Source organism: Luteimonas flava (assembly GCF_036584485.1).
Lineage (GTDB): Bacteria > Pseudomonadota > Gammaproteobacteria > Xanthomonadales > Xanthomonadaceae > Luteimonas > Luteimonas flava.
In genome coordinates, this window is sequence record NZ_JAZHBM010000002.1 from 454,357 (window position 1) to 568,123 (window position 113,767).

101 protein-coding genes, 6 tRNA genes and 3 rRNA genes (1 of these 110 cut by a window edge) are annotated in these 113,767 nt (G+C 67.8%); 66 read left to right on the plus strand and 44 right to left on the minus strand.

The window, feature by feature from the left end; translation table 11 throughout:
- From V3391_RS09090 to V3391_RS09100, 3 genes are all read right to left on the minus strand, one after another.
- A protein-coding gene (locus tag V3391_RS09090; RefSeq protein WP_332078113.1) for an RtcB family protein crosses the window boundary here: on the minus strand, positions 1–1,078 show its 5' portion. The gene continues 137 nt to the left of window position 1, outside the view; 1,078 of the gene's 1,215 nt are visible here — the first part of the coding sequence; its start codon is at positions 1,076–1,078; its stop codon lies off the left edge, out of view.
- Between the two features lie 62 nt (positions 1,079–1,140).
- Positions 1,141–2,262 (minus strand): slipin family protein, encoded by a 1,122-nt coding sequence (locus tag V3391_RS09095; protein ID WP_332078718.1) that lies wholly within the window; start codon positions 2,260–2,262, stop codon positions 1,141–1,143.
- Between the two features lie 487 nt (positions 2,263–2,749).
- Positions 2,750–2,819 (minus strand) — tRNA-OTHER (locus V3391_RS09100).
- Positions 2,820–3,503: 684 nt separating this feature from the next.
- Here V3391_RS09100 and V3391_RS09105 point away from each other — a divergent pair.
- The 3 genes from V3391_RS09105 to V3391_RS09115 all read left to right on the plus strand — a co-directional run bounded on the left by V3391_RS09105 (position 3,504) and on the right by V3391_RS09115 (position 5,993).
- A complete protein-coding gene (locus V3391_RS09105) occupies positions 3,504–4,163 on the plus strand; it encodes a murein L,D-transpeptidase catalytic domain family protein (RefSeq protein ID WP_332078114.1) in 660 nt (219 codons plus the stop codon).
- Between the two features lie 78 nt (positions 4,164–4,241).
- The gene (locus V3391_RS09110; protein ID WP_425497230.1) at positions 4,242–5,255 is read left to right on the plus strand and encodes a L,D-transpeptidase family protein; all 1,014 of its coding nucleotides are present in this window, start codon (positions 4,242–4,244) and stop codon (positions 5,253–5,255) included.
- Between the two features lie 3 nt (positions 5,256–5,258).
- Positions 5,259–5,993: a M23 family metallopeptidase gene (locus V3391_RS09115; RefSeq protein ID WP_332078115.1), complete on the plus strand. Its 735-nt coding sequence runs from the start codon at positions 5,259–5,261 to the stop codon at positions 5,991–5,993.
- Positions 5,994–6,089: 96 nt separating this feature from the next.
- On the opposite strand, the gene V3391_RS09120 is transcribed toward V3391_RS09115, so the two are convergent.
- Together V3391_RS09120 and V3391_RS09125 are read right to left on the minus strand one after the other, a co-directional pair.
- Positions 6,090–6,602: a fasciclin domain-containing protein gene (locus V3391_RS09120; RefSeq protein WP_332078720.1), complete on the minus strand. Its 513-nt coding sequence runs from the start codon at positions 6,600–6,602 to the stop codon at positions 6,090–6,092.
- A 312-nt stretch (positions 6,603–6,914) separates the two neighbouring features.
- Positions 6,915–7,598: an arylesterase gene (locus tag V3391_RS09125; RefSeq protein ID WP_332078116.1), complete on the minus strand. Its 684-nt coding sequence runs from the start codon at positions 7,596–7,598 to the stop codon at positions 6,915–6,917.
- Positions 7,599–7,677: 79 nt separating this feature from the next.
- Here V3391_RS09125 and V3391_RS09130 point away from each other — a divergent pair, with 79 nt between their 5' ends.
- Both V3391_RS09130 and V3391_RS09135 read left to right on the plus strand, forming a co-directional pair.
- Positions 7,678–8,403, plus strand: a complete 726-nt coding sequence (locus V3391_RS09130) for an ABC transporter ATP-binding protein (RefSeq protein WP_332078117.1) — start codon at positions 7,678–7,680, stop codon at positions 8,401–8,403.
- Positions 8,400–10,928, plus strand: coding sequence for an ABC transporter permease (locus V3391_RS09135; RefSeq protein ID WP_332078118.1), 2,529 nt, complete (start codon positions 8,400–8,402; stop codon positions 10,926–10,928). The genes V3391_RS09130 and V3391_RS09135 overlap by 4 nt, the downstream gene beginning before the upstream one ends.
- Positions 10,929–10,970: 42 nt before the next feature.
- Here the strand turns inward: V3391_RS09135 and V3391_RS09140 are convergent, their stop codons facing one another.
- Positions 10,971–11,228, minus strand: a complete 258-nt coding sequence (locus V3391_RS09140; RefSeq protein WP_332078721.1) for a hypothetical protein — start codon at positions 11,226–11,228, stop codon at positions 10,971–10,973.
- A gap of 172 nt (positions 11,229–11,400) precedes the next feature.
- Between V3391_RS09140 and V3391_RS09145 the strand changes: the two genes are divergently transcribed.
- Genes V3391_RS09145 through V3391_RS09155 form a run of 3 tightly spaced genes read left to right on the plus strand, consistent with a single transcriptional unit; the run spans position 11,401 to position 13,857 of the window.
- Complete coding sequence (locus tag V3391_RS09145) at positions 11,401–12,465, plus strand: class I SAM-dependent methyltransferase (RefSeq protein WP_332078119.1); 1,065 nt, start codon at positions 11,401–11,403, stop codon at positions 12,463–12,465.
- The gene (locus V3391_RS09150; protein WP_332078120.1) at positions 12,462–13,169 is read left to right on the plus strand and encodes a pseudouridine synthase; all 708 of its coding nucleotides are present in this window, start codon (positions 12,462–12,464) and stop codon (positions 13,167–13,169) included. The genes V3391_RS09145 and V3391_RS09150 overlap by 4 nt, the downstream gene beginning before the upstream one ends.
- Entirely contained in the window at positions 13,162–13,857 is a 696-nt protein-coding gene (locus V3391_RS09155; RefSeq protein WP_332078121.1) for an HAD family hydrolase, read from the plus strand. The genes V3391_RS09150 and V3391_RS09155 overlap by 8 nt, the downstream gene beginning before the upstream one ends.
- A gap of 102 nt (positions 13,858–13,959) precedes the next feature.
- Here V3391_RS09155 and V3391_RS09160 read toward each other — a convergent pair whose 3' ends face one another.
- The 3 genes from V3391_RS09160 to V3391_RS09170 form a co-directional block, all read right to left on the minus strand.
- Entirely contained in the window at positions 13,960–14,364 is a 405-nt protein-coding gene (locus V3391_RS09160; protein ID WP_332078122.1) for a lysozyme inhibitor LprI family protein, read from the minus strand.
- Positions 14,365–14,444: 80 nt separating this feature from the next.
- Positions 14,445–14,741: an ArsR/SmtB family transcription factor gene (locus V3391_RS09165; protein ID WP_332078123.1), complete on the minus strand. Its 297-nt coding sequence runs from the start codon at positions 14,739–14,741 to the stop codon at positions 14,445–14,447.
- A complete protein-coding gene (locus V3391_RS09170; RefSeq protein WP_332078124.1) occupies positions 14,738–15,787 on the minus strand; it encodes a cation diffusion facilitator family transporter in 1,050 nt (349 codons plus the stop codon). Before V3391_RS09170 ends, V3391_RS09165 begins: the two co-directional genes overlap by 4 nt.
- Positions 15,788–15,971: 184 nt before the next feature.
- Between V3391_RS09170 and V3391_RS09175 the strand changes: the two genes are divergently transcribed.
- Together V3391_RS09175 and V3391_RS09180 are read left to right on the plus strand one after the other, a co-directional pair.
- Positions 15,972–16,928 carry an ankyrin repeat domain-containing protein gene (locus V3391_RS09175; RefSeq protein WP_332078125.1) on the plus strand — a complete coding sequence of 319 codons (957 nt, stop codon included), beginning with the start codon at positions 15,972–15,974 and terminating at the stop codon, positions 16,926–16,928.
- A complete protein-coding gene (locus V3391_RS09180) occupies positions 16,925–19,147 on the plus strand; it encodes a Tle-like phospholipase domain-containing protein (protein WP_332078126.1) in 2,223 nt (740 codons plus the stop codon). The genes V3391_RS09175 and V3391_RS09180 overlap by 4 nt, the downstream gene beginning before the upstream one ends.
- Before the next feature lie 54 nt (positions 19,148–19,201).
- Here V3391_RS09180 and V3391_RS09185 read toward each other — a convergent pair whose 3' ends face one another.
- Together V3391_RS09185 and V3391_RS09190 are read right to left on the minus strand one after the other, a co-directional pair.
- On the minus strand, positions 19,202–19,750 hold the full coding sequence (locus V3391_RS09185; RefSeq protein ID WP_425497231.1) for a DUF1415 domain-containing protein: 549 nt from the start codon (positions 19,748–19,750) through the stop codon (positions 19,202–19,204).
- 5 nt (positions 19,751–19,755) lie between these two features.
- Positions 19,756–20,238, minus strand: coding sequence for a YajQ family cyclic di-GMP-binding protein (locus tag V3391_RS09190; protein ID WP_332078127.1), 483 nt, complete (start codon positions 20,236–20,238; stop codon positions 19,756–19,758).
- Positions 20,239–20,375: 137 nt separating this feature from the next.
- Between V3391_RS09190 and V3391_RS09195 the strand changes: the two genes are divergently transcribed.
- Positions 20,376–21,425, plus strand: a complete 1,050-nt coding sequence (locus V3391_RS09195; RefSeq protein WP_332078128.1) for an NAD(P)-dependent alcohol dehydrogenase — start codon at positions 20,376–20,378, stop codon at positions 21,423–21,425.
- Between the two features lie 49 nt (positions 21,426–21,474).
- On the opposite strand, the gene V3391_RS09200 is transcribed toward V3391_RS09195, so the two are convergent.
- Complete coding sequence (locus V3391_RS09200) at positions 21,475–23,610, minus strand: M48 family metallopeptidase (RefSeq protein WP_332078129.1); 2,136 nt, start codon at positions 23,608–23,610, stop codon at positions 21,475–21,477.
- Positions 23,611–23,730: 120 nt separating this feature from the next.
- Here V3391_RS09200 and V3391_RS09205 point away from each other — a divergent pair, with 120 nt between their 5' ends.
- Both V3391_RS09205 and V3391_RS09210 read left to right on the plus strand, forming a co-directional pair.
- A complete protein-coding gene (locus V3391_RS09205; RefSeq protein WP_332078130.1) occupies positions 23,731–24,660 on the plus strand; it encodes a DMT family transporter in 930 nt (309 codons plus the stop codon).
- Positions 24,661–24,737: 77 nt separating this feature from the next.
- The gene (locus V3391_RS09210; protein WP_332078131.1) at positions 24,738–25,274 is read left to right on the plus strand and encodes a DUF1453 domain-containing protein; all 537 of its coding nucleotides are present in this window, start codon (positions 24,738–24,740) and stop codon (positions 25,272–25,274) included.
- A 93-nt stretch (positions 25,275–25,367) separates the two neighbouring features.
- Here the strand turns inward: V3391_RS09210 and V3391_RS09215 are convergent, their stop codons facing one another.
- Positions 25,368–26,000 (minus strand): OmpW/AlkL family protein, encoded by a 633-nt coding sequence (locus tag V3391_RS09215; protein WP_232137421.1) that lies wholly within the window; start codon positions 25,998–26,000, stop codon positions 25,368–25,370.
- A 412-nt stretch (positions 26,001–26,412) separates the two neighbouring features.
- Here V3391_RS09215 and aceF point away from each other — a divergent pair, with 412 nt between their 5' ends.
- The 3 genes from aceF to lpdA are packed head-to-tail and all read left to right on the plus strand — an operon-like array spanning position 26,413 to position 31,597.
- The gene (aceF, locus tag V3391_RS09220; RefSeq protein WP_332078132.1) at positions 26,413–28,143 is read left to right on the plus strand and encodes a dihydrolipoyllysine-residue acetyltransferase; all 1,731 of its coding nucleotides are present in this window, start codon (positions 26,413–26,415) and stop codon (positions 28,141–28,143) included.
- An 8-nt stretch (positions 28,144–28,151) separates the two neighbouring features.
- Entirely contained in the window at positions 28,152–29,771 is a 1,620-nt protein-coding gene (locus tag V3391_RS09225) for a GNAT family N-acetyltransferase (protein ID WP_332078133.1), read from the plus strand.
- A complete protein-coding gene (lpdA, locus tag V3391_RS09230; protein ID WP_332078134.1) occupies positions 29,771–31,597 on the plus strand; it encodes a dihydrolipoyl dehydrogenase in 1,827 nt (608 codons plus the stop codon). The genes V3391_RS09225 and lpdA overlap by 1 nt, the downstream gene beginning before the upstream one ends.
- A gap of 103 nt (positions 31,598–31,700) precedes the next feature.
- Here lpdA and V3391_RS09235 read toward each other — a convergent pair whose 3' ends face one another.
- Entirely contained in the window at positions 31,701–32,615 is a 915-nt protein-coding gene (locus V3391_RS09235; RefSeq protein WP_332078135.1) for a TonB-dependent receptor, read from the minus strand.
- 430 nt (positions 32,616–33,045) lie between these two features.
- Here V3391_RS09235 and V3391_RS09240 point away from each other — a divergent pair, with 430 nt between their 5' ends.
- From V3391_RS09240 to V3391_RS09285, 10 genes are all read left to right on the plus strand, one after another.
- The gene (locus V3391_RS09240) at positions 33,046–33,423 is read left to right on the plus strand and encodes an ATP synthase subunit I (RefSeq protein ID WP_332078136.1); all 378 of its coding nucleotides are present in this window, start codon (positions 33,046–33,048) and stop codon (positions 33,421–33,423) included.
- Between the two features lie 28 nt (positions 33,424–33,451).
- Positions 33,452–34,249, plus strand: coding sequence for a F0F1 ATP synthase subunit A (gene atpB / locus V3391_RS09245; RefSeq protein ID WP_332078137.1), 798 nt, complete (start codon positions 33,452–33,454; stop codon positions 34,247–34,249).
- 83 nt (positions 34,250–34,332) lie between these two features.
- On the plus strand, positions 34,333–34,623 hold the full coding sequence (gene atpE / locus V3391_RS09250) for a F0F1 ATP synthase subunit C (RefSeq protein WP_159681455.1): 291 nt from the start codon (positions 34,333–34,335) through the stop codon (positions 34,621–34,623).
- Positions 34,624–34,735: 112 nt separating this feature from the next.
- Positions 34,736–35,206, plus strand: coding sequence for a F0F1 ATP synthase subunit B (locus tag V3391_RS09255; RefSeq protein WP_232137414.1), 471 nt, complete (start codon positions 34,736–34,738; stop codon positions 35,204–35,206).
- 5 nt (positions 35,207–35,211) lie between these two features.
- Positions 35,212–35,739: a F0F1 ATP synthase subunit delta gene (locus V3391_RS09260; RefSeq protein WP_232116622.1), complete on the plus strand. Its 528-nt coding sequence runs from the start codon at positions 35,212–35,214 to the stop codon at positions 35,737–35,739.
- A 52-nt stretch (positions 35,740–35,791) separates the two neighbouring features.
- The gene (gene atpA, locus V3391_RS09265; protein WP_332078138.1) at positions 35,792–37,342 is read left to right on the plus strand and encodes a F0F1 ATP synthase subunit alpha; all 1,551 of its coding nucleotides are present in this window, start codon (positions 35,792–35,794) and stop codon (positions 37,340–37,342) included.
- A gap of 120 nt (positions 37,343–37,462) precedes the next feature.
- Positions 37,463–38,323 carry a F0F1 ATP synthase subunit gamma gene (gene atpG / locus V3391_RS09270; protein ID WP_332078139.1) on the plus strand — a complete coding sequence of 287 codons (861 nt, stop codon included), beginning with the start codon at positions 37,463–37,465 and terminating at the stop codon, positions 38,321–38,323.
- Between the two features lie 39 nt (positions 38,324–38,362).
- Positions 38,363–39,763: a F0F1 ATP synthase subunit beta gene (gene atpD, locus V3391_RS09275; protein WP_332078140.1), complete on the plus strand. Its 1,401-nt coding sequence runs from the start codon at positions 38,363–38,365 to the stop codon at positions 39,761–39,763.
- A 119-nt stretch (positions 39,764–39,882) separates the two neighbouring features.
- Complete coding sequence (locus V3391_RS09280) at positions 39,883–40,308, plus strand: F0F1 ATP synthase subunit epsilon (protein WP_332078141.1); 426 nt, start codon at positions 39,883–39,885, stop codon at positions 40,306–40,308.
- A gap of 127 nt (positions 40,309–40,435) precedes the next feature.
- Positions 40,436–41,608: a DmpA family aminopeptidase gene (locus V3391_RS09285; protein WP_332078142.1), complete on the plus strand. Its 1,173-nt coding sequence runs from the start codon at positions 40,436–40,438 to the stop codon at positions 41,606–41,608.
- Between the two features lie 27 nt (positions 41,609–41,635).
- On the opposite strand, the gene V3391_RS09290 is transcribed toward V3391_RS09285, so the two are convergent.
- Entirely contained in the window at positions 41,636–42,019 is a 384-nt protein-coding gene (locus tag V3391_RS09290) for a GtrA family protein (RefSeq protein ID WP_232137405.1), read from the minus strand.
- 102 nt (positions 42,020–42,121) lie between these two features.
- Between V3391_RS09290 and glmU the strand changes: the two genes are divergently transcribed.
- On the plus strand, positions 42,122–43,489 hold the full coding sequence (glmU, locus tag V3391_RS09295; protein ID WP_332078143.1) for a bifunctional UDP-N-acetylglucosamine diphosphorylase/glucosamine-1-phosphate N-acetyltransferase GlmU: 1,368 nt from the start codon (positions 42,122–42,124) through the stop codon (positions 43,487–43,489).
- 3 nt (positions 43,490–43,492) lie between these two features.
- Here glmU and V3391_RS09300 read toward each other — a convergent pair whose 3' ends face one another.
- The 8 genes from V3391_RS09300 to V3391_RS09335 form a co-directional block, all read right to left on the minus strand.
- Positions 43,493–44,389 carry a hypothetical protein gene (locus V3391_RS09300; RefSeq protein ID WP_332078144.1) on the minus strand — a complete coding sequence of 299 codons (897 nt, stop codon included), beginning with the start codon at positions 44,387–44,389 and terminating at the stop codon, positions 43,493–43,495.
- 65 nt (positions 44,390–44,454) lie between these two features.
- Complete coding sequence (locus V3391_RS09305; protein WP_425497232.1) at positions 44,455–45,768, minus strand: sensor histidine kinase; 1,314 nt, start codon at positions 45,766–45,768, stop codon at positions 44,455–44,457.
- A gap of 1 nt (position 45,769) precedes the next feature.
- Positions 45,770–47,110: a sigma-54-dependent transcriptional regulator gene (locus V3391_RS09310; RefSeq protein WP_332078145.1), complete on the minus strand. Its 1,341-nt coding sequence runs from the start codon at positions 47,108–47,110 to the stop codon at positions 45,770–45,772.
- Positions 47,111–47,203: 93 nt separating this feature from the next.
- Positions 47,204–48,427: an ABC transporter permease gene (locus V3391_RS09315; protein WP_332078146.1), complete on the minus strand. Its 1,224-nt coding sequence runs from the start codon at positions 48,425–48,427 to the stop codon at positions 47,204–47,206.
- A 23-nt stretch (positions 48,428–48,450) separates the two neighbouring features.
- Positions 48,451–49,749, minus strand: coding sequence for an ABC transporter permease (locus V3391_RS09320; protein ID WP_332078147.1), 1,299 nt, complete (start codon positions 49,747–49,749; stop codon positions 48,451–48,453).
- A gap of 11 nt (positions 49,750–49,760) precedes the next feature.
- Positions 49,761–50,483: an ABC transporter ATP-binding protein gene (locus V3391_RS09325; RefSeq protein ID WP_332078148.1), complete on the minus strand. Its 723-nt coding sequence runs from the start codon at positions 50,481–50,483 to the stop codon at positions 49,761–49,763.
- Positions 50,484–50,531: 48 nt separating this feature from the next.
- Positions 50,532–50,732, minus strand: coding sequence for a hypothetical protein (locus V3391_RS09330; RefSeq protein WP_332078149.1), 201 nt, complete (start codon positions 50,730–50,732; stop codon positions 50,532–50,534).
- 2 nt (positions 50,733–50,734) lie between these two features.
- Complete coding sequence (locus tag V3391_RS09335) at positions 50,735–52,048, minus strand: efflux RND transporter periplasmic adaptor subunit (protein WP_332078150.1); 1,314 nt, start codon at positions 52,046–52,048, stop codon at positions 50,735–50,737.
- A gap of 457 nt (positions 52,049–52,505) precedes the next feature.
- On the opposite strand from V3391_RS09335, the gene glmS reads away from it, so the two are divergent.
- The 13 genes from glmS to hemC all read left to right on the plus strand — a co-directional run bounded on the left by glmS (position 52,506) and on the right by hemC (position 67,646).
- On the plus strand, positions 52,506–54,338 hold the full coding sequence (gene glmS, locus V3391_RS09340) for a glutamine--fructose-6-phosphate transaminase (isomerizing) (RefSeq protein WP_332078151.1): 1,833 nt from the start codon (positions 52,506–52,508) through the stop codon (positions 54,336–54,338).
- A gap of 553 nt (positions 54,339–54,891) precedes the next feature.
- Positions 54,892–56,436 (plus strand): 16S ribosomal RNA (locus tag V3391_RS09345).
- A 73-nt stretch (positions 56,437–56,509) separates the two neighbouring features.
- Positions 56,510–56,586 (plus strand) — tRNA-Ile (locus V3391_RS09350).
- Between the two features lie 3 nt (positions 56,587–56,589).
- Positions 56,590–56,665, plus strand: a tRNA-Ala gene (locus V3391_RS09355).
- Between the two features lie 240 nt (positions 56,666–56,905).
- Positions 56,906–59,788 (plus strand): 23S ribosomal RNA (locus tag V3391_RS09360).
- Between the two features lie 167 nt (positions 59,789–59,955).
- Positions 59,956–60,069: ribosomal RNA gene (gene rrf, locus V3391_RS09365) — 5S ribosomal RNA — on the plus strand.
- Together the 16S, 23S and 5S rRNA genes with 3 tRNA genes alongside form the textbook arrangement of a ribosomal RNA operon.
- Before the next feature lie 355 nt (positions 60,070–60,424).
- Positions 60,425–60,500: transfer RNA gene (locus V3391_RS09370), tRNA-Ile, on the plus strand.
- Between the two features lie 272 nt (positions 60,501–60,772).
- On the plus strand, positions 60,773–62,260 hold the full coding sequence (locus tag V3391_RS09375; RefSeq protein WP_332078152.1) for an OpgD/OpgG family glucan biosynthesis protein: 1,488 nt from the start codon (positions 60,773–60,775) through the stop codon (positions 62,258–62,260).
- A 20-nt stretch (positions 62,261–62,280) separates the two neighbouring features.
- Positions 62,281–64,143, plus strand: a complete 1,863-nt coding sequence (gene mdoH / locus V3391_RS09380; RefSeq protein WP_332078725.1) for a glucans biosynthesis glucosyltransferase MdoH — start codon at positions 62,281–62,283, stop codon at positions 64,141–64,143.
- Positions 64,144–64,196: 53 nt separating this feature from the next.
- On the plus strand, positions 64,197–64,883 hold the full coding sequence (locus tag V3391_RS09385; protein WP_332078153.1) for an alpha/beta hydrolase: 687 nt from the start codon (positions 64,197–64,199) through the stop codon (positions 64,881–64,883).
- Between the two features lie 2 nt (positions 64,884–64,885).
- The gene (locus tag V3391_RS09390) at positions 64,886–65,959 is read left to right on the plus strand and encodes a sensor histidine kinase (protein WP_332078154.1); all 1,074 of its coding nucleotides are present in this window, start codon (positions 64,886–64,888) and stop codon (positions 65,957–65,959) included.
- Entirely contained in the window at positions 65,956–66,690 is a 735-nt protein-coding gene (locus V3391_RS09395) for a LytR/AlgR family response regulator transcription factor (protein WP_332078155.1), read from the plus strand. Before V3391_RS09390 ends, V3391_RS09395 begins: the two co-directional genes overlap by 4 nt.
- 44 nt (positions 66,691–66,734) lie before the next feature.
- Positions 66,735–67,646: a hydroxymethylbilane synthase gene (gene hemC / locus V3391_RS09400; protein ID WP_332078156.1), complete on the plus strand. Its 912-nt coding sequence runs from the start codon at positions 66,735–66,737 to the stop codon at positions 67,644–67,646.
- 84 nt (positions 67,647–67,730) lie between these two features.
- Here hemC and V3391_RS09405 read toward each other — a convergent pair whose 3' ends face one another.
- The 3 genes from V3391_RS09405 to V3391_RS09415 form a co-directional block, all read right to left on the minus strand.
- The gene (locus V3391_RS09405; RefSeq protein ID WP_332078157.1) at positions 67,731–68,423 is read right to left on the minus strand and encodes a DUF481 domain-containing protein; all 693 of its coding nucleotides are present in this window, start codon (positions 68,421–68,423) and stop codon (positions 67,731–67,733) included.
- Positions 68,424–68,504: 81 nt separating this feature from the next.
- The gene (locus V3391_RS09410; protein WP_332078158.1) at positions 68,505–69,323 is read right to left on the minus strand and encodes a hypothetical protein; all 819 of its coding nucleotides are present in this window, start codon (positions 69,321–69,323) and stop codon (positions 68,505–68,507) included.
- 67 nt (positions 69,324–69,390) lie between these two features.
- Entirely contained in the window at positions 69,391–71,145 is a 1,755-nt protein-coding gene (locus V3391_RS09415; protein ID WP_332078160.1) for an SLC13 family permease, read from the minus strand.
- Positions 71,146–71,313: 168 nt separating this feature from the next.
- On the opposite strand from V3391_RS09415, the gene V3391_RS09420 reads away from it, so the two are divergent.
- Positions 71,314–72,699 (plus strand): FAD/NAD(P)-binding protein, encoded by a 1,386-nt coding sequence (locus V3391_RS09420; RefSeq protein WP_332078161.1) that lies wholly within the window; start codon positions 71,314–71,316, stop codon positions 72,697–72,699.
- A gap of 3 nt (positions 72,700–72,702) precedes the next feature.
- On the opposite strand, the gene V3391_RS09425 is transcribed toward V3391_RS09420, so the two are convergent.
- On the minus strand, positions 72,703–73,290 hold the full coding sequence (locus tag V3391_RS09425; protein WP_332078162.1) for a hypothetical protein: 588 nt from the start codon (positions 73,288–73,290) through the stop codon (positions 72,703–72,705).
- 131 nt (positions 73,291–73,421) lie between these two features.
- On the opposite strand from V3391_RS09425, the gene V3391_RS09430 reads away from it, so the two are divergent.
- The 5 genes from V3391_RS09430 to V3391_RS09450 all read left to right on the plus strand — a co-directional run bounded on the left by V3391_RS09430 (position 73,422) and on the right by V3391_RS09450 (position 80,267).
- The gene (locus V3391_RS09430; RefSeq protein WP_332078163.1) at positions 73,422–74,390 is read left to right on the plus strand and encodes a helix-turn-helix transcriptional regulator; all 969 of its coding nucleotides are present in this window, start codon (positions 73,422–73,424) and stop codon (positions 74,388–74,390) included.
- A gap of 10 nt (positions 74,391–74,400) precedes the next feature.
- Complete coding sequence (locus V3391_RS09435; protein WP_332078164.1) at positions 74,401–75,222, plus strand: patatin-like phospholipase family protein; 822 nt, start codon at positions 74,401–74,403, stop codon at positions 75,220–75,222.
- 190 nt (positions 75,223–75,412) lie between these two features.
- Positions 75,413–75,775 (plus strand): hypothetical protein, encoded by a 363-nt coding sequence (locus tag V3391_RS09440; protein ID WP_332078165.1) that lies wholly within the window; start codon positions 75,413–75,415, stop codon positions 75,773–75,775.
- A 111-nt stretch (positions 75,776–75,886) separates the two neighbouring features.
- Positions 75,887–77,995 carry a prolyl oligopeptidase family serine peptidase gene (locus V3391_RS09445; RefSeq protein WP_332078166.1) on the plus strand — a complete coding sequence of 703 codons (2,109 nt, stop codon included), beginning with the start codon at positions 75,887–75,889 and terminating at the stop codon, positions 77,993–77,995.
- Positions 77,996–78,068: 73 nt separating this feature from the next.
- A complete protein-coding gene (locus V3391_RS09450) occupies positions 78,069–80,267 on the plus strand; it encodes a S9 family peptidase (protein WP_332078167.1) in 2,199 nt (732 codons plus the stop codon).
- Positions 80,268–80,366: 99 nt separating this feature from the next.
- On the opposite strand, the gene V3391_RS09455 is transcribed toward V3391_RS09450, so the two are convergent.
- Positions 80,367–81,623 carry a serine hydrolase domain-containing protein gene (locus V3391_RS09455; RefSeq protein WP_332078168.1) on the minus strand — a complete coding sequence of 419 codons (1,257 nt, stop codon included), beginning with the start codon at positions 81,621–81,623 and terminating at the stop codon, positions 80,367–80,369.
- 136 nt (positions 81,624–81,759) lie between these two features.
- On the opposite strand from V3391_RS09455, the gene V3391_RS09460 reads away from it, so the two are divergent.
- The 4 genes from V3391_RS09460 (at position 81,760) to bfr (ending at position 83,454) form a co-directional block, all read left to right on the plus strand.
- Positions 81,760–81,836: transfer RNA gene (locus V3391_RS09460), tRNA-Met, on the plus strand.
- A gap of 143 nt (positions 81,837–81,979) precedes the next feature.
- Positions 81,980–82,579, plus strand: a complete 600-nt coding sequence (locus tag V3391_RS09465; RefSeq protein ID WP_425497233.1) for an RNA pyrophosphohydrolase — start codon at positions 81,980–81,982, stop codon at positions 82,577–82,579.
- 72 nt (positions 82,580–82,651) lie between these two features.
- Positions 82,652–82,864 (plus strand): (2Fe-2S)-binding protein, encoded by a 213-nt coding sequence (locus tag V3391_RS09470; protein WP_232138046.1) that lies wholly within the window; start codon positions 82,652–82,654, stop codon positions 82,862–82,864.
- 116 nt (positions 82,865–82,980) lie between these two features.
- Entirely contained in the window at positions 82,981–83,454 is a 474-nt protein-coding gene (gene bfr / locus V3391_RS09475; RefSeq protein WP_332078169.1) for a bacterioferritin, read from the plus strand.
- 42 nt (positions 83,455–83,496) lie between these two features.
- On the opposite strand, the gene V3391_RS09480 is transcribed toward bfr, so the two are convergent.
- From V3391_RS09480 to V3391_RS09490, 3 genes are all read right to left on the minus strand, one after another.
- Complete coding sequence (locus V3391_RS09480; protein ID WP_332078170.1) at positions 83,497–86,028, minus strand: ATP-binding protein; 2,532 nt, start codon at positions 86,026–86,028, stop codon at positions 83,497–83,499.
- A gap of 12 nt (positions 86,029–86,040) precedes the next feature.
- Complete coding sequence (locus V3391_RS09485; protein WP_332078171.1) at positions 86,041–87,855, minus strand: EAL domain-containing protein; 1,815 nt, start codon at positions 87,853–87,855, stop codon at positions 86,041–86,043.
- A gap of 106 nt (positions 87,856–87,961) precedes the next feature.
- Positions 87,962–88,543: a DUF4126 domain-containing protein gene (locus V3391_RS09490; protein ID WP_332078172.1), complete on the minus strand. Its 582-nt coding sequence runs from the start codon at positions 88,541–88,543 to the stop codon at positions 87,962–87,964.
- Between the two features lie 121 nt (positions 88,544–88,664).
- On the opposite strand from V3391_RS09490, the gene V3391_RS09495 reads away from it, so the two are divergent.
- From V3391_RS09495 to nudC, 3 genes are read left to right on the plus strand one after another with little or no spacing between them, the layout of a single operon-like run.
- A complete protein-coding gene (locus tag V3391_RS09495; protein WP_332078173.1) occupies positions 88,665–89,366 on the plus strand; it encodes a DUF6776 family protein in 702 nt (233 codons plus the stop codon).
- A 32-nt stretch (positions 89,367–89,398) separates the two neighbouring features.
- A complete protein-coding gene (erpA, locus tag V3391_RS09500) occupies positions 89,399–89,773 on the plus strand; it encodes an iron-sulfur cluster insertion protein ErpA (protein WP_332078174.1) in 375 nt (124 codons plus the stop codon).
- A gap of 54 nt (positions 89,774–89,827) precedes the next feature.
- Positions 89,828–90,715 (plus strand): NAD(+) diphosphatase, encoded by an 888-nt coding sequence (gene nudC, locus V3391_RS09505; RefSeq protein ID WP_332078175.1) that lies wholly within the window; start codon positions 89,828–89,830, stop codon positions 90,713–90,715.
- 9 nt (positions 90,716–90,724) lie between these two features.
- Here the strand turns inward: nudC and V3391_RS09510 are convergent, their stop codons facing one another.
- The 5 genes from V3391_RS09510 to purD all read right to left on the minus strand — a co-directional run bounded on the left by V3391_RS09510 (position 90,725) and on the right by purD (position 95,503).
- Positions 90,725–91,162 carry a DUF2752 domain-containing protein gene (locus tag V3391_RS09510; protein WP_332078176.1) on the minus strand — a complete coding sequence of 146 codons (438 nt, stop codon included), beginning with the start codon at positions 91,160–91,162 and terminating at the stop codon, positions 90,725–90,727.
- Positions 91,162–91,557: a CD225/dispanin family protein gene (locus tag V3391_RS09515; protein WP_332078177.1), complete on the minus strand. Its 396-nt coding sequence runs from the start codon at positions 91,555–91,557 to the stop codon at positions 91,162–91,164. The genes V3391_RS09510 and V3391_RS09515 overlap by 1 nt, the downstream gene beginning before the upstream one ends.
- A 112-nt stretch (positions 91,558–91,669) precedes the next feature.
- Entirely contained in the window at positions 91,670–93,619 is a 1,950-nt protein-coding gene (locus V3391_RS09520; protein ID WP_332078178.1) for an MFS transporter, read from the minus strand.
- A gap of 59 nt (positions 93,620–93,678) precedes the next feature.
- Positions 93,679–94,149 (minus strand): acyl-CoA thioesterase, encoded by a 471-nt coding sequence (locus V3391_RS09525; protein WP_425491236.1) that lies wholly within the window; start codon positions 94,147–94,149, stop codon positions 93,679–93,681.
- Between the two features lie 55 nt (positions 94,150–94,204).
- Entirely contained in the window at positions 94,205–95,503 is a 1,299-nt protein-coding gene (purD, locus tag V3391_RS09530; protein WP_332078179.1) for a phosphoribosylamine--glycine ligase, read from the minus strand.
- 154 nt (positions 95,504–95,657) lie between these two features.
- On the opposite strand from purD, the gene V3391_RS09535 reads away from it, so the two are divergent.
- On the plus strand, positions 95,658–97,133 hold the full coding sequence (locus V3391_RS09535) for an alanine/glycine:cation symporter family protein (RefSeq protein ID WP_332078180.1): 1,476 nt from the start codon (positions 95,658–95,660) through the stop codon (positions 97,131–97,133).
- Between the two features lie 86 nt (positions 97,134–97,219).
- Here V3391_RS09535 and V3391_RS09540 read toward each other — a convergent pair whose 3' ends face one another.
- The 5 genes from V3391_RS09540 to prmA form a co-directional block, all read right to left on the minus strand.
- A complete protein-coding gene (locus tag V3391_RS09540; protein WP_332078181.1) occupies positions 97,220–98,113 on the minus strand; it encodes a hypothetical protein in 894 nt (297 codons plus the stop codon).
- A gap of 90 nt (positions 98,114–98,203) precedes the next feature.
- On the minus strand, positions 98,204–99,805 hold the full coding sequence (gene purH, locus V3391_RS09545) for a bifunctional phosphoribosylaminoimidazolecarboxamide formyltransferase/IMP cyclohydrolase (RefSeq protein WP_332078182.1): 1,602 nt from the start codon (positions 99,803–99,805) through the stop codon (positions 98,204–98,206).
- Positions 99,806–100,015: 210 nt separating this feature from the next.
- A complete protein-coding gene (gene fis / locus V3391_RS09550; RefSeq protein WP_232150486.1) occupies positions 100,016–100,285 on the minus strand; it encodes a DNA-binding transcriptional regulator Fis in 270 nt (89 codons plus the stop codon).
- A 116-nt stretch (positions 100,286–100,401) separates the two neighbouring features.
- Positions 100,402–101,349, minus strand: a complete 948-nt coding sequence (locus tag V3391_RS09555; RefSeq protein WP_332078183.1) for a DUF3426 domain-containing protein — start codon at positions 101,347–101,349, stop codon at positions 100,402–100,404.
- A gap of 42 nt (positions 101,350–101,391) precedes the next feature.
- Entirely contained in the window at positions 101,392–102,312 is a 921-nt protein-coding gene (gene prmA, locus V3391_RS09560; RefSeq protein ID WP_332078184.1) for a 50S ribosomal protein L11 methyltransferase, read from the minus strand.
- Between the two features lie 286 nt (positions 102,313–102,598).
- Here prmA and V3391_RS09565 point away from each other — a divergent pair, with 286 nt between their 5' ends.
- Positions 102,599–103,570, plus strand: a complete 972-nt coding sequence (locus V3391_RS09565; protein WP_332078185.1) for a hypothetical protein — start codon at positions 102,599–102,601, stop codon at positions 103,568–103,570.
- Positions 103,567–104,001 carry a hypothetical protein gene (locus tag V3391_RS09570; RefSeq protein ID WP_425497234.1) on the plus strand — a complete coding sequence of 145 codons (435 nt, stop codon included), beginning with the start codon at positions 103,567–103,569 and terminating at the stop codon, positions 103,999–104,001. Before V3391_RS09565 ends, V3391_RS09570 begins: the two co-directional genes overlap by 4 nt.
- 6 nt (positions 104,002–104,007) lie before the next feature.
- On the opposite strand, the gene V3391_RS09575 is transcribed toward V3391_RS09570, so the two are convergent.
- On the minus strand, positions 104,008–104,418 hold the full coding sequence (locus tag V3391_RS09575) for a hypothetical protein (protein ID WP_332078186.1): 411 nt from the start codon (positions 104,416–104,418) through the stop codon (positions 104,008–104,010).
- Positions 104,419–104,591: 173 nt separating this feature from the next.
- Here V3391_RS09575 and dusA point away from each other — a divergent pair, with 173 nt between their 5' ends.
- The 4 genes from dusA (at position 104,592) to V3391_RS09595 (ending at position 108,390) form a co-directional block, all read left to right on the plus strand.
- A complete protein-coding gene (gene dusA / locus V3391_RS09580; RefSeq protein WP_332078187.1) occupies positions 104,592–105,620 on the plus strand; it encodes a tRNA dihydrouridine(20/20a) synthase DusA in 1,029 nt (342 codons plus the stop codon).
- A gap of 153 nt (positions 105,621–105,773) precedes the next feature.
- A complete protein-coding gene (locus tag V3391_RS09585) occupies positions 105,774–106,139 on the plus strand; it encodes a hypothetical protein (protein WP_332078188.1) in 366 nt (121 codons plus the stop codon).
- Positions 106,140–106,195: 56 nt separating this feature from the next.
- The gene (locus tag V3391_RS09590) at positions 106,196–106,882 is read left to right on the plus strand and encodes a response regulator transcription factor (protein ID WP_232138017.1); all 687 of its coding nucleotides are present in this window, start codon (positions 106,196–106,198) and stop codon (positions 106,880–106,882) included.
- 89 nt (positions 106,883–106,971) lie between these two features.
- Positions 106,972–108,390 (plus strand): ATP-binding protein, encoded by a 1,419-nt coding sequence (locus tag V3391_RS09595; RefSeq protein WP_332078189.1) that lies wholly within the window; start codon positions 106,972–106,974, stop codon positions 108,388–108,390.
- A 74-nt stretch (positions 108,391–108,464) separates the two neighbouring features.
- Here V3391_RS09595 and V3391_RS09600 read toward each other — a convergent pair whose 3' ends face one another.
- Positions 108,465–109,217, minus strand: coding sequence for a M90 family metallopeptidase (locus V3391_RS09600; RefSeq protein ID WP_425497247.1), 753 nt, complete (start codon positions 109,215–109,217; stop codon positions 108,465–108,467).
- Between the two features lie 25 nt (positions 109,218–109,242).
- Positions 109,243–109,518, minus strand: a complete 276-nt coding sequence (locus V3391_RS09605) for a hypothetical protein (RefSeq protein ID WP_332078190.1) — start codon at positions 109,516–109,518, stop codon at positions 109,243–109,245.
- 121 nt (positions 109,519–109,639) lie between these two features.
- On the opposite strand from V3391_RS09605, the gene birA reads away from it, so the two are divergent.
- From birA to V3391_RS09635, 6 genes are all read left to right on the plus strand, one after another.
- Complete coding sequence (gene birA / locus V3391_RS09610; protein WP_332078191.1) at positions 109,640–110,668, plus strand: bifunctional biotin--[acetyl-CoA-carboxylase] ligase/biotin operon repressor BirA; 1,029 nt, start codon at positions 109,640–109,642, stop codon at positions 110,666–110,668.
- Positions 110,665–111,417 (plus strand): type III pantothenate kinase, encoded by a 753-nt coding sequence (locus V3391_RS09615; RefSeq protein ID WP_332078192.1) that lies wholly within the window; start codon positions 110,665–110,667, stop codon positions 111,415–111,417. Before birA ends, V3391_RS09615 begins: the two co-directional genes overlap by 4 nt.
- Positions 111,418–111,426: 9 nt before the next feature.
- Positions 111,427–112,158 carry an SPOR domain-containing protein gene (locus tag V3391_RS09620; RefSeq protein ID WP_332078193.1) on the plus strand — a complete coding sequence of 244 codons (732 nt, stop codon included), beginning with the start codon at positions 111,427–111,429 and terminating at the stop codon, positions 112,156–112,158.
- A gap of 29 nt (positions 112,159–112,187) precedes the next feature.
- Positions 112,188–112,263, plus strand: a tRNA-Thr gene (locus tag V3391_RS09625).
- Between the two features lie 120 nt (positions 112,264–112,383).
- Entirely contained in the window at positions 112,384–113,307 is a 924-nt protein-coding gene (rocF, locus tag V3391_RS09630; RefSeq protein WP_332078194.1) for an arginase, read from the plus strand.
- Positions 113,308–113,463: 156 nt separating this feature from the next.
- Positions 113,464–113,622 carry an entericidin A/B family lipoprotein gene (locus V3391_RS09635; RefSeq protein ID WP_232115549.1) on the plus strand — a complete coding sequence of 53 codons (159 nt, stop codon included), beginning with the start codon at positions 113,464–113,466 and terminating at the stop codon, positions 113,620–113,622.
- The last annotated feature ends 145 nt before the right edge of the window (positions 113,623–113,767 follow it).

Here is a 113,767-nt window from a genome sequence, read left to right on the forward strand (position 1 = left end):
CGTGCGCGGTCGCCTCCCGGTGCTGCGCCAGCGTGATCTGCTGGCGCGCCGCGGTGCGACTCATGGCACGGCCGGCCCCGTGGCTGCAGCTGTGGAAGCTGTCCGCGTTGCCGAGCCCGCGCACGATGAAGCTCTTCGCGCCCATGCTGCCGGGAATGATGCCGAGCTCGCCGGCCTTCGCGCTCACCGCGCCCTTGCGGGTCACGTACAGATCCTGGCCCGCGTGGGTCTCTTTCTCGACGTAGTTGTGGTGGCAGTTCACCGCCATCTTCTCGAGCTGGAACTTCGGCAGACGGTGGCGCAGTTCGGCGAGCACCCGCGCCATCATGACCTCGCGGTTCTCGCGGGCGTAGTCCTGCGCCCAGGAAACGGCTTCCACGTAGTCGTCGAACAGCGGCTCGCCTTCCATGAAGAACGCGAGGTCCCTGTCGGGCAGATGGAAACCCAGGACGCGATGCGCCAACTGCTGGCGCGCCTGCTCGATGAAGTAGGTGCCGATCAGATTGCCGGTGCCGCGCGATCCCGAGTGCAGCATCACCCAGACGGCGTCCGTTTCGTCGAGGCACAGCTCGATGAAATGGTTGCCGCCGCCGAGCGTGCCGGTCTGGCAGCCCAGCTTGTCGGTGCGCACCTTGCGGTGCTTCTGCTTGATCACGTCGAGCCGCTCCACCAGCCCCGACTGCGCGATGCGCGTGGCGATGCCGTCGGGCAGTTTCCAGTGCTCGCCACCACGGCCGTTGCCGACCGGCACCGAACGCTCGATGCCCGCGCGGATCTGCGCGAGGCTGTCGGGCAGGTCGTTCGCGCGCAGCGTGGTCCGCACCGCGGCCATGCCGCAGCCGATGTCGACCCCTACCGCGGCCGGAATGATCGCGCCGCGGGTCGGTATCACCGAACCCACGGTCGCGCCCTTGCCGAGATGCACGTCCGGCATCACCGCGACCCAAGGCCCCACGAACGGGATCGATGCGATGTTGCGCAGCTGGTCGTGCGCCCGGTCTTCCAGCGGCACGCCGCGCACCCAGCCCTTGATCGGCGTAGCACCCTCGGCATGCAGAAACTCGTATCGCGTGTTCATGCTTCTTTCCTTCTCGTTCCATCGAAATCCGCGCGACGCGTCCGTGCGCCGCGCGGGGTGAACTACTTCATCGTCACCAGTTGCTTCAGCACGCCGTCCAGGCCGCCGAACACGGTGAGCTTGTCGATCTTCTCGGTGACCTTCTCCAGCGCCTCGAGCTCCTTGAGTCGCATGAGCGTCGGGCTCTCCTCCACGAGCTTCGCGGTGTTGAGCAGGGAACGCGTGGCGTTCGCCTCCTCGCGACGGCGGATCACGTTGGCCTGGGCCGCCTTCTCCGCCTGCACGACGCCGTTGAGGATCTCCTTCATCTCACCCGGCAGGATCACGTCCTTGACGCCTACGCCGAGCACTTCGACGCCGAGTCCGCCGACCTGGCCGCGCACGTACGCGAAGATGTCGGCATCGAGCGAGGCCTTGTCGCCGAGCAGTTCGTCGAGCGTCCTCGACGCGACCACCTTGCGCAGGCCGTACTGCAGCTCGCGATACAGGTGCTCGCCGAACTTCGCCACCTTCGTGCGCGCGGCGACCGGGTCGGTCACGCGCATGCTGGCGGCGAGGTTCACGCGCAACGACACCCTGTCGCGCGTGAGAAGTTCCTGGCCCGACACTTCCACCGACTGCACGCGCAGCTCGATCACCTCGGCGGTCACGTTCTTCTGGAAGTTCCAGAAGGCGTAGGCGCCCGGGCCCAGCGTGTCGAGCAGTTGGCCGTCCACGAACACCAGGCCGGCCGATTCCGCCGGCACGTCCAGCACGACCGCGACCTTCGACAGTGAGCCGAGCTGGCGCAGGCGGCGCATGACGTCCGCGCGCACGGCGAGGCCGTCGGCGAGCGACACGCGCTCGACGGCGATCTCGACCAGACCGCGCCAGTACAGGCGGCGCGAACCGGGCGGCAGCACGTCTTCCAGTTTTCCGCGCTTGGACACCAGACCGACTTCGTCGGCACCGATGTCGGCCTGCACGAAGTCCGCGTGCAGCGCCGGCCCCAATCGGGCGATCAACGCGTCGACGTCGTGACCGGCATACTCCGGCGCTGCAATGTCGAACGTGCGCACTTCGATCCGCTTGAGGGGATCGAACATGCGATGTATGCCGGGTCCGAGCACACGCTCGAACTGACGGTTGCGATACACCAGGCCGCGCTCGCCGTCACCGATTACGACCCGCCTGGTCCAGAACATGCTGTGTATGGTCACGGCACTCTCTCCTTGTTTTCTTGGCGCTGGTGGTCCGATCCGTCGAGTGGTGCCGCCGCGGTGGATCGGATCCCGCGACGGCCATTCGTGCACATCGCACCGGATGCGCGCGATGGAGCGGAGCGAACTCCGCGAAGAAGGTGGACACGGCCCTGGCAGCGCCGTCGCGGAGCGTGCGTGCTCCCGGCGCGGAGACACGGTCCGGACGCCTGCGCCGCGACGGAGTGCGGTTGCGTGCGTTGCGAACCGGTCCGCGCGCCTCGAGGACGCGGGCCCGGCGACGGGTCTGCTGCGGTGGTCCCGGCATGGCGACACGCCGAAGCGTGTCGAGGACCGCACGCCGCGCAGACCGTGTCCTGGTGTGGAACTCGCGTTCCGATGTCATGACGTGACAGGTCATGGTGCTTGGAGCGGGAGTCGAACCCGCGACACCCGGTTGACTAGACCGATGCTCTCCCTCTGAGCTATCCAGTGGTGGACGAACCGGATTCGAACCGGTGACCTTCGGCTTGCGCCGCTGCTCTCCCTCTGAGCTATCGCCCGCTTCCGGTCCATCGCCTCGCACGCGCCGGCATACGCCGCGGCAGAGCCGTGCGCACCGGATGGACTGCAATCCATACCGCTGGCCCGTGGTCGTCGATGTGCCGATCGATGCCATACGACATCGATTCCTGACGCAGGACCGAACTTGTCCGCCGCCCGTGCCCGGCATCGGGGCACAGCGTTCCACGCCATTTACTGGCGAACGCCTCGCAGCTGGATTCCCATAATCGGAACCTGGATTCCGGATGCCTCGGGAAGATAATGTCGGTCCTGCGGATTCATTGAGCTCGCTTTTGCGAACGCGCAAACGAAAAACGCCCCCGGCTGTGTGTCCGAGGGCGTTCGCGTGCCTCGGAGATCGGGGTGGCCGATCTCCATGGACGTGGAGATCAGTCGGGAATACGGTCCAGTCCGGCCTGCAGTGCAGGCTTCGCGCACGCTTCCGCTGCGCGCTGGAAGCGCGGGTGGCGAAGCATGAGGGTGTGTGCGCGTGCGGTTTTCATGGGAGGTCCGTTGGAGAACGTTCCGGTTTGAAGGATCGGCGCGCACGATACATCGACTTTATCGGCCGTGCAAGGTTAATCGGAAAATAATCCCGCGAGCCGATGAGCGGTCGAATATCGGGAAGCAGCGGAAGGCGCGTGTTGACGCACCGCGCGGGGTCGGCGCGTTAGGCTCCGACCATGTACGCACGTCGTCTCACTCCAATCTGGTTGGTCGGCCTGCTGGCTTGCTCCGCCGTGCAGGCTGCCGACGCCACGCTCGAAACCCTGTCCGCCGCCGCGCCTGCGCTCGATCGCAACGTGCTGTCGCTCGCGCTCGATGCGCGCGCGTGTGCGGCGCGCGATCACGAGGTCGGACGCCGGCTGGCGGTGATCGACTACTCGCGTCCGTCGACCGACGTGCGCATGTGGATCTTCGACGTGCAGACCGGGCGCCTGTTGCATGCCGAGCATGTCGCGCATGGACGCGGCAGCGGCGACAACGTACCGACCGAGTTCTCCGACGTCGAGGGCAGTTACCAGTCGAGCCTGGGCCTGTTCGCGACGGCCGAGACCTACACCGGACAGAACGGCTATTCGCTGCGCATGGACGGACTCGAACCCGGCATCAACGGGCGTGCGCGCGAGCGGCTGATCGTCATGCACGGCGCCGATTACGTGGATCCCGTGCAAGCGCGTCGGCAGGGCCGGCTCGGCCGCAGCTGGGGGTGTCCTGCGGTGCGCGACGAAGTGGCGCAGGCGGTGATCGACGATCTCAAGGGCGGCCAGCTGCTGTTCGCCTACGCCAACGATCCGACGTGGCGGCGCGACTCGAAGCTGCTGCGCTGCCCGGCGCGCTGAACGCTTTGGGTGGGGCTTCACGCGGCTGGCGCGCGCGCGCCGTGAGGATGCGGCGTCTCGAGCCCAAGGAACGACGCCATGCCCGCCCACTGGATCCGCACTGCCCGCGCACCTGTCTGCGCATTCGCCATGCTGCTGGTCGCCGCGCCCGCATTCGCGCGGGACGCGCCCGCACGCGATGACACGGCGCAGAGCGCCGAAGCGTCCTCGGCGCTGACCGCCGAGTCGGTCAACGCAGCGGACATGGACGCCGGCGATGCGGCGATGCTGCGCACCCAGGTGCTGCTCGATCGTGTGCATTTCTCGCCGGGCGAGATCGACGCACGCGGCGGTACCAACACCACACGTGCGATTGCCGCGTTCCAGCGCTTTCGCGGCATCGAGGCGACCGGCGAACTCGATGCGCGCACCTGGGATGCATTGACCGGCGACGCTGCGCCCGCGCTGCTCGCGCATACGCTGACGGCCGAAGATGTCGCCGGCCCGTTCGTCGCGGTGCCCGACGACATGATGGCGCAGTCGAAGCAGGACGCCCTGGGGTTCGAGAACGTCGTCGAAGCACTCGGCGAACGCTTCCATGCGTCGCCCGCGCTGCTGCGCCGGCTCAATCCCGGCAGCGACTTCAAGGCCGGCACGCGCATCGTCGTGCCGAACGTCGCCGAGGCCGCGCCGCTGGCCGAGCCTGCGCGCGTGGTCGTGAGCAAGTCGGATTCCGTCGTGCGTCTGGTCGATGCCGGCGGCAAGGTCTACGCGCAGTTCCCCGCGTCCACCGGCACCGAGCGCGATCCACTGCCGATCGGCGAGTGGAAGATCGAAGGCGTCGCGATGGATCCGACCTTCCACTACAACCCGGACCTGTTCTGGGATGCCGATCCTTCGCACGCGAAGGCCGCGTTGCCGGCCGGTCCGAACAATCCGGTCGGGACGGTGTGGATCGACCTGTCGAAGCCGCATTACGGCATCCACGGCACGCCCGAGCCGCAGAACATCGGCAAGACCCAGTCGCACGGCTGCATCCGCATGACCAACTGGAGCGCGCGTCGCGTCGCCGAGGTGGTCAAGCCGGGCACGGTTGCGCTGCTCGAGGAGTAAGCCATGAAACGGCCGGGAACCTGGATCGCGTTGATTGCGGTGCTGCTGCTGGCCAATGTCGCGTGGTTCTTCTGGCAGGGCGGACCGCTGTTCGAGCGGGGCGTGAGCCGGGTGGATGACGCGGTGGAAGCGCCGCCTGCGCAGACGGGTCAGAGCGATGTGGCGGACCGGGTTGCGTCTCCACCGGCGACTGCGGCGGTGATCGACGCGCCGGCCGCGACGCCGCCGCCAAGTCAGCCGAAAACGCATCTCACCGTTGCACCCGTCGTCGATGCAGAGACGCCCGAAGGTCTCTTGCTGCCGGTACAGGGCATCGCGATCACCGACATCCACGACACGTTCGGCGATGCGCGTGGCAGCGAGCGCCAGCACGAAGCGCTCGACATCATGGCGCCGGCCGGTATGCCGGTGCTCGCGGTCGCCGACGGTACGATCGAGAAACTCTTCACCAGCGATCGCGGTGGATTGACGATCTACCAGTTCGAGCCCAGCGGACAGTTTTCGTACTACTACGCGCATCTGCAGGCCTACGCGCCGGGCCTCGCGGAAGGTGCGACGGTGAAGCGCGGCGATGTGCTGGGCACGGTCGGCAGCACCGGCAATGCCGATCCTGCCGCGCCGCATCTGCATTTCGCGATCTTCCGGCTGACGCCTGAAAAACAGTGGTGGACCGGGACGCCCGTCAATCCGTATCCACTGCTGCGTGCGGCGGACGGGACGGCCGCACCCTCCCGATAAGCCACACCGATCGCGCAGAAAAAAAAGGCGGCCCGAAGGCCGCCTTTTCCATGGCTGCGAAACGGAACGCCCGTTTCGCACTCCGTGCGTCCGCCGTTACGGCATCAGCACCGTGTCGATCACGTGGATCACGCCATTGCTCTGACGCACGTCGGCCGTGGTCACGCGGGCCACGTCGCCCTTGGCATCGGTCAGCGTGACGGTGTCGCCGTCGAGTTTCGCAGTCAGCTCGGCGCCTTCCACGGTCTTGAGCTTGGCGCTGCCGCCACCGGCCTGGATCTGCTGGACCAGCGCCGCCGCATCGACGTTGCCGGGTACCACGTGGTAGGTCAGCACCTTGGTCAGGTCGGACTTCATCTCCGGCTTCAGCAGGCCGTCGACGGCGCCGGCCGGCAGCTTTTCGAACGCGGCGTTGGTCGGCGCGAACACGGTGAACGGACCCGGGCCCTTCAGCGTGTCGGCGAGACCGGCGGCCTGCACCGCGGCGACCAGCGTCGTGTGGTCCTTGGACGTCGCGGCATTGGTGACGATGTCGCGGTCGGCGAACATCGGCGCGCCGCCGACCATCGGGTTGTCGGTCTGCGCGGTGGCATCGGCTTCGGCAGACATCGCCGGATCCGTGGCGGTGGCGACCGGCGGTGCGGTGACCGGCGCTTCGGCAGGCGGCGGCGTCGTGGCGGCGGTGGAATCGGTGGCGGCGTCCTTCTGGCATGCAGTGAGGGCAGCGATCGAGGCGAGCAGCATCGTGGCGAGCAGGGTGCGCTTCATGGTGGTTTCTCTCAAAGTCGTCCGGAGACGGTGAGGTGACCCGCCGCACGATGCGACGGATTCACCTCTCTCTACGCGCACCGGAGGCCCACTGGATGCATCACGCGATCCTTACATTTGCGGCGTCGCGAGCCGCCTGCGGCACCTGCCCGTTCAGTCCAGCAGCGGCTGCAGCGCGGGCCACACGTGGTCGAGCAGTTGCCCCTGCACCGCCGCGGTCGGGTGCAGGTTGTCGTCCTGGAAATTCGCGCGATCGCTGGCGATCGGCTCGAGCAGGAACGGCAGCAGGGCGGTGTCGAAGGTCTTCGCCAGCAGACGGTAGTTGGCCTCGAAGCCGCGGGTGTAGTCGGCGCCCAGATTCGGCGGCATGCGCATGCCGACCAGCAGGACCTTGGCGCCCACGTGCTGGGATGCCCCGATCATCCGCGCGAGATTGCGCCGCGCATCGGCCAGCGGCAGGCCGCGCAGGCCGTCGTTGGCGCCGAGCGCGATGATCACGATGTCGGGCTGCTCGCGGACCACCGTCGCCGCGATCCGCGACGCGCCACCCGCACTGGTCTCGCCGGAGATGCTCGCGTTGACCACGCGCCAGCCAGGCGCCTCGCGCTGCAGGCGCTGCTGCAGCAGCGACACCCAGCCTTCGCCAGCGGACATGCCGTAGCCCGCGGAGAGTGAATCACCCATGACCAGAAGGGTCTTCGCGTCGCCGGCGGGCGGCGCTGCAGGCGACGCCGACTGCGCCTGTGCTAGAACGGGCAGGGCCAGCAGGCACGCCATCATCCAGCGCATCCACCGCGCTTGCATCGGGCGGCGCGCGGCCGCAGGTCCCTCAGTCATTCCCACATCTCCGGTCGGTCCGGCGACGCCGCTGCTTGGCGACGCGCGCGGCGCTGGTTCGAAACATCGAAGGATATCTATGCACGACGGCACCCCCACGCAAGATGAAACCGCACGCGCCGGTCATGCACTCGACGTGACGGCGCTGGGCAAGCGGGTCGAGCTGCCGTCGGGCGAGCTGACCATCCTGCAGGACGTCGCGTTCCGCATCGGCCACGGCGACACCGTGGCGATCGTCGGCGCCTCGGGTTCGGGCAAGAGCACGCTGCTGTCGCTGCTCGCCGGTCTGGATACGCCGAGCACCGGTGCCGTGGTGCTCGACGGCGCGCCGATCTCGACGCTCGACGAGGACGGCCGCGCGAGGGTGCGCGGCGAGAAGGTCGGCTTCGTGTTCCAGAGCTTCCAGCTGCTGCCGTCGCTGACCGCGCTGGAGAACGTGATGCTGCCGCTGGAGCTGCGCGGCGATCGCGAGGTCGAAGCGCCGGCGCGTGACGTGCTCGCGCGCGTGGGCCTCGCCGAGCGCCTCGGCCATTACCCGCGCCAGCTTTCCGGCGGCGAGCAGCAGCGCGTGGCACTGGCGCGCGCATTCGTGACCCGGCCGTCGCTGCTGTTCGCCGACGAACCCACCGGCAACCTCGACACCGCGACCGGGCAGTCGATCATCGAACTGCTGTTCGCGCTCAATGCCGACGCCGGCACCACCCTGGTGCTGGTCACCCATGACGATCACCTGGCGCAGCGCTGCAAGCGCCGCCTGCGCATCGACAGTGGCCGTCTCGTCGCCGACGAGGCGATGACCGCATGAGGACCGCCGCGCTCGCGTGGCGCCAGCTGCGCCGCGATTTCAAGGCCGGCGACATCCGCATCCTGTTCGCCGCGCTGGTGCTCGCCGTCGTCGCGGTGACCGCGGTCGGCTTCGTCACTGATCGCGCCGAACGCGCGCTGGCGATCGAAGCCAACCGTCTGCTTGGCGGCGATGCGGTGGTGCGCGGCGACGCGCCGATCGACGGTGCGATCCGTGAGGCGTCCACCGCCGGGGGACTCGAGGCCGTCGACACGATCGAACTCGACAGCATGATCCGCGTCGGCGCGGGCGACACCGCAACCCTGCAATTGGGCGACGTGCGCGCGCTCGGTGACGGCTTTCCGTTGCGCGGCAGTTTCCGCATCGCCGGCGGCGATGGCGTCGAACGCGATGCCGAGGCCGTGCCCGAGCCCGGCACCGCATGGATGAGCCGCGCAGGCGCCGACACGCTGGGCGCGTCGGTCGGCGACACGGTGTTTCTCGGCGACCGCAGCTTCCGCCTGACCGCGCTGGTGCTGCAGGAACCGGATGCGTCGATCGACTACTTCAACGTCGCGCCGAAGGTCTTCCTGCACCTGTCCGACCTCGAAGCGACGGGGCTGATCCAGCCCGGCAGCCGCATCCGCTATCGCCTGGTGATCGCCGGTGATGCGAACGCGGTCGACGGCTTCGCCACCGCCGCGCGCGCGAATCTCGGCCGCGGCCAGCGCGTGGAAACCATCGGCGATGCGCGTCCGGAAGTGCGCTCCTCGCTTGATCGCGCCGGTCGCTTCCTCGGTCTCGCCGCGCTGGTGTCGGTGATCCTCGCCGCGGTCGCCGTGGCGATGGCCGCACGCCAGCATTCGGCGCGGCATCTGACCTCCGTCGCGGTGATGCGCTGCATGGGCGCGCAGCAGCGCACGCTGGTCGGCATCCACGTCGGCGAACTGTTGCTGCTCGGCGTGATCGCCTGCACGCTGGGCGTCGTCATCGCCTTCGGTCTGCAGTGGGGCATCGGGCGCTGGCTGGAATCGCTGCTGGGCCTGTCGATTCCGTCGGCCGGGCTGATGCCGGCGCTGCAGGGCTACGGCGTCGGCCTCGTCGTGCTGATGGCGTTCGGCGCGCCACCGGTGCTCGCACTGCGCCGCGTGCCGGCGCTGCGCGTGCTGCGGCGTGATCTCGGTGGGTTCGAGCCGAGCGCCTGGCTGGTTGGCGGTGCCGGCTTCGTCGGCCTCGCCGCGCTGCTGTGGTGGAAGGCCGGTTCTGCAACGCTCGGTGGCGCGATGCTCGCGGGCATCGCGGCGACGTTCGCCGTACTGGCGCTGTTGGCCTGGGGTCTGATCCTGCTGGTGCGTGCGTTGCGCACGCGGCTGCGCGGCAGCTTGCGCTACGGCCTCGCCAATGTGAGCCGGCGCGCGGGCACCAGCGTCGCCCAGGTCACCGCGCTCGGCCTCGGCCTGATGGCGCTGCTGCTGCTGACCTTCGTGCGCACCGATCTGCTCGACCGCTGGCAGCTCGCGATCGGCCAGGACGCGCCGAACCGCTTCATCATCAACGTGCAGCCTGACCAGCTCGATCCCGTGCGCGCCTTCATCGCCGATCAGGGCGTCGATGCGCCGGTGCTGTTCCCGATGATCCGCGCGCGTCTGGTCGAGCGGAACGGTGAGCCGGTGCGCGGCGAAGACTATGCCGGGCGCAGCGGCGACGAGGCGCAGGACCGTCAGGCGCAACGTCGCGCCGAGCGCGAGTTCAACCTGTCGATGCAGAGCGATCTGCGCGACGACAATCGGGTCACCGCCGGCACATTCTGGGGCGAGACCGCGCCGGCGACACCGGAGATCTCGGTCGAGGAAGGCTTCGCGAAGGATCTGGGCTGGCAGCTCGGTGACCGCATCGTTTTCGACATCGCCGGCCAGCGGTTCGAAGCGCCGATCACCAGCTTCCGCAGCATCGAATGGGAAAGCTTCCGGCCAAACTTCTTCGTCGTCGCCTCACCCGGGGCGCTGGACGCGTATCCGGCGAGCCACATCACCGCGGTCCGGGTGCCGAGCGACAAGCCGCGCTTCACCGCCGATCTGGTGCAGCGGTTCCCGAACCTGTCGGTGGTCGACATCGACGCGGTGCTGACCCAGGTGCGCAGCACTGCCGACCAGGTGTCGACGGTGGTGCAGGTGGTGTTCTGGTTCTCGCTCGCCGCCGGCGTGCTGGTGCTGCTGGCGGCGGTCAGTGCCAGCCAGGACGAGCGCCTGCTCGAAGGCGGCGTGATGCGCGTGCTCGGTGGCAAGCGGGCGCAGCTGCGTCTGGCGCAGGCCTCGGAATTCGCGGCGATCGGTCTGCTGGCCGGCCTCGTCGCGTCGATCGCGGCCTCGGTACTGGCCGGCGTGATCGCGGTGCGGGTGTTCGATCTGCCATGGACACCGAACTGGGCGCTGGCCGCGGCCGGCGGCGGTATCGGCGTGCTGATGACGCTACTCGCCGGCTTGTGGGCGACGCGCAGGGTGCTGGATGCGCCGCCGTCGGTGACGCTGCGCGCGTTGCAGGAGTGACGGTCACGCGCGCCCAGCAATGACGCGGGACGCGCTTCGAACTCAGCCCACGATCGTCTCGTGGGCCTCGAACCGCCGTGCGTACTCGCGCTCCTCGCTGACGCGCTGCACGTCGTCATGCGCGATGTCCGGCCCGCCATAGACCGCGTAGACGATCTCGTCATCGCGGCGTCCCACCGCGTGCAGGTGGTAGCGCGACTGCCCGCTGCCGGAATCGGGCGGGTAGCGGGCCGGCGGCTCGGCGCCGTCGAGGTCGAGTTCGCTGTTGTCGATGGTGCCGCCGACGAACAGGGCGTGGATGGGCATCGTGGTCTCCTCGGGAGAATGCGGTCAGGTCATCGTGCGGGCGCGCATGTTCGCGGCGGATCAACCTCGCGTTCGGATGGCGTGGCGCGGGCGATTGCGGTCGACTGTTCCGCGGGCGCGGTGGCGCGACCGGTAGAATCGACGGCCGTCCCGTCTCCGCCTCTTCATGTCCGATCCCGCCCTCGACGCCCTGTTCCTGCCGCTCGAACAGCGTCAGCTCGCCTGGCCCGACGCGGGTGCGCTGTTCCTGCGCGCGCGTCCGGGCGTGCCGACGACCGGTGGCCGCTGGCCGGGTCTGGTCTGCGAACAGAGCCTCAAGCCGCTGCATGTGGCCCTGCAGCGCGCCGGCCTCGAGGTGTTGCCCGGTGACGACGGGGATGTCGCATTGCCGCGCAGACCGCTGGTGCTGGTGCTGCCACCGCGTCAGCGTGACGAATCGCGCGCGGTGCTGGCGCGCGCGCTGCAGGCCGTGACGCCGGGCGGCTGGGTGCTGGCCAGCGTGTCCAACGACGAGGGCGCGAAGTCCGCGCAGGACGATCTCGCCCGTCTCGCCGGCAACATCGGCGCGCTGTCGAAGCACAAATGCCGCGTGTTCTGGGCACAGGCTGGCGACACCGTCGACACCGCACTGGTCGAGACCTGGGCCACGCTGGACCGTCCACGCGCCGTGCTCGGCGGCCGTTTCCAGAGCCGCCCGGGCGTGTTCGCCTGGGACCGCATCGATCCCGCATCCGCGCTGCTGGCCTCGCACCTGCCGACCACGCTGGCCGGGCGCGGCGCCGATCTGGGCGCCGGCTACGGGTACCTGTCGGCCGAACTGCTGCAGCGTTGCAAGGGCATTACCGCGCTGGACGTCTTCGAAGCCGAAGGCCGCGCGCTGACGCTGGCGCGCCGGAATCTGGATGCACTCGGCGCGGGCGCAACGCTGGCCTATCACTGGCACGACGTCACCACCGGTGTGCCGACGGGCTACGACTTCATCGTCAGCAATCCGCCATTCCATGCGCACGGCCGCGAAGGCCGCCCCGACATCGGTCGCACGTTCATCGGCGCCGCCGCGGACGCATTGAAGCCGGGCGGCGCGTTGTGGCTGGTCGCCAACCGGCATCTGCCGTACGAGGAGGTACTCGATGCGCGTTTCAGTGAGGTCAACGAGGTCGCGTCCAGCGGCGCATTCAAGGTGATCCACGCGGTGCGCGCACGCGCGACTGCGGCGAGGCACCGCGCATGAAGCTGGTCAAACTGCTCGCCAACCTGGGCTACGGCAGCCGCAAGCAGGTTGCGTGGATGTTCCGCGAAGGCCGGGTCACCGATGCGGCAGGCGATGTGCTGTATGCCGACGACCAGGTCGGCCACGCCGACGTGCGCGTCGACGGCGAAGCGCTGGATCCGCCGCTGGGCCTGACCCTGCTGCTGCACAAGCCGCCCGGCTATACCTGTTCGACCAAGGACACCGGGCGTCTGGTCTACGACCTGTTGCCGCCGCGTTTCCGGCTGCGATCGCCGGTGCTGTCGACGGTCGGTCGCCTCGATCGCGAGACCGGCGGCCTGCTGCTGTTCACTGACGATGGCCAGTTGCTGCACCGGATCATCTCGCCGAAGGCCGCGTTGCCGAAAGTGTACGAGGCGACGCTCGCCGAGCCCCTGCGCGGCAACGAAGGCGTGCTGTTTGCCAGCGGCGCGATGCTGCTGGAAGCGGACAACACCCCACTCAAACCCGCGGTGCTCGACGTGCTGTCGCCGACGCAGGCACGACTGACGATCACCGAGGGCCGGTACCACCAGGTGCGGCGCATGTTCGCCGCGGTCGGCAACCACGTCGTCGCGCTGCATCGCAGCCGCGTCGGCGGTCTGGCGCTCGATGACCTGCCGGAAGGCGCATGGCGTGCGCTCGATGCCGCCGACATCGCACGGCTGATGACCGCCGATGGCTGAGGAAGCGCCGCTGCCGTTCCGGCCCGCGGCGGTGATCTTCGACATGGACGGGCTGATGCTCGACAGCGAGCGCGCGATCCTCGAATCGCTGCGCGCCGCTGCACTGGACCAGCGTGCGGACATCGATCCGGACTGGTGGCTGTGCCTGATCGGCCACACCGAAGCCGTGTGCCGTGCGCGCCTCGGCGCGGAGATCGGCGACGTGGCGGCCGATGCGTTGCTCGCCGATGGACATGCGCGTTATGTCGCGGTTGCCGAGCGCGGCGTGCCGCACCGGCCGGGCATCGTGGCGTTGCTGGATCTGCTCGTCGCGCACGACATGCCGCGCGCGGTCGCGACCTCGACCCGGTCGCCGCTGGCGCAGCGCAAACTCGAAGCGGCAGGTCTGCTGGGCTACTTCGACGTGGTCTGCACCAGCAGCGACGTCGCGCAGCCCAAGCCGGCGCCAGATGTCTATCTGCTCGCCGCCGAACGCCTCGGTGTGGCGCCGGCGCAGTGTCTGGTGCTGGAGGATTCGCCGACCGGCGTGCGCGCCGCGCTCGCCGCGGGCATGACCGCGGTGCAGGTGCCGGACCTGCTGGCGCCGGACGATGCCGTGCGTGCGCTCGGGCATCGCATCGTGGAATCGCTCGACGACGCGCGGGAATTGCTGGCGCCGTGGCTGTTGGCGGCGGAACTAACAGACTGATCGATGCGATGGGTTTCGCTGTCGCTTGCCCCATCCTGCGGTCAGGTCATGTGCGCTTCGCAGGATGGGCGGAGCGACAGCGACACCCATCGGCCCCAACACTCAGGTCTGCGGCCGCAACTGCGCCAGTTCGCTCGCGCGCTCGGTGGTCATCGTGCGCACGCACTCCGCCGCGGCGACGGACGCGAGCGTGCCGCCGTCGGGATCGGCGCGGAACCGGCAATTGGCATCGCGATACTGGATCCACACGCGTTGCGCCGCGCGCAGGCGCGTCTGCTGGCCAGGCGACACCGCGGCCAGCGTGCGCCGGTATTCGGCATTGAGGCGCGCGTCCTGCAGTCTGGTTTCGGTGCCGATGCAGTCGAGCATGCGCGCGGTCACGCCGCCGCCCGCGTCCATGCAACGGCTGAAGCCTGCGGAGGCGTCATCGGCTGCACTGGCCGACCACGCGTAACTGCCGCCCGCGACCAGCAGCAGGGCGACGGCGATTCGGGACGGGATCGACATGGGCGGTGCTCGGCAGGAGGTGATGCGGGCCAGTGTCGACGGCGCGGCTTGCGTCAGCGTGAACGCGCCCGTGCATCCGGTCAGGCGTGCTCGCCGGTGTGGTCGAGCATGTCGAGCAGCATGTCCCGCACGTGTGCGTCGTCGGCCTCGTACAGCACCTGGCGCGCCTGACGTTCGCCCCGCACCAGCCGCGCGCCGCGCAGCAGTCGCAGGTGATGGCTGACCAGCGGCTGTGAGGCCCCGATGCGGCGTGCGATGTCGCCGACGGCAACCGGGCCGTCGAGGCAGGTCAGCAACACGCGCAGCCGTGTGGGATCACCGAGCAGCTTGAACGTCTCGGCCAGGAGTGCCAGCCGCGCATCTTCGACGCCGCTCATCGCGCGGGCCCGGATGCGTCCGGCGCGTGGGGGTGGGCGTGCGTATCGTCGCGATCATGGTCGTGATCGTGATCGTGGTGATGTGCGTGCTCGTGCGCATGCGCATCGCGCTTCCGGCGCTGCTCCAGCGCGCAGTGCGCCTGCGGCACGTGCACGACCTCGACGGTGGCGTGGCCGATCGCGAACCGCTCGGCGAGCGCGCGTTTGACCGCCGGCACCACCTGCGCCGGCTGCGCGTCGTCAGCCAGCGTGAGTTCCAGCGTCGCCAGCACCTTGCCCGAGGTGATCGACCACACGTGCACGTGATCGATGTCGGCAACGCCCGGCACGGTCTCGCGCACGTGGTCCTGCAGCACGGCGATGTCGATGTCCGGCGGCACGGCTTCCATCAGGATGTCGAATGCGCTGCGCAGCAGCGCCCAGGCGCTGCGCAGGATCAGCAGGCACACCAGCACCGACAGGATCGGATCGATCGGCATCCAGCCGGTGAAGTGGATCACCAGCGCCGCGATGATCGCCGCGACCGAGCCGAGCAGATCGCCGAGCACGTGCACCGTCGCGCCCTTGATATTGACGTGCGACTGGTCGCCGCGATGCAGGATCCAGAACACCAGGCAGTTGACCAGCAGGCCGACCACCGCGACCGCGAGCATCGGCCCGGCCAGCACCTCGCCCGGACTGCGCAGCCGCTGGATCGCCTCCCACACGATCCAGATCACCAACGCGAACAGCGTGACCGCATTGACCAGGCCGGCCAATACTTCGAAGCGCATGTAACCGAAGGTGCGCCGCGCATCGGACGCGCGACGCCCGATGCGGAACCCCACCCAGGCCAGCAGCAGCGCGGCGGCGTCGGTCAGCATGTGACCGGCATCGGCGATCAGCGCCAGCGAACCCGACAGCACGCCTCCGACGACCTCGACCAGCATGAAGCCCGCGGTCAGCGCGAAGCCGGTCAGCACCACGCGTTCGTTGGCGGCGGAGACCGAAGGCGCGTGGCTGTGGCCGTGTGCGTGGGTGTGATCGTGGTCGTGGTCGTGCGGCATGGGGCGTGTCGCGGGCAGGGCGGATCGCCATTATATAAACATATTTTTATGTGTTGATCGCGACGCTGTTCGAGTCCGTCAGCCGGCGCATCGCGCGGGTCAGGAATTTCCTGCATCGGTGCGGGCAGCGCCGCTTCCGGCGACTGCGTTACCCTCGATCGCGTATGGAAGCGCCGAGGTCGGAATGGACACGATGGGTCCGTCAGGTCGCCACGCCCGCAGATCGCCGTGGCGCAGCCTGTGCACGCAATGGTGGTGGGCCTTGAGCCTGGTGGCGTCGATCGTCGCCTTGTCCGGCTGTGTGCTGGCCTTGCCGCCGGCCGACCCCACGGGCGAACGCACCGCAGCCGCGCGTGTATTCGAAGATCCGAAACTGCAGGCGCTGGCAGTCGCGGCCGGCAGCGGCGACGCGGCTGCGGTCCGTCGCCTGATGCGCGATGAAGGCGTTGATCCCGACGGCGTGTTCTGGGGTCGCGACGGCGGGATTCCGATGCTCGCGTGGCCGATCTATCGCGGCAATCCCGACGGGCTGCGCGCGATGCTGGAGAGCGGTGCGGATCCGAACGTCTTCAAGACCTACGAGACGAAGGATCGCGGCACCCGCCGCCACAACAATGCGATGGTCTGGGCGGTCCGGCAGAACGACCCGATTTATCTGCAGATTCTGCTGGAACACGGCGGAGATCCGGACACACGCAATTCGAACCGCGAGGCGCTGCTGTTCCAGGCTTTCGTACAGGGCAACCAATGGCAGAACGTGCAACTGCTTGTGGAGCGAGGTGCGGACGTCAATGTGCAGGCGTCGCCTGGCAGCACGATCCTCACAACCTATACCGGTCTCGGCGGGTTTCGAATGGCGCATTGGTTGCTGGAGCGCGGCGCTGACCCTTCATTGCAGTTTTCCTTCAGCGAGCCGGTGCAGCGTGCCGACTCGCACGCCATCGAAGCAATCTTCTGGCACCCGGGAAATCCGACTGACCCGGAATGGCAGCGCAAATGCCAGCGCTGGTTGCTGGCGAATGGCTTCGAGCGTCCGCCGATGCCGGAGCACTTCCGGAAGATGCGGGCGACGTTCGGATTTCCAGACAGCGAAGATCAGATTCCGCTTCCCGACAGGGACGACGACGGAGGTGAAACATGACGACGCAGCATGCGGAACGCCAGCGTCTGCTGGATGCGTTGCGCTCCAGCGAATCGAGTGGCGCAGCAAACCATGTGGATCGCCTCATGGCGACCTACCGCGCGCAGGAAATGGCTGGGCTGTCTCACGACAGCTACGACGCGGCCCAGAGTGCGGGCGATCCACCGCCGGGCTGGTTGCGCGTCAGCGCAACGCCTCGCCTGCTGCGCGAGGTGCTTCCCGGGCTTCCACTGGACGATGGACGAATCCTGGATTTGCTGCATCCCGAAGAATCCGGGTTCCGGGCGGAGATCTACGTTCCGGACCCCGCTGTATTGGGACCCGATTTCAGACCGACGCTCGCCTTCAAAGGGTCGAGAGGCCATGTCGTCGAGAATGGCGAACTGCGGGATACATCTCTCGAGGATTTCGTCGGCAACAATCTGCCGCAGTCGATCGGATTAGAAACCGACTACTACACCCGCGCCATGGCGTTGGCAGAAATGCTCAAGCGCGCAGGACTCGATTTCGAGATCACCGGTCACAGCCTGGGCGGTGGGATGGCCTCGGCAGCATCGGCGGTAACAGGCATGCGCGCGGTCACCTTCAACGCAGCAGGGCTGCATCCGGACACCGCGCCCAACTTCCTGAAAGACAAGCCGGGAGCGCAGCTCTTCGACACCAGCGAAACCGTCACCGCCTGGCAGGTGAATGGCGAAATCCTCAACGACGGCGTGCAGCAGGACGTGCGTGGCATGAGCGATCTGCAGCGCGAGCGGATGGCGATGCTGATCACCAATAGTGCAGCCGCTGTGCAAAGCACGCCGGCGGGCCGTGACTATCTCGAGCACAGGCTGCTCCCGGGCATCCCCGAATCGTCGCATCCCGCCGTGCGCGCACTGCTCGAAGCGCTCGAGCGCGGCGAAGCCGCGTCCATGATCCGGGACATGCCCGAGGCCGCAGGCAAACGCATGCCACCGCTGGTGGCGATGACGCATCACGAGCAGACGCTCGTCGCGCGCGAAGACCGTGCCTCGGTGGCCGAGCTGCACCAGCTGGGCGGACCACTTCTGACCGTGCTGGCGATGGGCGCGCGCGGTGCAAACGCGGGTGCGCAGGCAGGCCAGATCGTTGCCGACAGCGGGCGCGTCATCGGCGACGAACTCGTCGGCGCCGGCGAGGCCGCGCGTACCGGAACGGCGCTCGCCGGTCTGCATATCGACAGAACATGGCAAGGCGCCGGCGTGGTGGTGTCGCAGGGCACACGGGCGATGGGGGAATTCACCGCACACGCGCGGATGGTGGGCGCGCAGGGCGCGGCGGCCATCGACCACGCGCAGGGCTGGGCACAGGCCACTGCTGCGAACGGCCGCGGCGCGCTCCTGCGCACCATGGGTGATGCCGCGGGCATGGTCTCCGACACGTGGCGCGAAGGTCTGCACGCGCGCGCGGAAGGCATCGAGACGGGCGGCGATGCCGCGCTGGACCGCAACCGACGCGAAGCCGCTGCCGCGATCGAACAGGGGCGGGCCGCGGCGCAGGGCCGGCGCGAGATGGCCGGCACCATCGCCGACGGCGTCCAGACGGGGACGGGCGTGGTCGGGACCCAGGCGCGCGATCGGCTGGTGTACGTCGGCGAGCGGCTCGCTGCGGGTTTCGAGGTCGCAGGCGCGAAACTCACGCAGGTGACGGCGCAGGCACCGACTGCCGGTGCAGGCCTCGGCGGCCTGAGCGGCGTGATCGTCGGCGGTGCACTCAGCTTAGACCCGCGCACATCGCGGGGCATCCAGAGCTGGTCCGGTGCGATCGAGCTGGTAGGCGAGGCGAGACCGGCGCTGTCGGAAGCGGTCGCTCGCCACGGCATGGCGTCGGCCGTGCTGCCGAGTCTGGAGCGCCACGTCGCCGAACAGGAAGCGGCCGCACGGGACATGCTGCGCGCGCATGAGCGCAAGGCCGAAGCGCCGACATTGCAGACGCAGTCCGCGCTGCTGTCAGGGGGTGCAGGCGCCGCACTGGAGCGCCTGCTCTCGGCGGTCAGACAGGGCGATACGGAGGCCGCACACCAGGCGTCGTCCGCACTGATGGAAACGCCGGGCGCGCAGGCATGGCTGGCTGAAGGTCAGGCGCAACTTTTTGCGCGCGATCAGGCCGCGGCGCAGGCATCCGAAGCGGACCGACAGCAGGCGCCACAACCGCGGGCACTGCAGAACCCCGCCGAGCAGACCGCGCCGGCGCATTGATCCGCCATCGCGCCGGCAACCGGGGACGCAACGCAGTCGCGCGCCCTGCCGCCCTCAGTTCGCTTCGGTGAACAATCGCGCCCAGCCGGCGTGCCCCAGCGTTTCGAGCGTGGCGAGATTGCGGTCGATGATGCTGTCCGGTTCGGGATACGCCGCCACCGCGCGCGCCACGCTGTCTTCGCGCAGCAGGTGCAGTGTCGGATACGGCGCGCGGTTGGTGAAGTTGCCGATCTCGTCGGATGCGGTGCCGGCGAACTGGTAATCGGGATGGAAGCTCGCGACCTGCAGCACGCCATCGAGCTCCAGCGCCTCGACCAGGCCGTCGGCCTCGTCGAGGAAGTCGTTGTACTCGAGGAAATCGCCCAGCACCTGCGGATGCACGATCAGCGTCGTGTCGATCTCGCTGGCCGGCGTATCGCGCAGGCGCAGCAGTTCCTCGCCGAGTGCTTCGAGCAAGGCCTCGGGCGTCGTCGCGTCGCTGAGCACGAACCGCACCTGGTCCTTGACCACGACGGCCTTCGCGAACGGACACAGGTTCAGTCCGATCACCGCGCGGTCCAGCCACAGGCGGGTGTCGGCGATCGGATCGGCGCTCGGGAACATGCGGATCAGTCGCGGAAGTTGTCGAACTGCAGCGGCAGTTCGAAATCCGCGCCACGCAACAGGGCCATCGCCGCCTGCAGATCGTCGCGCTTCTTGCCGTTCACGCGCAGCTTGTCGCCGTTGATCTGGCTGTCGACCTTGAGCTTGGCCTCTTTCAGCGTGTTCTGGATCTTCTTCGCCAGATCGCGCTCGATGCCCTGCTTGACGGTGACCGTCTGCCGTGCGCCGGCGAGGTTGGTCTCGATGTCGCCGAACTCCAGGCACTTCACGTCGATCTTCCGCGCGGCCAGGCGCTGGCGCAGGATCTCGGTCATCTGCTGCACCTGGAAGTCGCTCGGCGCCGACTGCTTGATGGTCGATCCGTCGAGTTCATAGGAGGCCTCGACGCCCTTGAAGTCGAAGCGCGTGGTCAGTTCGCGGTTGGCCTGGTCGACGGCATTGGTCAGCTCGTGGGTGTCGACTTCGGACACGATATCGAAGGACGGCATGGGGCACCTGCAGGTGGGACGAAGGCGCGCAGATTACCGCACGGGCGGTATGGGCTGTTCCGCCGGCGCCATCCCGACGGCGCGGAGCGGGGCGCAAAATGGACGCCCCCCCGACTGCCCATGACGAGGCATCCGCCATGTTCGAGACCCCCGCCTACGCTGCCGCCGACGCCACCACGCCGCTGGCGCCGACCACGATCCAGCGCCGCGCCCCGCGCGCCAACGAAGTTCTGATCGACATCGCCTTCTGCGGCGTCTGCCATTCCGATCTGCACCAGGTCCGCGACGAATGGGGCGGCTCGATCTTCCCGATGGTCCCCGGCCACGAGATCGTCGGCCATGTCGCCGAAGTCGGCACCGGCGTCACGAAGTTCAAGGTCGGCGACGCGGTTGGTGTCGGCTGTTTCGTCGACTCCTGCCGGTCCTGCGCGCAGTGTCAGGCGGGCGAGGAGCAGTTCTGCGAGCAGGGCATGACCGGCACCTACAACGCGATGGAACGCGACGGCAGCGCCCCGACCTACGGCGGCTACTCGACCCGCATCACCGTCGACCAGGACTACGTGCTGCGCGTGCCCGAGTCGCTGCCGCTCGACGCCGCCGCGCCGCTGCTGTGCGCCGGCATCACCACGTATTCGCCGCTGCGCCACTTCGGCGTCAAGGCCGGCGATGCAGTCGCGGTGGTCGGCCTCGGCGGCCTCGGTCATATGGCGGTGAAGTTCGCCGTGGCGATGGGCGCGCGCGTGACCGTGCTCAGCACGTCCGAATCCAAGCGCGACGACGCGCTGAAACTCGGCGCGCACGATTTCGCTGCGACGCGTGACGCGGACACCTTCAAGACGCTGGCCAAGACCTTCGACTTCATCGTCGACAGCGTGTCCGCGCCGCATGACTACAACGCCTATCTGTCGCTGCTGAAGGTCGACGGCACGATGATCCTGCTCGGCGTGCCCGACCAGCCGGCCCCGGTCGCCGCTGGCGCACTGATCATGCAGCGCCGTCGCCTGACCGGTTCGCTGATCGGCGGCATCCGTGAGACCCAGGAAATGCTCGACTTCTGCGCCGAGCACGGCATCGTGTCCGACATCGAGCGCATCGGCATCGCCGACATCAACACCGCCTACGAGCGCATGCTCAAGGGCGACGTGCGCTACCGCTTCGTCATCGACACGGCGACGCTGGCGGACTGAGGACGGTCGCCCCCGCCTGCGCAGACGCAGGCGGGGGCGGGGGCGATGTTCAGGCCGGTGCTGCGGCCGGCGGCGTCTTCGCGAAATTCACCAGCCGGATCGGCTGGATGCCGTGCAGTTGCTCCTGCAGATCGGCCTGCGTGACCAGCTGCGCCAGCTGCTGCCGGTACAGGCGGTCGAGCAGTTCCGGTAGCGGCATCGTCGCGCGCATGTAGGACAGCGGGCCGTCGTCGACGTCCGCGAGATGACCGCAGCCCGCGCGCAGGTGTCGTCCCATCGACTGCGAGTCGTCGAGCGGCAGCGCATCGAGCGCCACCATCAGCGCATCGACGGCCGTGCGATAGCGCGCGGCGGTGCGCAGCAGCCATTCGCGCAGCGCCGGCTCGTCGCCGTGCAGGCCGCGCGACAGCGGCAGGCAGGCCATCGCATCGAGATGCAGGCTGCGCAGACGGCGTGCGTGCACGTGCAGAACCTGCAGCGCGGCCAGTCGTGACGTGGCCTCGGCGCGCTCGACGTCCGGCATCACCGCGATCGCGTGCGCAAGCCGTTTCGCGAACAGGCCCGACAGACGTTCGAGCAGGCGGGCGTCGGGGGTGTTGTCGGCCTCGCCGCCGGCGAAATCGGTGCGCAGCGCGACCGCGTCCGCCGCGGACCCGTCGGGCATGGGGACGTCGAAGCCGAGATCGATCAACGCGACACGCGGCGCGGCCTCGATCTGGCGCTGGCGCGCGCGCTGTCTGCGTGACCACAGCGGCGCGACATCGGGCAGCATCCGACGCAGTTCGTCGACGCACTGCTGCCAGGCCATCGCGGCATAGGGCGCCCGCGTCGCATCGTCCGGCTCCAGGCGCGCAGGCTCGACGAGCATGCCGGCGGTGTAGCGCGTCCAGGCCAGCGCATCGGCCTCGGGCAAGGCATCGATGTCGACGACGGCCGCGGTGTCGACGAGGTTGCGCGCGCCGAACGTCAGACCCATGCCGCGGTAGTAATGCGCGGTCACGCGTCGCGACAGCGCGGGGAAGTCGGCGAACAGGTCGCGGGCCGGACGCGCCTCCAGGAACAGGCCGGTGGCGCCGAACGCTTCGGCATTGGCCACGCGCGCAGCATCGGCCGGATGGGTGGCCCAGTAGTGCGTGGTGTCGTCCGAGTCCAGCGCGCGCCGCAGATCGTCCCAGTCCTGCGCGCTGAATTTCTGCAGAAATGCCATCACCGCATCGGACAGGTCGGCCGCCAGGCGGCCCTGCTGCCACACATGCGCCCCCTGCGCGTCGGCGCGGTGGAAGGCCAGCATCAGGGCGCGCATGCGCAGCGCGGTGGTGGCGAAGCAGTCGCTGCCCGAAACGATGGCCTCGTAGCGGTCGGCGTCGAATTCCATCTCCTGCGACAGTCGACGGCTCATGCGGAAGCTGACCGCGAACAGGCCGCGCATCAGCATCCGGGTCAGCCACAGGCACCCGCTGGCGAGCCATGCGGCGACTGCGAAGGCGCCGTTGTCCGCGTCGCTGCGCCAGTCGTGCAGGCGGTCATCCCACGCATCCCATTCGTAGCCGCGCGACCACAGCCAGCCGTTGACGCGGTTGATGACGTGCGAGCTGCGCATGCCGCCGCCCTGGGCGAAATGGCCGAACTCGTGGGCGAGCACGCCGACGAACTGCCGGGCTTCCAGGCCCGCGACCAGCGGCATGCCGATCGTCAGCCGCCGATGGCCCCGCAGGAAGCCCCACAGGCCGGGTTCGAACTGCACCCAGGCGTTGACCGCATGGGTGAGCCGGATCGAGGACGGCGGGCGCGTGCCGATCGCCCGGCACAGCGCGTGGACGCCCTCGACGAAGGCGGGATCCTCAGCCGGCGACAGTTCGATCTCCTCGCGCGCGCGCGGACGCGGCGCCACGAAGGGCTTGAGCAGGAACAGCAGCAGGATGCCGCCGACGAAACCGGGCAAGGTCCAGGCGACGACGCGGCCCCAGAGGAAGCCCGGCTGCAGGGCGTGCACCCAGTCGCTGTACCAGCGGTACTCCAGCCAAGCGACGCCGGCGATCGTGCCCAGATACACCAGCGGCATCGCCAGGCACAGACCGGTGACCAGCCACAGGCTCAGCAGATAAAGCGGTTTGACCGGCGGGCGGGGGATCGAGCCGGCGGGCAGCGCCCGCAGCAGGTCGGCGGGACGGGTGTCGACGGTCATGAGCCTCTCCTTGGCGATGTCCGCGCATCAAAGCAGGCCGGCCGCACCGTCGCAATCCCCCGACACGCCGGGGCGGCCATGCGAGGATGCGCGTCCCGATTCGCCGCATCGCTTGCCGTCATGTCCGCTTCCGCCGCTCCCACCCACGCCCGCGCCGCCGCACTGTGGATGCTGTTCGCCGTGCTCGCGTTCGCCGGCATGGACGCGGGCATGAAGTGGATCGCCAACGACTATTCCGCGTTCCAGGTCGCGACCTTCCGCAGCCTGGCGACGCTGCCGCTGATCATCGGCTGGCTGCTGCTGCGCGGACGCGCGGGCACGCTGCTGCGCATCCACTGGCCGCTGCATCTGCTCCGCGGAATTCTGGGCGTCGGCATGATCGCCGGCTTCGTCTACGGCCTGGCGCGGATGCCGCTGTCGACGGCCTACGCGATCGTCTTCGTGTCGCCGCTGATGGTCACCGCGCTGGCGGTGCCACTGCTGGGCGAGAAGGTCGGGCCGCGACGCTGGACGGCGATCGCGCTCGGCGTGGTCGGCGTGCTGGTCGTGCTGCGGCCCACGGGCGAGGGCATGGCGACGCTGGCCGGGCTGTCGGTCGTCGGCGGCGCGCTGTGTTACGCCATCGCATCGATCACCGTACGCAAGCTCGCGCAGCGCGACAGTCCCGAGGCGCTGGTGTTCTGGTTCCTGGTGCTGATGGCGGTGTTCGCCGGTGCGCTGGCGTGGCCGGACTGGCAACCGCTGCAGCGCGAACACGGGTGGGTGCTCGCGCTGATCGGCGTGACCGGTGCGCTGGGGCAGGTCGGGCTGACGCACGCGTTCCGGCTGGGCGAAGCGAGCCAGGTCGCGCCGCTGGAGTACACCGCGCTGCTGTGGGTGGTGCTGCTGGATCTGTTCGTCTGGCAGGTGCTGCCCGACGGCATGACGTGGTTGGGCGCCGGCATCATCGTCGCCAGCGGGCTGTACATGTTCCGCCGCGAGAAAGTGCTGTCCGATGCCGGGACGGTGGACGCCGAGATCAAGCGCCTCGACGGCACGCCGCGGCCCTAGGCGCCCCTTTTCATCGTGGTCGCGCGCTGGATCGCCGATCATGACGCCTTCGACACGCCGGAATCCGCGACACCGCCATGCCTCTTCTGTTGCTCGCCGTGGTCCTGCTCGTCATCTTCGCGCTGCTGCTTCTGCTGTGGCCGCTGGCGCTGTGGAACCGCTATCGCATCGGCACCTCGCGCCGGCGTCCGCCGCGCTGGCTGACCCGGCTCAATGCCTGGCTGATTCCGGCATCCGCGCTGGTGTTCCTCGGCGGCATGGGCATCGCCCAGCTGTTCGTCGATCACGCGTTTCCGTACGCCGCGCTCGGCGTGTTCGCCGGACTGGCGCTCGGGGGTCTGGGCTGGGCGCTGACGCGCGTCGAGCATCGTCCCGGCCAGGTCTGGTACACGCCGAACCGCTGGCTGGTGCTGGCGCTGACGCTGGTCGTCGTCGCGCGCGTGTTCGCCGGTATCTGGCAGGCCTGGGAGCGCATGCGCGGCGACTACGCGGCGCTCGCCGCGTGGGGGCCGCTCGGCGAGCCGGCCGGCCTGTTCGCGGTCGCCGGGCTCGTGGTCGGCTATCACGCGATGTACGCGGTGCTGCTGCAGTGGCGGCTGGGGCGCTGGCTGTAACCGCCAGGCGTGCGCATCGTACGCATCGAAATGCCGCATAAAAAAAGACCCGCCGAAGCGGGTCTTCCGTGACACACGACTCTGGGAGAGAGATCAGAAACGTGCGCCGATACCGACACCCACGGTCCACGGGTCGAGCTTGAGCTCCTGACCGGTGGACACGCCGGCCTGGTTCACGTCCGCGCGGCTGCGCAGATAACGCGCATCGGCACGGGCGAACCAGGTGGGGGTGATGTTCATGTCGACGCCGACCGTGCCGATCGCGCCCTTCGGCGTGGACAGGCTGACGTGCTCGCCACCGGGGTTGAGGTCTTCACCGCTGATGTTGGAGTGGTGATAGCCCAGACCCACAAACGGGCGGAAGGTGTTGTCGGCCTGGCCGAAATGGTACTGGCCGCTCAGCGCGATCGGCTGCTGCTCGACGGTGCCGACCTTGCCGGCGTCGTTGCGGACGCGGTGATCGAACTTGTCGAGCGCGCCCCACAGTTCGGCGCTGATGTTGTCGGTGAAGTTGTACGACACCGATGCGGTCGGCGCCGGGCCGCCGTCGACTTCGACGCCGTCGTTGGCACTGCGGTTGGTCGGCTCGAGCAGGGTGGCGCCGCCGACGACCGAGAAGCGCTTGCCGGACGCGGTGTCACCGGCGTCCTGGGCGAACGCGACCGACGAGACGGCAAAGCTGGCCAGGGTGGCAAGGGCAAGAACGCGCTTGTTGGACTTCAGCATGGGGTGTGCTCCTTCTTGAAGGCCGGACCGTGTGGCGGGTCCAGCGTTGCGGCATGTCGCGGCGTGGGGGGCAGCGCTGCGACCTTCCTCTGCGGGAAGGCGGCGCCATGCTCGCAATCGAAAGCTGAATCCGCGATTTGCGATTTCTGAAGCGTTCGCAACGCTTCACGAGGTCTTCGGGAACCCGATTGCGTGGTTCATCCGCGAGTGCCTGTCGATGCGACTTCCGCGCGATGCAAGCGCCGGAAACTGCATGTACGCACGTCGAACGCCATGATCGCGACGCAGCGTTCCGTCATCGACGGCGGGCGCGCGCGAACGCGCTGCCATGCGCGTCCGTACGCGATGCAACAGTTGGCGCAAACCCGGCTGGGCCGCACAATAGCGGGTCACGAGATGCCCGGAGGGCCGCATGGCCGACCTGAAAGAAGCACGCGTTCCCGACATTGGCGGGTTTGACGATGTCCCGGTGATCGAGGTGCTGGTCGCCGTCGGCGATACGGTGTCGGTCGACCAGGGGCTGGTCACGCTCGAATCGGACAAGGCCACGATGGAAGTGCCGGCGCCGTTCGCGGGCGTGATCAAGGAACTGAAGGTCAAGGTCGGCGACACGCTGTCGGAAGGCGGCGTGGTCGCGATCATCGAGGCCGAGGGCGGCGGTGCCCAGGCGGAGACGCCGGCGAAGGCCGAAGCGCCCGCGAAGAGCGAAGCCCCGAAGGCTGCCAACACGCCGGCTGCCGGGAAAGCCGCACCGGCCGCGAAGACCGAGGCGCCCAAGGCGCAGTCCGGTGGTGGCGGCGCGCAGGAGTCGAAGGTCCCGGACATCGGCGGCTACGACGACGTGCCGGTGATCGAAGTGCTGGTCGCGGTCGGCGACACGGTCGAGAAGGACCAGGGCCTGATCACGCTGGAATCGGACAAGGCCACGATGGAAGTCCCGGCCGCGGTCGCCGGCGTCATCAAGGAACTGAAGGTCAAGGTCGGCGATACGCTGTCGGAAGGCGCCGTGGTCGCGATCATCGAAGCCGCAGGCGATGCGCCTGCCGAGGCGTCCGCACCGGCCGCCGCGCCGGCCAAGGGCACCGATGACAATAAGATCGAGCCGGTGGCGGCACAGGCCAAGCCCGACAAGATCGCCGAAGCCTCGATCGCGCATCGCGCGCCGGGCGGTGGCAATCCGCCGGTGCGGTTCGACGCCGATGCGATCTTCCCCGACAAGGTGCCGTACGCCAGCCCGGCGGTGCGCCTGTTCGCACGCGAGCTCGGCGTCGATCTGACCCAGCTCAAGGGCAGCGCCAAGGGCGGCCGCATCCTCCGCGAGGACGTGCAGTCCTTCGTCAAGAGTGCCCTGCAGAGCGGCGGCGCGAAGGCCGCTTCCGGTGCGCCGGCAGCGGCGGGTGGCGGTCTCAACCTGCTGCCGTGGCCGAAGGTCGATTTCGCGAAGTTCGGCGAGATCGAGGTCCAGGAACTGGGCCGCATCCAGAAGATCTCGGCGACCAACCTCGCGCGCAACTGGGCGATGATCCCGCACGTCACGCAGCACGACGATGCCGACATCACCGACCTCGAAGCGCTGCGTGTGCAGCTCAACAAGGAAAACGAGAAGGCCGGCGTCAAGCTGACCATGCTCGCGTTCCTGATAAAGGCCTCGGTGGCGGTGCTCAAGCAGTACCCGCGCTTCAACAGCTCGCTCGACGCGACCGGCGAGAACCTGACGCTCAAGAAGTACTTCCACATCGGCTTCGCCGCCGACACGCCCAACGGCCTCGTCGTTCCGGTGATCCGCGATGCCGACAAGAAGGGCGTCATGGAGATCTCGCAGGAGATGTCCGCGCTGGCGAAGAAGGCGCGCGACGGCAAGCTCGGCCCGGCCGACATGCAGGGTGGCTGCTTCTCGATCAGCTCGCTCGGCGGCATCGGCGGTACCAGCTTCACGCCGATCGTCAACGCACCGGAAGTCGCGATCCTCGGCGTGTCGAAGTCGGCGATGAAGCCGGTCTGGGACGGCAAGGCCTTCCAGCCGCGCCTGACCCTGCCGCTGTCGCTGTCCTACGACCACCGCGTGATCGATGGCGCCGCCGCGGCGCGCTTCACCGCGACGCTGGCGCAGCTGCTCGGCGACATGCGTCGCGTGCTGCTGTAAGCGTGCCGGTGACCAGCGACACCACGCGAGAGAAAGCGCGGCTGACCGTCCGCCATGCGACGGTCGCCGACATTCCGGCGATCGTCGCGCTGTCGGATACGGTCTACGGCGAGGAAGGCGGTTACACCGCCGAGATGCTCACCGGCCAGATCGCGCAGTTCCCGCAGGGCGTGTTCGTCGCGTGCTACGAGGACGTCGCGGTCGGCTACTGCGCGACGTTCCGCATCGATGAAGCGAGCGCCATGGCGCCGCATCGCTGGACCGAGATTTCGGGCGGCGGGTATGGCGCGCGCCATCTGACCACCGGCGACTGGCTCTACGGCATGGAAGTCTGCGTGGATCCCGCGTACCGCGGTCTGCGCATCGGCCGCCGGCTGTACGAGCTGCGCAAGCGGCTGTGCCAGGAGCTCGGTCTCAAGGGCATCGTGTTCGGCGGCCGCCTGCCGGGCTTCTCGCGCCGCGCCAAGGCGTACGGCAACGATGCGCACGCCTATGTCGCCGACGTGCGCGCAGGCCGCATCCGCGATCGCGCGCTGAGCTTCCAGCTCAGCAACGGGTTCGAGTTCATCGGCCTGCTGCGCAACTACCAGCCGGCCGACCGCGAATCGCGCGGCTACGCCGCGCATCTGGTGTGGCGCAATCCCAAGATCGATCCGAACGTGCGTACCACCGGCACCGCGCGCCAGCTGCCCGATTCGGTGCGCGTGGCGACCGTGCAGTACCAGCAGCGCCGCGTGGGCTCGTTCGAGGAATTCGCCACCCAGGTCGAGTACTTCGTCGACATCGCCGCCGATTACCGCGCCGATTTCGTCGTGTTCCCGGAGCTCTTCACGCTGCAGTTGCTGTCGGTGGAGAACAAGCCGCTGTCGCCGCAGGATTCGCTGCTCGCGCTGACGGGGTACACCGAGCGTTTCGCGACGCTGCTCAGCGAACTGGCGGTGCGCCACAACATCAACATCATCGGCGGCTCGCATCCCACGCGGACCAGTGACGGCCCTGACGCGAAGGTGCGCAACATCTGCTACGTCGCCCTGCGCGACGGCTCGCTGCACACGCGCGACAAGCTGCATCCCACGCCCAACGAGCGCACCTGGTGGGGCATCGGCGGCGGCGACAGCGCACGGGCGATCATGACCGACTGCGGGCCGATCGGCGTCATGATCTGCTACGACAGCGAGTTCCCCGAACTCGGCCGCCATCTGGTCGACCAGGGCGCGATGATCCTGTTCGTGCCGTTCTGCACCGACACCCGCGAAGGCTATCTGCGCGTGCGCTACTGCTCGCAGGCGCGCGCCGTCGAGAACCAGTGTTACGTGGTGTTGTCGGGCAACGTCGGCAATCTGCCGGGCGTCAACAACTTCGACATCCAGTACGCGCAGAGCTGCATCCTGACGCCCTGCGATTTTCCGTTCGCGCGTGACGGCATCGCCGCCGACACCACGCCGAACGTCGAGCAGGTCGCGTTCGCCGACCTGCGTCTCAACGATCTCGTCGTCGCCCGCAACGACGGCACCGTGCAGAACCTCAACGACCGCCGCCACGATCTGTATTCGCTGACCTGGGCCCGCCGCCCGGCGTCGCGCATCGCGGCGTCGGACCCCACGCAACAGACTCCGGAGAACCCGTGATGGCCCAGACCCTCGAAGTGAAAGTCCCCGACATCGGCGGCTACGACGACGTGCCGGTGATCGAGGTGCTGGTCGCCATCGGCGAGACCGTCGCCAAGGACCAGAGCCTGGTCACGCTGGAATCGGACAAGGCCACGATGGAAGTGCCGGCCTCGAGCGCGGGCGTCATCAAGGAACTGAAGGTCAAGGTCGGCGACACGCTGTCGGAAGGCAGCGTGGTCGCGGTGATCGAAGTCGAAGGCGCGGGCGATGCGCCTGCCGCCGACGCGAACGCCGCCGCGCCCGAGAAGAAGGCAGACGCGCCGGCGAAGAAGAGCGACGCGCCCGGCAGCAATCCGCCGGTCGCGCGTTCGCCTGCGGCGCCGGCCGAACCCGAAGCGGTCAAGGCCGCACCGTCCTCGGGCCGCCAGGCCGATGTCGAATGCCGCATCGTCGTGCTCGGCTCCGGCCCCGGTGGGTACACCGCCGCGTTCCGCGCGGCCGATCTCGGCCTCGACACCGTGCTGATCGAACGCTACGAAACGCTCGGCGGTGTCTGCCTCAATGTCGGCTGTATTCCGTCCAAGGCGCTGTTGCACGCGGCCGAGGTCATCGACCAGGCCAAGCACGCCAGCGACTACGGCGTCGACTTCGGCGCGCCGACGATCGCCCTCGACAAGCTGCGCGGTTACAAGGAAAAAGTGGTCGGCCAGCTGACCAAGGGCCTCACCGGCATGGCCAAGCAGCGCAAGGTGCGCGTGGTCACCGGCGAAGGCCTGTTCGTGTCGCCGAACGAGATCGAAGTCACCGGCAGCGACGGCAAGACCCAACTCGTGCGTTTCGAGCAATGCATCATCGCCGCCGGTTCGCAGGCGCTGAAGCTCCCCGGCTTCCCGTGGGACGACCCGCGCGTCATGGATTCGACCGACGCGCTGGAACTGGCCGAAACGCCGAAGAAGCTGCTCGTCGTCGGCGGCGGCATCATCGGTCTGGAGATGGCGACGGTCTATCACGCGCTCGGCTCGGAGGTGACCGTGGTCGAGCTCGCCGACCAGCTGATGCCCGGCGCTGACAAGGATCTGGTCAAGCCGCTCGCCGATCGCCTGAAGAAGCAGGGCGTGTCCGCGCACCTCAAGACCAAGGTCGTCGAAGCCAAGGCAGCCAAGAACGGCATCGACGTCGTCTTCGACGGCGAGAGCATTCCGGACACGAAGACCTTCGACCGCGTGCTGGTGGCCGTGGGCCGCACGCCGAACGGCGGCAAGATCGCCGCCGACAAGGCCGGCGTGCGCGTGTCGGATCGCGGTTTCATCGCCGTCGACGCGCAGATGCGCACCAACGTGCCGCACATCTTCGCGATCGGCGATCTCGTTGGCCAGCCGATGCTGGCGCACAAGGCGACGCACGAGGGCAAGCTCGCGGCCGAAGTCGCCGCCGGCGAGAAGAAGGAATGGGTGGCGCGGGTGATTCCGTCGGTCGCCTACACCGATCCGGAAATCGCGTGGGTCGGCATCACCGAGACCGAAGCCAAGGCCAAGGGCCTGAAGGTCGGCGTGGGCAAGTTCCCGTGGGCGGCCAGCGGTCGCGCGATCGGCATCGGCCGCACCGAGGGTTTCACCAAGCTGATCTTCGACGAGGCCACACATCGCATCGTCGGCGCCGGCATCGTCGGCGTACATGCGGGCGATCTGATCGCCGAAGCCGGTCTGGCGATCGAGATGGGCGCCGAAGTCGCCGACATCGGCCACACCATCCATCCGCATCCCACGCTCAGCGAATCGGTGGCGATGGCGGCGGAAGTGTTCGACGGCACGATCACCGACCTGTACATCCCGAAGAAGAAGTAAGCGCGCAGGCCAGCACGTCCGCGCCAACGAAAAAGCCCCGGCATGCCGGGGCTTTTCCATGTCCGCACGCCGTGTCGTCCGGCGCGCGGATCGGTGCTTGCACTCAGAAGCGGAACGTCACGCCGGCCATCGGGCCGTGGACCTTCAGATCGCCGGTCACGTTGCCCGAATACGGGAACGGACCTGCGTCGATGCCGTCCGGTGCGCGCGCGGTGCCGCGGTACTGGTCCTTGAGCTTCAGGCGGAACCAGTCGTAGCCGACGTGGATGCCGACGCGCTCGCTGACCATGTATTCGACCAGCAGGCCGCCGCGCTCGAAGTGGCCTTCCTCGTCGAGGATGTTGCCCCAGGTCGTATCCAGATACTGGGCTTCCAGACCAACGGTCCAGCGCTCGGCCGGCGTCCAGGTCAGGCGGGTGTGCAGGCCCGGCGACACGCCGTCGCGCTCCCAGCCCACGCTCTCGAATTCGGGATCCAGCAGATCGGTGCCGGTCGAAGCGCCGTTGGCGGTGGCTTCGAGCTTGGCGTAGGTCACGCCCAAGCCCAGGCCCCACTCGAAGCTGTCGTTCTTGACGACGGCGTATTCGTAATTGAGGTTCGCCAGTCGGAACGACAGGCGCCCGTCGATGCGCGCGCCCGGAATCTCGATCGCGTCGCCGCCCGGGATGATCGTGCCGGTGTCGAGCACGTTCCCGCCGTACTCCCAGGTTTCGTCGCGGCGGTAGTCGTAGAAATTGCCGATCAGTGCCTGGCGGTCGCTGATGCGGAAACCGATCGCGCCGCGCGGACGCCATTCGCGGCCGGTGTCGAAGCTTTCGTCGAAGCCGAATGTCGCGGTGTCGCTGCCGTCGGTGACCGTGCCGTCGCCGGAGAAGCCCAGTTCGGCTTCCGGATTGAACGCGCTCAGGCGCAGCACGAAGCGGTCGTCACGGCTCTGCGCCTGCGCCGCGGTGGCGAAGGTGGCGAGGATGGCGGTGGAGAGCAGGGCAAGGGCGAAGCGGGACGCGGGTCGTGACATCGGGGGAGTCTTCCTGGGAGAGGCGTGCGATGTTCGTTAAACCGCAGTCTTTCCGACGTGAAGTCGTCATGTGACCGACGTTCGCTTCCGTTCCCGACGCGACACAGGCGTGGCGCCCAAAAAAAGAGCCCCGGCGGGCGGGCCGGGGCTCGGGGTGACGATCTGCAGACGGGACCGACGAGGAAGGACGGCAGATCGGACACACAGATACGACTCGCCCGGCGGGCGGAAGTTCCGGCCGAACGCGAATAAATCCACTGAAAATTGTGAATGCGCAGTCGCCGGGGTCGTCTCCCGGGGCCGGTGTGCGGCGGATTCCGAAACAGGACCTCCGCCGGTTGTGGGTCAAATGACGCCACTGCTATACTTTTGCGGCTCGACGGGGCCGTTTCGACGCCCCCGTGTCCTCCAGACAGTGGAATCCTTTGAAGTGTTGACGTCCGTCGCAGTGGGTCGGCGGCTGGCACAGCGCGCAATCGCCTGGCAGGCGGTCGCAGTCGCGGTGACGGCGCTCGCCTTCCTCGCAAAGGGAGCCGACTGGGCGCTGGCGGCGGGTCTCGGCGGTGCGGCGATCGCACTCGGGGGCTGGCTGTCGAGCGTCATCGCGCTGGGGGGTGGGGTCAATCCGTCGACAGGCGCGCTTGCGCGGCTGCTGGCAGGGGTGGCGTTGAAGTGGGTCGTGGTGGTGGCGGTTCTGCTGCTGGGCGTGGGAATGGCGGGTTTGTCGCCGGTTCCGATGCTCGCCGGGGTCATCGTCGCGCTCTTCGCGCAGTTGCTCGCAATGTCCCGGCCTCTGGCCAGGCACTGAACCAATCACAGGCAGGGTTTTCGATCTTATGGCAGCTGATGCGGAACTGACCCCAACCAGCTACATCCAGCACCACCTGCAGAACCTGACCGCGTCGACCGGCGAAGGCGGCTTCTGGACGCTGCACGTGGACACGCTGATCACCGCCCTGCTGATGGGCGGCCTGATGGTGTTCGCATTCTGGATGGCGACCCGCAAGGCCACCGCCGGCGTGCCGGGCAAGTGGCAGGCGTTCGTGGAGATCTGCCTGGAGTTCGTCGACAAGCAGGCCCGCGACACGTACCACGGCTCCAGCAAGCTCGTGACGCCGATCGCGATCACGCTGTTCTTCTGGATCCTGCTGATGAATCTGCTGAAGATGATTCCGGCGGACTTCATCGCCAAGCCGCTCGAGCTGCTGGGCGTGCATTACTGGAAGCCGGTGCCGACCGCCGACGTCAACGCGACGCTGGGCCTGTCGATCAGCGTGTTCTTCCTGACGATCTTCTTCGCGCTGCGTGCCAAGGGCATCGGCGGCATGTCGAAGGAGTTCCTGTTCGCACCGTTCGGCAAGTGGATGGTGCCGTTCAACCTGATCCTCAACATCGTCGAGTGGCTGAGCAAGCCGATTTCGCTGGCGATGCGACTGTTCGGCAACATGTTCGGCGGCGAGATCGTGTTCCTGCTGATCTGGGTCCTCGGCGGCGCGAGCCTGCTGGGCGTGCTCGGCGGCGGCGTGCTCGGCCTGGGCTGGATGCTGTTCCACCTGCTGGTCATTCCGCTGCAGGCCTTCATTTTCATGATGCTGTCGATCGTCTACCTCAGCCTGGCTGAAGACGACCACTGATCGCCGGCATCACGCGACACCGCTTTCGTGACACCCCAATCCCTGGTTCCACCCTTACCAAGCAATCCGCTCCGGAGAAAACAATGGAAATCGCACTGACCTCGTTCGCCCAGATCCAGGCTTCGACCGTTCTGGCCATCGGCATCATGATCGGCCTGGCTGCGCTGGGTGCGGGTCTGGGCCTGGCCATCATGGCCGGCAAGTTCCTCGAGTCGGCCGCGCGCCAGCCCGAGCTGATCCCGGTGCTGCAGGTCCGCATGTTCATCACCGCCGGCCTGATCGACGCCGCGTTCATCATCTCGGTCGCCGTCGGCCTGCTGTTCGCGTTCGCTTCGCCGTTCATCGGCCCGGTCGCCGCGCAGCTCGCGGGCTGATCCAGCCGCCCGGCGTTCCGGTTGCGGTGCGTGCCTCGCGCATGACCGCACCGGTGGATGACAGGGGGCGCGTCCGCGCGCCCAACCCTTCACGACAGGCAGTCACAAGCCCATGAATATCGGTCTGACCCTAATTGCCCAGGCACTGGCGTTCGCCGGTCTGATCTGGATCATCGCGACCAAGATCTGGCCGCCGCTGCTCAGTGCCATCGAGGAGCGCCAGAAGAAGATCGCCGAAGGTCTGGCCGCGGCGGACAACAGCCAGCGCGCCCTCGCGCAGGCCCAGGAAACCGCCAACGAGGAACTCAAGGCCGCGCGTGCGAAGGCCAACGAGATCATCGAACAGGCCCACCAGCGTGGCACCCAGATCGTCGAGGCCGCCAAGGCCGAAGCGGTCACCGAGGGCCTGCGCCAGAAGGCGATGTTCGACGCCGAACTCCAGGCCTCGGCCACCCGTGCACGCGAAGAGCTGCGTCGTCAGGTCTCCAGCCTGGCGGTGACCGGCGCCGAGCGTCTGCTCAAGCGTGAGATCGACGCCAACGCCCACAAGGCGCTGCTCGACGAACTCGCCGCGGAGATCTGAGTCCGATGAGCCAGGCCATGACGATCGCCCGTCCGTATGCCCGCGCCGCGTTCGCGATCGCGCGTGACGGCGGCCAGTTCGCGCCGTGGTCGGACGCGCTCGCGTTCTCGGCCCGCGTCGCTGCCGATCCGCAGGCGGCCGCGCTGCTCGGCCACCCGGCGCTGTCGCACGACGATGCCGTCGCGCTGCTCGCACCGGAGGGCGCCGACGAGAAATTCGCCGGCTTCCTCACGCTGCTGGCCAGCAACGGCCGTCTCGCGCAGTTGCCGGAGATTGCCGGCCAGTACGAGGAACTGCGTGCCGAAGCCGAGCACATCGTGCTGGCGACGGTGACGTCGGCAGCCGAGTTGCCGGACGCAGAAGTGGAACAGATCCGCGCCGCGCTCAAGCGTCGTTTCGGTCGCGAAGTCCAGGTCGAAACGGCCGTGGACGCATCGCTGATCGGCGGCGCGGTGATCTCGGCGGGCGACGTGGTGATCGACGGCTCGCTCAAGGGCAAGCTGGCGCGCCTGCAGTCCGCGCTGACGCACTGACACGATTTTCAATTGCAACGTCGGCGGCAACGCCGGCTCAAGGGAACCCCCGATGGCTACCACGCAACTCAATCCTTCCGAGATCAGCGAGCTGATCAAGTCCCGCATCGAGAAGGTCAAGCTGAGCGCCGAATCGCGCAACGAAGGCACCGTGACCTCGGTCGCCGACGGCATCGTGCGTCTGCACGGCCTGGCCGACGTGATGCAGGGCGAAATGATCGAACTGCCGAACAACACGTTCGCACTCGCCCTCAACCTCGAGCGCGACTCGGTCGGCGCCGTGGTGCTGGGTGACTACGAGCACCTGCGCGAAGGTGACGTGGCCAAGACCACCGGCCGCATCCTCGAAGTGCCGGTGGGTCCGGAAATGCTCGGCCGTGTCGTCAACGCGCTGGGCGAGCCGATCGACGGCAAGGGCCCGATCGACGCCAAGCTCAGCGCGCCGGTCGAGCGCGTCGCGCCGGGCGTGATCTGGCGCAAGTCGGTCGACCAGCCGGTGCAGACCGGCTACAAGTCGGTTGACTCGATGATCCCGATCGGCCGCGGCCAGCGCGAGCTGCTCATCGGCGACCGCCAGACCGGCAAGACCGCGATGGCGATCGACGCCGTGATCAACCAGAAGTCGACCGGCATCAAGTGCGTCTACGTGGCGATCGGCCAGAAGGCCTCGACCGTCGCCAACATCGTGCGCAAGCTCGAAGAGAACGGCGCGCTCGCGCACACCGTCGTCGTCGCCGCCACCGCGTCCGAATCGGCCGCGATGCAGTACATCTCGGCCTACGCCGGCTGCACCATGGGCGAGTACTTCATGGACCGCGGCGAAGACGCGCTGATCGTGTACGACGATCTGTCCAAGCAGGCCGTCGCCTACCGCCAGATCTCGCTGCTGCTCAAGCGTCCGCCGGGCCGCGAAGCGTATCCGGGTGACGTGTTCTACCTGCACTCCCGTCTGCTCGAGCGCGCCGCGCGCGTGTCCGAGGAGTATGTCGAGAAGTTCACCAACGGCGCCGTGACCGGCAAGACCGGTTCGCTGACCGCGCTGCCGATCATCGAAACGCAGGCCGGCGACGTCTCGGCGTTCGTGCCGACCAACGTGATCTCGATCACCGACGGCCAGATTTTCCTGGAAACCGATCTGTTCAACGCCGGCATCCGCCCGGCCGTGAACGCCGGTATCTCGGTGTCGCGCGTCGGTGGTTCGGCGCAGACCAAGATCATCAAGAAGCTCTCGGGCGGCATCCGTATCTCGCTCGCGCAGTACCGTGAGCTGGCCGCGTTCGCGCAGTTCGCCTCGGATCTCGACGAAGCCACCCGCAAGCAGCTCGAGCGCGGCCAGCGCGTCACCGAGCTGATGAAGCAGAAGCAGTACAAGCCGATGTCGATCGCGCACCAGGCGCTGACGATCTACGCCGTCAACGAGGGGTATCTCGACGACGTGCCGGTCGCCAAGCTGCTCGCGTTCGAAGAAGGCCTGCACGCGCATTTCGACAACACCGCGGGCGAGCTGGTCGGCAAGATCAACCAGACCGGCGGCTGGAACGACGAGATCGAAGGCGCCTTCAAGCAGGGCATCTCCGAGTTCAAGACCACCGGTAGCTGGTAAGGCGTCAGAAGGTCAGGAGTGAGGGGGTCAGAGGTCGCGCGTTTCGCGTCCACTGACGTCTGAGCCCGCATCGCGGGCGCTCCCTTCACCCCCTCACTCAAGCGAGCAAAGCGAGCGGATATGGCAGGCGGCAGAGAAATCAAGACGAAGATCAAGAGCGTGCAGAACACCCGCAAGGTGACGCGCGCGCTCGAGATGGTCTCCGCGTCGAAGATCCGCAAGGCGCAGGATCGGATGAAGGCATCGCGCCCGTATGCGAACGCGATGAAGCAGCTGATCGGGCATCTCGCCCAGGCCAGTTCCGAGTTCCAGCATCCGTACCTGGTCGAGCGTGATGTCAAGCGCGTCGGTTACATCGTCGCGTCCTCGGATCGCGGTCTGGCCGGCGGTCTGAACAACAACATGTTCCGCAAGCTGCTCGGCGAGATCCGCGCCTGGCAGGACAAGGGCGTGCAGGTCGACGTGGTGACCATCGGCCAGAAGGCGACGGTGTTCTTCCGCCGCCTGAAGGTGGACATGGTCGCCAGCGTCACCCATATCGGCGACACGCCGGAAGTCGAACAGCTGGTCGGCATCATCAAGGTGATGCTCGACGGCTACACCGACGGCCGCGTCGACCGGGTGTTCCTCGCCTACAACCACTTCGTCAACACGATGACCCAGAAGGCCAGCTTCGACCAGCTGCTGCCGCTGCCGGCCGCCGAGACGCAGGTGGTCAAGCACGACTGGGACTACATCTACGAGCCGGACGCCGAATCGGTGCTCGGCCACGTGCTGACGCGTTACATCGAATCGCTCGTGTACCAGGCGGTGATGGAGAACGTGGCTTCCGAACATGCCGCACGCATGGTCGCGATGAAGTCCGCGAGCGACAACGCCACCAAGCTGATCGACACGCTCAAGCTGGTCTACAACAAGGCCCGCCAGGCGGCGATCACCCAGGAAATCTCCGAGATCGTCGGCGGCGCCGCAGCGGTCTGATCCGTACGCGCACCAGAATTCTTCTAGAGGAATGCAGCAATGAGTCAGGGCAAGATCGTTCAGATCATCGGCGCGGTCGTCGACATCGAGTTCGCGCGCAACGAAGTACCGAGGGTCTACGACGCACTGAAGGTCGAAGGCACGGAGATCACGCTGGAAGTGCAGCAGCAGCTCGGTGACGGCATCGTGCGCGCGATCGCGCTCGGTTCCACCGACGGCCTGAAGCGCAACCTGATCGCGACCAACACGGACCGCGGCATCTCGGTGCCGGTCGGCCCGGGCACGCTCGGCCGCATCATGGACGTGCTCGGTCGCCCGATCGACGAAGCCGGTCCGGTCGAAGCCACCGACCACTGGGAAATCCACCGGTCGGCACCGTCGTACGAAGACCAGTCCTCGTCCACCGAGCTGCTGGAAACCGGCATCAAGGTCATCGACCTGATGTGTCCCTTCGCCAAGGGCGGCAAGGTCGGCCTGTTCGGCGGCGCCGGCGTCGGCAAGACCGTCAACATGATGGAGCTCATCAACAACATCGCCAAGGCGCACGAAGGCCTGTCGGTGTTCGCCGGCGTGGGCGAGCGTACCCGCGAGGGCAACGACTTCTACCACGAGATGAAGGACTCCAACGTCCTCGACAAGGTGGCGATGGTCTACGGCCAGATGAACGAGCCGCCGGGCAACCGCCTGCGCGTCGCGCTGACCGGCCTGACGATGGCCGAGTACTTCCGCGACGAGAAGGACGCGTCCGGCAAGGGCAAGGACGTGCTGCTGTTCGTCGACAACATCTACCGCTACACGCTGGCCGGTACCGAAGTGTCGGCGCTGCTCGGCCGCATGCCGTCGGCCGTGGGCTACCAGCCGACGCTCGCCGAGGAAATGGGCGTGCTGCAGGAGCGCATCACCTCGACGAAGTCCGGCTCGATCACCTCGATCCAGGCCGTCTACGTGCCCGCGGACGACCTGACCGACCCGTCGCCGGCGACGACCTTCGCCCATCTCGATTCGACGGTGACGCTGAGCCGCAACATCGCCTCGCTCGGCATCTACCCGGCCGTCGATCCGCTGGACTCGACCAGCCGCCAGATGGACCCGAACGTCATCGGCAACGAGCACTACGACACCGCCCAGCGCGTGCAGTCGACGCTGCAGAAGTACAAGGAGCTCAAGGACATCATCGCGATCCTGGGCATGGACGAGCTGTCGGAAGAAGACAAGCAGGCCGTGTCGCGCGCGCGCAAGATCGAGCGCTTCTTCTCGCAGCCTTTCCACGTGGCCGAAGTCTTCACCGGTTCGCCGGGCAAGTACGTCCCGCTGAAGGAAACGATCCGCGGCTTCAAGGGCATCGTCGACGGCGAATACGACCACCTGCCCGAGCAGGCGTTCTACATGGTCGGCGGCATCGACGAAGCGGTCGAGAAGGCGAAGAAGATCGCGGCCTGAGAGCCGTGAGGGCGTGAGGGTGTCAGGCGTCAGTACCTGACCTCTCACTTCCTGAGCGTGCGCCGCACGCGCCCGTTCTTACGCTTCCCCCCTTACACGTCGAGCAGAGCGAGACCGCCATGACCACCACCATCCGTTGCGACATCGTCAGCGCAGAAGCCGAGATCTTCCACGGCGAAGCGACCATGGTCGTGGCCACCGGCGAGCTCGGCGAGCTCGGCATCGCGCCGCGCCACGCGCCGCTGATCACGCGCCTGAAGCCGGGCAAGGTCGTCGTGACCCAGGCCAACGGCGAAGTGCTCGATTTCGCGATCGGCGGCGGTATTCTCGAAGTGCAGCCGCAGGTCGTGACGATCCTGGCCGACACCGCGATCCGCGCCGACGACATCGACGAGGCCGCCGTGAAAGCGGCCAAGGACGAGGCCGAGCGCATCCTGGCCGGCCGCGGCGAGGCGATGGACATCGCCGAGGCCCAGCAGAAGCTGGCCGAGGCCGTGGTCCAGCTGCAGGCGCTCGAGCGTCTGCGCAAGACCCTCAAGCACTGAGGTATCGCGTCACGCAGCATCTGGAACGCCGGCCTCGCGCCGGCGTTTCCGTGTCCGGAGTCGGCACATTCCGGTTTCCGCGGCCCGGCGCCACAATGGCCGCATCGACGGCGGCGGACGCGATGCGATGGGACGACACCTTCTGAAGGCCTGCGTTGCGGCGGCACTGCTGTCGGCGGCGCTGTCCGCGTTCGCGACCGAAGCCTCGCGCCCGCGCGCGCGCGATGCCGGCATCGTGATCGGCACGCTGCAACCCGGACCGCGCAATGCACTCGTCGACGTGCCCGGCGTGCAGGTCGGCCATGCCACCGTGATCGAAGGCGACGCGGTGCGTACCGGCGTCACCGCGATCGTGCCGCATCCCGGTGATCTCTTCCGCGAGCGCGTGCCGGCGGCGATCGTCGTCGGCAACGGTTTCGGCAAGTTGCTGGGCGTGACCCAGGTGCAGGAACTCGGCGAACTGGAAACCCCGATCCTGCTGGCCGGCACCCTGGGCGTCTGGCGCGCGGCCGATGCTCTCGTCGAACGGCAACTCGCGCTGCCGGGTATGGAACAGGTGCGCTCGATCAATCCGGTGGTCGGCGAAACCAACGATGGATATCTCAATGACATCCGCGCGCGTCCGTTGCGCGCCGAGCATGTGCGCGCAGCGCTGGATGGCGCATCCACCGGCAACGTCGACGAAGGCAGCATCGGCGCAGGTACCGGCACGATCGCGTTCGGGTGGAAGGGCGGCATCGGCACGAGTTCGCGTCGGATCGCGCCCGACGCCGGCGGCTACACCGTCGGCGTGCTGGTGCAGAGCAACTTCGGTGGACGCCTCACCATCGCGGGCGTGCCGGTGGGCGACGCGCTGCCGGATCCGCAGGCCTATCTCGCACTGGCACCGGATGCAGCGCCGCCTTCGACCGGCGACGGCAGCATCATGATCGTCGTCGCGACCGACGCGCCGCTCGACGATCGTCTGCTGCGCCGCCTCGCGACGCGTGCGCTGATCGGACTCGGCCGTACCGGCGCCTCGATGAGCAACGGTTCGGGCGATTACGTGATCGCGTTTTCGACCGCGCCCGGCGTGCGCCGAGCAACCGATGCGGTGACGCACCGCGTCGAAGTGCTGTCCAACGACGCGATGACGCCGCTGTTTGTCGCCGTGGCCGATGCCACCGAGGAGGCGATCCTCAATTCGATGTTCCGCGCGACCACGGTGTCGGGCCATCAGGGCACGGTGCCCGCCCTGCCGCTGGAGCTCGTGCTGCCGATGCTGCGCCAGTCGAATGTGCAGACCCCCGCGACGCCATGACGCGAGCGCGTGTGGCGCGGCTTCGCGTCAGCGCTTGTAGATCCAGTACCGCGACAGCACGAAGCCCACCGCGCCCAGCGCCAGTTCGATCGCCGGCTTCGCGACCCATACCCAGCGCAGGCCGAGCACGTCGTCGATCTGGGTCAGTGCCCAGGTGCTGAACAACGTCGTCGACACCCACATGATCATGAAACGCTGGAACTGCGTCGTGCCCACCGTGTTGCGGTCGTTGGCGAATGTCAGCTTGCCGTTGAGCCAGAAGCCGATCAGCGCTCCGGTGATGCGGCCGATGACGTTCGCCGGCGCCACCGGCAAGCCGAAGTGGGTCAGGCCGACGACGACGCCCCAGTCGACGAGCCACTGCAACAGGCCGATCGCCAGGTAGTCGCGCCCCTGTCGGGTCAGGCTCATCGCAGGTTCGACTCCGTGGATCGGGCAGGCCGTCGGGCGGCGGACGACGGCATCCTACCCGCGCCGCCGTTAGAATTTCCGCATTCCACGCAGAGTTCTCCCATGACCGCACCCCTGCACGTCGTCATCCTCGCCGCAGGCGAGGGCAAGCGCATGAAATCGTCGCTGCCCAAGGTGCTGCAGAAGATCGCCGGGCGGCCGATGCTGTGGCACGTCATCGAAGCTGCGCGTGCGCTCGAGCCGGCGGGCATCCACGTCGTCTACGGCCATCGCGGCGAGCAGGTGCAGGCCGCGTTCGCCGACCAGCCCGATCTGCACTGGTCCGAGCAGCGCGAACAACTCGGCACCGGTCACGCGGTGCGCCAGGCGATGCCCGACGTGCCCGACGGCGCGCAGGTGCTGGTGCTCTACGGCGACGTGCCGCTGCTGCGCGCCGAGACGCTGCGTCATCTGGTGTCGGTCGAAGGGCGGCTCGCGGTGCTGGCTGCGCAGCTGGAGGATCCGACCGGCTACGGCCGCATCGTGCGTGATCCCGAAGGCCACGTCGGCGCGATCGTCGAGCACAAGGACGCGAGCGACGAGCAGCGCCGCATCGATCTGGTGAACACCGGCATCCTCGCCGCCGAAGCCACTGCGCTCAAGGCGTGGCTGACGCGTCTGTCGTCGGACAACAACGTGCAGGGCGAGTACTACCTGACCGATGTGTTCGCGATGGCCGCCGACGAGTACAGCGCCGCGCAGATCGTGCTGGTTGCCGATCCGCTCGAAGCCGAAGGTGCGAACGATCCCTGGCAGCTGTCGCAGCTGGAACGCGCGTGGCAGCTGCGCGCGGTGCGCGCCCTGTGCGTGGCCGGTGCGCGTTTCGCCGATCCGGCGCGCGTGGACATCCGCGGCGAGGTCACCGTCGGCAGCGACGTCGAGATCGACGTCGACGTGATCTTCGAAGGGCAGGTCGCACTCGGCGACGGCGTACGGGTGGGTCCGTTCTGTCGCCTGAAGAACGTCGGCCTGGGCGACGGCACCGAAGTGCGTGCGCACTGCGATCTCGACGGTGTGCGCGCGGAAGGCGCGGTCACCATCGGCCCGTTCGCGCGCCTGCGGCCGGGTACCGTGCTCGCCGACGGCGTGCACATCGGCAACTTCGTCGAGACCAAGAACACGACGCTGGGCGTCGGCAGCAAGGCCAATCATCTGACGTATCTCGGCGATGCCGAGATCGGCGCCGGCAGCAACATCGGCGCCGGCACGATCACCTGCAACTACGACGGCGTGAACAAGTCGAAGACGGTGATCGGCGACCGCGCCTTTATCGGTTCGAACGCCGCGCTGGTCGCGCCGGTGCGCATCGGCCACGACGCGACGACGGCGGCCGGTTCGGTGATCGTCAACGACGTGCCGGACGGCAAGCTCGCCGTCGCACGCGGACGGCAGACGGTCGTCGAGGGCTGGTCGCGACCGAAGAAGCGCTGAGCCTCATTCCACGCGGCTGTAGCCGTCCGCGGTTGGCGACCAGCGGTAGAGATCGCCGCCGCGACCGCCGCGCTCGCGCAAACGCAGATCCTGGTGGCCGTGATGCGCGCGCGGTTCGACAATGAGTACGCCGGCCCATTCCTCGATGTCGTGCTCACGGGTACCGTCGTCGTTCCAACTGCCGGCGATGTCGCGATACATCGACATCGCCGCGCCGAACACCTGCTTCAAGGTGTCGCCGCGCAACTCGAACAGATACAGCGCCGAATAGAACGCGCCGCCGCCGGCGTAGCCTTCCGACCAGCCGCCACGCAGACCCAGCGCGGGTGCTCCATTCGACAGACGATAGGCGGCGAGGTCGAAGCGCTCCCAACGTTCGGGGATTGCGGCTGCGCCGGCCTCTTCCATTCGCAGTGGCTGCTCGCCACCCCAGGAGAGCAGCGGCCACGCGATACCGTCGTCGAGTCGCAGGCGCGCGACGAGCTGCGCATCGCCCGCATCGCTGACACGCAACACACCGAGCACCTGCGCGGTGTCCCCGGTCTCGCAACTCGGCTCCGCGGGCGTGCTGCGCGGCGCATCGTCGCCATAGCAGACGAGTGCGACCACATGACCGGGATGCTGCACCCAGCGTCGCGCGCCGAGCAGCACGATGCGGCCGTCTGCGACATCGGGGACCAGCAGCCGACGCAGCATCCCGGCATCGAGGCCGGCCAGCTCGCGGGTGCCGAGATGATCGGGCGCCGGACGACCTTCCATCTGTTCGGCCCAGACGGCCTTTGCTTCCGGACTCGTCAGCAGGCCGGGCACCGCGTCGAGACTCTTCGCGCGTTGTGCGAATGCGGGTGCAGTCGCCAGACACAGCAGAAGCAGCGCGAGCGTGCGGAGTCGGAATCGCATCGGGAATCGCCGCGGAACGGACCTTCGATTCTGCCCGAACGTGGCGCCTGCGACCGGGATGCGGATCAGTCCGGCAACACCAACGACACGCAGAGTCCGCCACCCTCGCGGTTGAGCAGGGCGATGCGGCCGCCGTGCGCTTCGGCGATCTCGCGCGCGAGCGCCAGGCCGAGACCGGTGCCGTTGCGCTTGGTCGAATAGAACGGAAGCAACGCGTTCGCGAGCACCGCCTCGTTCATGCCGGGTCCGCGGTCGAGCACGTCGATGCGCCAGCCGTCCATGGCGCGTCGCAGTCCAAGCGTGACGGCGGCGGGATCGCCATCGGCTTCGTGCGCATTGCGCAGCAGATTCAACAGCGCCTGTTCGACCTGGGCGGCATCGAAGGACGCGGTGAAAGCGTCGTCGATCGGACCGGCATCCACGAACGGGACCTGCGACCGCAGCTGGTCGAGAAACGCGCGCCAGCGGATCGGTTCGCGGCGCGGCGACGGCAGCTTGGCGAAATGCGCATAGCCGCGGATGAAGCCTTCCAGATGCCGCGCGCGCTCTTCGATCGTGCGCAGCGCGTCGGGCAGTCGCGCGGTCTGCCCGCGACGCAGCAGTTCCGCGCCCGAGTGCGCGAGCGAGGCGATGGGCGCCAGCGAGTTGTTGAGTTCGTGGCTGATGACGCGGATGACCTTCTTCCAGGTCTGCACTTCCTGGCGACGCAGTTCAGTCGTCATCTGCCGCAGCAGCAGCAGTTCGTGGCGGCGGCCGTTCAAGCGGAAGTGCCGGCGCGACAGGTGATGGATTTCCTCCGACTCGCCATCGCCGATGGTGAACAGCCCATCGCCGCCGCGTGCGAATGCATCCGCGAGTGCGGGCGGCGCGTCGGCCAGCAGGGCGGAGAACATCTGGCCTTCCAGCTTGCGGCCGCCACCGAGCGCGCGGCGCGCGGCGAGGTTGGCATGCACCACGCGATCGGCGGGATCGAGCAGCAGCATCGCCACCGGCGTGTTCTGCACCATCGTGTCGAGCAGCAGTTCGCGCTGGACGAGCGACAGCCGCTGCGCGCGCAGCGTCTCGCCGAGTTCGTTGTGCGCGGCGACGAGGTCGCCCAGCGCTCCGCGGCCCTGCCACGTCACACCGAAGCCGTAGTCGCTGTCGCGATAGCTCGCGACGGTGCCGGCGAGTGCGCGGAACAGCGCATGCGAGGGCGCGAATGCGCGCTGCAGCAGCCAGACCAGCGACGGCACCGTGCACAGCGTGGCGGCAGCGACCGCAATCCAGGGTGCCCACCAGCGCAGCAGCATCACCGCGATTCCGGCGCCCAATGCGACATGCGCCAGTGCGATCGCCATGACCACAGCCGTCAACGGCAGCCGCTGTTGCCAGCGCATGTCAGTCGCGACGGATGCCGAGGCGGTCGAGGCGCCGGTACAGCGCCTGCCGCGACAGCCCGAGTTCGCTGGCCGCCTGCGCCAGCACACCGCCGCTGCGCGCGAGTGCCGCTTCGATCTCGGCGCGATCCGGCTCGTAGACATCCACGTCGACCGCAGTCACCACGGCGGCCGGCAGGGCGAGATCGCGCGCGTCGATCTGCGACTCGCGCGCCAGCAGTTCGGCGCGCTGGATCACATTGCGCAGTTCGCGCACGTTGCCCGGCCAGCCGTGTTGCAGCAATGCGCGTTCGGCGCCGGCCGACAGCGGCTTGCGACCATCGAGGAAGTGCCTGGCCAAGGGCAGGATGTCGCGCGGACGCAGCGCCAGTGGCGGCAGACGCAGCTCGATGCCGTTGAGGCGGTAGTACAGATCCTCGCGGAACCGGCCGTCGGCGATCATCGCCGGCAGGTCGGCATTGGTCGCGCTGAGCACGCGCACCGTCACGCTGCGCTCGCGATTGCCGCCGAGCCGTTCGAAACGTCCGGTCTCGAGGACGCGCAGCAGCTTGACCTGTCCGGCGGGCGGCAGGGTGCCGACTTCGTCGAGGAACAGCGTGCCGCCATCGGCCGCTTCGAACTTGCCCTCGCGCGCACGCGTCGCACCCGTGTAGGCACCGGCCTCGGCGCCGAACAGTTCGGCCTCGATCAGATCGTGCGGCAGAGCGCCGCAGTTGACCGCGACGAAGGGACCTTCGCGCACGCCGGAGTTGGCATGCAGGATCTCCGCGTATTTTTCCTTGCCCGCGCCGTTGGGTCCGGTGATCAGCACCGGCAGGTTCGAGCGCGCGACCTGCAGCGCCAGCGACAGCGTGGTCTCGCTGGCCGGATCGTCCCAGACCAGGCCGCGCAGATCGCGGCCCTGCGCGAGTGCGTCGCGCCGGCGACGGTCGTCGCGCGTGCGTGCATCCAGCGCCCGGCGCGTCGCGGACAGTTCCAGCAGGGTGTTCACGGTGGCCAGCAGCTTGCCGTCGTCCCACGGCTTGCCGAGGTAATCGGCCGCGCCCGAACGGATCAGTTCGACCGCCGATTCCAGCCGCGTCCACGCGGTCAGCAGCACCACCGGAAGATCGGGATCGAACCGCCGGATCGCGTGGAACAGGGCGATGCCCTCGTCGCCGGACGTGGTGTCGGCATGGAAGTTCATGTCCTGCACGACCAGATCGATGCCGCCTGCCTGCAGCCGGGCGATGCCGGCGTCGGGCGTCGCCGCGTGCTCGCAGGCGATGTCGTGCAACGAGAACAGCACCTCCAGCGCGGTGGCGACGGCGGGGTTGTCGTCGATGACGAGGATCGTGGGCATCAGGTGCTGGATTTCCGAGGGGAGCATGTGGGACCGACAGGCATGGTCGTCGCCGGCTGCGATGGACGCAACCGGCGATGCAGGGGCGCGCACTCAGATGCTGCGCGTCGCCACCGCCGGCGGCACCGAGGCCGCACGCTTGGCCGGCCAGTACACCGCGATCTGGCCGAGCAGCCACAGCACGATGGCGCCGATCGGCAGATACATCAGCGGCAGTCGGCCCAGTTCGTAGCGCGACATCAGCAGCTGGTTGAGACCGTAGGCCAGCAGCATGCCTAGCACGATGCCGATCGTCGCGAGCAGGAAGTTCTCGACCTGGAAATAGCGCAGGATCTGGGTGCGCGTTGCACCGAGCGCGCGGCGGATGCCGATCTGCTTGTTGCGCTGCTGCACCCAGAAGCTGGCCAGGCCCACGATGCCCAGCGCGGTGACCACCAGCAGCGCGATGCACACCACGACCAGCAGCATCGCCATCGCGCGGTCCTCGCGGTAGTACTTCTCGCGCAGGTCGGACATCAGATCCGAGTTGACGGCAACGCGGTTGGGATCGATCTGCTTGAGCGTGGCGACCGCGGCATCGAGTACCTGCCGGCGCTGCGACGGATCGGTCCGGATCACATAGTTCATGCCGTTGGAGTCGTCGCGGATCGGGAACAGCATCGTCGAGTCGACGCTGCCGTTGCTGTCATTGGGCAGGGCCAGCGTCTCGACGACGCCGACGATCCGGATCGGCGCGTTGCCCCAGCTGTAGAACTGCTTGCCGACCGCGTCTTCGCCCGGGAACAGGCGCTCGGCCATCGCCCGGTTGATGATGGCGGCGGGCACGCCGACCCCACCACCTTCGCGCGAGACGTCGCCCATGTCGACGAACTCGTCGGGATTGAACTTGCGTCCGGCGATCAGCTGCAGGCCGAAGGTGTCGATCAGGTCCTCGGTGCCCAGATACGGGGATGCAAGCAGTGTGTTGTTGCGCTGGTCGGCGTTGAGCCGCACGCCGCTGGTCGAACTGCTGTTGCCGTAGGGAATCTGGGTGACCGCGGCGACGTGGCGGACCCCAGGGAGTGCGCGCAGGGCGGCGAGGTCACGCTGGATGCCGGCCTTGCGGTCCACGTCGGCGGTTTCGTCGATGCCGGGCATCTGGATGCGCAGCAATTCGTTCTCGACCGTGCCGCTGGGGCGCGACATGTGGTCGATCCGGCGGTCGATCAGATAGATCGCGTTGCAGATGATCGCGCAGGCGAGCGCGATCTCGATCACGATCAGTGCGGCCGCGGTCTTGTGCCGGCGCAGTGTCGAGAGGATGGGGCGGATGTCCATGGAAGTCCTCGAGAAAGTCTGGGTCACTGCGACTTGAGCTGGATTGCCGGCGTCACCTGCATCGCGCGCCAAGCCGGCAGCAGGCCGGCCAGCAGACTCGCGACGATGGACAGGGCGAAGGTCGTCAGCAGCATCGTCAGGTCGAGCTTGGCGAGCGCGGCGTAGCTGCTCGGGTTCTGGCGCACGGCCCACAGGCCGAGCAGGGCGAGGCCGAGGCCGACCACGCCGCCGGCCACGCCGATCGCGCCGGCCTCGATCAGGAACTGGGCGAAGATCGCGCGGCGCGAGGCACCGAGCGCACGGCGCACACCGATCTCGGATGCACGACGCAGGCTCTTGGCGAGCAGCAGGCCGACGGTGTTGACCAGGCATACCAGCAGGAAGCCGATCGCCAGCCACAGCTGCAGCCGCACGTCGCTGGGCACGACCTGTTTGTGGTCGAGCAGCGTCGGCACGTCGCGCAGACGGATGTTGTTCGGGCGTTCGAACCGCCCCGCCGCGCGCTGCTGGTCGGAATAGCTGTTCAGATAATCGCGATACGCATCCGCGTCCGCGGGCGACCGCAGCTCCACCCAGTACTGCAGCCAGGTGCAGGGCGCGTTGAGCGCATTCGGATCCGTGCCCGAGTCGCCCCAGCAGCTCATGCTGCCCATGCGCGAGAGCTTCTGTTCGATCGCGGCCGAGAACGGCACGAATACCGATTCGAGCGTATTGAACCTGTCCAGCGACAGGTCCCAGAATCGCGGCGTCGGCATCCAAGGGCCGAGCACGCCGATCACGCGGAAGTCGGCACCGTTGACGCGCAACGTCTTGCCGGTGCTGTCGCCACCACCGAAGACTTTCTGGTTGGTCTCGGCCGAGATCACCGCGACACGGGCGCGAGCGGCGTCGTCTTCCGCGGTCCAGGCCCGTCCGTAGGCGAGCGGCACGTCGAACATCGGAAAGAAATCCGCCGAGGTGTAGCGCGCATCGGTGAAGAACGGCGTGCGTGCACCATCCGGCGCGATGGCGACAAAGCCGCCGCTCATCATCGCCTGGCGCGTGCCACGCGCCTCGCGCAGCAGCGTTTCGGCATCGAAGCGCGTGATGTTGGTGTCCGGCTCCTCGCCGGCGACGTAGCCGTCCATGCTGGCTGCATCGAGCTGCACGGCGAACAGGCGATCACTCTTGTCGGGAATCGGGTCGCCCGACAGCACGTGGAACACCGTCAGCGTGGTCATGCTGGCGCCGATGCCCAGCGCGATCGCCAGCACCATCAGGGCGGTGAGCACCTTGCTGTTGCGGAAGCTGCGCAGCGCGAGCTGCAGGTAATAACCGAACATGCCGGATCTCCTCAGGCGTCTGCGGGAACGCGCGATGCGGCCGCGGGCGATGGCGACGCGTGCAGCGCCTGCAGGTCGGTCGCCATGCCGTCGACGATGTGCACGTTGCGGTGCGCGCGCGCCGCGAGCTCGGGATCGTGCGTGACCATCACGATCGTCGTGCCGCGTGCGTTGATGTCCTCGAGCAGCTCCAGCACGCTGCGCGCCATCTGCGAATCGAGGTTGCCCGTGGGTTCGTCGGCGAGCAGCAGACGCGGGCTGCCGGCGAGCGCGCGTGCGATCGCCACGCGTTGCTGCTGACCGCCAGAGAGTTCGGCCGGAAAGTGCTTCATGCGCGAGCCCAGGCCGACCAGCGACAGCGATTCCTCGATGCGCAGGCGGCGATCGGCCGCGGCCATGCCGCGATAGCGCAGTGGCACGTCGACGTTGTCGAACAGATTGAGATCGGGAATCAGGTTGAAGCCCTGGAAGATAAAACCGATCTTCTCGTTGCGCAGCTTCGAACGTGCATCGTCGTTGAGCCCGCGCACCTCGACACCGTCGATCCGGTACTCGCCGCCGGTGAAGGTTTCCAGCAGGCCGGCGATGTTGAGGAAGGTCGTCTTGCCGGAGCCGGACGGACCGGTGACGGCGACGAACTCGCCTTCGGCGACATGCAGATCGAGCGAGCGCAACGCATGGGTTTCGACGAGTTCGGTGCGGTAGACCTTGGCGACCTGGCGCATGTCGAGCATGGGAATGTGTCCTGTGACGTGAGACTGGGAAGAGAAGGCGCGTCGCGCTCAGCGGACGCGGAACAGGGTCGGCAGGCCGTGGTCGGCGATGCGCCGGCGTGTGCGTGCGAAGGCGGGCATGCGCGTGCCGGGCGACATGTCGGCGGGAATGCCGGCCTCGAAGACAGACGACAACCGGCGCGGTACGGCGCTGGCGAGTTCGTCGGCGGTCCAGGCGACGGGAAACGGGCCATCGATGCGTGTGTGCATGATCAGAGTCCGGAGATGCGGATGCGGTCCGCGTTGTCGAAGAGATCGGTACCGGCGACGACGACGCGCTCGCCGGGTTGCAGGCCTTCGACGATTTCCACCGCCGACAGGCTGCTGGCGCCGGCCGTGATCGGCCTGCGTACCGCCGTGTTGCCATCCATCACATACGCCGCGCTGCCGCCCTCCTGATCGAGGAAGGGACCGCGCGCGACCATCAGCACGTCCTTGCGGGTGTCGAGCAGGATGCGTGCGGTCAGGCGCTGGCTCTGGCGCAGGCCCGGCGGCTGGCTGTTCTCGTCGAAGCGCAGGCGCGCGACGACTTCGCCGTTGACCACTTCGGGCGAGACCGCCGACACCTTCGCCGGATACGTGGTACCGACACTGCGCAGTTCGGCCGGCATGCCGATCTCCAGATCGCGCGCGAAGCTTTCCGGCACCTTGATCTCGACCTCGAACACCGACAGGTCGACGACCGAGAGCACCGGCGCGTTCGCAGCGACGTTGCTGCTCTGCACTGCCTGCACCTGGCCGACGATGCCGTCGAAGGGTGCGCGCAAGGTCAGCGCATCGACCTGGCGACGCATTTCCATCACCACACTGCGCTGGCGCTCGGCGACGAGTTGCTTGTTGCGCGTGTCCAGCCCCGCGCCGCGGCCCTGCAGGCCGAGATCCTCGGTCGCGGACGCCACGCCGATCTCTGTCTTCTGCAACGTGTCCTGCGCGCGTGCCAGATCGACCTGCGCGACCGCGCCACCTTCATAGGCGCGCTGATAGCGCTGCAGATCGCGCTCCGCTGCGGTGCGGTCGATCTGCGCCTGGTCGAGCACCTTGCGCGCTTCGGCGCGGCGCAACTGCGCATCGAGCGCCGCGCGTCCGGCCTCGGCTTCGTAACCGGCCAGCGTCGCTTCTTCCTGCGCCAGCTTGCTGCGCAGCTCCGGGCTGTCGATCTCGGCCAGCGCCTGGCCCTTCTCGACGCGGTCGCCTGCGACCACTTTCAGGGTCAGCGTGCCGCCGGAGATCGCATAGAGCGTCGGGCTGTTGGCGGCGATGACCCGGCCCTCGGCCGCGATGTCGCGGACCAGATCGCCGCGGGTCACATCGGCGAAGCGCAGGCGCTGCGCATCGACCGACTGCGCGCCCGAGGCCCAGCCGGTGAGCAACCAAGCGACAGCGCCGATCAGCAGCAGGCCCGCGACACCGCCGATCAGCCAGGGGCGGCGGCGCGAAGTGCCCGAGCGCGCATGGACGGTGTCCTGCCCGGCGGTGTCGCGGATGCCGGCAGGGCGGGGGGGCGTATTGGACGGGGTGTTGGACATGCGGACGATCTCTTGCGGATACGCCCTGTAAAGCAGATGCCGTGCCAATCTCAAGCTATTGATTTAGATGGATTAATTTCCCCCGTCCGGCGTCCGCACGCCGTCCGGACGTCCGCGGCGGACGGCGGACCGCGAGAATCGAGCGTCGAGGAGTCGCGTCTGTGGGTGTCGGGAGTCCGGAGAGGGGCTGGAGTACCAAGACGCCGTCTGCACGGGTGGCCGCCCTTTGCTGCGCACGTCGTGCAAAAAGTCGGCACCGCTGCGTAGCCCTTCGCGCAAAGACCTCCAAACCGCGGCGCTGTTCTTCTTGGATTCGGGGGGGGGGGGGGGGCGGGCAGGAAACCGGGCCGCCGATATCGGCCGAGAGCTCCATGCGCTGAACGTCCTGGATATCGCCATGAAGCGGCAGCGGGCTGCGCCGCTAGAATGGCGAGCTCAACAGATAGGAGCTGGCCGGATGTGCGGAATCGTCGGTGCGATCGCGGGGCGTGATGTAGTGCCCGTCCTCGTGGAAGGACTCAAGCGGCTGGAGTACCGCGGCTACGATTCGGCGGGTATTGCGGTTGTGACCGACGACATAGTCCGTCGCGTCCGCCGTACCGGCCGCGTCGCGGAAATGGAAGCGGCGGCCGCTGCCGACGGTCTGCAGGCCGAACTCGGGATTGGTCATACGCGCTGGGCGACGCACGGCGGGGTGACAGAGATCAATGCGCATCCGCACATCAGTCACGACAGCCTCGCACTGGTGCACAACGGCATTATCGAGAACCACGAGTCGCAGCGCGAACGGCTCATCGCACTCGGCTACGTATTCGAATCGCAGACCGATACCGAAGTCATCGCGCACCTGATCCATCACCACCAGTCGCAGGGTCTCGATCTGCTGGCCGCGCTGCAGGCGTCGGTCCGGGGGCTCGAAGGTGCGTATGCGCTGGCCGTGATCGACAAGGGCGATCCCGATCGCATGGTCGTCGCGCGCATGGGCTGTCCGCTGCTGGTGGGCCTGGGCGAGGGCGAGAACTTCGTCGCCTCCGACGTCTCGGCGATCCTGCAGGCGACGCGCCGTGTGATCTTCCTCGAAGAAGGCGATACCGCCGTCCTCACCCGTGCCGCGGTGCAGGTCTACGACGGCAATGGCGACAACGTCACTCGCGATGAACACCTGTCGGACGTCTCGCTGGCGTCGCTCGAGCTCGGTCCCTACCGCCACTTCATGCAGAAGGAAATCCACGAGCAGCCGCGCGCGCTGGCCGACACCATCGAGGCGATCATCGATGCAGCGGCGTTCGAGCCCACGCTGTTCGGCAAGGATGCGGGCGATGTGCTGCGCGAAGTGGAAGGCGTGCAGATCCTGGCCTGCGGTACCAGCTTCTATGCGGGATCCGTCGCGCGTTACTGGATCGAAGCGATCAGCGGCCTGCCGTGTTCGGTCGAGATCGCCAGCGAGTACCGCTATCGCAGCGCGGTCGCCAATCCGAAGCATCTGATCGTCACGATCTCGCAATCGGGCGAAACGCTCGACACGATGGAAGCGCTGAAGTACGCGAAGTCGCTGGGCCATACGCGCACGCTGTCGATCTGCAACGTGCCCGAGAGCGCGATTCCGCGCGCCAGCGGCCTGGTCTTCTACACCCGCGCCGGCGCTGAGATCGGCGTGGCGTCGACCAAGGCGTTCACCACGCAGCTCGTCGGCCTGTTCGCGCTCGCAGTGACGTTGGCCAAGCTCAATGGTCGCCTCGATCCGGCGCAGGAAGCCGGCTACATCGAGGATCTGCGCCAGTTGCCGGGCAGCGTGCAGCACGCGCTCAATCTTGAGCCGCAGATTACATCCTGGGCGGAGAAGTTCACGCCCAGGCACCACGCGCTGTTCCTGGGCCGGGGCGTGCATTACCCGATCGCGCTGGAAGGCGCGCTCAAGCTCAAGGAGATCTCCTACATCCACGCCGAGGCGTATCCGGCGGGCGAACTCAAGCATGGCCCGCTGGCGCTGGTGGATGCGGAGATGCCCGTCGTCGTGATCGCGCCGAAGGATGCGCTGCTGGAGAAGGTGAAGTCGAACATGCAGGAAGTGCGCGCCCGCGGCGGCGAACTGTTCGTGTTCACCGATGCAGACAGCAACTTCAGCGCCTCCGAGGGCGTGCACGTGATTCGCACGCCGCGGCACGTCGGCGTGTTGAGTCCGATCGTCCATACCATCCCCGTGCAGCTGCTGGCGTATCACACGGCCCTGTCGCGGGGCACCGATGTCGACAAGCCCCGTAACCTGGCGAAGTCCGTCACCGTCGAATAGCGCCATTGCGGGCGTCGCCCTGAACAGGTGGCGCTGTTTAACGGTCTGATACGGAAATCCGTGTCAGCCTCTTTTCAAACCGGTTTCATCTATGCATAATTCGCGCCCCGCACGGCGGGCTGCTCTACGGAGCGGCGGGCCAAGCGGGATGAGAACGACAACAGCCTTCACGCGGTGTTGACAGACTCGAAAGTCGCGGTAACATGTGCGGCTCGCTTCAACGAAACGCCTTCGGGCCGGACGGGGAAGCCGCTTCAAAGTCACCCTCGACGAGGTGTTGACGGCAGCAAAAACCGCGCTATCATGGGCGGCTCGCTTCGGAGGAAACGACGAAGCAGTGGGAAGCAGGCGCTGAGGCCGCTTCCGCAGATCTTTGACAGTGTGCGCAGGATACTTATGCGGACGTCTGGCTGGTGGCGTGAGTCCATTAGCAGACGTTCTAGAAAGAGCAAGAAAGATTCAAAAGCATGCAAATGCTGGTGAGTAGTTCGAGTTCTGGAAAAGACATCTGCACTCGAAGCATTAGATGTCACTTCGGTGATGTCGAAACATTTAAGTGAAGAGTTTGATCCTGGCTCAGAGTGAACGCTGGCGGCAGGCCTAACACATGCAAGTCGAACGGCAGCACAGAGGAGCTTGCTCCTTGGGTGGCGAGTGGCGGACGGGTGAGGAATACATCGGAATCTGCCTATTTGTGGGGGATAACGTAGGGAAACTTACGCTAATACCGCATACGACCTACGGGTGAAAGCGGAGGACCTTCGGGCTTCGCGCAGATAGATGAGCCGATGTCGGATTAGCTAGTTGGCGGGGTAAAGGCCCACCAAGGCGACGATCCGTAGCTGGTCTGAGAGGATGATCAGCCACACTGGAACTGAGACACGGTCCAGACTCCTACGGGAGGCAGCAGTGGGGAATATTGGACAATGGGCGCAAGCCTGATCCAGCCATGCCGCGTGGGTGAAGAAGGCCTTCGGGTTGTAAAGCCCTTTTGTTGGGAAAGAAAAGCAGTCGGTTAATACCCGATTGTTCTGACGGTACCCAAAGAATAAGCACCGGCTAACTTCGTGCCAGCAGCCGCGGTAATACGAAGGGTGCAAGCGTTACTCGGAATTACTGGGCGTAAAGCGTGCGTAGGTGGTTTGTTAAGTCTGATGTGAAAGCCCTGGGCTCAACCTGGGAATTGCATTGGATACTGGCAGGCTAGAGTGCGGTAGAGGGTAGTGGAATTCCCGGTGTAGCAGTGAAATGCGTAGAGATCGGGAGGAACATCCGTGGCGAAGGCGACTACCTGGACCAGCACTGACACTGAGGCACGAAAGCGTGGGGAGCAAACAGGATTAGATACCCTGGTAGTCCACGCCCTAAACGATGCGAACTGGATGTTGGGTTCAACTAGGAACTCAGTATCGAAGCTAACGCGTTAAGTTCGCCGCCTGGGGAGTACGGTCGCAAGACTGAAACTCAAAGGAATTGACGGGGGCCCGCACAAGCGGTGGAGTATGTGGTTTAATTCGATGCAACGCGAAGAACCTTACCTGGCCTTGACATGCACGGAACTTTCCAGAGATGGATTGGTGCCTTCGGGAACCGTGACACAGGTGCTGCATGGCTGTCGTCAGCTCGTGTCGTGAGATGTTGGGTTAAGTCCCGCAACGAGCGCAACCCTTGTCCTTAGTTGCCAGCACGTAATGGTGGGAACTCTAAGGAGACCGCCGGTGACAAACCGGAGGAAGGTGGGGATGACGTCAAGTCATCATGGCCCTTACGGCCAGGGCTACACACGTACTACAATGGGAAGGACAGAGGGCTGCAAACCCGCGAGGGCAAGCCAATCCCAGAAACCTTCTCTCAGTCCGGATCGGAGTCTGCAACTCGACTCCGTGAAGTCGGAATCGCTAGTAATCGCAGATCAGCATTGCTGCGGTGAATACGTTCCCGGGCCTTGTACACACCGCCCGTCACACCATGGGAGTTTGTTGCACCAGAAGCAGGTAGCTTAACCTTCGGGAGGGCGCTTGCCACGGTGTGGCCGATGACTGGGGTGAAGTCGTAACAAGGTAGCCGTATCGGAAGGTGCGGCTGGATCACCTCCTTTAGAGACAAGACCACGTGACTTGTCCAGGCGTCCTCATAAGTAACCTGCACGATTGGTAATCAAAAGCAAGACTGGGTCTGTAGCTCAGGTGGTTAGAGCGCACCCCTGATAAGGGTGAGGCCGGTGGTTCGAGTCCTCCCAGACCCACCACATGGGGCCTTAGCTCAGCTGGGAGAGCACCTGCTTTGCAAGCAGGGGGTCGTCGGTTCGATCCCGACAGGCTCCACCATTCTTGATGATGATTCACCGATCGCTGCGCACACATCAGATTTGAATGTCGACAGGCACTGTGGCCTGACGACAGTTCTTTGAAAAATAGGGAAGTAGCGAGCGTCTGAGACAAGAACTCATACGTGTCGTGTGGCTAAGGCGGGGACCTCGAGTCCCTAGTAAATTGAGTCGTTATATTTGCGTCGATGCTTTGTACCCATCGACAGAAGTATGGCTCCGAGGCAACTTGGGGTTATATGGTCAAGCGAATAAGCGCACACGGTGGATGCCTTGGCGGTCAGAGGCGATGAAGGACGTGGTAGCCTGCGAAAAGTATCGGGGAGCTGGCAACAAGCTTTGATCCGGTAATGTCCGAATGGGGAAACCCACCTCCTAGGAGGTATCGTGCAGTGAATACATAGCTGTACGAGGCGAACGCGGTGAACTGAAATATCTAAGTAACCGTAGGAAAAGAAATCAACCGAGATTCCCTGAGTAGTGACGAGCGAACGGGGAACAGCCCAAAAGTCGATATGGTTCTAGCAAAACGGTCCTGGAAAGACCGGCCATAGAAGGTGATAGCCCTGTATGCGAAAGGGCCATGTCGATGAAAAATGAGTAGGGCGGGGCACGAGAAACCCTGTCTGAACATGGGGGGACCATCCTCCAAGGCTAAATACTCCTGACCGACCGATAGTGAACCAGTACCGTGAGGGAAAGGCGAAAAGAACCCCGGAGAGGGGAGTGAAATAGACCCTGAAACCGTGTGCGTACAAGCAGTAGGAGCCTCGCAAGAGGTGACTGCGTACCTTTTGTATAATGGGTCAGCGACTTATTGTTCGTGGCAAGCTTAACCGTATAGGGGAGGCGAAGGGAAACCGAGTCTGATAAGGGCGCATAGTCGCGGGCAATAGACCCGAAACCGGGTGATCTAGTCATGCCCAGGATGAAGGTTGAGTAACATCAACTGGAGGTCCGAACCCACTCCCGTTGCAAAGGTAGGGGATGAGGTGTGATTAGGAGTGAAAAGCTAATCGAACCCGGAGATAGCTGGTTCTCCTCGAAAGCTATTTAGGTAGCGCCTCATGTGAATCTTCTTGGGGGTAGAGCACTGTTATGGCTAGGGGGTCATTGCGACTTACCAAACCATTGCAAACTCCGAATACCAAGACAGACTGCATGGGAGACACACGGCGGGTGCTAACGTCCGTCGTGAAAAGGGAAACAACCCAGACCCACAGCTAAGGTCCCAAATTATCACTAAGTGGGAAACGATGTGGAAAGGCACAGACAGCCAGGAGGTTGGCTTAGAAGCAGCCACCCTTTAAAGAAAGCGTAATAGCTCACTGGTCGAGTCGGTCTGCGCGGAAGATTTAACGGGGCTAAGTGATAAACCGAAGCTTGGGGTGCACAACTTCGTTGTGCGCGGTAGAGGAGCGTTCCGTAAGCCGTCGAAGGCAGATTGAGAAGTCTGCTGGAGGTATCGGAAGTGCGAATGCTGACATGAGTAACGATAATGGGGGTGAAAAGCCTCCACGCCGAAAGCCCAAGGTTTCCTTGCGCAACGTTAATCGACGCAGGGTGAGTCGGCCCCTAAGGCGAGGCAGAAATGCGTAGTCGATGGGAAGCTGGTTAATATTCCAGCACCTCGCATAAGTGCGATGGGGGGACGGAGAAGGTTAGGTCTACCAGGCGTTGGTTGTCCTGGAGAAAGGCGGTAGGAGTGGGTCTTAGGCAAATCCGGGACCCTTTAACTCCGAGCACCGAGACGAGCTCATTAGAGCGAAGTGACTGATACCACGCTTCCAGGAAAAGCCCCTAAGCTTCAGCTTATGCAGACCGTACCGTAAACCGACACAGGTGGGTAGGAAGAGAATTCTAAGGCGCTTGAGAGAACTCGGGTGAAGGAACTAGGCAACATAGCACCGTAACTTCGGGAGAAGGTGCGCCCTTGATCGTGGCCCATGCGGGCTACAGCGATCGGGGGCCGCAGTGACCAGGCCGCTGCGACTGTTTATCAAAAACACAGGACTCTGCAAACACGAAAGTGGACGTATAGGGTCTGACGCCTGCCCGGTGCCGGAAGGTTAATTGATGGGGTCAGCCGCAAGGCGAAGCTCTTGATCGAAGCCCCGGTAAACGGCGGCCGTAACTATAACGGTCCTAAGGTAGCGAAATTCCTTGTCGGGTAAGTTCCGACCTGCACGAATGGCGTAACGATGGCGGCGCTGTCTCCACCCGAGACTCAGTGAAATTGAAATCGCTGTGAAGATGCAGCGTTCCCGTGGCAAGACGGAAAGACCCCGTGAACCTTTACTATAGCTTTACATTGAACGTTGAGTTCGTCTGTGTAGGATAGGTGGGAGGCTTTGAAACCATGGCGCTAGCTGTGGTGGAGCCAACCTTGAAATACCACCCTGTCGTGCTTGACGTTCTAACCTAGGTCCGTTATCCGGATCGGGGACCATGTATGGTGGGTAGTTTGACTGGGGCGGTCTCCTCCCAAAGAGTAACGGAGGAGCTCGAAGGTACGCTCAGCGCGGTCGGACATCGCGCACTGTGTGCAAAGGCATAAGCGTGCTTGACTGCGAGATCGACGGATCAAGCAGGTAGGAAACTAGGACTTAGTGATCCGGTGGTTCTGTATGGAAGGGCCATCGCTCAACGGATAAAAGGTACTCCGGGGATAACAGGCTGATACCGCCCAAGAGTTCATATCGACGGCGGTGTTTGGCACCTCGATGTCGGCTCATCACATCCTGGGGCTGTAGTCGGTCCCAAGGGTATGGCTGTTCGCCATTTAAAGTGGTACGCGAGCTGGGTTCAGAACGTCGTGAGACAGTTCGGTCCCTATCTGCCATGGGCGTTGGAGATTTGAGAGGGGCTGCTCCTAGTACGAGAGGACCGGAGTGGACGAACCTCTGGTGTTCCGGTTGTCACGCCAGTGGCACTGCCGGGTAGCTATGTTCGGAAGCGATACCCGCTGAAAGCATCTAAGCGGGAAGCGCGCCTCAAGATGAGATCTCCCGGGAGCTTGACTCCCCTGAAGGAACCATCAAGACCAGGTGGTTGATAGGCTGGGTGTGTAAGCACAGTAATGTGTTGAGCTAACCAGTACTAATGATCCGTGTGGCTTGACCATATAACCTCAAGTTGCTTCTACCGAAGCATCCTTGGCCAACGACACGAATGAGTCGTCAAAAATGTTCGCTACTTCCCAACCTCTGAGAGCGTGAGCGCTGTCAGTCCCACTTTCGATCGCATCCCTGCGACCGATCACCGGACCGACCTGCGACCCTCCACCCTCTCCCTGGTGACTATAGCTGTATGGAACCACCCGATCCCATTCCGAACTCGGAAGTGAAACGTACATGCGCCGATGGTAGTGTGCATCTAGCATGCGAGAGTAGGTCATCGCCAGGGTTTTTACCCAAAACCCCCGCCGGTTCTCCGGCGGGGGTTTTTCTTTGCATGACATTTGACGATGGCGCGAGAGAATGTGGGAAAGTCAGGACGTTAGAAAGTCAGTAAGTCGGGAAGTCTGGCGCTGAGGCGTGGCCGCCTGGATTCAGTCGGCAAGTGCCGAGAGATAATCGGGAGCGAAGTGATCCGATGAGATCAGACGCGAGCGACAATTCGGCTGTGGGAACGCGCGCCTTCGTGCATGACATCGCGCACTGATCCCTTGTCTGGCGTCGGCGTTGCGCAGATCCAGTGCTGCTGTACCGGATCCCGGCATTCCGATTGTGTCGGGCGACTTGTTACGATTGTCGGCCGCGGGCCTATAGCTCAATGGTTAGAGCAGAGGACTCATAATCCTTTGGTTCCAGGTTCGAGTCCTGGTGGGCCCACCATCTACAATACGCAAGCGCGATTGGCTGGGCGGGCGATGGTCCGGTTCTCCGCTCCGGCACGCACGTACTGTTGAGGCAATCCGCAGGTCTAGGGCGGGGGAACTGGTCGCCATGCCGCGCGAGGGATTCCAATCCTGACTAAGCGCTCTTGATGCCACGACCACGATGCATGTGTTTCGCAACATCCTTACACCTGCACCGCTACATTGCGCTGGACCTGAATACGATCCGGTGGGCTTTCGGTGCAACGACGTGATGTTCTGAAGACGGCCTTGGCCGCACCGCTGTTGGGTGGCTGGTGGCCGGCGCTGGTGGCGGCTGCAGAAGGCGCAGCGTCCACGCCGTTCGATGCAGAAACTGTCGCGCAGTTGGCGCGAGCGCTCGCTTCCCGCGCGTATGTGCCGCCGGATACGACGTTGCCCGCGGCGCTCGCGGGTGCCAACTACGACCAGTATCGGGATTTCCGCTACCGCCCCGACAAGGCGTTGTGGCGTGACCTCCACGATGTGGAGTTCCAGGCCCAGTTCTTCCACCGCGGGTTCCTGTTCAAGCCGCGGGTCGAGATGCACGTCGTCGAAGGCGACCTGGCGCGCGAGCTGCCGTTCTCCACATCGTTGTTCGATTACAGCCCGAATCCCACGCCGGCACTGGACGACGCCACCGGGTTCGCGGGGTTCCGCTTGCATGCGCCGTTGAACAGTCGCGATTACTTCGACGAGCTGTGCGTGTTCCTGGGCGCGAGCTACTTCCGTGCAGTCGGCAAAGGGCTCGCGTACGGGCTGTCGGCGCGTGGGCTTGCGCTCGGCAGTGGCGATCCGGGCCCAGAAGAATTTCCGGTGTTCCGTGCGTTCTGGCTGCACCGGCCGGACGCCGGCAGCAACGCGATCACCGTCGACGCGCTGCTGGATGGCCCGAGCATCGCGGGCGCCTACCGGTTCCGGATCCAGCCCGGCGAAGACACCGTCTTCGAGGTCGATGCGCGGCTGTTCCCGCGCGTGGATCTGGCGCACGCCGGGATCGCGCCGCTGACCAGCATGTACCAGTTCGATGCATCCGATCGCACCGGTATCGATGACTACCGTCCGTCCGTGCACGACTCAGACGGTCTCGGCCTGTGGACCGGCACCGACGAACAGGTCTGGCGACCGCTGCACAATCCGTCTTCGATCCAGCACAGCGGGTTCCAGGATCGGACGCCACGTGGCTTCGGGCTGATGCAGCGCAAGCGTGGCTTCGATGACTTCGAGGATGCGGAAGCCGGCTACGAGAAGCGTCCTTCGGCATGGATCGAGCCGCTCGACGACTGGGGCGCCGGCGAGGTGTACCTAGTGGAGATTCCGACGGCCGACGAGTACCAGGACAACATCGTCGCGTTCTGGCGCCCGGCCGAAGCGCTGAAAGCCGGCAGCGAGCGCCGCTGGCGTTACCGGTTGCACTGGACCGCCAGCAAGCTGTGGAAGCCGGCGCTCGCGCACGTCGCGGCGACGCGGATAGGCGCACGACCGGGTGAGGACCGTTCGATCCGACTGGTCGTCATCGATTTCGAGGGTGGCGACATCGGCACTGACGCGCCACAAGTTGAAGTGGCAGCGACTACCGGACGTATCGCCAATCCGGTCGTGCATGCGCGGCCGGGCGGTGGCTGGCGTGTCGGCTTCGAGTTCGCGCCTGACGGGCGGACGAGCAGCGAACTGCGCGCGCGGCTGCATCGTGGTGGCGCTGCCGTCTCCGAAACGTGGGTCTACCGGTGGAGCGCGTGAGCATCGTCGACCTGCCGGCGATGCCCGACCTGGCGCCGGTGCCGATGCCGATCCAGTCGCTGCGCGAAGGGCGCCTGACGACACGGCCCCTGCCCAGCGCGCCGACCGGCATGGTCTGGCGTCGCGCGTTCATCGTGACGACCGCGGCGGTGCTGACGATCTTCGCGACCTACCAGATCTGGTGGCTGCTGCGCATCGGCGGGATCGATCTGCTTGAAGGTCTGTTGCTGCTGGTCTTCGTGCCGCTGTTCGCGTGGATCGTGCAGTCCTTCGCGAGCTCGCTCGCCGGCTTCGTGCTGGTGCTGATGAAGCGACCGGCGCGACTCGGAATCGATCCGCAGACGCCGCTCCCGGTGCTCAACGTGCGCACCGCCCTGCTGATGCCGACCTACAACGAAGATCCCGAGCGCCTGCTCGCCGGACTGCAGGCGATCATCGAATCGCTGCAGGCGACCGGGCGCGGCGATCATTTCGATCTGTTCGTGCTCAGCGACACGCGCGATGCGGACATTCAGCGGCGCGAAGTGATCGCCTTCGAGCGGTTGCGCAACGCGATGCCGCAGGCGCGGCTCTACTACCGCCTGCGAGAGGACAACCACGAGCGCAAGGCCGGCAACATCGCCGACTGGGTGCGGCGTTGGGGCGGCGCGTATCCGCAGTTCCTGATCCTCGACGCAGACAGCCTGATGACCGGGGACACGCTGGTGCGGCTGGCGGCGGCGATGGACGCGAACGACGACGTCGCGCTCGTGCAGACGCTTCCGGTCATCGTCAACGGCGCGACGGTGTTCGCGCGCATGCAGGAATTCTCCGGGCGCATGTACGGTCCGGTGATCGCGCACGGCGTGGCCTGGTGGCATGGGGCGGAGAGCAACTACTGGGGCCACAACGCGCTGATCCGCACCGCCGCGTTCGCTGCGCACGGCGGGTTGCCGGAGCTGCAGGGCCATACGCCGTTCCGCGGCGCGGTGCTGAGTCACGATTTCGTCGAGGCCGCGCTGATCCGGCGTGGCGGCTGGGCGTTGCACATGGTGCCGACGCTGGAAGGCAGCTACGAGGAAGGGCCGCCGACGCTGACCGACATGCTGGTGCGCGATCGCCGCTGGTGCCAAGGCAATCTGCAGCACGGCGGCGTGCTGCCCGCGCGTGGCCTGCACTGGGTCAGTCGCTGGCACCTGCTGATCGGCATCGGTCATTACCTCACTGCACCGCTGTGGGCGATGCTGGTTCTGATCGGCCTGGCGGTGCCCTTGCAGCACGGTGCGTTCGCCGAAGGGCTGTCGCCGGCCGAGTACTGGATGGCGATCGACGACAGCCGCTTCCTCGGCGTGTTCGTGATGACGATGGTGATGCTGTTCGCGCCGAAGGTCCTGGGCTACATCGCGACGCTCGCCGACGCACGCATGCGCCGCGGTGCCGGCGGTGCATTCCGCGGCTTCGTCAGTCTGTTGATCGAGAACGTGCTCGCCGCGTTGATGGCGCCGATCACGATGTACGTGCAGTCGCGCGGCGTGGCCGAAGTGCTGGCGGGTCGCGATTCGGGCTGGGATGCGCAGCGTCGCGACGATGGGCGCCAGACCTGGGGCGACCTGTGGCGCAATTACCGCGGCACCACGCTGCTCGGCGTGATCATGGGCGCGGGGGCGTGGATGATGTCGCCGGGCCTGGCCTTGTGGATGTCGCCGATGATCGTCGGCCTCGTCGGTTCGATTCCGATCGTGCGCTTCACGTCGTCGCGTCGCATCGGTCTGGCGATGCGCCGCGCCGGACTGTTCTCGACGCCAGAGGAACACGCGCCGCCCGACGTGCTCGTGCGCGCCGCTGCGCTGCGTGCCGAAGCGCATCCGGAGGTCGCGACGCCTGCGCCGGTCATACACGGCTAGGCGCGTGCGACAGAGCGCTTACACTGGCGCCTCCTAACGTTTTTTGATCCCGCATGGATTCCCAGACTCCCGCACTGCTCGACTGCATCGAACGCGAGACCGGCCCCGCACCCGCGTGGAGCGTGATCTGGCTGCACGGCCTCGGCGCCGATGCCAACGATTTCGTCCCGCTGGTGCCCGAGCTTCTGCGCAAGGACTGGCCCGCGATCCGCTTCGTGTTTCCGAACGCGCCGGTGCGCGCGGTGACGATCAACAACGGCGTGCGCATGCGCGCCTGGTACGACATCGTCGATTTCGATCTCGCCAACCGCGCCGATGAGGCCGGGGTGCTCGAATCGGTGGCGCAGATCGACGCGTTGATCGAGCGCGAGGCGGCGCGTGGCATTCCGGCATCGCGCGTGATGCTCGCGGGCTTCTCGCAGGGCGGCGCGGTCACGCTGGCAGCAGGCCTGCGTCGACGCGTGCCGCTGGCCGGCCTGGTCGCGTTGTCCACGTATCTGCCCGCGGCACACAACGCCGGCGCTGCACTCGTCGACGGCGCCACGCGCCAGCCGGTGTTCATGGCGCACGGCACGCAGGATCCGGTCGTGCCGCTGGGCGCCGGTGAACAGAGCGCCGCCTGGTTGCGCCAGGCCGGCTTCGACGTCGCCTGGCATCCGTATCCGATGCCGCATTCGGTCTGCGCCGAAGAAATCGTCGCCCTCGGCGACTGGTTCGACGCGCGGTTCGCGGCCGGCTGAGCATGGCCGCGCCGGCAGTCGACGGCCTCTGGCTGCCGGATCTGTGCCGGTTGCCGCGCCTGCTGACGATGCTGGGCCTCGCCCAGCTCACGGTCATCGTGGTGCTGCTGGTGCCGAACCCCGCCGCCCTCTGGGACGTGTCGGCGTTCGTCTCCGCGAGCGGCTATGCGTTGTGGCTCGCGCTGTCGGTTTCGGTCTTGCTGTGCGCGTGCCGTCGGCTGCTGTCGCGCTTTCCCGTGCGCCTCGGCGCGTCGATCGCGGTCGCGCTGGCGATGGCGGTCGCGCTGGTCGCCTCGGCGATCGTGCACGGCCTGTTCGCGAGTGTCGGCGGCACGGCGGGGTTGCCGGGCTTCGGTCGGTTCGTCGGCGGCAGTGGTGCGGTCGTCGCGCTGCTCACCGGCATCGCACTGCGCTATTTCTACGTCATCGATCGGTGGCAGGGGCAGGTAGCCGCGCATGCGCGCGCCGAGGCCGATGCGCTGCAGGCGCGCATCCGGCCGCATTTCCTGTTCAACAGCATGAACATGATCGCCACGCTGCTGCGCCGCGATCCCGTGGTCGCCGAACGCGCGGTGCTCGATCTGTCGGATCTGTTCCGTGCCGCGCTCGGTGCAGGCGAAGGCACGTCGACGCTGTCGGAAGAAGTTTCGCTGGCCGAGCGCTATCTCTCGATCGAACAACTGCGGCTCGGTGATCGTCTGCGCGTGGACTGGCACAGGCAGGGTGATCTGCCATGGACGCTGCCGATGCCGCGTCTCGTGCTGCAGCCGGTGTTGGAGAACGCGGTGCTACACGGCATCTCGCGATTGCCCGAGGGCGGCACCATCGACGTACGGCTGACGATGGACGCGGGGGTGCTCGAGATCGAGGTCGCCAATCCTTCCCCGCCACCCGACAACGCGCCCGCGCAGGGTGCGGGACACGCCCAGCGCAGCATCGCCCATCGCCTCGGCTTCGCGTTCGGCCCCCGTACGCGCATGCGCTACGGGTGGAACGACGGGCGCTATGCGTGCACCATCCAGGTGCCGGTGCCGACGGACGGTGCCGCGCCGGTCCCGGGAGGACGCACGCCATGAAGGTCGTGATCGCCGATGACGAACCGCTCGCACGCGAGCGTCTGCGGGTGCTGCTGGCGCAGCTTGCCGGCATCGAGATCGTGGCCGAGGTGGGCGATGGGCGCAGCGCGCTCGAAGCCTGCGCCGCGCACGATCCGGCGCTGGTGCTGCTGGACATCGCGATGCCGGGCATCGACGGACTGGAAGTTGCGCGACATCTGAGCGCGTTCGAGCCGCGGCCTGCGATCGTGTTCTGCACCGCCTACGATGCGCATGCGTTGAAGGCATTCGAAGCCGCCGCCGTCGACTATCTGGTCAAGCCGGTGCGGCCCGAACGCCTGCAGGCCGCGGTCGAGCGCGCGCGGACGTTCACGGCCGGACGCGAGGTGGCGGTCGATGGCGATACACATGGCGACAAGCGGCGCACGCATCTGTGCGCGCGCCTGCGCGGCAGCCTGCGGCTGATTCCGGTCGAGGACATCCGCTATCTGCAGGCCGAGGAGAAGTACGTCGTCGTGCATCACGCGCGCGGCGAGGATCTGGTCGAGGAATCGTTGAAGTCGCTCGAGGACGAGTTCGGCGACCGCTTCGTGCGCATCCACCGCAACTGTCTGGTGGCCCGGCACGAGCTGGTCGAACTGCGTCGCGATCTCGAAGGTCACGTGCACGCGGTGCTGCGTCACGGCGACCGGCCGCTGGAAGTCAGCCGCCGCTGCGTGTCGCAGTTGCGCGACACCGTGCGTCAGCTCTGATCCCGCGGCAAGCGGGCCCGGCGACGATCGCCGATAATGGGCGGATGGATCGACTGCGCATCGCCACCCGCAAGAGTCCGCTCGCCCTGTGGCAGAGCGAACACGTGGCCGCCGCCCTGCGCGCGCGCCATCCCGGCCTCGAGGTCGAACTGATACCGCTGAGCACGCGCGGGGACGAAGTGCTGGACCGTTCGCTGGCGGCGATCGGCGGCAAGGGCCTGTTCCTCAAGGAACTCGAAATCGCGATGCAGGCCGGCGAGGCCGACTGCGCGGTGCACTCGCTCAAGGACGTGCCGATGGCGCTCGAGCCCGGCTTCGCGTTGCCGGCGATCCTCGCCCGCGCCGATCACGCCGACGGCTTCGTCAGCAACGACTTCGACGGCATCGACGCGCTGCCGATGGGCGCGCGCGTGGGCACGTCGTCGTTGCGTCGACAGGCGCAGTTGCGCGCGCGGCGGCCGGATCTGCAGCTCGTGGATCTGCGTGGCAACGTCAACACGCGGCTGGCCAAGCTCGACGCCGGCGACTACGACGCGATCGTGCTCGCATGTGCGGGTCTGCAGCGGCTGGGCCTGGAGACGCGCATCCGCGCGCGGCTCGATGCCCCGGACTGGCTGCCGGCGCCCGCGCAGGGGGCGATCGCGATCGAATGTCGTGACGATGCACCGCGGCTGCACACCTTGCTGGCCACCCTCGACGATGCGCCGACGCGGCGCTGCGTCGAGGCCGAGCGCGCGATGAACCGGGCGCTGCACGGCAGCTGTCACGTGCCGGTTGCGGCCTATGCCTGGCTCGACGGCGACCGCTTGCGGCTCGAAGGGCTGGTCGGGTCGGCGCAGGACGGCCGCGCGGTGCGTGCGGGCGGCGAGTCCTCGCATGCCGAGGGCGATGCGCTCGGCGCGCGGGTCGCGTCGCTGTTGCTGGAAGCGGGGGCGGGGGCGTTTCTGCCGGGCTAGGAAACCCAGCCGACCGGGTGATGGGTTTCGCTGCGCTCTACCCATCCTACGAAGCGGCTTGCTCCTACGAGGTAGGCAGCGACGTCAGAACGTACGGCGGAGTTTGAGCGAGCCCTCGGTGTCGGTACTGCCGCGGCCGCCGTTGCCCAGCGTGTCGTGGCGCAGTTCGAAGTCCGAGCGCAGCGTCCACTGCGGGAACAGTTCGTAATCGAACGCCAGCGTCTGCCGCAGGAAGGTGTTCTCGCGGCCGGTCTCCACCTGCACTTCCTGGGTGAAGGACGCGCGCTTGCCGAGCTCCTGCGACAGCTGCAGCTGGCCGGTCGCGATCGGACCCATCGCGGCGGTGCCGAAGTCGGTGTAGGGCTCGATCCGCACGCCGGTGCCGAATTCGATGCGCAACGAGGTCTCGGGGCTGCGGATCGCTTCGAGACCGTAGCGGGTGTCCCACTTCACGTGATTGCCGCCGGACCGGATGAATTCCCGGCTGGAGAACGGTGAATGCAGCGGCGCCAGACGCCGGTCCGGCAGCTTGACCAGCGGATGCGCAACGGTGCGCGGACGCACGCCGGGCGCTTTCGGCGACCAGATCCGCTGGCGCGCCGTACTGGCCGTCCATTCCGCATCGCGGCAGGACAGCCGGTAGCAGGGACGGCGCAGCGGTACCTGCCGCGCAGCGACAGCGGCGATGGCAGGCAGCTCCGGTGCGGCGGGGAGCGGTTGTGTGTAGATCGGCAGGCCCGCAATGGCCAGCCACCAGCCAGCAAGCATTTCAGCCATTCATGTAAGCGGTTACAGCTTGATTATGCCGAAGCCTGCGTAGCAGTTGCCATCACCGGCGGATCGCCGTCGAGGCGGGCTTCAGGAATCGTGACCGGCATCGCGCTGCCGGCCTTCGCCCTCGCCCAGAAACAGGCGGTGTTCCAGTGCGGCGGCGCCCAGCAGGGCGGCGGTCGCCAGCAGCAATGGCACCAGCGGCGGCACGCTGCCGCTCAGTGCCAGGAGCCAGCACAGCAGCGGCGCGCCTGCGGCGAGGCCCAGGACTGCGATGCGCGCGCCGCGGAACGGCAGGGCAATGTCGCTTCCGGGCAACCGGTCCACGGCGCGCCAGTAAAGAACTTTGCACAACGCGAGACAGGCGCCGAGTCCGGTCAGCGTCGCCAGCATCGTGCGCCCGTCGTTGCCGGACACGAACAGCCGGTCCATCAGGACATAGAGCAGGGCGAGACCGGTGCTCATTGCGAGGAGCAGATGGATCGGCAGCACCAGCGGTTGCTGCCAGGGTGCAGGCGCTGCCGGCGCGGCGTAGCCACTGGCGATCGCGGCCACGGCGCCGAATGCGACGAGCAACAGCAGCAGACCCAGCGCGACCAGCAGCGGGCCGAGTGTGGTCCAGGCACCCGCCAGCAGCAGCACCACCAGCAGTGCGGCGATTGCGAGACTGATCCACACCAGCCCGCGCGCGCGGCGCGGCGCGGCGCGGTCGGCGGGCCGCGCGAAGCGTTGCGCGAGCAGACCGGCGGCGACGCACACCGCGCCGAGGAGCAGCCCGAGCAGTTGCAACTGGTGCAGCGTCGATGCCGCCTCGGGCCGCAACTGCAGCAGTGCGGTCGTCATGCCGCTCCACATCAACAGACCCAGCCCGGCGCCCGTCAGCGGCATCGCGGCGATCCTCAGCATCTGGCGCATCCGGCATCCCGTCGGGTCGTCGGTCCGCAGCGTGCCATGGAGCCCGGGCGCTGCACAGTCAGAACGGAAAGAAGCGTGGGATCAGCAGCGTCGCAGTGATCAGGAAAATGATGTTGAGCGGCATGCCGATCTTCACGAAATCGCTGAAGCGGTAATTGCCGGCGGTGTAGACCATCGTGTTGGTCTGGTAGCTGATCGGCGTGGCGAAGCTGGTCGACGCCGCGAATGCGACCGCAATCAGGAACGGTTTGGGGTCCACGCCCAGCGAATCGGCAGTGGCGATGGCGATCGGCACCACCAGCACGGCCGAAGCGTTGTTGCTCATGAACTCGGTCAGGGTCGAGGTCATCAGATAGACCGCCGCCAGCGTGGCCGTCGGACCGTAGTGGCCGACCAGATTGATCAACTGGTTGGCGGCAAGCGCCGCGCCGCCCGTTTTCTGCAGGGCGATGCCGAGCGGAATGATCCCCGCCAGCAGCAGGATCACGCGCCAGTCGATCGCCTCGTAGGCCTCGTCGGGGTCGAGCAGGCGCAGCACCACGAGCGCGATACAGCCGAGCAGGGCAGAGGCCACGATCGACGTCCAGCCGAGTGCCGCAACCGCAATCGCCGCCGCCATGACGATCGCCGACAGTGTCGCCTTCGTCGTATCGACCTTGCGCTGCGCACGTGAGCCCAACACGATCAGCCCCCGGTCGATGCGCAGATCGGCGATCGCCTTGGCGGGTGCATCGAGCAGCAGTACGTCGCCCACGTGCAGCGGCACCTGATCGAGTGGCGTGTGGATGCCGAGCTGACGTCGATGCAGACCATGCACGCGTGCCCGGTAGGTGTGGCCGAACCGCATGCCGGCCAGGGTATTGCCGATCAGATGCGAACCCGGCGCCACCATCGTTTCTACATGCAGGCGTTCCGCGTTGACGTCGCCGTCGAGATCGCGGGCCACGTGGTCGAACTTGAGCTTGAGCGATTTGCGCGTCGCCTCGATGTCCTGCCACAGCCCGCGCAGCAGAAGGCGGTCTCCTGCCTCGACCTTCAGGTCCTGTCCGCGCATCGCGACGCCGTTGCGCAGGATCGCGAGCAGGGCCACATCGTCGCCGGCATCGGCGAGCACTTCTCCGCGGCGGCGACCGATCACCGCCGCACCGTCATCCACCAGCAGCTCGGCGACATAACGGCCGATGTGGTCGGCGCTCTCGCTGCCGGGCACGCCGCGGTCGGGCAGCAGCAGGCGCCCCACCGTCATCAGATACAGCACGCAGATGCCGACGAACACGATGCCCAGCGGGGCGAACTCGAACAGGGTGAAGCCGATGCCGGCGGTCTCGCGCGCCATCGAATCGATCAACAGGTTGGTCGAGGTGCCGATCAGGGTGCACACGCCTGCGGTCTGCGACATGTAGGACAGCGGGATCAGGAATTTCGACGGCGCCCAGCGGTTGGCCGTCGTCGCCGCGAGCACCAGCGGCAGGAAGACCGCCACGGTCGCGGTGTTGTTGACGAACGCAGCCACGCAGGTGACCAGCGCCATCATCACCAGCAGGAACAGCCACGGCCAGCGGATCCGCGCGAGCAGGTCGCCCACCGCGATCAGCGCGCCGTTGCGCTGCAGGGCGCCGCTGAGCACGAACATCGCCGCGACCATCACCGTCGCCTGGTTGCTGAAGCCCGAGAGCGCCTCGGGCAGGCTGACCACGCCCAGTACGAGCAGCGACGCGGCCACCAGCAGCGCGACCACGTCGACGCGCAGCTTCTCGGTCACGAACAGGAACACCGCGCCGGCCATCACCGCCAGCGTCAACCACAGATCCACGCTGCCTCCTTCGTCATCGAGTGTGGCGCCTGCCACGCGCCGGGCAGTCCGGCCAAGCCTGCCTGTGCTGCTGCGGAGGTCGGGTGAGTCGCCTTGCGGCCACCCTGCGGCGCGTCATGGTACGGAAGCGGATGGGATACTGCGCATCCCGACGTGCCAGGAGCTTCCATGACTGCAGCCGTGCCCGCACCCGACTCGCCTGGATCGGTCGACGTGCTCGTGATCGGTGGTGGCGCCTGTGGTGCACTGGTGGCGCTGCATCTGCTGGATCAGGACGGCCTGCGCGTCGCGCTGGCCGAGCCCCGGCACGCACCCGCGCGCGGGGTCGCGTATTCGACACCCCGCGCCGAACACCTGCTCAACGTCAATGCCGCGCGCATGAGCGCCTTCGATGGCGTGCCGGACGATTTCCTCGCCTGGTTGCGCACGCAGCCGGAATCCGCCGGACTCGACGATGCGGTGCTGGCCGCGCAGTTCGCGCCGCGGCGTGTCTACGGGCGGTATCTGCAGGCGCGGCTCGATGCGCATGGCGCGCGCGCATCGCCGGCCCTGCACGCGGACGCGGTCGTGGATCTCGAGCGCGAGGGTCCGGACTTCATCGCGACCTTCGCGTCCGGTGCGCGCCTGCAGGCACGCGCGGTCGTGCTGGCCATCGGCAGTCTGCCCGCGGCACTGCCGGGCAGGGCGCGGGCTCTCGCGTCGGTCGAAGCGTGGGATTACGAAGCGGTCGCCGCGATCGCGCCGGACGCGGACGTCGGCATCATCGGTGCGGGCCTGAGCATGGTCGACGTCCTGCTGACGCTGCAGGCGAACGGCCATCGCGGGCGCGTGCTGGCGATCTCGCGCAATGGCCTGATGCCGCTGGCACATGCACCGGGCACCGTGCCGCAGCCCGGCGGTGTCGATGCGCTGATGCCGCTCGGTGTGCGTGCCCGCATGCGGATGCTGCGGCAGTGGGGGGCCGATGCGGTGGCGCAGGGACGTCCATGGCAGGACGCAGTCGAGCGGCTGCGTCCGCACGTGCGCGCGCTCTGGCAGGCCTGGCCCGACCCCGAACGCCGCCGCTTCCTGCGCCACGCGGTGCGGCAATGGGACATCCACCGGCATCGCATCGCGCCCGGCGTCGCGGCGATCGTCGACGACATGGACGCGGCCGGCGTGTTCTCGCTGCAGGCCGGGCGGCTGTCGCGGATCGAAGCGCGCGATGGTCGGGTCGCCATCGACTGGACGCCACGTGGTGGCACGCCGACCACTACGGTCGTCGATGTCATCGTCAATGCGACCGGTATGGAAAAGCGTCTGTCACGCGCGCCGGGCCGGCTCCTGCCTGCCTTGCACGCGCGTGGTCTGATTGCGCCCGGGCCACTCGATCTGGGGCTGGCGACCCGCGGCGACGGAGAGGTGCTCGATCCGAACGGTGACGTGGTGCCGGGCCTGTGGACACTTGGCGCGACCCGCATCGGCGACCTGTGGGAAACCATCGCGATGCCCGAACTGCGCGGCCAGGCAGCGCGCGTGGCGGTCGGCGTGCGACAGGCACTCGCCGGCCGCTGAGCGCTACAGGCAGGCCTGCTGCAGGCGCCGGATTTCCTCGCTGATCAGTTCCGCGTCGCCGCCGGTGCCGAGGTTCGCGATGTTGCGCCGGATGCGCGGGCAGGGATCGCTGGGGCCGCCACCGAACAGCTTGCCGACCGCGATCACGACATCCTCGACCGACACCGGCTCGCGCATCGCGAACCGGCCGTCCGCCGCGGGCATCGGCCGGTGCTGCAGCGGATCGCGCGAAAAATCCGCGGCCGGCGCCTGCTGGCGCGCCCAGTCACCGGCCTGTTCCAGCAGCGCAGCGGCGGTCGGCAGAGGCGCTGCGTCATCGATCGACGGGCGCGTTACGTCGACGGCCTGCAAGGCGTCGTTGCGTCGTGCACGCGCCGGTAATGGCGTCGTGAACCCGGACGTCGTGGGCGCAGGCGCGGGCTGCGGGGCAGGCGGCGGCACGATCGGCAGCGGCCGCTCGATCCAGATCACCGTCAACGCATCCGCGACGCGATCAGGCGCCGGCCGTCGCAGGCCCAGCAGCCACCAAGCGACGCCCACGTGCACCAGCACCGTCGCGGCCAGCGCGACGCCGACAGCCCCCTTCCGCATTCCCTGCGCCATGTCGATCCGGTCGAACTCCGATGGCGGAGTCTAGGGTCGGCTGCCGGCGGCCTGCGTTAACCACCGGTTATCCGCACGCGGTCACGCCGCCGCCGCCGACTGGCGCCATAATCGGCCGCATGGACCGATATGAACGCATTCTCTCGCTGCATCGCATCCTCAAGACCTCGCGCTATCCGGTGACGGTGGCCAAGCTGCAGGACGAGCTGGAATGCTCGCGTGCAACGGTCTATCGCGATCTGGCCTTCCTGCGCGACGCGTTGATGGCGCCGATCGTCGGCGATGGCGACGCGGGCTTCCGCTACGACACCGACGAGGGCGGTCGCTTCGAACTGCCGGGCCTGTGGCTCAGTTCCGAAGAACTGCATGCACTGCTCGCGGCGCAGCAGCTGATGTCGCGCAGCAGCGGCGGCGTGCTGTCGAGCGCACTGGCACCGTTGCAGTCACGCATCGAAAAGCTGCTCGACGAACATTCCGCCGGCAAGCAGTGGCCGGTGCAGCGCGTTCGGGTGATTCCGCATCGCGGCCGGCGCATGGACGAGCACGCGTTCCGCAACGTCTGTTCGGCGGTGCTGCAACGCAAGCAGCTCTCGTTCGAGTACCGCGCACGCTCGACCGACGAGCGCACCAAGCGCACGGTCTCGCCGCAGCGCATCACCCACTATCGCGACAACTGGTATCTCGATGCCTGGGACCAGGACCGCGATGCGCTGCGCAGCTTCTCCGTCGACCGCATCACCAACGCGCGCGTGCTCGCTGCCGATGCCCGCGACATCGACGATGCCGAGCTCGACACGCATCTGGCCGGCAGCTACGGCATCTTTTCCGGTCCGCCCAAGGGCATCGCGACGATCCTCTTCAGCGCCAAGGCCGCGCGCTGGGTCGCCGACGAGCACTGGCATTCGCAGCAGCAGGGCCGGTTCCTGCCCGACGGCCGTTTCGAGCTGAAGGTGCCCTACAGCGGCGCGCGCGAACTGTTGATGGACGTGCTGCATTACGGCGCCGATGCCGAGGTGATCGAGCCGGTCGCATTGCGCGAACAGGCGCGTTCGTTGCTGATGATGGCGCTGCAGAAGTACGAAGGCTGAGGTCGCCACGATGACAACGCGTGAGCCTGTCGCTCTGGCGCTGGGCGCCGGCGGTGCGCGTGGTCTGGCGCAGATCGGCGTCATCGAAGTGCTGGAGGAGCGCGGCTTTCCGATCGTCACGATCTCGGGCGCGTCCAGCGGTGCACTGGTCGGCGGCGTCCATGCGGCCGGTCGCCTGCGCGAATTCGATGCGCGTATCCGTGCGATGTCGCGCCGGGATTTCATCCGCCTGCTCGATCCCGGTTTCCGCCGTGCGGGCGTGCTCGCCGGCACGCGCCTGGTCGAGACGATGCGGGAGGTGGTGGGCGATCCGCCGATCGAAACCCTGCCCGTGCAGTTCACCGCGGTCGCGGTCGATCTGCAGCGGCAGCGCGAAGTCTGGATCCAGGACGGCCCGTTGTGGGATGCGCTGCGCGCGTCGTTCGCGATCCCCGGCGTGTTCACCCCGCACGTCGTCAACGGACGGCCGCTGGTCGACGGCGGCCTGCTGGCGCCGCTGCCGATCGCTGCGACCCGACTCTCGGATGCGACACGCCTGATCGCGGTCGACATGCACGGCTGGCCCTCGCAGCCGCCCGGTACTCCTGCGCGTCAAGGAGAAGCGCAGCTCGATACCGATGTCGCGCCGAGTGGTTTGATCGACGTCATGTCCCGCTCGCTCGACACCATGCAGGCGCAGATCTCGCGCGTGCAGCTGGCGCTCGATCCGCCGGAACTGGTGATCCGCATTCCGCGCGACGTCTGCCAGTTCTACGAATTCTGGCGTGCCGCCGAACTGATCGACATCGGCCGCCATCAGGCCGCGCGCGCGCTGGACGACGCCGGCTACTGAGCGGCGGCGCCGCGCATCGCGCGTAGGACACAGGCAGGTTTCGACGGGGTGCCATGGTCCGGCGCCAGGCCGGCGCTCCAATCGTTTCCTCGGACAGCGCCCAGGGTCGCAGCCCATGAGATGCGCGCCGCACAGACTGCGGCCATGCCCAACCGGGCCATCGATCACCGCGTCCACAGGAGCTGCGCAGATGTCTCGTATCGCCCACGCCTCGCCCGATGCCGATGTCCCCGCCGATGCTGGCCTGCGCACGCTGCTGGTCGGCGCGCTGTTCCTGGGCGCGGTCGCGCTGCTGTCGTTTCCCGGTCTGCGGACCGGCTTCACCGCGGTCGGCTGGCCGCCGCTGTGGCTGATCGGCATGCCGGCGGTCGCCTGGTTCGCCCTGTTCCTGCGTCGCCTGCCGCGCCGCCGCAAGCTGGCCTCGTCAGCGGTCTTGCGGCGGCGTCGGCCAGGCCTTGCCCAGGCCCGGCGCCGGCCGGCGCCGCGTCGCCGCGGGCGGATTTCGGTTCGCGCGGCCCTGGTCGCGGCCGGGCTGCTGCCGCTGCTGCGCTGAGCCACGCCGGCGGCCTGCGGTGCCGCCGGATCGTGACTTTGGTCATGCGGCCTGCGGCCCTGCTGCGTGCTAGCGTTGACGGTTATCCGTCCATGCGCCACCGGAGTCGCCATGTCCCAACTGTCCAAGCTCTGCCTCGCCGCCGGTATCGCCGCCGGCCTGTCGATGGGCGCCGCATCTGCCAAGGAGGCCGCCGTGTCCGATCCCCACCAGTGGCTCGAAGCCGTCACCGACGAGAAGGCGCTGGACTGGGTCCGCGCGCAGAACGCCAAGGCCGAAGCCGAGCTGGCGGCGACGCCCGAGTTCAAGCAGCTCGAATCCGACCTGCTGGGCATCTACGACTCCGACGACAAGATTCCGGCCGTCTACAAGCAGGGCGAGTGGTACTACAACTTCTGGCGCGACCGGAACCACGAGCGCGGCATCTGGCGCCGCACCACGCTCGAGGAGTACCGCAAGCCGCAGCCGAAGTGGGAAACCGTGCTCGACCTCGACGCGCTCAACAAGGCCGAGGGCGAGAACTGGGTGTGGCACGGCGCGAGCTGCCTGCGTCCGGCCTACACGCGCTGCCTGATCGCGCTGTCGCGCGGCGGCGCCGACGCCGACGTCACCCGCGAATTCGACGTCGCATCGAAGTCCTGGGTCGAAGGCGGCTTCTTCCGCGAGGAAGCCAAGGGTGCGCTGGGCTGGATCGACCAGGACAACGTCTACGTCTACACCGATTTCGGCGACGGCTCGCTGACTTCCTCGGGCTACCCGCGCATCGTCAAGCAGCTCGCGCGCGGCCAGTCGATGGACCAGGCCACGCTGGTCTACGAAGGCAAGCCGGACGACATGTACATCGCCGCGATGCACGACGACACGCCGGGCTTCGAGCGTGACTACGTCAGCCGCACGCTGGCCTTCTACAACGACGAGCTCTACCTGCGCGGCGCCGATGGCCAGCTGACCAAGATCGACGCGCCGAACTCGGCGAACAAGTCCGTCCACCACGACTGGCTGATGCTGGAACTGCGCGAAGCCTGGGAGGTCGGCGGCCGCACGTATCCGGCCGGCTCGCTGCTCGCGACGAACTTCGACGCCTTCATGGGCGGCAAGCGCGAGTTCGACGTGCTGTTCGAGCCGAGCGAGACCACCTCGCTTGCAGGTGCGACGTGGACCAAGAACCACCTCGTGATCAACGTGCTCGAGGACGTCAAGAACAAGCTCACCGTGCTGACGCCGGGCGCGGATGGCTGGGCGCGCAGCGCCCTGGCCGGCGTGCCGGAGCTCGGCACCGTTGGAGTGAGCGCCGTCGACAGCGACGAGTCCGACGCGGTGTGGATGACGGTCACCGACTACCTGACGCCGAGCACGCTGATGCTGGCCGAGGTGGGCGGCAATGCCGCGCCGGAAACGCTCAAGACGATGCCGGCGTTCTTCGACGCCAGCACGCACGAAGTCGAGCAGCACTTCGCCACGTCCAAGGACGGCACGCGCGTGCCGTACTTCCTCGTGCGTCCGAAGGACATGCAGCTCGACGGCAGCAATCCGACGCTGCTCTACGGCTACGGCGGCTTCGAGATCTCGCTCACCCCCGGTTACTCCGGCGGCGTCGGCAAGGGCTGGCTGGAGAAGGGCGGCGTGTACGCGGTCGCCAACATCCGCGGTGGTGGCGAATACGGCCCGCGCTGGCACCAGGCGGCGCTCAAGCAGAACCGCCACAAGGCCTACGAGGACTTCGCCGCGGTCGCGCAGGACATGATCCAGCGCAAGATCACCTCCCCGGCGCATCTGGGCATCCGCGGCGGCAGCAACGGCGGTCTGCTGACCGGCAACATGCTCACGCAGTATCCCGAGCTGTTCGGCGCGGTCGTGATCCAGGTGCCGCTGCTCGATATGCAGCGCTATCACCAGTTGCTGGCGGGTGCGTCGTGGATGGCCGAGTACGGCAATCCCGACAAGCCGGAAGAGTGGGAATTCATCCGCACCTTCTCGCCCTACCACCTGTTCGACGCCGCGAAGGACTATCCGCCGACGCTGATCCTGACCTCGACCCGCGACGATCGCGTCCACCCCGGCCACGCCCGCAAGATGATGGCAAAGATGTCCGAAGCCGGTAAGGACGTGCGTTATTACGAGAACATCGAGGGTGGCCACGGCGGCGCAGCCAACAACCGGCAGCAGGCGCACATGGACGCGCTCTATCTGACGTTCCTGTGGCAGCAACTGGGCAAGTGATTCGATCCTGCACCGGCCGCTTTCGCGGCCGGTGTTCTTTTCAGCGTTGCATCGGCAGCGAGTGGACCCGCCTATGAAGACATCTTTCCCTCGCGCGGCCCTGTTTCTGGCCGCGCCGTTCCTGACGAGCCTGAGCCTGATGAGTGTTTCTCCTGCTGCACATGCCACCGCGCCGGCGCCGCCCGACGCCGAACAGCGCCCGCACACCGTCACAGCGCCGCATGGCGCGACGCGCGAGGACGTCTACTACTGGCTGCGTGACGACAAGCGCGAAGACCCGGCGATGCTGGCGTATCTCAATGCAGAGAACGCCTATGCCGATGCGATGCTCGCGTCGCTGAAGCCGGTCGAAAACACGCTGTACGACGAGATCGTCGGCCGCATCCAGCAGGACGACAGCTCGGTGCCGTACCGTGACCGCGGCTTCTGGTACTACTCGCGCTTCGAGACCGGCAAGGACTATCCGGTGCACGCCCGCCGCGCCGATGGCGCCGGTGTCGATGCGCTGTCGATCCAGACCGCGAACGCCAAGGCCGATTTCAGCGGAGAGCAGGTGATGCTCGACGTCAACCAGCTCGCCGACGGCAAGGATTACTACGCGGTCGGCGACTGGGACGTGACCCGCGACAACCGCATCCTCGCCTACGCCGACGATACCAACGGCCGTCGCCAGTACACGATCCGTTTCAAGAATCTCGAGACCGGCGAGCTCTATCCCGAATCGATTCCCGGCGTGTCGGCGAACCTCGTGTGGGCCGACGACAACCGGACGCTGTTCTACGTCGAGAACGATCCGGAAACCCTGCTGACCGTGCGCGTGAAGAAGCACGTGCTCGGCACGCCGGTCGCCGATGACGTACTGGTGTACGAGGAGAAGGACGACAGCTTCTACATGGGCATCGACCGCACGCGCGACGACAGGTACATCGTCATCGGCGTCGGCAGCACCGTGTCGAGCGAAACGCGCTACGCGCCGGCCGACAATCCCGAGACCTTCGCCGTGCTCGCGCCGCGCGCGCGTGATGTCGAGTACGACGCCGACCATTACGGCGACCGCTGGGTGATCCGCACGAATGCAGACAAGGCGACGAACTTCAAGCTCGTCACCGCGCCCAGCGATGCGACCTCGCGCCGCCAGTGGACCGACTTCGTGCCGCATCGCGATGACGTCTATATCGAAAGCTACGAACTGTTCGACGGCTTCACCGCGATCGAGGAACGCGCCGAAGCGCTGACCCGCGTGCGCGTGCTCAAGCGTGATGGCAGCGACGAATTCGTGCAGGCCGACGAACCGGCGTATGCGATGGGTCTGGCGGTGAACTCCGAGCCCGACACCGACTGGCTGCGTTACGGCTACACCTCGCTGACCACGCCGGCGACGACCTTCGAGGTCAACACGCGGACCGGCGAGCGCCGCCAGCTCAAGCAGCAGGTGGTGATCGGCTACGAGCCGTCGAACTACGTCACCGAGCGCGTGTGGACGACGGCGCGCGACGGCAAGCGCATTCCGGTGTCGCTGGTCTACCGCAAGGGGTTCGAGAAAAACGGCACCGCGGCGCTGCTGCAGTACGGCTACGGCAGCTACGGCGCGTCGATGGATCCGGGCTTCTCGGTCACCAACGTCAGCCTGCTCGACCGTGGCATGGTCTACGCCATCGCGCACATCCGCGGTGGCGAAGAAATGGGCCGCGCCTGGTACGACGACGGCAAGCTGCTCAACAAGATCAACACCTTCACTGATTTCATCGACGTGACCGACGATCTGGTCAAGCAGGGGTATGCGGCACCCGATCGCGTCGCGGCCTACGGCGGCAGTGCCGGCGGCCTGTTGATGGGCGCGATCTCGAACATGGCGCCGGAGAAGTACCGCGTGATCCTGTCGCAGGTGCCGTTCGTCGACGTGGTCACGACGATGCTCGACCCGAGCATTCCGCTGACCACCAACGAGTACGACGAGTGGGGCAACCCCGAAGAGAAGCGCTACTACGACTACATCGTGAAGTACTCGCCCTACGACAATCTCGACGCCAAGGCCTACCCGGCGATGTTCGTCGGCACCGGTCTGTGGGATTCGCAGGTCCAGTACTGGGAGCCGGCGAAGTACGTGGCCAAGCTGCGCGATCTCAACACCGGCGCGCATCCGGTCGTGTTCCGCACCAACATGGAAGCCGGACACGGTGGCAAGTCGGGCCGCTTCCGTCGCTACCGCGAGTCGGCGGAGATGTACGCCTTCATGCTCGACCAGCTGGGGCTCGACGCGGCGACGCGCTGATTCCAGCGTCGCGTCCAGAAAAACGCCCGCAGAGATGCGGGCGTTATTCGTTGGGCAGTCACCAGATGCATCACGCGCGTGACGCGAATACTCGTAGCGTCAGCGATCGAATGCCAGCAGATCGTGCCCGGCGGCAGCGCGCACGATGCGCCGATACACGTATTGGCCGCTGCCGCCATTGGTCATCACGACAATGCCGCGGCGCCGCGCGGCATCGCCCATCGCGAAGGTCTTGAAGATGCCGCCGTTGCTGCCGGAATGGTGGAATACCGGACCGCCCGGCGTCGGCTCCACGTTCCAGCCCAGACCTTTCGCACTCCATGGCGTCGCGCCGATCGGCTGCGGCGTCAGCATCGCCGCGCGCGTGGATTCGGTGAGTTCCCACGACGCGCGCTGCGCGCCGCGCGCCATCACCAGCGACACGAACGTTGCGTGATCCCGGATCGTGGTGCGCAGGCTCGCAGCGGCGTTGGCGAGGATATCGCCCGCCCAGTTGACCAGCCCCGGCGGTGTGTGGGCCTGGATCTCGGGCAACGCACGCGCGGCATCGTCCCAGGTCCAGGCCGACAGCGGTCTGCCCTCGCGTCCGGCGATGCGCTGGGCCGCGCTCCACTGTTCGCGCAGCATCTGCGTGGGCATGCCTGCGCCATCGGCGTCATGGGCGCGGTGACCATGGACCGATCGCGTCGCCATCGCGTCGTTCCATGCGTAGCTGCTGTCGCGCATGCCGGCGGGGCCGAACAGCCGCGCCTGCATCGTCTCGTCCAGGCTCTGGCCGGTCAGCGTTTCGATCACCAGCTGCAACCAGACGAAGGCTTCGCCCGAATAGTCGATCCGCGTGCCGGGTTCGGCCTGCGGCACCAGCAGTTCGGTCGCCGGATGCGGGCGCCAGTTCGGCAGGCCGGTCGTGTGACGCAGCACATCGCGGGCGGTGATCCGGTCCAGCCATGGATGCCGGCCCAGATAGTCCGGGCGTCGATAGGCGACGAGCGGCCGGTCGAGATCGACGACACCCGCATCGGCCAGCTGCAGCACCAGGTAGGCGAATACCGGTTTGCTCAGCGATGCCGCCTCGAACAGGGTGTCGGCCTGCACCGGCGTGCCGCGCTCGACGTGCGTTACGCCGAAGCCCTGTTGCCAGGTCACCTTGCCGTCCTCGACGACCGCGATGGCCAGGCCGGGCACTGCGAAGGCGGCCATGACCCGCGGCAGGTCCGTCACCAGCGCCGGGTAGGGGATCCAGCTCTGCGCGCTGTCCCCGGGCATCGAGGCCGATGCCAGATGCCAGGGCAGCAGGCCGGCCGCGCCGGCGAACCCGATGAAACGACGACGACCGGCATGGACTAGGGAGGGCATCGCCGCATTGGACTGCGTCGGCGACCGGGCGGCAAGAGGGGGGTGATGGCGGCGACAGACCGCATGCGCGGATTGACGCAGGCCCGGGGCTTGGGCAGAATGCGCGGCTCGTCGCGGGAAGTTCCGCACGACCGATGGCTATGTAGCTCAGCCGGTTAGAGCACGTCACTCATAATGACGGGGTCGGTGGTTCGAGTCCACCCATAGCCACCAACGCGAACGCGTCGCCGAAAACCCGCCCGATGGCGGGTTTTTTGTGGCCGCGTATCGGCGTTCAGTTCCGGCTTGTTCCCCGGGGCGGCGCGTGGCAGAGTCGATGCCAGTGACGCAAGTCAATCGCATTAGGAGTCCGCATCGTGATCGATCCGGACGGGTTCAGGCCCAATGTCGGCATCGTGTTGATGCACCCGGACGGCCGCGTCTTCTGGGCGCGTCGGGTCCGGCGTGATGGCTGGCAGTTCCCGCAGGGCGGGATGAACACCGACGAGACGCCGCTCGAGGCGATGTATCGCGAGCTGCGCGAGGAAACCGGGCTGCTGCCCGAACACGTCGCCGTGCTCGGCGCCACGCCCGGCTGGCTGCGTTATCGCCTGCCGCAACGGGCGATCCGCCGCAACGACCGCATCGTCTGCGTGGGCCAGAAGCAGGTCTGGTTCCTGCTGCAGTTCGTCGGCGAAGAAGCACATCTGAAGCTCGATCTCACCGAGACGCCGGAGTTCGATCACTGGCGCTGGGTCGATTTCTGGTATCCGCTCGAACACGTGGTGATGTTCAAGCGCGGGGTCTACACCAGCGCGCTCAGCCATCTGGCCAAGTACGCCCGGCAGGTCGCCGGCGCACAGGCGATCCCGCAGCCTGCGATCGAAACCCGGCCGCGCAGCCGTCGGCCGCAGCGCCGGGGCGCGCGTCGCACGCCCGACGCCGCCGTGCGCGGGCGCGATGATGGCGCGGGCTGAACAGTTCTTATTTGACACTGATTCTCGTTTATGGCGGAATGGGCACTCCAGCCTTCCGCCAGGACCACAGCCTTGTACGTGTGCATCTGCAACGGCGTCACCGACTCCCAGATCCGTCAGGCCGCGGCCAATGGCTGCCGGGAAGTCAGTGAACTGACGATGCGCACCGGCTGCGGTGCGACCTGCGGCAGCTGCCTGGATATGGCCTCGGGCCTGCTTGACGATTTCCATGCCGCGCGTCGCGCGCCGGTCATCGATCTGCCGCTGATCGCCTCGGCCGCCTGAGGCGGTACCCGCGCGGCGCCGGTCCGCGCCGACTAATGATCACGATTCGCGTTCCGTCATCGCCATCGACGGATCGCTAGAGTGTGCGCATTCCGCGATATCAGGAGCATCCCTCGATGAAGGGCGACGCGCAGGTCATCCGCTTTCTCAACCAGGCGCTCTACAACGAGCTGACCGCGATCAACCAGTACTTCCTGCACGCCAAGATGCTGAAGAACTGGGGCCTCGACGAGCTCGGCAAGCGCGCCTACAAGGCCTCGATCGACGAGATGAAGCATGCCGACAAACTGTCGGAGCGGATCCTGTTCCTCGAGGGGCTGCCGAACTTCCAGGCACTGGGCAAGCTGCGCATCGGCGAGGCGCCCGTCGAGACGCTCGAATGCGATCTCGCGCTCGAGATGGACGGTCTGCCGACGCTGCGCGAGGGCATCGCCCACTGCGAGAACGCCGGCGATTTCGTCAGCCGCAAGCTGCTGGTCGATATCCTCGAATCGGAAGAGGAACACGTCGACTGGCTGGAAACCCAGCTCGATCTCGTCTCTCGCATCGGCGTCGAGAACTATCTGCAGAGCCAGCTCGAAGAAGACTGAGCCCGGCGCGGTTCGCACGCCCGCGCACGGCGGGCGTCGGCCTCAGGTGATGCCCGAGACCCGGCCTTCGCGCAGCATCCGTCGCGCACGCGCGAATTCGTTCGACACCAGCGCCACGGCCACGGCCGGGCGTTCGAGATTGCGCTCGCGGGCGCCGGCTTCGATGCGGCGCGCGGCCGCCGACAGCGACATCGCACCGAGATTCGCACTCGACGACTTCAGCGAATGCGCGGCATCGCGCAGACCGTCGTAGTCCGGCCCGTCGACCGCGTTCTCCAGTGCCGACAGCAGGCGCGGCGTATCGTCGAGGAACACGTCGATCAAGCGGTCGACCTCGTCGCCGAGCACGGTGCGCAGGTCGTCGAGCACCTCGTGGTCGATGACCGGCGGCAGCGGGCCGCGGTCCACGGCCGGTGACGGTGCCGGAATCGCGATGGCCATCTGTTCGGCTTCGGCCTGGGCCTCGTCCGGAGACTGCGGACGCGGCTGCGTCGGCGCGGTCCACTCCGCGGCCGACATCGGCTCGCTGACCGGAGCAGGCGCCGGCGTCGCGGGTTCGACGACCGCGGGTGCGGTGTCCGGATCCCACCAGCGATAGATGCAACGTTCGAGCTCGCTGCGCGTGACCGGCTTGGCGAGGTAATCGTCCATGCCCGCATCGAGGCATTTCTGCCGGTCGCCGGCCATCGCGTTGGCGGTCATCGCGATGATCGGCAGGCGGCGCGTGATGCGCTCTGCGGCTTCGTGCTCGCGCCAGCGACGCGTCGCGGTGTAGCCGTCCATGACCGGCATCTGGCAGTCCATCAGCACGATGTCGTAGCGCGACGCCGCGATCCGCAGCAGCGCGGCTTCGCCATTGCTGGCGGTGTCGCAGGTGATGCCCAGCACCGACAGCAGGCGCTGGCCGACCATCAGATTGACCGGATTGTCTTCGACCAGCAGCACGCGCGGCTTGCGCGGGCCGCTGCTGCGCGCGGCATCGCCGGCGGCGTCGCTGACCGGCGTGGTCACGGGCGCAGGCACGAAGGCGGGTGGCGGCGCCGCATGGAGGGGCGCCGGCGTGGTCTCATAGGTAGGTTGCGGTTCGGGTGCGGCGGCGTAGACGTCGGGCGGCGGCGCGTACGGCGGTTCGGCCGGCACCTGCGGCGCGCTGTCGGTACCGAGCACGGCCTCGCGCAGATCGGCGTCGGGCGACTGCCGGCTCAGCAGCGTCGCACCCTGGCGCAGTTCCTCGGACACCGTCTCGTCGCCGTACAGGCACACCAGGCGCAGATCGCCGTAAGCCGCCTGCCGGGTCACGTTGCGATACAGCGCGACCGCGGTGTTGCGCATGCCGGCCAGATCCGCGACGACGACCGAATAGGCCCACGGCGGCCCCTGGTTCGCGGCGGTGCGCAGACGGTCGAGTGCTTCCTGCGTGGTCTCCACCGAGCTCACGCGCAGGCCCCAGTTCGGCAGCAGCATGCTCAGGCGCAGCCGCAGGCGCGGATCGGCACTGAGCAGCAACGCGCGGCCGTCGCGCGGGCTCGCGTCTTCGGCCGGCATGTCGCCCTGCGCCTTGCGCAGCGGAATTTCGAACCAGAACGTCGAACCGGCGCCGGGCTCGGAGTCCACGCCGATGCGGCCATCCATCAGTTCGACGATGCGGCGCGAGATCGCCAGCCCTAGACCGGTGCCGCCATACAGGCGCGTCGTCGACGCGTCGGCCTGGCTGAAGGCCTGGAACAGGCGCGACCGGCCTTCGGTGCTGATGCCGATGCCGGTGTCGCGGACTTCGAAGCGCAACTGGTGCAGGGCTGCGGTTTCGCCGAGCCGGCGCACCTGCACCGACACGCTGCCGCGCTCGGTGAACTTCACCGCGTTGCTGATCAGATTGCCCAGTACCTGGCGCAGGCGGACCGGATCGCCGCGCACCGACAGGCGCACGGACGGATCGAGCTGCAGGCCCAGGCGCAGGCCCTTGGTCTGCGCGGCGCGCTCCATCACCTGGATCACGCCGTCCATCAGCTCGCGCAGATTGAAACCTGTGACTTCCAGATCGAGCTTGTTGGATTCGAGCTTGGAGTAGTCGAGGATGTCGTCGACGATGCGCTGCATCTGCTGCGCCGACATGTAGGCGGTGCGCACGAGTTCGGCGTGATCGGGCGCGAGTCTGGCGTGCATCAGCAGATCGAGCATCGGCGTGATGCCGTTGAGCGGCGTGCGGATCTCGTGGCTCATCGTGGCGAGGAATTCGCCCTTGGCCATCACCGCCGACTCGGCCGCGTTCTTGGCCTGGCGGAGTTCCTTCTCCAGCTCGGTGCGCTCTTCGAGTTCGCGCTGCAGCTCGCCCAGTGCAAGTTCGTCCTGGCGCAGACGCTCGTCCGCGGCTTCGAGTTCGCGTACGCCCTGGTGCATGTGCACGCTGACGCCGATCGACGCGACCACCGCGACCAGGGCGAGCACCAGCGCGATCACCTGCCACGGACCGGGCACCGCGAGCGCGGCCAGCACCATCGTCAGCGCCGCGCCGCCGGCTGCGCCGAGTGCGAGCCAGCGCAACACGAGAGCGGACGGGCGACGGCGCGCGATCATGCGTCAGCGGACCTAGAGCACGGAGTGGTGGAAGTCGAAGTCGAGCACGTTCGCCACGCGCTGGACCAGATTGCCCTGGATGAAATCGATGCCGCTCATCCAGAGCGTCGCCGCCGCCTGCGGATCTTCGACCTGCTGGCCGATCACCTGCAGTCCGAGCCGGTGCGCGCGCTCGACGGCGACACGCATCTCATCGCGCACGCGCGGTTCGTCGAGCTGGCGCGAGTAGCGCGCGGCGAGGCGCACGAAGCCGAGCGGCAGCTGTGCGAGCAACGCGTCGGCTTCCTCGCTGGCGCTGTACTGGCCCAGACACAGCTGCACGCCGGCCGGCACCATGCGCGCGCAGAAATCCTGCAGCGACAGCGCGTGAATCAGCGCATCGTCCTGGCGCACGTCGATGACCAGCGATGCGCCCGGCACGCCGGACGATTCGATCTGCTGGAGCAACCAGTCCGCATAGCCGCCCTGGATCAGGCTGCGCGAGGACTGCGACACGAACAGCCGCATCGCGCTGCCGACGCGCTGGCGTTCGATCAATGTCGCGATCGCGAGTTCGATCACGCGGCGGTCGATCTCCAGCAGCAGGCCGGCGAGTTCGGCGGCCGGCAGCACGCGCGCGGCGGAATGCAGTTCGCCATCGCGGCCGCGCAGGCGCAGCAGGGTCTGGTACTGCGCCTCGTCGCCACCGGCGACGGCGACGATCGGCTGGAAGGCGAGTTCGATGCGCTGCTCGGCAAGGGCATCGCGCAGATCGTCGGCCAGACCGCTTTGGGCTTCGCCGGGTGCGACGGTCGGCGCGGGCATGTGCACGGCGATGCCGACCGGCGTGCCGCGCGATTCGCGCAAGGCCTGTTCGGCGGCAGCGAGTGCACTGCCGGGATCGTCGTAGCCGTGGACGAGATCGGCGTACCCGACCAGTGCCCGCAGGCGGATGGTCTGGTCGGCGAGCGGGAAGGGATGGCTGCCGATGCCGTCGCGCAGGCTGCGCGCCCAGGCATCAAGATCGATGCGTGCCACGTCAGGTGCGAACACCAGGAAGGTGTTGTCGTTGAGACGCGTCGCGGAGGCATCGCCCACCAGCGTGCGCAGGTGGCGCCCGGCATCGGTGAGGATGGTTTCCAGGCCCGCGTAGCCGTAGCGGTCGCGCAAGGCGGTGATGCCTTCGACCTCGATGAAACCGAGCGCGCCGCGCGGCACGGCGGGAATCGCTTCGGCCAGATGCTGCAGCAGCTGCAGACGGCTGTTGAGCCCGGTCAGCGGGTTGCGGCCGGGGTCGGGCATCTGCTGCAGCGCGCGGGCGCGGCGGATGCGGTTCTGCACCGCGGCGATCAGATGGCGCGGACGCACCGGCTTGGTCAGGAAATCGTCGGCGCCGACTTCGAGCATCTCGAACTGGCGTTCGGGATCGGCATCGCCGGTGAGGAACACCACCGGAATGTGCGCGAACGTCGGCTGCCCGCGCAGCTGCGCGGTGAGTTCCGAGCCGTCGATGCCGGGCATGTGCAGATCCATCAGCACCAGGTCGGGCTGGAACTCGCCCAGCGTCGCCATGAACTCGCTCGCTACGGCGACCACGCGCGCCTGCAGACCGGCACCGTTGAGGACGCTCTCGGCGAACAGGGCCTGGCTGGGATCGTCCTCGACGATGAGCACGCGATACGGCGCCTCGACCGAGTCGCTCGCCTGCGTTTTCGCCGGCTGCGCGTCGGTATCGACGGCGTCGGCGGGATCACCGGGCAGCGTGGGTTGACCGGCGTCCGCCGCCCAGCGCCGCCAATAGGCTGCGGGCGGAAACTCGGCGCGTTGCTTGCTGTCGGCATCAGACATAGGTGCGGCACTGTGACGCGATGTGGGGGATCAGGCAACTTTAACCGGTACCCCTTTCGATCGCGTCGCCGGCAGTGGCCCGTCACGCGTGCCGCGCCTGCTGGGATCAGCCGCGCGCGGCCTTCGGCGCGCGACGCGACAGACGCCGCCACAGCCACCACACCGCGACCGCGCAGGGCAGCACGCACATGGCCACCAGCGCGAGTGCGAGCCATGGCGATACCAGCGCCAGCGACAGCGCACCGACGGTGACGACATCTTCCGTGGTCGATACGGTGAGGTTGCTGACCGGCTCGGGCGAGGTATTTAGCAGCAGGCGGCTGCCGGCCTTGAGCGCGTGACTGGTGAGCGCCACGCCTGCGCCGGTCGCGAGCATGCCGGCGCCCAGATCGCCATCGGGCGACAAGGTGGCCGCGGCGAGGAACGCACCCGCCGGCACGCGCGCCAGGGTCTGCAGCAGATCCCAGCCCGAGTCGACGCCGGGAATCTTGTCGGCGAAGAATTCCACCAGCGCCAGCACGCCCGATACGCCCAGCACCCACGGCGACGCTGCGGCCTCGAGCGCCGGCGGCAGGTCCAGCCAGCCGAACACGCCCGCCAATCCGACACCGAATACCGTCAGATACGCGCGCACGCCGGCCAGCCACGCGAGCAGCACACCAGCGGCGAACAGATGGGCTTCGGACATCGCGACGCTCCGGGGCGAACGACAACGGGTGCACAACGCCGGCGAGTATAGGACCGGCTTCGCCTTGACGCGGCGCGACGGCGCTGGCTATACCGTGACGATGAACGACACGCCGCCTCCCGTGACCAAGCCGCCCTCGGCCACCCGCCGCGCGCGTGGTCCGCGCATCGTCATCGCACTCGCGGTGGTCGTCGTACTCGCGCTGCTGTTCGGGCTGTGGGGCGCCTGGCAGGCGTTCGCACCGACCTCCGGCAATCCGCAGCGCCAGCTGGCCACCCAGCAGGCCGAGCTCGAAGGCCTGCAACAGCAGGTGTCGACCCTGACCCGCTCCGACCAGATCAGCCGCGATGCGAACCGCGAACTGCAGGGCACACTGGCCGAGCGCGACGAGGAGATCGCCGCCCTGCGTGCCGACGTCGCGTTCTACGAACGGTTCGTCGGCGCGACCGAGCAACGCAAGGGCCTGACGGTGCACGAGTTGCGCATGCAGCCGCGCACCGACCAGGGCTGGCACTACACCGCGACGCTGACCCAGAGCCTCAGCCGCGAGGCCGCGAGCGTCGGCACGATGCGGCTGTCGGTCGAAGGCACCCGCGACGGGCGCCTGGAGACGCTGGAGTGGGATCAGCTCCGTCAGCGCGACGATGCCGCCCGCGTGGCGTACTCGTTCAAGTATTTCCAGCAGGTCGAGGGCGACATCGTGCTGCCGCCGGGCTTCCAGCCGCTGCGCGTCGTCGTGCGGCTCGAGCCGGAGCGCGGCAGCGCGGTCGAGCGTCCGTTCAGCTGGGCCGACGTGACGCCGCGTTCCGCACCGGGCGCTTGAAGCGGGGGGCACGCAGCCCCATCCTGTCTTCCATGAATGACGTGCTCACCATCGAAGGCCCCGGTTACCAGTCGCTGGAACGCCCGCTCGATTTCACCCCCGCGGCCGCGGCCAAGGTGCGCGAGCTGATCGAGGGCGAAGGCAATGCCGCGCTCAATCTTCGGGTCTACATCCAGGGCGGCGGGTGCTCGGGCTTCCAGTACGGCTTCGAGTTTGACGAGCAGCGCACGGACGACGATCTGGCGGTGGTGACCGACGACGTGACTCTCGTGGTCGATCCGCTGAGCCTGCAGTATCTGATGGGCGCTTCGGTCGATTACGTCGAAAGCCTGCACGGCGCGCAGTTCACGATCCGCAACCCGAACGCCAAGTCGACCTGCGGCTGCGGCAGCAGCTTCACCGTCTGAGCCGCGCCGCGCGCGTGTCGCCATCGCGACATCGCCCGGGGCGATAATCGGCGCATGGACTTCAGCTTCGTCGACGCGCCGCTCGATCGCGCAGAACATCTCCGGACCGATTCCGATGCGTTGGCCCGCCTGTGGCCGGAAGCGCGTGTGCTCGTGCTCGATGCGAAAGGCGATGCCCGCGTCGATGCGCACGGCATGCCGCCCGCGCTCGACGGCACCGTGGTCGGCACACGCCCCGGGTCCGCGGTCTTCCTCGGCCTGCACGATGCGCAAGGCTGGTTCGCCGTGCCGGCCGACGATGCGCCGGCCACGCTGGACGCGCCTGCGACGATCGATCTGCGCACCGCGGCCGCGCAGTGGCCGGTCCGCGAGGCGACCGCGTTCGCGCAGGCGCGCGCCGTGCTGCACTGGCGCGACCGGCATCGCTTCTGCGGCGCCTGTAGCGCGCCGCTCGAATACGCGCGGGCCGGCTGGCTGGGGCGCTGCACCGGGTGCGGCATCGAGCATTACCCGCGCACCGATCCTGCCGTGATCGTCGCGGTCACAGACGGGTCGCGCCTGCTGCTGGGACGCCAGGCCGCATGGCCGCCCGGCCGCTATTCGACGCTGGCCGGCTTCGTCGAACCGGGCGAGACGCTCGAACAGACTGTCGTGCGCGAAGTGTTCGAGGAAAGCGCGGTGCGCGTGACCGCGTGTCGCTATCTCGCTTCGCAGCCTTGGCCGTTCCCGGCCTCGCTGATGCTGGGCTTCATCGCCGATGCCGGCCCGGATGCGCCGCAGGTCACCGATGAGCTGGAAGACGCGCGCTGGTTCGACGCCGACACCATTGGCGCCGCGCTGCGCGATGCGCATCCGGAGTTGAAGCTGTCGCCGAAGTCGTCGATCTCGCGCTGGCTGATCGCGCACTGGCATGCGCAGCAGGCAGTCGATCCGATCGCGTAAGGGCTTCGATCAGCCCGGCGCGAGCAGGGTGAACGGAAGCCACGGCAGATTGCGGGCGACCCAGTACACCAGCAGCAGTGCGACCCAGGGCTTCCAGTCCGCGGCGACGCGGGCGAGCCGCTGCAGCCACGGGGGGCGCCAGCCGAGGTGCCAGCCGGCGAACAGCGGCACCAGTGCGAGCAGCACGAACAGCAACGGGTTCATCGAGAACGCACGCGGCAGATCGCCGTGGGCGAGCGCGTGCAGACAGCGGGTCAGGCCACAGGCCGGGCAGTGCCAGCCCGTGGCGCTGTAGAACATGCACGGCGGAAACGGATTGCCGGGCGCGTTCGGATCGAAAGTGCGCAGCAGCCACGCGCCGCCCGCCGCCAGTGCAACGCCGCCGCCCGCGAGGGCGAGGGTCGAAGACCGGATGCGGCGCGGCGCGTGACTGCCGGCCAGCGACATCAGCTGCCGGCCTGCATCTGGTCGAGGATCATCTGGTACTGCGCCATGCCGCCGCCGAGGGTCAGCGAGTAGATCGTCCACAGCAGGCCGATGACGCACAGGCCCGTGGTGACCCAGCACCAGGTCTTGGCAGTGTTCGACGCGCGCTGGGCGCCGGCGAGATCGCCCTGGCCGAGCAGCGTATTGACTTTCGCCGAAAACACGATGGCGACGATGCCGGGAATCGTGCCGATGATGCAGCACAGGCACAGCGACAGCACGGTGACCACGATGGACCACGCGAGATAGTTGGGCACGGTGCCGGGCGCGAGCGGCGTGCCGGGCGGCGGTGCGCCGTAGGGCGACGGTTCCGGGGTGCCGTACGAGCCGGGTGGCGGCGGCGGAATCGAACTCATCGAGAATGCTCCTGGGTGCTGCTGCGGTTGGGAAAGGTCGATGACCGCCGTCGGTCGACGGGGACGCCGTACTGTAGCGCCAGAGCCGCACAAAGCGATGTCACGACGGGCCTCAGGCGGCGTCGCCGCGCAGCATCCGCACCTGCGCCTCGAGCGTGCCGGCGTCGATCAACGCGCCGTCCTCGATCCGCGGCCCGGCGACGACATCGATATGCGCACGCGCGCGGCGCGGCACGCGCATGCGGCCCATGCGCGAGTCGCGATGGCTCCACATGCTCGACCACATGCCGCGCAACGCCATCGGCACCACCGGCACGCGCTGCCCGCGTGCGGCGGCGCGTTCGAGGATGCGTTCGACACCCGACTTGAACGCGGCGATCTCGCCGTCGCGGGTCAACTTGCCTTCGGGGAAGATGCCGACCAGTTCGCCTTCGGCCAGTGCCGCATCCACCGCGTCGAACGCGCGCTGCATCAGTTCGGGATCCTCCTTGGCACCGGCAATCGGAATCGCCTTCGCGTGGCGGAAGATCCAGTGCATGCCCGGCACGTTGTAGATGCGGTGATACATCACGAAGCGCACCGGCCGCGGAATCGCCGCCGAGAGGATCAGCGCGTCCATGTAGCTGACGTGGTTGCAGACGATCAGCGCCGCGCCATCGGCAGGCACCGCCGATTCGATGTCGCGCAGGCGCAGCCGGTAGAGCACGCGCACCAGTAGCATGCTGGCGAAGCGCATCAGGAACTCGGGCACGATCGTGAAGATCCACAGCGCGACGAGACCGTTCGCGATCGCCAACGCCAGGAACACCTGCGGAATGCTCAGACCCGGCAACGGGATGCGCACCCCGCCGACCGTGAAGCCGTCCATCTGCAGCAGCACGCCGAGGATCGCGGCGGTGACGATGAAGAGCGAGTTCTGGATGTTGAGCCCGGCGATCACGCGCGAGAGTTCCGACTTCGGCGTACGGCTCTGGATCAGCGCGAACAGCGGCACGACGAAGAAGCCGGTGAACATGCCGATGCCGGTCAGATCGACGACGATGCGCCAGCCGGCCCAGTCCCCGAGGAACTGCGCGATGGTCAGGCCAGTGGCCGGCGGCGCGCCGGGACGCGCGAAGTACAGGTCCAGCAGGAACGCGGTGATGCCGAACGCGCCGATCGGCACCAGGCCGATCTCGACCGAGCGGCCCGACAGCTTCTCGCACAGCAGCGAACCGACGCCGACGCCGATCGAGAACAGCGCCAGCGCAAAGATGTACAGCGCGGTGTCGTTGGCGATGCCGCCCAGATGCAGTTCGGCGTAGGTCGGCAGCTGCGCGGTCAGCACCGTACCGACGAACCAGAACCACGACACGCCGAGGATCGCGTTGCGCACGGCGAGCTGGCGCTTGGCCAGACGCATGATCGCGCGCGATTCGGGAATCGGATTCCAGTTGACCTTGAGCTCGGGCGCGCCGGCGTCGACCTTGGGAATCATCCGCGCGACGACGTTGCCCGCCACCGCCAGCACGATCACCGACACCGCCGCGGCTTCCGGCCCGTAGCTGCCGGCCAGCTTGAACACCAGACCGCCGTAGATCATGCCGACGAGGATCGAGATCGACGTCCCCATCTCGACCAGGCCGTTGCCGCCGGTGAGTTCGTCGGGCCGCAGCACCGACGGCAGGATCGAGTACTTCACCGGGCCGAACAACGTGGACTGCGTACCGGTCAGGAACAGCGCGACCAGCAGTACCGGCATGCTCTCGAGCAGAAAGCCCGCGGCCGCGACCGACATGATCACGATCTCCATCGTCGTCGTGATGACGATGAGCTTCTGTTTCTCGACCTTCTCCGCGATCTGCCCGGCGATCGCCGAGAACAGGAAGTACGGCAGGATGAAGAGTGCCGGCGCGAGGTTGGTGTAGAGCGTGCGCTCGGCGCCGCTGACCCCGAGGAAGAACAGCAGCGCGATGATCGACTGCCGGTAGACGTTGTCGTTGAACGCGCCGAGCGCCTGGACCGTGAAGTAGGGCAGGAAGCGGCGTTGCTTGAGCAGCGCGAACTGGGACTGGCCGGACATGCAGGCTCCTCGACGAATGCGCGGAGCCTAGCAAAGCCGCATGGCGGCAGGTGGCGGAATCAGTCGATCGTGTCGGGGAAGGTCTCGCGCACCGCCCGGTAGCGTTGCTCGAGTTCCTGGCGGATCTCGCGTCGCTGGCGTCCCTGCTCGAACCGGCGCCGCTCCTCGGATGTCTGCGGTTCGCGCGGCGGTACCGGCGTCGAGCGACCGTCCTCGTCCATCGCCACCATCGTGAAGAAGCAGCTGTTGGTGTGGCGCACCGCGCGGTTGCGGATGTCCTCGGTGATGACCTTGATGCCGACTTCCATCGACGTGCGACCGGTGTAGTTCACCGAGGCGAGGAAGGTCACCAGCTCGCCGACGTGGATCGGTTCGCGGAACGTCACCTGGTCGACCGACAGCGTCACCACGTAGCGGCCGGCGTAGCGACTGGCGCAGGCGTAGGCCACTTCGTCGAGATACTTCAGCAGCGTGCCGCCGTGCACATTGCCGGAGAAGTTCGCCATGTCCGGCGTCATCAGCACGGTCATGCTGAGCTGGGCGTTGCCTGGGATCACGAGTGTGGCCTTGGCGGGAGAGAAGGGATCAGACGTCGTCGCGTTCGCGTGCGATCGCGCGCCAGCCGATGTCGTGGCGGTGGAACTCGCCGGGCCACGAAATGCCGGCAAGTTCGCCGTAAGCGCGTGTCTGCGCATCGGCGACGGTCTCGCCGAGCGCGGCCACGCACAGCACGCGACCACCGGCAGTCACGGCCTGGCCGTGCGCGTCGAGTTTCGTGCCGGCATGGAAGACCTTGGTGTCGGCCAGCGGCGGCGTGTCCCAGGTGTTGATGACGTCGCCGGTGCGCGGCGTGTCGGGATAGTGTTCGGCGGCCATGACGACGCCGAGCGACGGACGCGGATCCCACTGCGCTTCGATGCCGGCGAGCTGGCCGTCGATCGCGGCCTCGACCAGATCCAGCAGGTCGGACTGCAGGCGCAGCATCACCGGCTGGGTTTCCGGATCGCCGAAGCGCACGTTGAACTCGATGACCTTCGGCGCGCCCTGCGGGTCGATCATCAGACCGGCGTAGAGAAAACCGGTGAACGGCACGCCGTCTTCGATCATGCCGCGCACGGTCGGCTCGACGACTTCGCGCATGACGCGCGCATGCACCTCGGGCGTGACCACCGGCGCGGGCGAGTACGCGCCCATGCCGCCAGTGTTGGGGCCGGTGTCGCCATCACCGACGCGCTTGTGGTCCTGGCTGGTCGCCATCGGCAGCGCGGTCGCGCCGTCGACGATCGAAATGAAGCTCGCCTCCTCACCGTCGAGGAATTCCTCGATCACCACGCGCGCGCCGGCTGCGCCGAACGCATTGCCCGACAGCATGTCGGTGATCGCGGCTTCGGCTTCGTCCAGCGACATCGCGACGATCACGCCCTTGCCCGCAGCGAGACCGTCGGCCTTGATCACGATCGGCGCGCCGTGCTGGCGCACGTACTCGATCGCGGTGTCGGCATCGGTGAAGACCGAGTAGCCCGCAGTCGGAATCGCGTGCCGCGCGAGGAAATCCTTGGCGAAAGCCTTGCTGCCTTCGAGCTGCGCGGCGGCCGCGGTGGGTCCGAAAATGCGCAGGCCGGCGTCGCGGAAGCGATCGACGACACCGGCGACCAGCGGCGCCTCGGGACCGACGACGGTCACGTCGATGCGTTCCGACTTCGCCAAGGCCAGCAGCGCATCGAGATCGGTCGCCGACACGTCGACGTTGCGGCAACCGGCTTCCTTCGCCGTGCCGGCATTGCCCGGCGCGACCAGGACTTCGCCGACCTGCGGCGACTGCGCGAGTTTCCACGCCAGCGCGTGTTCGCGACCGCCGGCACCGATGACGAGGACCTTCTTCATGCGCAACAGACCGGATGCAAAGGGGGCGCCAGTTTACGGCGTCGCGGCGCCCCTCGCTGCGTACGTGCCGTTCCCGCGGCACGCATGCAGACAGGTCGGTCCACACCCGGTTGCTAGACTCGATCGTTTCGCCGCAACGGAGTCGTGACCGCCGATGGATCTGGTCCAGCTGATCGAGAACGTCCTGTCACCCGTCGTCGGCGGCATCAACGGCGTGTTGTGGAACTACCTGCTGGTCGGCGTGCTGCCATTGGTCGGCATCTGGTTCAGCGTGCGCCTGGGCTTCATCCAGTTCCGGCGGTTCCCGAAGATGATCTCGGGCCTGGTGCGCGGCACCGGCGACGACCACGCCGGCATCTCGCCGCTGCAGTCGCTGTGCACCAGCCTCGCGTCGCGCGTAGGGACCGGCAATCTGGTCGGCGTGGCGATCGCGCTGACGGTGGGCGGTCCGGGCGCGATGTTCTGGATGTGGGTGGTCGCGTTCTTCGGCATGGCCACGGCCTACGTCGAAAGCGCGCTGGCGCAGCTCTACAAGCGCCGCGACGTGGTGGGCCACTATCGCGGCGGACCGGCCCTATACATGGCCCATGGCCTGGGCAAGCCGTGGCTCGGCGCGATCTTCTCGGTGTGCCTGATTCTCGCCTTCGGTTTCGTGTTCAGCGCGGTGCAGGCGAACTCGATTTCCGAAGCGGTGACCGGCGCCTGGGGCATCCATCCGGGCTGGACGGCCGCGGTGCTCGTGGCGCTGGCGGCGCCGGTGATCTTCGGCGGCCTGCGCCGCGTGGCGAAGATGTCGGAGCTGATCATTCCGGCCATGGCACTGGCCTACCTCGCGCTCGCGGCCTGGGTGATCGTCAGCAACATCACCGAAGTGCCGGCGATGCTGTCGCTGATCGTGCGCAGCGCCTTCGGTCTCGACCAGGCGGCCGGCGGTGTGCTCGGCGGGCTCGCGGTCGCGCTGCTCAACGGCGTGAAGCGTGGTTTGTTCTCGAATGAAGCCGGCATGGGCAGCGCGCCGAACATCGCCGCGTCCGCGACGCCGGTGCCGCACCATCCGGCCAGCCAGGGCCTCGTGCAGTCCTTCGGCGTGTTCGTCGACACGCTGGTGATCTGCACCGCGACCGCGCTGATGATCCTGATGTCGGGCGCGCTCGATACCGCCGGCGGCGACGGCGCGGTGCTGACCCAGCAGGCGATGGCGGTCCACTTCGGCGACTGGGGCCCGACCTTCATCGCGGTGGTGCTGTTCTTCTTCGCCGGCACGTCGATCTTCGGCAATTACGCCTACGCCGAGAGCGCGGTGATGTATCTGCGCGGCGGGCGCGTGTCGATCCTGCTGCTGCGGCTGGGCAGTCTGGCGATGGTGGCCTGGGGCGCGTTCGCGAAACTCGACATCGTCTGGGAGACCGCCGATGCGGCGATGGGCATGATGGCGACGGTGAACCTGATCGCGGTCGTGCTGCTGTCGGGCGTGGCGATCAAGCTGACCCGCGACTACGACCGGAAGATCCGCGCCGGTGATGCGTCACCAAGACTGGATGCGGCGGATTTCCCGGAGCTGGGCGATGCGATCGACCGCAGCATCTGGACTGCGGAAAAGACGGTGGCGCCGGTGTCGAAGCAGGACTGAAGCGGCATGTGGCGGCGCGCTTGCGCGCAAGGGCTGTCGTGGGACCGCCCTTCGCGCGCCAAGCGCGCGCACACGAACGCGATGGTTCAGTCGCAGCCTTCGCGTTGCAGCGATGCGGGCACGGTCCAAGTGCCGCTCGCCACGTCGAACGGCACCTGGTGCGTGCGCTCGATGCGCCGTCCGCAGGCCTCGCCCTGTTCGCGCACCCGCAACGGCCAGGCGGCCGCGCTGGCATCGCGATCGTCGATGTCGAGATCGAACGACAGGTCGTAGGCTGCATCCGGCGCACAATCGTCGCGTTCGGCGCAGCCTGCCATCGCGCCCAGATTGTCGAGACTGCTGCGCAGCGTCGCGGCGACCTTGAAGCCGGCGCCGTCGGGCAGCACGAGGCTGCTGTTGCCCATCGTGATGCCCTGGGCGGTGAAGCCATCCTCGACGACGAACCCGTACAGCCGCGGACCGAAGCGGCGCACGTCGACACCGGCGACATCGCCGGTGCTGCCGAAGCCGTCCATGTGCGCGCGTGCAACCGCCGAGACGGCGTCGGCCTCGGCCCGCAGCAGAAAGAAATCGATGCGCGCGGTGGTCGCATGCCCGGCGTCGTCGGGGACGCCGCAGACCGCGACGAGTTCGGCCGGCAAGTCCGGCGTGCCGATCGCCTCGCGTGCACAGACTTCGCGCGAGGCGGCGTCGCTGCCGAGTTCTGCGACGACGGGCGTGCCCGGCCAGTCGCCCGACAGTTGCGCCAGGTCGCCGTACTGGGTCACGAGGAAGTTGCGGACGGCGCCGCCATCGAGACCGGTGACGGGCATCGCATCGTCGTGCGGCGCTTCGCGGGTGCGCGTGGCGACGACCTCAGGTGTCGACGCCGGCATCGCGGCGGCGGCCGGTGGCGCGGGCGTCTGGCCGCAGGCGCCGAGCGCGAGCAGCAGGCAGGCGGAGAGGGCGGCACGCGACGGCGTCGAGCGGGCGTACAACATCGGCGCATCCTGCGGAGAAGATGCGCCGGACTCTAGCAGCGGCGTCGGCGCGCACCATTCACGCCGGCGTGCATCCGCGATGCGCGGCGATCAGTGGCGGAAGTGACGCACGCCGGTGAACACCATCGCGATGCCGTGTGCGTCGGCGGCGGCGATCACCTCGCCGTCGCGCATCGAACCACCGGGCTGGATCACTGCCTGGATGCCGGCTTCCGCCGCGGCATCGATGCCGTCGCGGAACGGGAAGAACGCATCGGATGCCATCACCGAACCGGGCACGACCAGGCCCGCATCGCCCGCCTTGATGCCGGCGATGCGCGCCGAATACACGCGGCTCATCTGGCCGGCGCCGACGCCGATCGTGCGGTGGTCCTTCGCGTAGACGATCGCGTTCGACTTCACGAACTTCGCCACCTGCCAGGCGAACAGCAGGTCGCGCAGCTGGGCGTCGGTCGGCGCGATCTTCGTCACGACCTTGAGCTCGTCCACGGTCACGTCGCGCAGATCGGCGCTCTGCATCAGCAGGCCCGAGCCCACGCGCTTGACGTCGACGGTGTTGCGACCCTCTCCGTGCGGAATGCGCAGCACGCGCACGTTCGCCTTCTTCGTCGCATAGTCGAGCGCGCCGGGCTCGTAGTCGGGCGCGATCAGCACCTCGACGAACTGGCGGTCGAGGATCACCTTCGCCGTCGCCGCATCGAGCGTGCGGTTGAAGGCGATGATGCCGCCGAACGCCGAGGTCGGATCGGTCGCGTAGGCGAGTTCGTAGGCATCGCCGCAGGCCGCGCCGACGGCCACGCCGCAGGGATTGGCGTGCTTGACGATCACGCAGGCCGGCGCATCGAACTGGCGGACGCATTCCCAGGCGGAATCCGCGTCGGCGATGTTGTTGTACGAAAGCTCTTTGCCTTGCAGCTGCTGGAACGTCGCGAGCGTGCCGGGCGCTGGATGCAGGTCGCGGTAGAACGCCGCCTGCTGGTGCGGATTCTCGCCGTACCGCAGGTCCATGACCTTGACGAAGTTGCCGTTGCTCTGGCCGCCGAACGGTGCGCGCTGCGCGGCGCCGGCATCGGAGGGTTCTGCGATCGACGACAGTACGTCGCTGATGCGCGCGTCGTATTGCGCGACGCGGTTGAACGCCGCGACCGACAGTGCGAAGCGCGTCTGCGCCGACAGCGCACCGTCGTTGGCGTCGAGTTCGGCCAGCAGCGCGTCGTACTGCGTCGGATCGGTGGCGACCGCGACATGCGCGAAGTTCTTCGCCGCCGCGCGCAACATCGCCGGGCCGCCGATGTCGATGTTCTCGACGATGTCGTCGAACTTCGCGTCGGGCGCGTAGGCCACGCGCTCGAACGGATAGAGGTTGAGCACCAGCAGGTCGATCGCGTCGATGCCGTGTTCGGCCATCACCGCATCGTCGGTGCCGCGGCGCCCGAGCAGACCGCCGTGCACCTTCGGGTGCAGGGTCTTGACCCGGCCATCCATGATCTCGGGGAAGCCGGTCACGTCGCTGACGTCGCGCACCGGCAGGCCGGCGTCGCGTATCGCCTTCGCGGTGCCGCCGGTCGACAGCAGTTCGACGTTGCGCGCGGCGAGCGCGCGGGCCAGATCGAGCAGGCCGGTCTTGTCGGACACGGACAGCAGGGCGCGGCGGATCGCGGTGGGCGCGCCGGACGGAACGGGGACGGTCATGGAAGTCGACTGCGGGCGAGGGGGCCGGGAATTATAACGGCCGTGCGTCGGCGGCTCCGAACCGGTTCTACGCTCTGCTGCGCTTGCCGCTGGCCCGAAGCGTCCACGCCATGGATGGTCGACACAATGCGCACGTCCTGCTCGAACGCCGCGCGCCCTGCACACCACCACGCACCATCCGGCTGCGCGCGACGGGCTTCGAGCCGGTCCTCAGGCCAGCCCGTACTCGCGCAATTTCTTGCGCAGCGTGGCGCGGTGGATGCCCAGCATCGCCGAGGCGCGGCTCTGGTTGCCGTCGCAGAAATTCAGGACTTCCACGAACAGCGGAATCTCGAGTTCGCGCAGCGCGACCTCGTAGAGATTGTCGGTGTCGTTGCCGTTGAGATCGCCGAGATAGCGCTGGATCGACGTCGCGACGTGTTCGCGCAGGGGCGTGCGCGGTGCTTCGCGCGTGCTGCTGTCGGTGCGGTCTGCGTTCAAGTCGAGTCTCGGAATGGCGGCGTCGCTGTCGCGGCCGGAAGTCGAGGACGACGGCTGTGCGGACGGCGGAGCGGCAGGCCAGTCTAGCGCGGCCCCATGGCAGCTGCCAGCGTGTTTCAGAGAAAATCGAAGGCGAAGGAGACCGCGCGCGCGTCCGGTTCGACGAGCTGCAGACGGGCTTCGGCGCTGTCACCGGCGGCGAGTGTCGGCTGCGCCGCTGGCCCTTGCAGATACTCCTGCGCGGTGAACACGCGGGTGCCAACCGCGCGTCCGTCGATGTCCGACAGCGTCAGCCGCAACCGCGGCCAGGCCTGCGCCCAGCGCGCGTCGTTGCGGAAGGTCGCGGTGGCGAGCAGCTGTCCTGCGCCCGTGCCATCGGGCCGCACGTCACGCGCGAGCACGGTCAGCGCGGCGGGCTCGCGCCACGGCGGCAGACTGCAACGCAACACGCCGCACAGCCGTACGAGTGTCGGGCGCCAACCCGGATCGGATGCGAGCCGTGCGCGATCGGCGAGCAGCACCTGCAGACCGAGCAGCAGCGTCAGCGCGACGACGGCGCCGTAGAGGACGCGATGCTGGCGACGCATGCGCGCATCCAGCGGACCCGGCGCACCGCGCCGCGCGAAGCTCGGGGATGCGCGCGTGACAGCGGGTCTGGGTGCACGCGCCGGGAGCGGCACGTGTGCAGCCGCGGGCGGAACGTCGGGCGCGGTTCCGGTCACGTCCGGAGCGGCGGCGTCGATGACGTCGACAGGTCCGTCCACAGACGTGGGCGGTGCGATGCCGTCGTCCTGCACCACAGGCGACGCAGGCGTTTCGCGCGGTGCCGGCTGCGCTGCCGGCGTGCCGGTTTCGGGTGTGGGCGGCGCTGCGGCGGGAAGTATGTCCGGAGCCGCATCCGCCGCCGCCGCGACCTGCGTCGGCGTCTTCAGCAGCGAGGCCACCGACATCGGCGGCGAAGCACTGCGCAGCACACCGCGGCAACGCGGGCAGCGTTCCGGCGGCTGGTCGGTCGCGGGGTCGGTGGCGACCAGCGAACCGCAGTGCTTGCAGTTGATGAACATGCGGCTATTGAATCACGCCGCCGCGTCGGCGGATGCCGCGCCTCAGGCCTGCTTGCGGACGCCGTCGATGCGCACCCAGTCGCCTTCGCGGGTCACTGCCAACTGCTCGAACCACGGCCGGTAGCGACGCAGCAGCTCTTCCTCCTGACCGTCGAGAATGCCCGACAGCGCGATGCGCCCGCCGATCGCCACGCGCTCGGCCAGCGTGTCGGCCAATGCGTCGAGCGCGGTCGCGAGGATGTTGGCGACGACGACCGGATACGTGCCCGGCGGCGCTTCGGCCGGCAGGAACACGTCGAGCGCGGCGCCGACGTCGTTGCGGTCCGCGTTGTCGCGCGAGGCGATCAGTGCCTGCGGATCGTTGTCGATGCCGACCGCACGCGCGGCGCCGAGCTTGAGCGCGGCCAGCGCGAGAATGCCGCTGCCGCAGCCGTAATCGAGGACCTCGGCACCGGTGAGCACGCCTTCGGCCGACAGTGCATCCAGCCACTGCAGGCACAGCGATGTGGTCGGATGCGTGCCGGACCCGAACGCCAGGCCCGGATCGAGCCGGATCACCACCGCGTCGTCGCCGGCGGCCTCGGGCAGCTCGGCGTTCCACGGCACGATCCAGGTGCGCGCGCCGAACTGCAGCGGCGCGTACTGGTCCATCCATGCGCGTTCCCAGTCCTGGTCCTCGACCTTGCGGAAGCTCGCGCGGCTCCAGTCGAGCCCGGCGTCGAAGGCTTCCAGCGCGGACAGCACCAGCAGCGCGTCGGTGTCGTCCTCGAACAGTGCCGTCAGCACGATCGCGTGCCACAGCGGAGTCTCGCCGACGCCGGGTTCGAGGATCGCCTGTTCGTCCGTGGTGTCGGCATCGGCATCGATCATCGTCACCGCCAGCGCGCCGACGTCCTCGAGGGCATGGGCGTAGCGCGGCTGCTCGGCTTCGGTGCAGCGCAGGCTCAGTTCGAGGAAAGGCATCGGGTGGTCCGGGTGGGGCGGTGGGGCCGGGCATCTTGGTGCCCCGGTCGGGGCGCGTAAAGGGGCGAACGGCGTGGCGCGTCGCCTGCGGCCGGCGCGGGCCGGGCAGGATGTGCGCACCGTCGCGCGGCTGCCGCGCAGGCGCGCACAGTCCGGGCCCGGCGCGGGAGGACGGCACTGGCGGCCGCCGCGGTCGGCTAGAATCCGCGCTTCAGAACGCGCCATCGCCACCGCGACGGCGCCTGCCGGCCCACCGATCGCGTGGCCGGATGCCGCAGGATCCGACGTGACCGTCCGAGTGTTCGCCGCCATCGCGCTGTTGGGAGCTCTCGTCGCCGCCGTGGCGATGTGGCGCCCGGCTGTGCCCCGCGCGGACGTCGGCGACGCCGGTGCGACATGGACTGCCGGCGTGGACACGCCTGGCGTCGTCGATGCGTTCGCGCCGGATGTGGCGACGTTGCCCGCTCCAGGCCTCGGCAGCGCGTGGTCCACTGCCGCCGTGCGCCCCTTGCAGCGCGCGTTCGAGCAGGCCGAGGATCTGTTCGCGTTCCGCCAGGACCTGCAGCCGCTGGCCGATGCCGGCGATCCCGACGCGCGCTGGGTCCTCAGCCGCGTCGACGAATACTGCGCGAGTTATGCGCGCGATCCGGCCGGCTTCGCCCGCGACAGCGCGCTCATCGACGGTCTGCAGCTCGACGCGGCGCGCGCGCTCGGCGCGGCCCGGGGCCGCATCGGCACGCGCTGCGGACGTTTCGTGCCCGGCGATGCGCCGACGTTCGTGCAACTGGTCGAGCGCCGACAGGATGCGGCCGAGGCCGGCAGCCTCGCCGCCGAAGCCGCGCTGCTGGCGATGGGCGCGCCCCTGCAGGACGACATGGACTACCGGCGAGGGCTCGTCGAGCGCGTGCAGGCCTCGCGTGATCCGGACGCCTTCGTCGCGCTGTCGCCGGCGATGGGCGTCGCGGCGAGCGGCGACGTGGCGCTCGCCGATACGGTCGCCGGCACCCAGGTCCATGAACTGGCCTGGCAACTGGCCGCGTGCGATCTCGGTCTGGACTGCAGCGCCAGTGGCGCGCTGATGACCGAGTACTGCGCCAACGGCGGCGTCTGCGCACGCGATGCGCGACAGGATTTTTCCGCTTTCGTGCGTGACGCGGCGGTGCCGCGCCAGGGCGCGGAAGAACTCGATCGAATGAAGAAGACCCTGGTCGAGGACGCCCCCGCGTCCCGCCAACTGCTCGGAATGGTGACACGATGAAACGCATGCTCCCCCGCAAGCTCCGCTTCTGGCTCTGGGCGACGCTGTTCGTCGGCTACTCGGTGGCCGTCGCCGGTGTCGTCGTCGACGCGGTCGGCGAGAACTACCGGCGCCTGACCCAGGTCGCGCAGACCACGACCGCCGCGCCGCTCGAACAGCGCCAGCTCGGCGCCGCGCAGATCGCCGCGCTGTATCGCGCGCAGAGCGCCACGCCGTTCCTGGCGCTGCCGCCCGGCAATACCTTCCGGGTGGTGTGGCCGGACGGGTCGACCGAGCTGGTGCGCATCGTCAGCCAGTCGAGTCCGCATGGCGCCGTGCCGGTGGACGGCAGCCAGATCGAGGCCGCGCCGCTGCTCGATGGCGCGCAGGCCGAACTGCAGGTGGTGCCGGTGTCGGTCGCACCGCGTCAGGCGGCCCGCGTCGCCGAGTAAGGACGCTCAGGCCGCGCGCCGTCGCAACGCCCGCGCATGGCGCCGCCGCTCGGCGACGCCGGCCCAGAACATCGCCGAGTGGAACTGCGCGACGCACAGTGCGAGCAGGGTCCAGACGACATCGAGATTGAGATAGACGCCTGCCGCGCGGTTCAGCGCGGCCCATTCCGAACGGCGCATCGCCAGGTTGCCTTCGCCGAACAGCCGGTGCAGCGCCTGGCCCGTCGACAGCGACTGCCAGTCGCCATGGCGCAGCAGGCCGGACGCGCCGAGACCGATGCACGCCACGACGCCCAGTGCCCAGGCGACTGCCAACCACATCGGCGCGCTGTGCAATCCACGGACACGTTGCGACAGCTGGACCGCGCCGAAGCACCACGCCAGCAGCAGCAATGCGGAGACCTGGAGAAACACCATCGACGGCTTCCTGCGCACACCGGTAGGGCGCCACAGGATGACCGGCGGGCGCCGGCTGCGGCATGAAGCCGCGGTGCGGCGTGTATCCTGACGCCCCGTCGTGGCGGGCCGCCCACGCCCCGCCGGCCCCGACGCGACCCGCGCCACGCGCGCCTTTTTTGCCCCGCAGACCCATGACCGGATCCACGCCTCCGTCCTACGACGCGCATGCCGATGCCTATGCGGCGTCGCTGCGCCTGTCCGTCGCACCGATGATGGACTGGACCGACGCGCACTGCCGCGAGTTCCACCGGCTGCTGGCGCCAGGCGTGCGGCTGTACACGGAAATGGTCCACGCCAAGGCGGTGATCCACGGCGATCGCGCGCGGCTGCTGGCGAAGACGCCACTGCAGTCGCCGCTGGCGCTGCAGCTCGGCGGCAGCGAGCCCGACGCGCTCGCGCAGGCTGCGCGCATCGCCGCCGAGCACGGCTTCGACGAGATCAATCTCAACTGCGGTTGCCCGTCCGATCGCGTGCAGGCCGGGCGCTTCGGCGCCTGCCTGATGCGCGAGCCGGCGCTGGTCGCGGACTGTGTCGCGGCGATGGCGCAGGCCGGCGACGTGCCGGTGACGGTGAAATGCCGGCTCGGCGTGGACGACGACGACGATTACGACGCGTTCGCGCGTTTCGTCGACGGCGCGGTGGCCGCGGGCGCGTCGATGATCGTCGTGCATGCGCGCAACGCCTGGCTCAACGGCCTGTCACCGAAGGAAAACCGAGACATCCCGCCATTGCGCTACGACTGGGCGCACCGGCTCAGGCGCGAGCGGCCGTCGCTGCCGGTGGTGCTTAACGGCGGCATCGCCACGCAGGCACTCGCGCTGGAGCAGCTGGCGCACGTCGATGGCGTGATGCTGGGGCGCGCGGCGTATCACGATCCCTACCTGTTGCACACGCTCGACGCGGCGCTGTCGGGCGCAGCGCTGCGTCCCCGCGCCGAGCTGTTGCGCGCGCTGCGGCCCTACGTCGAGGCGCGCATGGCCGAGGGCATCTCGCTCAAGCACATCGTCCGCCATGTGCTCGGCCTGTTCCACGGTCAGCCCGGTGGTCGCCTGTACCGGCAGGTGCTCAGCGAGGGTGCGCACCTGCTCGGCGCCGACTGGTCGCTGGTGGAACAGGCGCTGGCGGCGACCGAGGCATCGGCGGCGCGCCACGCGGCCTAGATGGATTTGCCACGCCGCATCACGCGAATGGCGTGGCGGCGCGGTCGAAGCTGAACCGATACAGCGTTGTCAACGAAAAGTTAAGGACGGATTCACCGCCTCGGCCCGACCATCCAACGTCTACTCGATCGCCCGTTTCCGCCAGGAGTGGCTGTGCCCGTCCCGTCGTTCCGCCGTCTGATCTGCGCCCCGATCGCCCTGCTGCTCTGCGCGGCGGCATCGGTCGTGGCCGCGCAGGATCCGCCGCCGCAGGGGCCTGCTGCCCGCGGGCCCGACATGCGGGCGTCGGTGCAGCGGCCGGAGAACGGTCGCCAGCGTGCCCAGGATTCGATGACCGAGTCGGTGCGCCGGATCGAGCGCAACACCCGCGGCCGTGTGCTCAGCATCGAGCAGATGCACTCCGACGGTCGCGACCTCAACCGCGTCAAGGTGATGGACGACAGCGGCCGGGTGCGCATCTACGTCGACGACCCCGGTCAGCGCGCCCGGGCATCCCGTGCACGCGGCGACGACGATTGATCCTGCATCCTCGCCCCCATTCACGGCCGGGCCGGCCGTCAGACCGGAGTTGACCCATGCGAATCCTGCTCGTCGAAGACGAAGCTCCCCTGCGTGAGACCCTCGCCGCGCGCCTGAAGCGCGAAGGCTTCGCCGTCGATGCTGCACAGGATGGCGAAGAAGGCCTGTACATGGGGCGCGAAGTGCCGTTCGACGTCGGCATCATCGATCTGGGTCTGCCGAAGATGTCGGGCATGGAGCTGATCAAGGCCCTGCGCGAAGAAGGCAAGCAGTTCCCGGTGCTGATCCTGACCGCGCGTTCGAGCTGGCAGGACAAGGTCGACGGCCTCAAGCAGGGCGCCGACGACTATCTGGTCAAGCCGTTCCACGTCGAAGAGCTGCTCGCGCGCATCAACGCGCTGGTCCGCCGCGCCGCGGGCTGGAGCAAGCCGACGCTCGAGTGCGGCACGGTCACGCTCGACCTCGCCGCGCAGACCGTCAGCGTCGACGGCAAGAACGTCGATCTGACCAGCTACGAGTACAAGGTGCTCGAGTACCTGATGATGCACGCCGGCGAACTGGTCTCGAAGGCCGATCTGACCGAGCACATCTACCAGCAGGACTTCGACCGCGATTCGAACGTGCTGGAGGTCTTCATCGGCCGCCTGCGCAAGAAGCTCGATCCGGAAGGCGCACTGAAGCCGATCGAGACCGTCCGCGGACGTGGTTACCGCTTCGCAATCCCCCGCAACGGCGAGGGATGAGTTGGCGACGCCGGCCGCGGATTTCCGCGCTGGCGCTGCGCCTGTCCGTCGTGCCGCAGCGCCGACGGACTGCGTGTCCGGTTTGATCGATGGCTGATACCCGACTCACTGCCCGTCTGCGTCCGCGATCGTTGCGGGCGCGCCAGCTGCTGGCCGCGAGTATCGGCCTGCTCGCGTTTCTGGCGCTCGCGGGCTACGCGCTCGATCGCGCCTTCATCGACGTCGCCAGCGAAGGCCAGCGCGAACGTCTGCGCAATTACGTCTACGCGTATGCAGGCGACATCGAGTTCCTGCGTGGCGGCGACATCTATCCTTCCGAATCGCCACCGGACGATCGTTTCCTGCGTCCCGGTAGCGGGCTCTACGCGGAAGTCGTATTACCGTCTGGAGAGACTTGGACCTCGCAGTCAGCATCAGGGCCCCAGCTGCCAGAGGCGACAATGCTCTCGGCGCGGGAAGAAAAATTCGACGGCCCATTGCCGATGGTGCGCAGCGATGGCACGCCGGGCGAGGCGTATCGCTATGGTCTCGGTCTGGTCTGGTCGCCGGATGGCCGCAGCGATACCGAGTTCGCTTACACCATCTATGTGATGGAAGACGCCGGCATCGTCCCGCGACAGGTGCGCGTGTTCCGTGCCGCGCTGTGGGTGAATCTCGGCGTCGCCGGCGTGATCCTGCTGCTGCTGCAGGGATTGATCGTGCGCTGGAGCCTGTGGCCGTTGCGCCGCGTGGAGCAGGAACTCGTGCGCGTGCAGCGCGGCCAGTCCGAGCGCATGGGCGTGCAGCATCCGCACGAACTGCAGCCGCTGACCGAAAGCATCAATGCGCTGATCGAGAGCGAGCGCGAGCATCTCGCGCGCCAGCGCAACACGATGTCCGATCTCGCCCACAGTCTGAAGACGCCGCTCGCGGTGCTGCGTTCGCGTCTGGATGCGGGCAGTGGCGATGCCGAACTGCGAGAGGAAGTGGAGACGCAGCTGCAGCGCATGAACGATCTGGTGACCTACCAGCTCGCGCGCGCCGCATCGAGTGGCCATCAGCTGTTCTCCGCTGCGATCGAGATCGAACCCAGCGCCGAGCAGATCGTGCGCGGGCTGGAGAAGATCTACGCGGCCAAGGGCGCGGTCTGTGAATTCGAGATCGATCCGAGCGCGCGTTTCCACGGCGAGCAGGGCGATCTGCAGGAACTGCTGGGCAACCTGCTCGAGAACGCGTTCAAGTGGGCGAAATCGCGCGTGCTGCTGACCGTGCGGCCGGGCGAGACCGCGCCCAACCGCCGTCCGGGTCTGGTACTGATCGTCGAGGACGATGGTCCGGGCATTCCGGCCGATCGGGTCGCCTCGATCCTGCAGCGCGGCGTGCGTGGCGACGAGCGCGTGCAGGGCCACGGCATCGGTCTGTCGATCGTGCAGGACATCGTGCACAGCTATCGCGGCGAGCTGCACGTGGGCCGTTCCGAGGAACTCGGCGGCGCCTGCTTCTCGGTGCGCCTGCCGCCGGGCTTCTGAGCGCTGCATCGCCCGTGGGAGCGCGCTTGCGCGCGACTCGACGACACCGCACTGCCGGGTTTTCGCGCGCGCGGCTACGCCGATACGTCGAACGGTGACGGACCGTAGAACCGCGCCAGATGCGCGGCCACGTCCGGCAGCACCTCACGCAGCAGCGCCGGCGCGCTGAAGTGGTACTCGCTGCAGACCGCGAAGAATTCTTCCGGTGCTTCGGCCGCGTACGGATCGATCGACATCGCTTCGCCGGCATCCACGCGCTCGACGAACGCATCGAAGCTGCGCTGGAAATCCGCCGCCCACGCGCGCTGCCAGTCGCGTGGCAGTGGCGGTGTGCCGTCGAGCAGGCCGTCGAGCGCGTCGATCTTGTGCGCCATCTCGTGCACCGCGACGCAGAAGCCGGCATCGGGATCGGCGATGTCGGCTTCGACGTCCGCCCAGGAGAGCACCAGCGGGCCGCTGTCCCAGGACTCGCCGATCAGTTCGTCGTCCCATTCGTGCATCACGCCCGCCGCATCGACGTGACTGCGGTTCACGCGGAACGCGTCGGGATAGACGATCAGCTGCGACCAGCCGTGCAGGCCTTCCTCGCCGAATGCGAGCAGCGGCAGACAGCACAGCGCGGCCAGCGCGAGGCGGGCGCGGTCGTCGAGTTCGAGACCGGCCACCGGCGTGATCGTCTTGCGCTGCAGGAACAGCGCGGCCAGCGTGCGCAGCTTCGACTGCGCCGGCGCATCGAGCGCGCGCACCCACGGCAGCCGGTCAACAGTGGCCGACCAGTCGGCATCGGGAATCTGTGGAGGCGCGCCTGCGAACAGGCGGCGGATCAGCGAACGCACGTGCCTGGCGGGTCCGTCAGCGGAACATGCCCGGCAGGAAGCTGTGCCAGCGCGGCCCGCGGACCGGACCTTCGGTCTCCCCACCGCCGGTGACAGCCGGGCGGACCTTGGAGGCGCTGCCCGCAGCGGGCGCGCGGCGCACGTTGGCGGTGTCCGGCGACGGCTCGCTCTGGGGTGCGTTGGCCGCGGGCAGGCAGGGCGTGTCGGCGGCCGTGTCCGTGATCGCGTCGCGCGCGAAGACGGGCAGGCTCGCGCCCAGCAACAGCAAGCAGACCATCAGACGTGCGGACATCGGATCACCCTGGAAGGAAGCAGGACGCACAGCCTGCCGATCATAGCGCACGTTCCGCTGCGGCGACGCTGCGTCGCGGCAATGGGCGACACCCGGCGCCGGCGTCGCCGATAATCGGGCGATGTCTTCGTCTCCAGCTTCCCCGCGCGCCGTGGCGCAGTCACCCGAGCGCGCCCTGCTGCAACGCCTGATCGAAGGTCCGGTGTCGGGCGATGCGCTGGCCGAGGCGTCGGGACACACCCGGGCCGCGGTGTGGAAGCGCATCGAACTGCTGCGCGAGGCCGGCGTGCCGATCGTCGCCCGCGCCGGTGTCGGCTATGCACTCGCGCAGCCGCTCACCTTGCTCGACGCCGACGCGATCCTCGATGGGCTCGGTCCGGCGGACCGCGCACGCCTGGCATCGCTGGACATCGCATGGAGCATCGATTCGACGAATGCCGAACTGCTGCGCCGGCCGATGCCGGGCGACAACGCTGAAGTGCTGCTGGCCGAACGCCAGACCGGCGGCCGCGGCCGTCGCGGGCGCAGCTGGCAGTCGCCGCTCGCGGCACATCTGTATCTGTCGCTGCAGCGCGGGTTCGACGGTGGCCTCGCGCGTCTCGGCGGACTGAGCCTGGTCGCGGGCGTCGCCGCGGTCGAGGCCCTGCGCGCGCTGGGCATCGAGGCCGTGCGGCTGAAATGGCCGAACGATCTGGTCGTCGTCGATGCGGACGGGCTGCGCAAGCTCGGCGGCATTCTGGTCGAGGGCGGCGGCGAACACGCCGGCCCGGTCCGGGCGGTACTGGGCATCGGCGTCAACGTGCGCATGCCCGAGGCGCAGGCCGCGGCGATCGACCAGCCGTGGACCGATCTGGCGACCTGCTGCGCGGACGCGCCGCCGACGCGTGACGTGCTCGCCGCCGCGGTGCTCGGCGCCTGGCTGCAGGCGCTGGAGCTGTTCGATCGCGAAGGGCTGGCCCCGTTCCGCGAACGCTACGCACGCATCGACGCGCTCGACGGCGCGGCGGTGGACATCCACACCGGTACCGGCACGCTGCGCGGCATCGCCGCGGGCATCGAGGACGACGGCGCGCTGCGCGTCCACGTGGACGGCGCGTTGCGCGTCTTCCACGCGGGCGAGGTCAGCGTGCGCAGGGAGGGCATCGCGTGAATACCTGGCTGTTCGATCTGGGCAACACACGGCTGAAATTCGCGCCGCTCGACGGCGACGGCCGCATCGGCGCGGTGCAGGGCACCGCGCACGTGGAAGGCGGGTTCGATCCCGAGTGGCTCGAGGAACTGCCGGCGCGCATCGACGTCGCGATCGTCGCCAGCGTCGCGTCGCCGGCGCTGCGGATGATCCTGCTCGATGCGCTGGCCGCCCGCGGCGCGCAGGTGCAGCTGGCGCACACGCTGCCCACGCTCGACGGGCTGACGATCGCCTACGCCGATCCCACGCGCTTCGGGGTCGACCGGTTCCTCGCGCTGCTGTCTGCGCATGCCGACGGCGCGCCGGCGCTGGTCGTCGGTGTCGGCACGGCGTTGACCGTCGATCTGATCGATGGCGCAGGACGCCACCTCGGCGGTCGCATCGCGCCGTCGCCGACGCTGATGCGCGAGGCCCTGCACCGGCGTGTGGCCCAGCTCGCACCGACCGGCGGCGCGTATGCGGAATTCGCCGACGACACCGACGATGCGCTGGTGTCCGGCTGCGAGGGCGCCGCGCTGGGCCTGGTCGAGCGCAGTCTGTCGGAGGCGACGACACGGCTCGGCGCGCGGCCGCGTCTGCTGCTGCACGGCGGCGGGGGCGAGGCCTTGCGCGGCCGTCTGCCCGACGCGCACTGGCGCGCCGACCTGGTCCTGCACGGACTCGCGCGCTGGCACCGTGCGAGTGCCGGCATCGCGTCGCCGGAAGGGTAGGATCGCGCCATGCTGCTCCGCGCGACCGTCGTCCTGCTGGTGATCCTCAACTTCGGCGTTGCGGTGTGGTGGGCCGTGCGCGGCGCGCCGGGCGATGCGGCCGCGCTGGTCGACACGGGACCATCGACCTTGCGGCTGGTCGGCGAGCCGGCAGCGGAGGGCGCGGAAGCGCCTGCAGCCGGCGCGCCCGGTTCGATCGAATCCGAAGCGACGGCGGCATCCGCCGGGGCAGAGGCGGATCTTCCCGTCGACACCGCACTGCGCGCGGCCGATCCCGCGCAATGCGTCGCGCTGGGACCGTTCGCCGATGCGCCGACCCGCGACGCGGCCCTGGCGCAGCTGTCGCCGGTGGCCGTGGCGGTCGCCGCGCGCGACGTCGGTGAAACCCCGCGTGGCTGGCGCGTCTGGATGGCGCCGTTGCCCGATCGCGCCGCGGCCGACGCGATGGTCGCGCGCCTGCTCGCCGCCGGCTTCAACGACTATTACGTCATCGCCGACGGCGCCGAAGCCAACGGCATCGCGCTGGGTCGGTTCGGCAGCCAGCCTGCCGCCAACGCGCGCGCGCAGGCGCTGCGCGACGCCGGTTTCCAGGCCGATGCCGCGCCGCTCGGCAGCACGCTCACGCGCCACTGGATCGACGCGACGCTGGCCGACGGCGACACCGGCGATGCCCTGCGCGCGCGCGTTGGCGCGGCCCGCGTCGAAACGCGCGACTGCAACGCGCAGCAGGTTGCAGGTTAGAATTCCGCCGCGGCCCCGCCGCATGCCATGCCGGCATAGCTCAGTTGGTAGAGCAACCGCCTTGTAAGCGGTAGGTCCCCAGTTCGAATCCGGGTGCCGGCACCAGTTGCGATGTCGTTCTGCGTGCGCCCGCGCCTTCCGGCGCCTTCCCACGGCCACCCCGGCGTCGATGCCACACCGCCGTCGCCCTGTGCGCGATGGCTGCGCATTCGCTCAGGAGAGGTCATGCAGCAGACGAATTCCCAGGTGTCGATCTTCGGCGTGCCCACCGATGTGGGCGCCGGCCGTCGCGGTGCATCGATGGGCCCCGAGGGCCTGCGCGTCGCAGGCCTGGTCGAGGCGCTGATCGCACGCGGCGTCGACGTCGACGACCTCGGCGATCTCAAGGGCCCGAAGAATCCCTGGACCGGCCCGCGCGAGGGCTACCGCCATCTCGACGAAGTGGTCGCCTGGAACCGCGCGGTGCTCGAGGCGTCCAGCGCCGAGCTCGCACGCGGGCGCATGCCGATCATGCTCGGCGGCGACCATTGCCTGGCGATCGGTTCGATCGCGGCGGTCGCCAACCACTGTCGTGCGACGGGCCGCAAGCTGCGCGTGCTGTGGCTGGACGCACATACAGACTTCAACACCTCGCAGATCACCCCGTCGGGCAACGTGCACGGCATGCCCGTGGCCTGCCTGTGCGGCATCGGCCCGGACGAGCTGACCGGTCTGGGCGGCGTGTCGCCGTCGATGCAGGTCGCACAGTTCCGCCAGATCGGCATCCGTTCGGTCGATCCCGACGAGAAGCGCCTGGTCAAGGAGCACGGCCTCGACATCTACGACATGCGCTACATCGACGAGGTCGGCATGCGCCGGGTGGTCGAGGAAGCGCTGGAAGGCCTGGACGACGACACGCACCTGCATGTGAGCTTCGATGTCGACGTGCTCGACCCGACCATCGCACCCGGTACGGGCACGCCGGTGCCGGGCGGCATCAACTACCGCGAGGCGCAGCTGGTGATGGAGATGATCGCCGACAGCGGGCGCCTGGGCTCGCTGGACATCGTCGAGGTCAACACCGCGCTCGACCAAGGCAACATGACCGCGGAGCTGGCGGTGGATCTGGTCGAAAGCCTGTTCGGCAAGTCGACCTTGATGCGCGACTGAAAGCCCGCGTCTTCACGCCACGCGCGCATCGTTGAACGCGCGGTGCCGCGGGCGAACCGGTGCACACGGCTTTCACGAGGCAGGTTTCTATAGTCGCGCCATGGTTGCGGAGGTCCGCAGCTGTTCGCAACGAAACCGGAATCCCTGGAGAATCCCATGAAGCGTTTGACCGCACTGATGCTGCTCGCCATGTTCACCGTTGGCACCCTGACCGCCTGCAACACCATGAAGGGTGCCGGCCAGGACGTGCAGAAGGTGGGCGAGAAGGTGGAAGACAGCGCCAACAAGACCGGCGGCACCACCACGCGTCCCTGATCCACGCAGTCCATCGCACGAAAAGGCCGGCATTGCCGGCCTTTTTTTATGCGTGCACTCCAGGACCGACGCGCGCCCGCTCAGCGACGTGACGGCACGACTTACGAATTCTCGACCCGGGGTTGATGGCTGCGATGCGATGGTG

Excerpts from the sequence above, each read along its gene's own strand:
- V3391_RS09330 (WP_332078149.1), bottom strand. The coding sequence starts at position 50,732 with ATGCACACACGCATCGATGGCCCGTTTCCCGTCGCCTGGACCGCCGAC.
- V3391_RS09410 (WP_332078158.1), bottom strand. The coding sequence starts at position 69,323 with ATGCTGAGGATCGCCGCGATGCCGCTGACGGGCGCCGGGCTGGGTCTG.
- V3391_RS09095 (WP_332078718.1), bottom strand. The coding sequence starts at position 2,262 with ATGTTCTGGACCAGGCGGGTCGTAATCGGTGACGGCGAGCGCGGCCTG.
- V3391_RS09555 (WP_332078183.1), bottom strand. The coding sequence starts at position 101,349 with ATGTTCATCAACTGCAAGCACTGCGGTTCGCTGGTCGCCACCGACCCC.
- V3391_RS09525 (WP_425491236.1), bottom strand. The coding sequence starts at position 94,149 with ATGACCGTGCTGATGACGCCGGACATGGCGAACTTCTCCGGCAATGTG.
- V3391_RS09215 (WP_232137421.1), bottom strand. The coding sequence starts at position 26,000 with ATGCTGAAGTCCAACAAGCGCGTTCTTGCCCTTGCCACCCTGGCCAGC.
- V3391_RS09605 (WP_332078190.1), bottom strand. The coding sequence starts at position 109,518 with ATGTCCGCACGTCTGATGGTCTGCTTGCTGTTGCTGGGCGCGAGCCTG.
- V3391_RS09130 (WP_332078117.1), top strand. The coding sequence starts at position 7,678 with ATGCACGACGGCACCCCCACGCAAGATGAAACCGCACGCGCCGGTCAT.
- V3391_RS09235 (WP_332078135.1), bottom strand. The coding sequence starts at position 32,615 with ATGTCACGACCCGCGTCCCGCTTCGCCCTTGCCCTGCTCTCCACCGCC.
- V3391_RS09515 (WP_332078177.1), bottom strand. The coding sequence starts at position 91,557 with ATGAGTTCGATTCCGCCGCCGCCACCCGGCTCGTACGGCACCCCGGAA.
- atpE (WP_159681455.1), top strand. The coding sequence starts at position 34,333 with ATGGAAATCGCACTGACCTCGTTCGCCCAGATCCAGGCTTCGACCGTT.
- erpA (WP_332078174.1), top strand. The coding sequence starts at position 89,399 with ATGAATGACGTGCTCACCATCGAAGGCCCCGGTTACCAGTCGCTGGAA.
- prmA (WP_332078184.1), bottom strand. The coding sequence starts at position 102,312 with ATGCCTTTCCTCGAACTGAGCCTGCGCTGCACCGAAGCCGAGCAGCCG.
- glmS (WP_332078151.1), top strand. The coding sequence starts at position 52,506 with ATGTGCGGAATCGTCGGTGCGATCGCGGGGCGTGATGTAGTGCCCGTC.
- lpdA (WP_332078134.1), top strand. The coding sequence starts at position 29,771 with ATGGCCCAGACCCTCGAAGTGAAAGTCCCCGACATCGGCGGCTACGAC.
- V3391_RS09165 (WP_332078123.1), bottom strand. The coding sequence starts at position 14,741 with ATGAGCGGCGTCGAAGATGCGCGGCTGGCACTCCTGGCCGAGACGTTC.
- V3391_RS09455 (WP_332078168.1), bottom strand. The coding sequence starts at position 81,623 with ATGCCCTCCCTAGTCCATGCCGGTCGTCGTCGTTTCATCGGGTTCGCC.
- V3391_RS09395 (WP_332078155.1), top strand. The coding sequence starts at position 65,956 with ATGAAGGTCGTGATCGCCGATGACGAACCGCTCGCACGCGAGCGTCTG.
- glmU (WP_332078143.1), top strand. The coding sequence starts at position 42,122 with ATGACCGCACCCCTGCACGTCGTCATCCTCGCCGCAGGCGAGGGCAAG.
- V3391_RS09385 (WP_332078153.1), top strand. The coding sequence starts at position 64,197 with ATGGATTCCCAGACTCCCGCACTGCTCGACTGCATCGAACGCGAGACC.
- V3391_RS09305 (WP_425497232.1), bottom strand. The coding sequence starts at position 45,768 with ATGCGCTGGCAACAGCGGCTGCCGTTGACGGCTGTGGTCATGGCGATC.
- V3391_RS09570 (WP_425497234.1), top strand. The coding sequence starts at position 103,567 with ATGAAACGCATGCTCCCCCGCAAGCTCCGCTTCTGGCTCTGGGCGACG.
- hemC (WP_332078156.1), top strand. The coding sequence starts at position 66,735 with ATGGATCGACTGCGCATCGCCACCCGCAAGAGTCCGCTCGCCCTGTGG.
- bfr (WP_332078169.1), top strand. The coding sequence starts at position 82,981 with ATGAAGGGCGACGCGCAGGTCATCCGCTTTCTCAACCAGGCGCTCTAC.
- purD (WP_332078179.1), bottom strand. The coding sequence starts at position 95,503 with ATGAAGAAGGTCCTCGTCATCGGTGCCGGCGGTCGCGAACACGCGCTG.
- V3391_RS09335 (WP_332078150.1), bottom strand. The coding sequence starts at position 52,048 with ATGTCCAACACCCCGTCCAATACGCCCCCCCGCCCTGCCGGCATCCGC.
- V3391_RS09160 (WP_332078122.1), bottom strand. The coding sequence starts at position 14,364 with ATGTCGATCCCGTCCCGAATCGCCGTCGCCCTGCTGCTGGTCGCGGGC.
- V3391_RS09390 (WP_332078154.1), top strand. The coding sequence starts at position 64,886 with ATGGCCGCGCCGGCAGTCGACGGCCTCTGGCTGCCGGATCTGTGCCGG.
- V3391_RS09155 (WP_332078121.1), top strand. The coding sequence starts at position 13,162 with ATGGCTGAGGAAGCGCCGCTGCCGTTCCGGCCCGCGGCGGTGATCTTC.
- V3391_RS09110 (WP_425497230.1), top strand. The coding sequence starts at position 4,242 with ATGCCCGCCCACTGGATCCGCACTGCCCGCGCACCTGTCTGCGCATTC.
- V3391_RS09195 (WP_332078128.1), top strand. The coding sequence starts at position 20,376 with ATGTTCGAGACCCCCGCCTACGCTGCCGCCGACGCCACCACGCCGCTG.
- V3391_RS09485 (WP_332078171.1), bottom strand. The coding sequence starts at position 87,855 with ATGTCTGATGCCGACAGCAAGCAACGCGCCGAGTTTCCGCCCGCAGCC.
- V3391_RS09260 (WP_232116622.1), top strand. The coding sequence starts at position 35,212 with ATGAGCCAGGCCATGACGATCGCCCGTCCGTATGCCCGCGCCGCGTTC.
- V3391_RS09325 (WP_332078148.1), bottom strand. The coding sequence starts at position 50,483 with ATGCTCGACATGCGCCAGGTCGCCAAGGTCTACCGCACCGAACTCGTC.
- V3391_RS09435 (WP_332078164.1), top strand. The coding sequence starts at position 74,401 with ATGACAACGCGTGAGCCTGTCGCTCTGGCGCTGGGCGCCGGCGGTGCG.
- V3391_RS09255 (WP_232137414.1), top strand. The coding sequence starts at position 34,736 with ATGAATATCGGTCTGACCCTAATTGCCCAGGCACTGGCGTTCGCCGGT.
- atpB (WP_332078137.1), top strand. The coding sequence starts at position 33,452 with ATGGCAGCTGATGCGGAACTGACCCCAACCAGCTACATCCAGCACCAC.
- V3391_RS09510 (WP_332078176.1), bottom strand. The coding sequence starts at position 91,162 with ATGTCGCTGGCCGGCAGTCACGCGCCGCGCCGCATCCGGTCTTCGACC.
- V3391_RS09430 (WP_332078163.1), top strand. The coding sequence starts at position 73,422 with ATGGACCGATATGAACGCATTCTCTCGCTGCATCGCATCCTCAAGACC.
- aceF (WP_332078132.1), top strand. The coding sequence starts at position 26,413 with ATGGCCGACCTGAAAGAAGCACGCGTTCCCGACATTGGCGGGTTTGAC.
- V3391_RS09280 (WP_332078141.1), top strand. The coding sequence starts at position 39,883 with ATGACCACCACCATCCGTTGCGACATCGTCAGCGCAGAAGCCGAGATC.
- nudC (WP_332078175.1), top strand. The coding sequence starts at position 89,828 with ATGGACTTCAGCTTCGTCGACGCGCCGCTCGATCGCGCAGAACATCTC.
- V3391_RS09125 (WP_332078116.1), bottom strand. The coding sequence starts at position 7,598 with ATGACTGAGGGACCTGCGGCCGCGCGCCGCCCGATGCAAGCGCGGTGG.
- rocF (WP_332078194.1), top strand. The coding sequence starts at position 112,384 with ATGCAGCAGACGAATTCCCAGGTGTCGATCTTCGGCGTGCCCACCGAT.
- V3391_RS09450 (WP_332078167.1), top strand. The coding sequence starts at position 78,069 with ATGAAGACATCTTTCCCTCGCGCGGCCCTGTTTCTGGCCGCGCCGTTC.
- V3391_RS09315 (WP_332078146.1), bottom strand. The coding sequence starts at position 48,427 with ATGGACATCCGCCCCATCCTCTCGACACTGCGCCGGCACAAGACCGCG.
- V3391_RS09180 (WP_332078126.1), top strand. The coding sequence starts at position 16,925 with ATGACGACGCAGCATGCGGAACGCCAGCGTCTGCTGGATGCGTTGCGC.
- mdoH (WP_332078725.1), top strand. The coding sequence starts at position 62,281 with ATGCCCGACCTGGCGCCGGTGCCGATGCCGATCCAGTCGCTGCGCGAA.
- V3391_RS09425 (WP_332078162.1), bottom strand. The coding sequence starts at position 73,290 with ATGCGGAAGGGGGCTGTCGGCGTCGCGCTGGCCGCGACGGTGCTGGTG.
- V3391_RS09490 (WP_332078172.1), bottom strand. The coding sequence starts at position 88,543 with ATGTCCGAAGCCCATCTGTTCGCCGCTGGTGTGCTGCTCGCGTGGCTG.
- V3391_RS09445 (WP_332078166.1), top strand. The coding sequence starts at position 75,887 with ATGTCCCAACTGTCCAAGCTCTGCCTCGCCGCCGGTATCGCCGCCGGC.
- V3391_RS09420 (WP_332078161.1), top strand. The coding sequence starts at position 71,314 with ATGACTGCAGCCGTGCCCGCACCCGACTCGCCTGGATCGGTCGACGTG.
- V3391_RS09210 (WP_332078131.1), top strand. The coding sequence starts at position 24,738 with ATGCCTCTTCTGTTGCTCGCCGTGGTCCTGCTCGTCATCTTCGCGCTG.
- atpD (WP_332078140.1), top strand. The coding sequence starts at position 38,363 with ATGAGTCAGGGCAAGATCGTTCAGATCATCGGCGCGGTCGTCGACATC.
- V3391_RS09635 (WP_232115549.1), top strand. The coding sequence starts at position 113,464 with ATGAAGCGTTTGACCGCACTGATGCTGCTCGCCATGTTCACCGTTGGC.
- V3391_RS09105 (WP_332078114.1), top strand. The coding sequence starts at position 3,504 with ATGTACGCACGTCGTCTCACTCCAATCTGGTTGGTCGGCCTGCTGGCT.
- birA (WP_332078191.1), top strand. The coding sequence starts at position 109,640 with ATGTCTTCGTCTCCAGCTTCCCCGCGCGCCGTGGCGCAGTCACCCGAG.
- V3391_RS09520 (WP_332078178.1), bottom strand. The coding sequence starts at position 93,619 with ATGTCCGGCCAGTCCCAGTTCGCGCTGCTCAAGCAACGCCGCTTCCTG.
- V3391_RS09185 (WP_425497231.1), bottom strand. The coding sequence starts at position 19,750 with ATGTTCCCGAGCGCCGATCCGATCGCCGACACCCGCCTGTGGCTGGAC.
- V3391_RS09135 (WP_332078118.1), top strand. The coding sequence starts at position 8,400 with ATGAGGACCGCCGCGCTCGCGTGGCGCCAGCTGCGCCGCGATTTCAAG.
- V3391_RS09115 (WP_332078115.1), top strand. The coding sequence starts at position 5,259 with ATGAAACGGCCGGGAACCTGGATCGCGTTGATTGCGGTGCTGCTGCTG.
- V3391_RS09575 (WP_332078186.1), bottom strand. The coding sequence starts at position 104,418 with ATGGTGTTTCTCCAGGTCTCCGCATTGCTGCTGCTGGCGTGGTGCTTC.
- V3391_RS09175 (WP_332078125.1), top strand. The coding sequence starts at position 15,972 with ATGGACACGATGGGTCCGTCAGGTCGCCACGCCCGCAGATCGCCGTGG.
- V3391_RS09620 (WP_332078193.1), top strand. The coding sequence starts at position 111,427 with ATGCTGCTCCGCGCGACCGTCGTCCTGCTGGTGATCCTCAACTTCGGC.
- V3391_RS09405 (WP_332078157.1), bottom strand. The coding sequence starts at position 68,423 with ATGGCTGAAATGCTTGCTGGCTGGTGGCTGGCCATTGCGGGCCTGCCG.
- V3391_RS09285 (WP_332078142.1), top strand. The coding sequence starts at position 40,436 with ATGGGACGACACCTTCTGAAGGCCTGCGTTGCGGCGGCACTGCTGTCG.
- V3391_RS09540 (WP_332078181.1), bottom strand. The coding sequence starts at position 98,113 with ATGTTGTACGCCCGCTCGACGCCGTCGCGTGCCGCCCTCTCCGCCTGC.
- V3391_RS09480 (WP_332078170.1), bottom strand. The coding sequence starts at position 86,028 with ATGATCGCGCGCCGTCGCCCGTCCGCTCTCGTGTTGCGCTGGCTCGCA.
- V3391_RS09205 (WP_332078130.1), top strand. The coding sequence starts at position 23,731 with ATGTCCGCTTCCGCCGCTCCCACCCACGCCCGCGCCGCCGCACTGTGG.
- dusA (WP_332078187.1), top strand. The coding sequence starts at position 104,592 with ATGACCGGATCCACGCCTCCGTCCTACGACGCGCATGCCGATGCCTAT.
- V3391_RS09535 (WP_332078180.1), top strand. The coding sequence starts at position 95,658 with ATGGATCTGGTCCAGCTGATCGAGAACGTCCTGTCACCCGTCGTCGGC.
- V3391_RS09190 (WP_332078127.1), bottom strand. The coding sequence starts at position 20,238 with ATGCCGTCCTTCGATATCGTGTCCGAAGTCGACACCCACGAGCTGACC.
- V3391_RS09440 (WP_332078165.1), top strand. The coding sequence starts at position 75,413 with ATGTCTCGTATCGCCCACGCCTCGCCCGATGCCGATGTCCCCGCCGAT.
- V3391_RS09590 (WP_232138017.1), top strand. The coding sequence starts at position 106,196 with ATGCGAATCCTGCTCGTCGAAGACGAAGCTCCCCTGCGTGAGACCCTC.
- atpG (WP_332078139.1), top strand. The coding sequence starts at position 37,463 with ATGGCAGGCGGCAGAGAAATCAAGACGAAGATCAAGAGCGTGCAGAAC.
- V3391_RS09145 (WP_332078119.1), top strand. The coding sequence starts at position 11,401 with ATGTCCGATCCCGCCCTCGACGCCCTGTTCCTGCCGCTCGAACAGCGT.
- purH (WP_332078182.1), bottom strand. The coding sequence starts at position 99,805 with ATGACCGTCCCCGTTCCGTCCGGCGCGCCCACCGCGATCCGCCGCGCC.
- V3391_RS09290 (WP_232137405.1), bottom strand. The coding sequence starts at position 42,019 with ATGAGCCTGACCCGACAGGGGCGCGACTACCTGGCGATCGGCCTGTTG.
- V3391_RS09310 (WP_332078145.1), bottom strand. The coding sequence starts at position 47,110 with ATGCCCACGATCCTCGTCATCGACGACAACCCCGCCGTCGCCACCGCG.
- V3391_RS09200 (WP_332078129.1), bottom strand. The coding sequence starts at position 23,610 with ATGACCGTCGACACCCGTCCCGCCGACCTGCTGCGGGCGCTGCCCGCC.
- V3391_RS09320 (WP_332078147.1), bottom strand. The coding sequence starts at position 49,749 with ATGTTCGGTTATTACCTGCAGCTCGCGCTGCGCAGCTTCCGCAACAGC.
- V3391_RS09120 (WP_332078720.1), bottom strand. The coding sequence starts at position 6,602 with ATGTCTGCCGAAGCCGATGCCACCGCGCAGACCGACAACCCGATGGTC.
- atpA (WP_332078138.1), top strand. The coding sequence starts at position 35,792 with ATGGCTACCACGCAACTCAATCCTTCCGAGATCAGCGAGCTGATCAAG.
- V3391_RS09300 (WP_332078144.1), bottom strand. The coding sequence starts at position 44,389 with ATGCGATTCCGACTCCGCACGCTCGCGCTGCTTCTGCTGTGTCTGGCG.
- V3391_RS09150 (WP_332078120.1), top strand. The coding sequence starts at position 12,462 with ATGAAGCTGGTCAAACTGCTCGCCAACCTGGGCTACGGCAGCCGCAAG.
- V3391_RS09595 (WP_332078189.1), top strand. The coding sequence starts at position 106,972 with ATGGCTGATACCCGACTCACTGCCCGTCTGCGTCCGCGATCGTTGCGG.
- V3391_RS09170 (WP_332078124.1), bottom strand. The coding sequence starts at position 15,787 with ATGCCGCACGACCACGACCACGATCACACCCACGCACACGGCCACAGC.